The 111,405-nt window shown below is 64.8% G+C and carries 107 protein-coding genes, 3 pseudogenes and 1 riboswitch (1 of these 111 only partly in view); of the genes and pseudogenes, 73 read left to right on the top strand and 37 right to left on the bottom strand.

Annotated features, from left to right (window positions below):
- From ACUXH0_RS07295 to ACUXH0_RS07280, 4 genes are all read right to left on the bottom strand, one after another.
- On the bottom strand, positions 1-97 hold the 5' portion of the coding sequence (locus ACUXH0_RS07295; protein ID WP_004628580.1) for a GMC family oxidoreductase. It extends 1,538 nt beyond the left edge of the window; only the first 97 of its 1,635 coding nucleotides appear in the window; its start codon is at positions 95-97; its stop codon lies off the left edge, out of view.
- Between the two features lie 68 nt (positions 98-165).
- Positions 166-1,035, bottom strand: coding sequence for an alpha/beta hydrolase (locus tag ACUXH0_RS07290; RefSeq protein ID WP_012436741.1), 870 nt, complete (start codon positions 1,033-1,035; stop codon positions 166-168).
- Between the two features lie 75 nt (positions 1,036-1,110).
- Positions 1,111-1,569 carry a Cu(I)-responsive transcriptional regulator gene (cueR, locus tag ACUXH0_RS07285; RefSeq protein ID WP_012436742.1) on the bottom strand — a complete coding sequence of 153 codons (459 nt, stop codon included), beginning with the start codon at positions 1,567-1,569 and terminating at the stop codon, positions 1,111-1,113.
- Positions 1,566-3,788: a heavy metal translocating P-type ATPase gene (locus tag ACUXH0_RS07280; protein WP_012436743.1), complete on the bottom strand. Its 2,223-nt coding sequence runs from the start codon at positions 3,786-3,788 to the stop codon at positions 1,566-1,568. The genes cueR and ACUXH0_RS07280 overlap by 4 nt, the downstream gene beginning before the upstream one ends.
- A gap of 145 nt (positions 3,789-3,933) precedes the next feature.
- On the opposite strand from ACUXH0_RS07280, the gene ACUXH0_RS07275 reads away from it, so the two are divergent.
- Positions 3,934-4,146, top strand: a complete 213-nt coding sequence (locus ACUXH0_RS07275; protein ID WP_004628571.1) for a heavy-metal-associated domain-containing protein — start codon at positions 3,934-3,936, stop codon at positions 4,144-4,146.
- A 65-nt stretch (positions 4,147-4,211) separates the two neighbouring features.
- Here ACUXH0_RS07275 and ACUXH0_RS07270 read toward each other — a convergent pair whose 3' ends face one another.
- The 4 genes from ACUXH0_RS07270 to ACUXH0_RS07255 form a co-directional block, all read right to left on the bottom strand.
- On the bottom strand, positions 4,212-4,931 hold the full coding sequence (locus ACUXH0_RS07270; protein WP_012436744.1) for an OmpW/AlkL family protein: 720 nt from the start codon (positions 4,929-4,931) through the stop codon (positions 4,212-4,214).
- Between the two features lie 203 nt (positions 4,932-5,134).
- Positions 5,135-6,136, bottom strand: coding sequence for a delta(1)-pyrroline-2-carboxylate reductase family protein (locus tag ACUXH0_RS07265; RefSeq protein ID WP_012436745.1), 1,002 nt, complete (start codon positions 6,134-6,136; stop codon positions 5,135-5,137).
- A gap of 35 nt (positions 6,137-6,171) precedes the next feature.
- Positions 6,172-6,936, bottom strand: a complete 765-nt coding sequence (locus ACUXH0_RS07260; RefSeq protein ID WP_004628564.1) for a lysoplasmalogenase — start codon at positions 6,934-6,936, stop codon at positions 6,172-6,174.
- A 92-nt stretch (positions 6,937-7,028) separates the two neighbouring features.
- Positions 7,029-7,505 (bottom strand): Lrp/AsnC family transcriptional regulator, encoded by a 477-nt coding sequence (locus ACUXH0_RS07255; RefSeq protein WP_004628561.1) that lies wholly within the window; start codon positions 7,503-7,505, stop codon positions 7,029-7,031.
- Positions 7,506-7,643: 138 nt separating this feature from the next.
- Here ACUXH0_RS07255 and phhA point away from each other — a divergent pair, with 138 nt between their 5' ends.
- Positions 7,644-8,588 (top strand): phenylalanine 4-monooxygenase, encoded by a 945-nt coding sequence (gene phhA, locus ACUXH0_RS07250; RefSeq protein WP_012436746.1) that lies wholly within the window; start codon positions 7,644-7,646, stop codon positions 8,586-8,588.
- Between the two features lie 60 nt (positions 8,589-8,648).
- Positions 8,649-8,954, top strand: coding sequence for a 4a-hydroxytetrahydrobiopterin dehydratase (locus ACUXH0_RS07245; protein ID WP_004628556.1), 306 nt, complete (start codon positions 8,649-8,651; stop codon positions 8,952-8,954).
- Positions 8,955-8,972: 18 nt separating this feature from the next.
- Here ACUXH0_RS07245 and ACUXH0_RS07240 read toward each other — a convergent pair whose 3' ends face one another.
- On the bottom strand, positions 8,973-9,200 hold the full coding sequence (locus ACUXH0_RS07240; protein WP_024542450.1) for a DUF3717 domain-containing protein: 228 nt from the start codon (positions 9,198-9,200) through the stop codon (positions 8,973-8,975).
- 87 nt (positions 9,201-9,287) lie between these two features.
- Here ACUXH0_RS07240 and ACUXH0_RS07235 point away from each other — a divergent pair, with 87 nt between their 5' ends.
- Together ACUXH0_RS07235 and ACUXH0_RS07230 are read left to right on the top strand one after the other, a co-directional pair.
- The gene (locus tag ACUXH0_RS07235; protein ID WP_004628552.1) at positions 9,288-9,998 is read left to right on the top strand and encodes a response regulator transcription factor; all 711 of its coding nucleotides are present in this window, start codon (positions 9,288-9,290) and stop codon (positions 9,996-9,998) included.
- A gap of 9 nt (positions 9,999-10,007) precedes the next feature.
- Positions 10,008-11,681 (top strand): sensor histidine kinase, encoded by a 1,674-nt coding sequence (locus ACUXH0_RS07230; RefSeq protein ID WP_004628551.1) that lies wholly within the window; start codon positions 10,008-10,010, stop codon positions 11,679-11,681.
- A 16-nt stretch (positions 11,682-11,697) separates the two neighbouring features.
- Here ACUXH0_RS07230 and ACUXH0_RS07225 read toward each other — a convergent pair whose 3' ends face one another.
- Complete coding sequence (locus ACUXH0_RS07225; protein ID WP_012436747.1) at positions 11,698-12,237, bottom strand: SET domain-containing protein; 540 nt, start codon at positions 12,235-12,237, stop codon at positions 11,698-11,700.
- A gap of 634 nt (positions 12,238-12,871) precedes the next feature.
- On the opposite strand from ACUXH0_RS07225, the gene ACUXH0_RS07220 reads away from it, so the two are divergent.
- From ACUXH0_RS07220 to ACUXH0_RS07205, 4 genes are all read left to right on the top strand, one after another.
- Complete coding sequence (locus ACUXH0_RS07220; protein WP_004628548.1) at positions 12,872-13,150, top strand: HU family DNA-binding protein; 279 nt, start codon at positions 12,872-12,874, stop codon at positions 13,148-13,150.
- Between the two features lie 144 nt (positions 13,151-13,294).
- The gene (locus ACUXH0_RS07215; protein ID WP_012436748.1) at positions 13,295-14,242 is read left to right on the top strand and encodes a DUF2272 domain-containing protein; all 948 of its coding nucleotides are present in this window, start codon (positions 13,295-13,297) and stop codon (positions 14,240-14,242) included.
- Between the two features lie 112 nt (positions 14,243-14,354).
- Positions 14,355-15,179: a class II aldolase/adducin family protein gene (locus ACUXH0_RS07210; protein ID WP_012436749.1), complete on the top strand. Its 825-nt coding sequence runs from the start codon at positions 14,355-14,357 to the stop codon at positions 15,177-15,179.
- Positions 15,180-15,183: 4 nt separating this feature from the next.
- Positions 15,184-16,161: a 2-dehydropantoate 2-reductase gene (locus tag ACUXH0_RS07205; protein WP_182593848.1), complete on the top strand. Its 978-nt coding sequence runs from the start codon at positions 15,184-15,186 to the stop codon at positions 16,159-16,161.
- Between the two features lie 13 nt (positions 16,162-16,174).
- Here the strand turns inward: ACUXH0_RS07205 and ACUXH0_RS07200 are convergent, their stop codons facing one another.
- Together ACUXH0_RS07200 and ACUXH0_RS07195 are read right to left on the bottom strand one after the other, a co-directional pair.
- Positions 16,175-16,978, bottom strand: coding sequence for a tetratricopeptide repeat protein (locus ACUXH0_RS07200; RefSeq protein WP_012436751.1), 804 nt, complete (start codon positions 16,976-16,978; stop codon positions 16,175-16,177).
- A gap of 13 nt (positions 16,979-16,991) precedes the next feature.
- Positions 16,992-19,046, bottom strand: coding sequence for a bifunctional 2',3'-cyclic-nucleotide 2'-phosphodiesterase/3'-nucleotidase (locus ACUXH0_RS07195; RefSeq protein ID WP_024973944.1), 2,055 nt, complete (start codon positions 19,044-19,046; stop codon positions 16,992-16,994).
- Between the two features lie 341 nt (positions 19,047-19,387).
- Here ACUXH0_RS07195 and minC point away from each other — a divergent pair, with 341 nt between their 5' ends.
- The 3 genes from minC to minE are packed head-to-tail and all read left to right on the top strand — an operon-like array spanning position 19,388 to position 21,317.
- Positions 19,388-20,182 carry a septum site-determining protein MinC gene (gene minC / locus ACUXH0_RS07190; protein WP_024973943.1) on the top strand — a complete coding sequence of 265 codons (795 nt, stop codon included), beginning with the start codon at positions 19,388-19,390 and terminating at the stop codon, positions 20,180-20,182.
- A 44-nt stretch (positions 20,183-20,226) separates the two neighbouring features.
- Positions 20,227-21,048 carry a septum site-determining protein MinD gene (gene minD, locus ACUXH0_RS07185; protein ID WP_012436754.1) on the top strand — a complete coding sequence of 274 codons (822 nt, stop codon included), beginning with the start codon at positions 20,227-20,229 and terminating at the stop codon, positions 21,046-21,048.
- Positions 21,049-21,062: 14 nt separating this feature from the next.
- On the top strand, positions 21,063-21,317 hold the full coding sequence (gene minE / locus ACUXH0_RS07180; protein WP_004628536.1) for a cell division topological specificity factor MinE: 255 nt from the start codon (positions 21,063-21,065) through the stop codon (positions 21,315-21,317).
- A 7-nt stretch (positions 21,318-21,324) separates the two neighbouring features.
- Here the strand turns inward: minE and ACUXH0_RS07175 are convergent, their stop codons facing one another.
- Entirely contained in the window at positions 21,325-22,557 is a 1,233-nt protein-coding gene (locus ACUXH0_RS07175) for a citrate synthase family protein (protein ID WP_182593847.1), read from the bottom strand.
- A 106-nt stretch (positions 22,558-22,663) separates the two neighbouring features.
- Between ACUXH0_RS07175 and ACUXH0_RS07170 the strand changes: the two genes are divergently transcribed.
- The 3 genes from ACUXH0_RS07170 (at position 22,664) to ppk2 (ending at position 26,058) form a co-directional block, all read left to right on the top strand.
- Positions 22,664-24,097: a CoA transferase gene (locus ACUXH0_RS07170; protein ID WP_182593846.1), complete on the top strand. Its 1,434-nt coding sequence runs from the start codon at positions 22,664-22,666 to the stop codon at positions 24,095-24,097.
- 60 nt (positions 24,098-24,157) lie between these two features.
- The gene (locus ACUXH0_RS07165) at positions 24,158-25,015 is read left to right on the top strand and encodes a 23S rRNA (adenine(2030)-N(6))-methyltransferase RlmJ (protein WP_182593845.1); all 858 of its coding nucleotides are present in this window, start codon (positions 24,158-24,160) and stop codon (positions 25,013-25,015) included.
- Between the two features lie 140 nt (positions 25,016-25,155).
- The gene (ppk2, locus tag ACUXH0_RS07160) at positions 25,156-26,058 is read left to right on the top strand and encodes a polyphosphate kinase 2 (RefSeq protein WP_004628529.1); all 903 of its coding nucleotides are present in this window, start codon (positions 25,156-25,158) and stop codon (positions 26,056-26,058) included.
- Between the two features lie 228 nt (positions 26,059-26,286).
- Here the strand turns inward: ppk2 and ACUXH0_RS07155 are convergent, their stop codons facing one another.
- A complete protein-coding gene (locus ACUXH0_RS07155; RefSeq protein ID WP_009239507.1) occupies positions 26,287-26,574 on the bottom strand; it encodes an acylphosphatase in 288 nt (95 codons plus the stop codon).
- Between the two features lie 276 nt (positions 26,575-26,850).
- Between ACUXH0_RS07155 and ACUXH0_RS07150 the strand changes: the two genes are divergently transcribed.
- The 7 genes from ACUXH0_RS07150 to ACUXH0_RS07120 all read left to right on the top strand — a co-directional run bounded on the left by ACUXH0_RS07150 (position 26,851) and on the right by ACUXH0_RS07120 (position 36,856).
- A complete protein-coding gene (locus ACUXH0_RS07150; protein WP_004628526.1) occupies positions 26,851-28,635 on the top strand; it encodes an ABC transporter permease in 1,785 nt (594 codons plus the stop codon).
- A gap of 76 nt (positions 28,636-28,711) precedes the next feature.
- Entirely contained in the window at positions 28,712-30,085 is a 1,374-nt protein-coding gene (locus tag ACUXH0_RS07145; protein WP_182593844.1) for an ABC transporter ATP-binding protein, read from the top strand.
- 192 nt (positions 30,086-30,277) lie between these two features.
- On the top strand, positions 30,278-31,240 hold the full coding sequence (locus ACUXH0_RS07140; protein WP_182593843.1) for a mannuronate-specific alginate lyase: 963 nt from the start codon (positions 30,278-30,280) through the stop codon (positions 31,238-31,240).
- 189 nt (positions 31,241-31,429) lie between these two features.
- The gene (locus tag ACUXH0_RS07135) at positions 31,430-33,511 is read left to right on the top strand and encodes a TonB-dependent receptor (RefSeq protein ID WP_259393674.1); all 2,082 of its coding nucleotides are present in this window, start codon (positions 31,430-31,432) and stop codon (positions 33,509-33,511) included.
- A 73-nt stretch (positions 33,512-33,584) separates the two neighbouring features.
- Positions 33,585-34,640, top strand: a complete 1,056-nt coding sequence (locus tag ACUXH0_RS07130; RefSeq protein WP_182593841.1) for a dienelactone hydrolase family protein — start codon at positions 33,585-33,587, stop codon at positions 34,638-34,640.
- 54 nt (positions 34,641-34,694) lie between these two features.
- Entirely contained in the window at positions 34,695-35,657 is a 963-nt protein-coding gene (locus ACUXH0_RS07125) for a chromate resistance protein ChrB domain-containing protein (RefSeq protein WP_182593840.1), read from the top strand.
- 26 nt (positions 35,658-35,683) lie between these two features.
- Positions 35,684-36,856 (top strand): chromate transporter, encoded by a 1,173-nt coding sequence (locus tag ACUXH0_RS07120; RefSeq protein ID WP_182593839.1) that lies wholly within the window; start codon positions 35,684-35,686, stop codon positions 36,854-36,856.
- A 22-nt stretch (positions 36,857-36,878) separates the two neighbouring features.
- Here ACUXH0_RS07120 and ACUXH0_RS07115 read toward each other — a convergent pair whose 3' ends face one another.
- Positions 36,879-37,184, bottom strand: a complete 306-nt coding sequence (locus tag ACUXH0_RS07115; protein WP_004628515.1) for a hypothetical protein — start codon at positions 37,182-37,184, stop codon at positions 36,879-36,881.
- Positions 37,185-37,416: 232 nt separating this feature from the next.
- On the opposite strand from ACUXH0_RS07115, the gene ACUXH0_RS07110 reads away from it, so the two are divergent.
- The 7 genes from ACUXH0_RS07110 (at position 37,417) to ACUXH0_RS07080 (ending at position 41,869) form a co-directional block, all read left to right on the top strand.
- Positions 37,417-37,875, top strand: coding sequence for a lysozyme inhibitor LprI family protein (locus ACUXH0_RS07110; RefSeq protein ID WP_004628512.1), 459 nt, complete (start codon positions 37,417-37,419; stop codon positions 37,873-37,875).
- 485 nt (positions 37,876-38,360) lie between these two features.
- Positions 38,361-38,684, top strand: a complete 324-nt coding sequence (locus ACUXH0_RS07105; RefSeq protein ID WP_004628510.1) for an ArsR/SmtB family transcription factor — start codon at positions 38,361-38,363, stop codon at positions 38,682-38,684.
- Positions 38,685-38,696: 12 nt separating this feature from the next.
- Complete coding sequence (locus ACUXH0_RS07100) at positions 38,697-39,185, top strand: ArsI/CadI family heavy metal resistance metalloenzyme (protein ID WP_004628509.1); 489 nt, start codon at positions 38,697-38,699, stop codon at positions 39,183-39,185.
- 15 nt (positions 39,186-39,200) lie between these two features.
- On the top strand, positions 39,201-39,695 hold the full coding sequence (locus ACUXH0_RS07095) for an arsenate reductase ArsC (RefSeq protein WP_004628508.1): 495 nt from the start codon (positions 39,201-39,203) through the stop codon (positions 39,693-39,695).
- A 5-nt stretch (positions 39,696-39,700) separates the two neighbouring features.
- Positions 39,701-40,408 (top strand): aquaporin, encoded by a 708-nt coding sequence (locus ACUXH0_RS07090; protein WP_182593838.1) that lies wholly within the window; start codon positions 39,701-39,703, stop codon positions 40,406-40,408.
- A 170-nt stretch (positions 40,409-40,578) separates the two neighbouring features.
- A complete protein-coding gene (locus ACUXH0_RS07085) occupies positions 40,579-41,487 on the top strand; it encodes an alpha/beta fold hydrolase (protein WP_182593837.1) in 909 nt (302 codons plus the stop codon).
- Between the two features lie 52 nt (positions 41,488-41,539).
- Positions 41,540-41,869 carry a hypothetical protein gene (locus ACUXH0_RS07080; protein ID WP_182593836.1) on the top strand — a complete coding sequence of 110 codons (330 nt, stop codon included), beginning with the start codon at positions 41,540-41,542 and terminating at the stop codon, positions 41,867-41,869.
- Positions 41,870-41,924: 55 nt separating this feature from the next.
- Here the strand turns inward: ACUXH0_RS07080 and ACUXH0_RS07075 are convergent, their stop codons facing one another.
- Complete coding sequence (locus tag ACUXH0_RS07075; protein ID WP_182593835.1) at positions 41,925-42,293, bottom strand: hypothetical protein; 369 nt, start codon at positions 42,291-42,293, stop codon at positions 41,925-41,927.
- A 675-nt stretch (positions 42,294-42,968) separates the two neighbouring features.
- On the opposite strand from ACUXH0_RS07075, the gene ACUXH0_RS07070 reads away from it, so the two are divergent.
- From ACUXH0_RS07070 to ACUXH0_RS07000, 15 genes and pseudogenes are all read left to right on the top strand, one after another.
- Complete coding sequence (locus ACUXH0_RS07070; RefSeq protein WP_182593834.1) at positions 42,969-43,484, top strand: hypothetical protein; 516 nt, start codon at positions 42,969-42,971, stop codon at positions 43,482-43,484.
- A gap of 482 nt (positions 43,485-43,966) precedes the next feature.
- On the top strand, positions 43,967-44,497 hold the full coding sequence (locus ACUXH0_RS07065; protein WP_182593833.1) for a YqhG/Tai3 family protein: 531 nt from the start codon (positions 43,967-43,969) through the stop codon (positions 44,495-44,497).
- A gap of 46 nt (positions 44,498-44,543) precedes the next feature.
- Positions 44,544-44,765: pseudogene (locus tag ACUXH0_RS07060) on the top strand (toxin-antitoxin system HicB family antitoxin); the annotation flags it as partial.
- 13 nt (positions 44,766-44,778) lie between these two features.
- Entirely contained in the window at positions 44,779-44,982 is a 204-nt protein-coding gene (locus tag ACUXH0_RS07055) for a hypothetical protein (protein ID WP_259393669.1), read from the top strand.
- A 73-nt stretch (positions 44,983-45,055) separates the two neighbouring features.
- Positions 45,056-46,528, top strand: a complete 1,473-nt coding sequence (locus ACUXH0_RS07050) for a YecA family protein (protein ID WP_182593832.1) — start codon at positions 45,056-45,058, stop codon at positions 46,526-46,528.
- 182 nt (positions 46,529-46,710) lie between these two features.
- The gene (locus ACUXH0_RS07045) at positions 46,711-47,520 is read left to right on the top strand and encodes a TorF family putative porin (protein WP_182593831.1); all 810 of its coding nucleotides are present in this window, start codon (positions 46,711-46,713) and stop codon (positions 47,518-47,520) included.
- Between the two features lie 31 nt (positions 47,521-47,551).
- Positions 47,552-47,677 carry a hypothetical protein gene (locus tag ACUXH0_RS07040; RefSeq protein ID WP_004628489.1) on the top strand — a complete coding sequence of 42 codons (126 nt, stop codon included), beginning with the start codon at positions 47,552-47,554 and terminating at the stop codon, positions 47,675-47,677.
- Positions 47,674-47,763: a K(+)-transporting ATPase subunit F gene (gene kdpF / locus ACUXH0_RS07035; RefSeq protein ID WP_004628487.1), complete on the top strand. Its 90-nt coding sequence runs from the start codon at positions 47,674-47,676 to the stop codon at positions 47,761-47,763. The genes ACUXH0_RS07040 and kdpF overlap by 4 nt, the downstream gene beginning before the upstream one ends.
- A gap of 19 nt (positions 47,764-47,782) precedes the next feature.
- Entirely contained in the window at positions 47,783-49,555 is a 1,773-nt protein-coding gene (kdpA, locus tag ACUXH0_RS07030) for a potassium-transporting ATPase subunit KdpA (RefSeq protein WP_182593830.1), read from the top strand.
- A 40-nt stretch (positions 49,556-49,595) separates the two neighbouring features.
- Entirely contained in the window at positions 49,596-51,821 is a 2,226-nt protein-coding gene (gene kdpB / locus ACUXH0_RS07025) for a potassium-transporting ATPase subunit KdpB (protein ID WP_182593829.1), read from the top strand.
- 15 nt (positions 51,822-51,836) lie between these two features.
- Entirely contained in the window at positions 51,837-52,460 is a 624-nt protein-coding gene (gene kdpC / locus ACUXH0_RS07020; RefSeq protein WP_182593828.1) for a potassium-transporting ATPase subunit KdpC, read from the top strand.
- A 104-nt stretch (positions 52,461-52,564) separates the two neighbouring features.
- Positions 52,565-55,381, top strand: a complete 2,817-nt coding sequence (locus tag ACUXH0_RS07015) for a sensor histidine kinase (protein ID WP_182593827.1) — start codon at positions 52,565-52,567, stop codon at positions 55,379-55,381.
- 137 nt (positions 55,382-55,518) lie between these two features.
- A complete protein-coding gene (locus ACUXH0_RS07010; protein ID WP_004628477.1) occupies positions 55,519-56,325 on the top strand; it encodes a MetQ/NlpA family ABC transporter substrate-binding protein in 807 nt (268 codons plus the stop codon).
- Between the two features lie 943 nt (positions 56,326-57,268).
- The gene (locus tag ACUXH0_RS07005) at positions 57,269-58,483 is read left to right on the top strand and encodes an EAL domain-containing response regulator (RefSeq protein ID WP_182593886.1); all 1,215 of its coding nucleotides are present in this window, start codon (positions 57,269-57,271) and stop codon (positions 58,481-58,483) included.
- Positions 58,484-58,725: 242 nt separating this feature from the next.
- Complete coding sequence (locus ACUXH0_RS07000) at positions 58,726-59,373, top strand: response regulator (RefSeq protein ID WP_182593826.1); 648 nt, start codon at positions 58,726-58,728, stop codon at positions 59,371-59,373.
- 10 nt (positions 59,374-59,383) lie between these two features.
- Here the strand turns inward: ACUXH0_RS07000 and ACUXH0_RS06995 are convergent, their stop codons facing one another.
- Both ACUXH0_RS06995 and ACUXH0_RS06990 read right to left on the bottom strand, forming a co-directional pair.
- Positions 59,384-60,124: an aquaporin gene (locus ACUXH0_RS06995; RefSeq protein WP_182593825.1), complete on the bottom strand. Its 741-nt coding sequence runs from the start codon at positions 60,122-60,124 to the stop codon at positions 59,384-59,386.
- Positions 60,125-60,297: 173 nt separating this feature from the next.
- Positions 60,298-61,764, bottom strand: coding sequence for an MFS transporter (locus tag ACUXH0_RS06990; RefSeq protein WP_182593824.1), 1,467 nt, complete (start codon positions 61,762-61,764; stop codon positions 60,298-60,300).
- A gap of 124 nt (positions 61,765-61,888) precedes the next feature.
- On the opposite strand from ACUXH0_RS06990, the gene ACUXH0_RS06985 reads away from it, so the two are divergent.
- A complete protein-coding gene (locus ACUXH0_RS06985; protein ID WP_012436779.1) occupies positions 61,889-62,734 on the top strand; it encodes a helix-turn-helix transcriptional regulator in 846 nt (281 codons plus the stop codon).
- Between the two features lie 4 nt (positions 62,735-62,738).
- On the opposite strand, the gene ACUXH0_RS06980 is transcribed toward ACUXH0_RS06985, so the two are convergent.
- Together ACUXH0_RS06980 and ACUXH0_RS06975 are read right to left on the bottom strand one after the other, a co-directional pair.
- Positions 62,739-63,338 carry a hydrolase gene (locus ACUXH0_RS06980; protein WP_182593823.1) on the bottom strand — a complete coding sequence of 200 codons (600 nt, stop codon included), beginning with the start codon at positions 63,336-63,338 and terminating at the stop codon, positions 62,739-62,741.
- A 23-nt stretch (positions 63,339-63,361) separates the two neighbouring features.
- Positions 63,362-63,796 (bottom strand): PaaI family thioesterase, encoded by a 435-nt coding sequence (locus ACUXH0_RS06975; protein WP_004628463.1) that lies wholly within the window; start codon positions 63,794-63,796, stop codon positions 63,362-63,364.
- A gap of 294 nt (positions 63,797-64,090) precedes the next feature.
- On the opposite strand from ACUXH0_RS06975, the gene ACUXH0_RS06970 reads away from it, so the two are divergent.
- Positions 64,091-65,218 carry a porin gene (locus tag ACUXH0_RS06970; RefSeq protein ID WP_004628462.1) on the top strand — a complete coding sequence of 376 codons (1,128 nt, stop codon included), beginning with the start codon at positions 64,091-64,093 and terminating at the stop codon, positions 65,216-65,218.
- An 18-nt stretch (positions 65,219-65,236) separates the two neighbouring features.
- On the opposite strand, the gene ACUXH0_RS06965 is transcribed toward ACUXH0_RS06970, so the two are convergent.
- Positions 65,237-66,286: an ABC transporter substrate-binding protein gene (locus tag ACUXH0_RS06965; protein WP_182593822.1), complete on the bottom strand. Its 1,050-nt coding sequence runs from the start codon at positions 66,284-66,286 to the stop codon at positions 65,237-65,239.
- A gap of 147 nt (positions 66,287-66,433) precedes the next feature.
- On the opposite strand from ACUXH0_RS06965, the gene ACUXH0_RS06960 reads away from it, so the two are divergent.
- Positions 66,434-67,114 carry a response regulator gene (locus ACUXH0_RS06960; protein ID WP_004628458.1) on the top strand — a complete coding sequence of 227 codons (681 nt, stop codon included), beginning with the start codon at positions 66,434-66,436 and terminating at the stop codon, positions 67,112-67,114.
- Positions 67,092-68,543 carry a sensor histidine kinase gene (locus ACUXH0_RS06955; protein WP_182593821.1) on the top strand — a complete coding sequence of 484 codons (1,452 nt, stop codon included), beginning with the start codon at positions 67,092-67,094 and terminating at the stop codon, positions 68,541-68,543. The genes ACUXH0_RS06960 and ACUXH0_RS06955 overlap by 23 nt, the downstream gene beginning before the upstream one ends.
- Before the next feature lie 224 nt (positions 68,544-68,767).
- Here ACUXH0_RS06955 and ACUXH0_RS06950 read toward each other — a convergent pair whose 3' ends face one another.
- The 3 genes from ACUXH0_RS06950 to ACUXH0_RS06940 all read right to left on the bottom strand — a co-directional run bounded on the left by ACUXH0_RS06950 (position 68,768) and on the right by ACUXH0_RS06940 (position 70,373).
- Positions 68,768-69,307, bottom strand: a complete 540-nt coding sequence (locus tag ACUXH0_RS06950) for a DUF4142 domain-containing protein (protein ID WP_024973913.1) — start codon at positions 69,305-69,307, stop codon at positions 68,768-68,770.
- Positions 69,308-69,333: 26 nt separating this feature from the next.
- Positions 69,334-69,711, bottom strand: a complete 378-nt coding sequence (locus tag ACUXH0_RS06945) for a DUF2795 domain-containing protein (RefSeq protein WP_182593820.1) — start codon at positions 69,709-69,711, stop codon at positions 69,334-69,336.
- A 182-nt stretch (positions 69,712-69,893) separates the two neighbouring features.
- On the bottom strand, positions 69,894-70,373 hold the full coding sequence (locus ACUXH0_RS06940; protein WP_004628449.1) for an RrF2 family transcriptional regulator: 480 nt from the start codon (positions 70,371-70,373) through the stop codon (positions 69,894-69,896).
- 230 nt (positions 70,374-70,603) lie between these two features.
- Between ACUXH0_RS06940 and ACUXH0_RS06935 the strand changes: the two genes are divergently transcribed.
- The 5 genes from ACUXH0_RS06935 (at position 70,604) to ACUXH0_RS06915 (ending at position 75,572) form a co-directional block, all read left to right on the top strand.
- Positions 70,604-71,809 (top strand): globin domain-containing protein, encoded by a 1,206-nt coding sequence (locus ACUXH0_RS06935; RefSeq protein WP_009239470.1) that lies wholly within the window; start codon positions 70,604-70,606, stop codon positions 71,807-71,809.
- Positions 71,810-71,829: 20 nt separating this feature from the next.
- The gene (locus ACUXH0_RS06930; protein ID WP_182593819.1) at positions 71,830-73,044 is read left to right on the top strand and encodes an NnrS family protein; all 1,215 of its coding nucleotides are present in this window, start codon (positions 71,830-71,832) and stop codon (positions 73,042-73,044) included.
- Positions 73,045-73,117: 73 nt separating this feature from the next.
- Entirely contained in the window at positions 73,118-74,575 is a 1,458-nt protein-coding gene (pdxR, locus tag ACUXH0_RS06925) for a MocR-like pyridoxine biosynthesis transcription factor PdxR (protein ID WP_012436788.1), read from the top strand.
- Positions 74,576-74,654: 79 nt separating this feature from the next.
- Positions 74,655-75,092, top strand: coding sequence for a carboxymuconolactone decarboxylase family protein (locus ACUXH0_RS06920; RefSeq protein WP_012436789.1), 438 nt, complete (start codon positions 74,655-74,657; stop codon positions 75,090-75,092).
- A gap of 48 nt (positions 75,093-75,140) precedes the next feature.
- On the top strand, positions 75,141-75,572 hold the full coding sequence (locus ACUXH0_RS06915) for a hypothetical protein (protein WP_012436790.1): 432 nt from the start codon (positions 75,141-75,143) through the stop codon (positions 75,570-75,572).
- Positions 75,573-75,576: 4 nt separating this feature from the next.
- On the opposite strand, the gene ACUXH0_RS06910 is transcribed toward ACUXH0_RS06915, so the two are convergent.
- On the bottom strand, positions 75,577-76,896 hold the full coding sequence (locus ACUXH0_RS06910; RefSeq protein WP_012436791.1) for an MFS transporter: 1,320 nt from the start codon (positions 76,894-76,896) through the stop codon (positions 75,577-75,579).
- 175 nt (positions 76,897-77,071) lie between these two features.
- Positions 77,072-77,956: a LysR family transcriptional regulator gene (locus ACUXH0_RS06905; protein WP_012436792.1), complete on the bottom strand. Its 885-nt coding sequence runs from the start codon at positions 77,954-77,956 to the stop codon at positions 77,072-77,074.
- Positions 77,957-78,071: 115 nt separating this feature from the next.
- Between ACUXH0_RS06905 and argC the strand changes: the two genes are divergently transcribed.
- Together argC and ACUXH0_RS06895 are read left to right on the top strand one after the other, a co-directional pair.
- Positions 78,072-79,004: an N-acetyl-gamma-glutamyl-phosphate reductase gene (gene argC / locus ACUXH0_RS06900; protein ID WP_012436793.1), complete on the top strand. Its 933-nt coding sequence runs from the start codon at positions 78,072-78,074 to the stop codon at positions 79,002-79,004.
- A 138-nt stretch (positions 79,005-79,142) separates the two neighbouring features.
- Positions 79,143-79,979 (top strand): bifunctional allantoicase/(S)-ureidoglycine aminohydrolase, encoded by an 837-nt coding sequence (locus ACUXH0_RS06895; protein ID WP_004628432.1) that lies wholly within the window; start codon positions 79,143-79,145, stop codon positions 79,977-79,979.
- Positions 79,980-80,064: 85 nt separating this feature from the next.
- On the opposite strand, the gene ACUXH0_RS06890 is transcribed toward ACUXH0_RS06895, so the two are convergent.
- A complete protein-coding gene (locus ACUXH0_RS06890; protein WP_037057044.1) occupies positions 80,065-80,670 on the bottom strand; it encodes a trans-aconitate methyltransferase in 606 nt (201 codons plus the stop codon).
- On the opposite strand from ACUXH0_RS06890, the pseudogene ACUXH0_RS06885 reads away from it, so the two are divergent.
- A pseudogene (locus ACUXH0_RS06885) lies at positions 80,551-80,913 on the top strand (LysR substrate-binding domain-containing protein); the annotation flags it as partial. The gene ACUXH0_RS06890 and the pseudogene ACUXH0_RS06885 overlap by 120 nt on opposite strands.
- 55 nt (positions 80,914-80,968) lie before the next feature.
- Here ACUXH0_RS06885 and ACUXH0_RS06880 read toward each other — a convergent pair.
- On the bottom strand, positions 80,969-81,277 hold the full coding sequence (locus ACUXH0_RS06880; protein ID WP_182593818.1) for a hypothetical protein: 309 nt from the start codon (positions 81,275-81,277) through the stop codon (positions 80,969-80,971).
- A gap of 180 nt (positions 81,278-81,457) precedes the next feature.
- Here ACUXH0_RS06880 and ACUXH0_RS06875 point away from each other — a divergent pair, with 180 nt between their 5' ends.
- The 3 genes from ACUXH0_RS06875 (at position 81,458) to ACUXH0_RS06865 (ending at position 82,851) form a co-directional block, all read left to right on the top strand.
- Positions 81,458-81,625, top strand: a complete 168-nt coding sequence (locus ACUXH0_RS06875) for a metal-sensitive transcriptional regulator (RefSeq protein ID WP_235202066.1) — start codon at positions 81,458-81,460, stop codon at positions 81,623-81,625.
- 95 nt (positions 81,626-81,720) lie between these two features.
- Positions 81,721-81,876 carry a hypothetical protein gene (locus ACUXH0_RS06870; RefSeq protein WP_170816395.1) on the top strand — a complete coding sequence of 52 codons (156 nt, stop codon included), beginning with the start codon at positions 81,721-81,723 and terminating at the stop codon, positions 81,874-81,876.
- Positions 81,877-81,987: 111 nt separating this feature from the next.
- Positions 81,988-82,851, top strand: coding sequence for a DMT family transporter (locus ACUXH0_RS06865; protein WP_182593817.1), 864 nt, complete (start codon positions 81,988-81,990; stop codon positions 82,849-82,851).
- 18 nt (positions 82,852-82,869) lie between these two features.
- On the opposite strand, the gene ACUXH0_RS06860 is transcribed toward ACUXH0_RS06865, so the two are convergent.
- The 4 genes from ACUXH0_RS06860 to ACUXH0_RS06845 all read right to left on the bottom strand — a co-directional run bounded on the left by ACUXH0_RS06860 (position 82,870) and on the right by ACUXH0_RS06845 (position 85,929).
- Positions 82,870-84,210: an ATP-binding protein gene (locus ACUXH0_RS06860; protein ID WP_182593816.1), complete on the bottom strand. Its 1,341-nt coding sequence runs from the start codon at positions 84,208-84,210 to the stop codon at positions 82,870-82,872.
- Entirely contained in the window at positions 84,186-84,851 is a 666-nt protein-coding gene (locus ACUXH0_RS06855; protein ID WP_004628419.1) for a response regulator transcription factor, read from the bottom strand. Before ACUXH0_RS06855 ends, ACUXH0_RS06860 begins: the two co-directional genes overlap by 25 nt.
- 147 nt (positions 84,852-84,998) lie before the next feature.
- Positions 84,999-85,388 (bottom strand): hypothetical protein, encoded by a 390-nt coding sequence (locus tag ACUXH0_RS06850; protein WP_182593815.1) that lies wholly within the window; start codon positions 85,386-85,388, stop codon positions 84,999-85,001.
- 106 nt (positions 85,389-85,494) lie between these two features.
- Entirely contained in the window at positions 85,495-85,929 is a 435-nt protein-coding gene (locus tag ACUXH0_RS06845; protein WP_004628414.1) for a universal stress protein, read from the bottom strand.
- Positions 85,930-86,111: 182 nt separating this feature from the next.
- Here ACUXH0_RS06845 and ACUXH0_RS06840 point away from each other — a divergent pair, with 182 nt between their 5' ends.
- Together ACUXH0_RS06840 and ACUXH0_RS06835 are read left to right on the top strand one after the other, a co-directional pair.
- On the top strand, positions 86,112-86,555 hold the full coding sequence (locus ACUXH0_RS06840) for an acyl-CoA thioesterase (protein ID WP_004628413.1): 444 nt from the start codon (positions 86,112-86,114) through the stop codon (positions 86,553-86,555).
- 109 nt (positions 86,556-86,664) lie between these two features.
- Entirely contained in the window at positions 86,665-86,886 is a 222-nt protein-coding gene (locus tag ACUXH0_RS06835) for a hypothetical protein (protein WP_009239453.1), read from the top strand.
- 75 nt (positions 86,887-86,961) lie between these two features.
- Here the strand turns inward: ACUXH0_RS06835 and ACUXH0_RS06830 are convergent, their stop codons facing one another.
- Positions 86,962-87,282: a helix-turn-helix domain-containing protein gene (locus ACUXH0_RS06830; protein ID WP_182593814.1), complete on the bottom strand. Its 321-nt coding sequence runs from the start codon at positions 87,280-87,282 to the stop codon at positions 86,962-86,964.
- A gap of 469 nt (positions 87,283-87,751) precedes the next feature.
- Between ACUXH0_RS06830 and ACUXH0_RS06825 the strand changes: the two genes are divergently transcribed.
- Positions 87,752-88,036: a hypothetical protein gene (locus ACUXH0_RS06825; protein ID WP_015856032.1), complete on the top strand. Its 285-nt coding sequence runs from the start codon at positions 87,752-87,754 to the stop codon at positions 88,034-88,036.
- Between the two features lie 117 nt (positions 88,037-88,153).
- Positions 88,154-88,810, top strand: coding sequence for a VOC family protein (locus tag ACUXH0_RS06820; protein WP_182593813.1), 657 nt, complete (start codon positions 88,154-88,156; stop codon positions 88,808-88,810).
- A gap of 14 nt (positions 88,811-88,824) precedes the next feature.
- Here ACUXH0_RS06820 and ACUXH0_RS06815 read toward each other — a convergent pair whose 3' ends face one another.
- A complete protein-coding gene (locus tag ACUXH0_RS06815) occupies positions 88,825-89,709 on the bottom strand; it encodes a LysR family transcriptional regulator (protein WP_182593812.1) in 885 nt (294 codons plus the stop codon).
- A 353-nt stretch (positions 89,710-90,062) separates the two neighbouring features.
- Between ACUXH0_RS06815 and ACUXH0_RS06810 the strand changes: the two genes are divergently transcribed.
- Entirely contained in the window at positions 90,063-91,793 is a 1,731-nt protein-coding gene (locus ACUXH0_RS06810; RefSeq protein WP_182593811.1) for a GMC family oxidoreductase, read from the top strand.
- A gap of 283 nt (positions 91,794-92,076) precedes the next feature.
- Here the strand turns inward: ACUXH0_RS06810 and ACUXH0_RS06805 are convergent, their stop codons facing one another.
- A complete protein-coding gene (locus ACUXH0_RS06805) occupies positions 92,077-92,985 on the bottom strand; it encodes an amino acid ABC transporter substrate-binding protein (RefSeq protein WP_182593810.1) in 909 nt (302 codons plus the stop codon).
- 323 nt (positions 92,986-93,308) lie between these two features.
- Positions 93,309-94,970, bottom strand: coding sequence for an acyl-CoA dehydrogenase family protein (locus tag ACUXH0_RS06800; protein ID WP_012436809.1), 1,662 nt, complete (start codon positions 94,968-94,970; stop codon positions 93,309-93,311).
- A 626-nt stretch (positions 94,971-95,596) separates the two neighbouring features.
- On the opposite strand from ACUXH0_RS06800, the gene ACUXH0_RS06795 reads away from it, so the two are divergent.
- Positions 95,597-100,618 carry a putative Ig domain-containing protein gene (locus ACUXH0_RS06795; RefSeq protein ID WP_012436810.1) on the top strand — a complete coding sequence of 1,674 codons (5,022 nt, stop codon included), beginning with the start codon at positions 95,597-95,599 and terminating at the stop codon, positions 100,616-100,618.
- Positions 100,619-100,691: 73 nt separating this feature from the next.
- On the opposite strand, the gene ACUXH0_RS06790 is transcribed toward ACUXH0_RS06795, so the two are convergent.
- Positions 100,692-101,852, bottom strand: coding sequence for an NAD(P)H-dependent flavin oxidoreductase (locus tag ACUXH0_RS06790; RefSeq protein ID WP_004628391.1), 1,161 nt, complete (start codon positions 101,850-101,852; stop codon positions 100,692-100,694).
- A gap of 215 nt (positions 101,853-102,067) precedes the next feature.
- Positions 102,068-102,169, top strand: a riboswitch (TPP riboswitch).
- A gap of 99 nt (positions 102,170-102,268) precedes the next feature.
- On the opposite strand from ACUXH0_RS06790, the gene thiC reads away from it, so the two are divergent.
- The 8 genes and pseudogenes from thiC to ACUXH0_RS06750 all read left to right on the top strand — a co-directional run.
- Positions 102,269-104,176, top strand: coding sequence for a phosphomethylpyrimidine synthase ThiC (gene thiC, locus ACUXH0_RS06785; protein ID WP_012436811.1), 1,908 nt, complete (start codon positions 102,269-102,271; stop codon positions 104,174-104,176).
- A 12-nt stretch (positions 104,177-104,188) separates the two neighbouring features.
- Positions 104,189-105,334 (top strand): FAD-dependent oxidoreductase, encoded by a 1,146-nt coding sequence (locus ACUXH0_RS06780; RefSeq protein ID WP_012436812.1) that lies wholly within the window; start codon positions 104,189-104,191, stop codon positions 105,332-105,334.
- Positions 105,331-105,546, top strand: a complete 216-nt coding sequence (gene thiS, locus ACUXH0_RS06775; protein WP_004628385.1) for a sulfur carrier protein ThiS — start codon at positions 105,331-105,333, stop codon at positions 105,544-105,546. Before ACUXH0_RS06780 ends, thiS begins: the two co-directional genes overlap by 4 nt.
- Before the next feature lie 9 nt (positions 105,547-105,555).
- A complete protein-coding gene (locus tag ACUXH0_RS06770; RefSeq protein ID WP_027678721.1) occupies positions 105,556-106,383 on the top strand; it encodes a thiazole synthase in 828 nt (275 codons plus the stop codon).
- The gene (locus ACUXH0_RS06765) at positions 106,380-107,534 is read left to right on the top strand and encodes a thiamine phosphate synthase (protein WP_012436814.1); all 1,155 of its coding nucleotides are present in this window, start codon (positions 106,380-106,382) and stop codon (positions 107,532-107,534) included. Before ACUXH0_RS06770 ends, ACUXH0_RS06765 begins: the two co-directional genes overlap by 4 nt.
- A gap of 125 nt (positions 107,535-107,659) precedes the next feature.
- Positions 107,660-108,139 (top strand): VOC family protein, encoded by a 480-nt coding sequence (locus ACUXH0_RS06760; RefSeq protein WP_012436815.1) that lies wholly within the window; start codon positions 107,660-107,662, stop codon positions 108,137-108,139.
- A 222-nt stretch (positions 108,140-108,361) separates the two neighbouring features.
- On the top strand, positions 108,362-110,779 hold the full coding sequence (locus ACUXH0_RS06755) for a T6SS effector phospholipase Tle3 domain-containing protein (RefSeq protein ID WP_012436816.1): 2,418 nt from the start codon (positions 108,362-108,364) through the stop codon (positions 110,777-110,779).
- 9 nt (positions 110,780-110,788) lie between these two features.
- Positions 110,789-111,310: pseudogene (locus ACUXH0_RS06750) on the top strand (hypothetical protein); the annotation flags it as partial.
- Between the last annotated feature and the right edge of the window lie 95 nt (positions 111,311-111,405).

Genomic DNA, 111,405 nt, shown 5'->3' with positions numbered 1-111,405 from the left:
GCAGCAGCACGGAAACGTCGGGGTCGCGGGTCAGGCGGTTGGCGAGGACGCAGCCTGCGGAGCCTGCGCCGATGATGATGTAGTCGTAGGTGTCCATGTCTCCGTGCTTCTTTTCCTTGGTGTTATTGGTTTTTGTTTTTTGTGGTGCAACCAACTCACTTCAAATCAAATCCGCGAAGCCAACCACTCCGTCATCTTTCCGAATACCTCGCTACGCAGCGGTTCGGCTTCGTTGAAGATCTCGTGGTACCCCGATTCAAACCACGCCAACGAGCGCAAATCCTCCGGCGCATTCGCATAAAAGTCGCGGCTGCCAGACGGATCGACAATCGAATCCGCGCCGCCGGCCATCAGCAGCATCGGCGCTTCCAGGCGCGGCGCGTCTTGCTGCGCCTGCGTGATCGCATTGAGCATGAACTCCAGCAATGATGCGCTGATCGTGCTTTGCACCAGTGTGTCTGCCCGATAGGCGGCGGCGATGCTCGGATCGTGCGAAAGCTTGGCTGGATCGACGGGATTGGGCACCGGCAACCTCGGCGCGATGGCGGAGAGAATCCCCCGCACGATGCCCGTTCCGGGCGGCAACCTCACGCGCAGTGCGGGCGATGACAACAGCACGCCGCGCACGGGGCGGATACGCGCGGTGGTGAAGCGCGCGACGATCAATCCGCCCATGCTGTGGCCGAGCACGAACGGCATCTCGTGCCATTCGGCGACCGCCGCATCGACGATTTCTGCGAGATCGGTGAGGTAGTTGTCTTGCGCGTCGAGCGCCATGCGCGGGCCGCCGCTCTTGCCGTGGCCGCGCAGGTCGAAGGCCCTTACGCGCAGGCCAAGATCGGTGAGCACCTTGGCCACATGCGGATAGCGGCCGCTGTGTTCGGCCATGCCATGGACGAGGATGACGGTGCCGCGCGGCTCGCCGGTGTCGGGCGCGGGCAACCAGGTGCGGACCAGCAGTTCAGTGCCGTCCTTCATGCGCTGGCGGCTTTCCAGCGCTGGATGGGCAGTGACCTGAGCGGGGGCTTGCGTCATCGGCGTCTCCTCCTTGGGTTGCCAGATTGTGGCATAGACGCCGCCTGTCGCAATCTGCGTTAATCGTGCGGCCCGTCAGTGGCAGCAGGCATCGGTGCCGCCGCCTTCATCACCCTCGCCGGCCACGCTCTGGAGGATCGGGCAATCGGGGCGGTCATCGCCGTGGCAGGCGTTGGCAAGCGTCATGAGCGTGTCGCGCATGCTTTGCAGCTCGCTGATGCGCGCATCGAGATCCGCCACGTGGCGCAGGGTGACAGCTTTCACATCGGCGCTGGCGCGTTCGCGGTCGTTCCACAACGACAGCAGCGTGCGGATCTCCTCCAGCGCGAAACCCAGAGAGCGCGACCTGTGGATAAAGCGCAGCACATGCAACGCCCGCGCGTCGTACATGCGGTAGTTGCCTTCGGTGCGCGGACTCGGCGGCAGCAGGCCGATACTCTCGTAGTAGCGGATCATCTTGGCCGACACGCCACTGGCCTTTGCGGCCTCGCCAATGTTGACGGGGCCTGGGTCGATGAGATGGGTGCGCGTCATGCGTTGTCTCCGGTGGCGCGCCAGCGGCGCAGCATCAGCGCATTGGTGACCACGCTCACACTGGAGAACGCCATTGCCGCGCCGGCAAACGTGGGGTTCAGCAAGCCGAATGCCGCCAGTGGAATGCCCACCACGTTATAGATGAAAGCCCAGAACAGGTTCTGGCGAATCTTGGCGACGGTGCGGCGCGACAGGTCCAGCGCATCGCTCACCAGGCGCGGCTCGCCGCGCATGAGTGTGATACCGGCGGCCTGCATCGCCACATCGGTGCCCGTGGCCATGGCGATGCCGACGTCGGCCGCCGCCAACGCGGGCGCATCGTTGATGCCATCGCCCACCATCGCCACCACATGGCCGCTCTGCTGCCAAGCCGTCACACGCGCGGCCTTGTCTTGCGGCAGCACTTGCGCGGCCACTTCGTCGATGCCGAGCGCGTGCGCCACGCTGTGCGCGGCGCCGGCGTTGTCCCCCGTCACGAGCGCGGTGCGCACGCCCCGCGTCTGCAGCGCCGCTACGGCCTCCTTGGCACCGGGCTTGAGCGCATCGCCAAACGCAATCAGGCCCCGCAGTTGCACCCCGCCTTCATCACGCTGCGCAAGCCACGAGACGGTGTTGCCCTGCGCCTCCAGCGCATCGGCACGCGTTTGCAATGCGCCGCGATCCAGTCCCAGTTCGTCCATCCACCGCGCATTGCCGAGTTGCAGCGATGCGCCATTCACGATGCCGCGCGTGCCGCGCCCCGCCAACACTTCCGGCGATTGCGCGGGCGTGATTGCACGGCCCCGCTCCATCGCATATTCACGCGTAGCGTGTGCCAGCGGGTGCGTGTTCTCAGCCTGCAGCGCGGCAAGCTGGTCGAGCAGCGTGTCGGTGTCGACGCCGGATGCCGCTTCCACCGCCGTCACACGCGGCTGGCCGACGGTGAGCGTGCCGGTCTTGTCGAAGACCACGAAATCCACCTGCTGGGCGCGTTCGAGCGCCTGCGCATCGGCAATGAGAATGCCGCGCCGCGCGCCCGCACCCGTGCCGGCCATGATGGCAGACGGCGTGGCAAGGCCGAGCGCACACGGGCAGGCAATCACCAGTACGGCCACGGCGTTGACGATGGCCGTCTCCCACCCCGCACCAGCGATGAACCAACCGGCCAGCGTGAGCAGGGCCGCCACCAGCACCGCCGGCACAAAGATGGCGCTCACGCGGTCGACCAGTTGCTGGATCGGCGGCTTGGCGGCCTGCGCGTCTTCCACAAGGCGGATGATGCGCGAAAGCATCGTGTCCGCGCCGATGGCCGTGGTGCGCACGAGCAGCACGCCGTCGGTGGCGATGGCGCCTGCGGTCACGCGGTCGCCTTCGTGCTTGGGCACGGGCAGGCTTTCGCCGGTCAGCATGGATTCATCGACGTGGCTCGCGCCTTCCAGCACCACGGCATCCACGGGGATGCGTTCACCGGCACGCACGGACACCACATCGCCCACGCGCACCTGGGCGACCGGGGTATCGCGCAGCGTGCCATCGGCGCTGCGCACGCGAGCGGTATCGGGGCGCAGCGCCTGCAGGGCACGGATGGCCTGCGCGGTCTGGCGCTTGGCACGCACTTCCAGCCACTTGCCAAGCCGCACCAGCGTGATGACCACGGCGGCGCTTTCGAAGTACAAGTGCGGCGCATGGTGCATCCCGTCCGCACCGGCGCGCCACCACAGCCACAGCGACAGCCCATACGCCGCCGACGTGCCGAGCGCGACCAGCAGGTCCATATTGCCGGCACGCGCACGCAGCGCCTTCCAGCCCGCCTTGTAGAAGCGCGCGCCAATCACGAACTGCACCGGCGTCGCCAGCAGCCACTGCACCCACGCAGGCAGCATCCAGCCGCCGCCGAACCACCCTGCGATCATGGGCAACACGAGCGGCACGGACAGGGCGGCGGCAATCCACACGGGGCCGGCACCTTCCCAGAAGTCGGGTTCGGCAACAACGGAGGCGGCGGTTTCATCGGAAGCGACGCGCGCCTCGTACCCGGCGGCAGAGACTGCGGCGATCAGTGCATCGCTGCCGGCACCGCCCTGCACGCGAGCGCGCTCGGTCGCGAGATTCACGCTGGCTTCGGTCACGCCTGGCACGGCGCGCAAGGCACGTTCGACCCGGCCCGCACAAGCCGCGCACGTCATCCCGCTGATATCGAGGTCGGTGGAGGTCACGTCGGCAAGGCTGGCGGCGGTCATGGAAGCGTCCGTTCTGAAGAAGATGGCATCAGCCTAGACCTTCCCATCTTGGTAAGGTCAAGCCCTCATTCTACGCTTGCACTTCCCACGATGGGAAGGTTCATACTGCTCCCGTGATTCTCTTCCCTCTTTTCAGGAGCACGCCATGACAACGTCTTCCACAACCTTTTCTGTGACCGGCATGAGCTGCGGCCATTGCGTGTCGGCTGTCACGCGAGCAGTGCAGCAGGTCGATGCAAGTGCCAATGTACAGGTGGATCTGGACAAGCAGACCGTGGCCGTCACCAGCGGCGCCAGCGCCGATGCAGTCAGGGCGGCCATCGAGCAAGCCGGCTACCCGGTCAAATCTTCCGCCTGAGCCGGGCGTTGGCAACAAAAAAGGCGTGCCGCTGTGGCACGCCTTTTTGTTGACGCGGAAGCCGCTTAGAAGCGGTAGCCGACGTTCAGGAAGGTCACGACCGGGTTGATCTTGATCTTCGCTTCGCTCACGACGTGGACGCCGGTCGCCGTAGTGCTGTCGATCGTTGCCGTGGTCTTGAGCGGCAGGTACGACACCGACAGGCCAACGAACCAGTCCTTGGTGATGGCGTACGTAGCACCCACGTTCAGCACCGGGTTCAACGAACCGTCGGTCGACACGTTGCTCTTGCTGCCCGGGCCAGCCAGCTTCGTCTGGAAGGCGCTGTTCGTGATCTTCTCGTCGGAGAACCAGGTGTAGTTCAGGCCCAGACCCACGTACGGACGGAACTTGGTGTCGGCGTTGAAGAAGTACCACTTCGCCAGCACGGCCGGGCTCCATTGCTTGGCCGAGCCGATTTCGCCGTAACCCGACAGCGCGCCCGTCCCTTCGATCTTGTGGCGCGGCGGAATGCCACCCACCAGTTCAACGGCAACGTTGTCGGTAAAGAAATGCGTGAAGGCGAGACCAACGGTATCGGCTTCCTGAATCTTGGCGCCCGTGCCGGACTGCGACTGATTCACCGGGATACCGCCGATGCTCTTGACCACCAGCGGGTCGCTCGAGCTATTCGGCATCACGCGGAACCAGCCGAGGCTGACGATGTTGCTGCCGGCAGCTTGTGCGTGCGCGGCGGTGGCGAGGATCATCCCGGCGGCAGCCGCCAGTGCTTTTTTATAGGCCATCTCTATATGTGCTCCTGTGTCAGACGCATCCGACGTAAACGTGATCAATACGTTGCGGTGCGCTCTACGTCTCCTCCCAGGCGGAAGGGATGGCCATTATCCCGTGTGATTGCCTTGGCTAGAACCCTTTTTCTAGAGGTTTTCTGTTACAAGCGGTGCCTGACATCCGCCTGGGGCGGGCGTCTTGAGCACATGCTAGGTTTTTAAACAGTTCTGGATTTGGATAGCGCCAGCACGCAGGCGGCCAGATCCCACAGGGCACTGCCGACGCTCTTGAACACCACGGGCGATATCGGCGCAGGCTGCGTAAGCGTGTCGGGCGGCATATCGATGCACTGTTGTAATGGCCGCACACGCGACCACGGCACACCGGCCTGCAGCAGGTCGCCGGCTTCGGCTTCCAGGTCGACCAGCGTATCGGCGTACAGCCGATCGACCGCAGCGGCATGCACGCACAGGCGCGGCGGCAGTTCGGCCATGTCGGGCCGAAACGCGCCAACCGCAGCGATGAAGTGATGCGCGCCCCAGGCGTACCCGGCCGGGTGGCCCGGATCGCCCAAATCAGGGAGCACCGGTTGCGATGACGGTGTTGCCGTGACGACCAGCGGCGCCTGCGGCAGCACGGCACGGGCAGCATCTGCCACGCCCGCAGCGTCGCCGCCCGCTAGCGCCGTGGCGTCCATGCCGAGCGCGCGCGCGTAGCCCGCCAACCCATCCGCGCTGTCAGCCGTGCGGGCGATGATCGTGACGCGTCGTGTGCCGAGCCCGAAGCGGAAGGCTTCCAGGTGCGCGCGCGCTTGGGCACCGGCGCCGATCAGCAGCAAATCCCCGGCCGGCTCAGGCGCCAGCAAGCGCGCCGCCAGCAACGACACGGCTGCTGTTCGGTGCGCGGTCACGGTCGGGCCATCCAGCATCAACCGGCGTTCGCCGGTGCGGGCGTTCATCACCACCACCTCGCCGTGAATGGCCGCCAAGCTCTGGGCGGGGTTGTGCGGGTGCACGGTGATCATCTTGGTGATGGCGATGTCGTCATTGGACGCCGGCATCAGCAGCAGACTGCCGGAGCCCGCCACGGGCATCACGAGCCGCGCGGGCGCCTGGGCACGGCCGGCGCGTGCATCGCGCAGCACCTGCGCGATGGCATCGGCCAACGCGGCATACGGCAAGCGGGCCGCCGTGGTGGCAGCGTCGAGGGTCTGCAACATGGGGCTCTCGCAGCGGAAGAAACGTCGGACAGACCTTATGCCGTGGCGCGGCGCGCGGGCGGCGTACGGCGCGTGAGCAATCCCGCACTGATGAGAAGCTGCGCAGCGGCGTAGCTCCACCAGATGGCCAGCTCATGGTCGGTGAACGGAAAGACGAACACGCTGATGCCGATCATCGCATCCGACGCTGCAAAGGCAAGCGCGCCCCAAGCTGTCAGCGGACCAGGCAGGCGCGCCAGCAATGCCGCGCACACCATCGCCGACAGCACGAGCATGTAGGCGATCACCGGCCCCTTCAACTCACCCAGGCCCGGCCAGTACCACAGCAGCATGCCGATGGCCACGCCGATCATCACGCCGACACCGATCATGCGGATGGCCGATGACACGCCACGCAGCCCCACCAGCACCCGCAGGTAGCACAAGTGCGCCAGCAAGAAGCAGCCCAGGCCGGCCATGAACGAAAACGACAGCCACGGCAGCGCAAGCCACAGATCTCCCATCGCAGAGAACCCCATGGCGCCGATCAGCCAGCGCCGCTCGCGCGGAATCTCGTGTAGCGAGGCGGCGCGCGCCAGCAGCAACGCCATGAGCATTTTCCACAGCGGCTGCGCGACGATGCGACCGACCAGCGGGGTGCCGGGCGGTACGTCCACGGCCACCATGGTCAGCATGCCGCCGTAGGTCACGCCTGCCACGGCAGCGGCGACCCACCACGCGCGAACCCGTGCCGGCATGCCGTAGCCGCCTGACAGATGCGCCGGCGCGTGCGCCGGATGCGTGGTGTGTCCTTCAACCATCGTGGTCTCCCGCCCAAGAGAGGCGATTCATATCAGCAAGGGATGTCGGCTTGCAGCGTGACACGCCGCGCACCCTGGCGCAAGGCGCGAATCTACCCACCAAGGTGGGATAGCGGCAACGCGCCATCCCGCTTCAAGGCCGTCAGTACGATATTGGAACGTACATTGTCCACACCCGGCACACGCATCAGCTTGCGCATGACGAATTCCGACAGCGCGGGCAGATCGGGCACCACCACGCGCAGCATGTAGTCGGCGTCGCCCGCCACCGAATAGCACTCCTGCACCGCGTCGAGCAGGCTGATCTCTTCATGAAAGCGTTCGACGATGGCGTCGCCGTGGTGCGCCAGCTTGACGCTCGCGAACACCGTCACGCCCAGCCCCAGCCCGGTCGGCGAGAGCACCACCCGGTAGCCCTCGATCACGCCTTCCGATTCAAGCCGCGCCAGGCGCCGCCCGACTTGGCTGGCCGACAGGTGGACTTGCTCCGAGAGCTGCTGATGCGTCGCACGGCCATCGCGCTGAAGGGCCGCCAGCAGAGCCAGATCGAAGGTATCAAGCGAAATCATGCACGTCTCCTGCGTTCACAAGCGGCATTCTGCATGATTTCCGCAAACTAGGCGCAATGGATCGCCGTTTTGCGGGCAACCCGCGTGGCCCCGCCCATACACTGGCCGGACTCTGATTGCACGAGATCGACATTACAAATGGCCATCGCAACCACCGCCCCCGATGCAGCGCAAAACGCCGCCCCGGCCGGCTTCAACGGCACCCTGACCGATAAGCTGCGTGAACAATTTGCCGAAGGCCTGGACGGCCAGACGCTGCGCGCTGATTTCACCATGCAGCAGCCGGTGCACCGCTACACCGCTGCCGATCACGCAACGTGGCGCACGCTGTACGACCGGCAGGAAGCGCTGTTGCCGGGCCGTGTCTGTGATGAATTCCTGCAAGGCCTGTCGACGCTGGGCATGAGCCGCGATGCCGTGCCGTCCTTCGACCAGCTCAACGAAACGCTGATGCGCGCCACCGGCTGGCAGATCGTCGCGGTGCCGGGCCTGGTGCCCGACGAAGTGTTCTTCGATCACCTCGCCAACCGCCGCTTCCCCGCAAGCTGGTGGATGCGCCGCCCCGATCAGCTCGATTACCTGCAAGAGCCGGATTGCTTCCACGACATCTTCGGCCACGTGCCGCTGCTGATTAACCCGATCTTTGCCGACTACATGGAAGCCTACGGCAAGGGTGGCCTGAAGGCCGCGCGCCTGGGCCAGCTCGACATGCTGGCGCGCCTGTACTGGTACACAGTGGAATTCGGCCTGATCCGCACGCCGGCCGGCCTGCGCATCTACGGCGCGGGCATCGTGTCGAGCAAGAGTGAATCGGTGTACGCGCTGGATTCGGCGAGCCCGAACCGCATCGGTTTCGACGTGCGCCGCATCATGCGCACGCGCTACCGGATCGACACGTTCCAGAAGACCTACTTCACGATCGACAGCTTCGAGCAACTGTTCGATGCCACACGCCCGGACTTCACGCCGCTCTATCAAGAACTCGCCGCGCTGCCGACCATCGGTGCGGGTGATGTGATGGAAGGCGATGTGGTGCTGAACGTCGGAAACCGCGAAGGTTGGGCAAACACGGCGGACATCTGAGCGCAGATCGTTGCGCGCTGACTATACTGCGCGCATTCAAGACAGAACTTCGCACCCATCATGATGCCGACCCTGAACGAAGACCAACGCAAGGCCCTTTTTGCCGAAGTGCCCGGCTGGACGCTGCAGAGCGAGCGCGATGCCATCCAGAAGACCTTCACCTTTGCCGACTTCAACGCCGCGTTCGGTTTCATGACGCGCGTGGCGATCAAAGCCGAGCAGATGAATCACCACCCGGAGTGGTTCAACGTCTGGAATCGCGTGGACATCACCTTGTCCACACACGATGCGAACGGGCTCACGCACCGTGACGCCGATCTCGCACGCTTTATCGAGCAGGCCGCAAAAGGCACAGGCGCGAAGTAATCACCGCAATGCTGGCGCTCAGCCCTGTGTGGCTGCGCGCCACGCCTCATACGCCGCCCGCGCCTTGTCGCCCAATTGCTCAGGGGCGATGCGGGTGGCGCCTTGTACAATCATCAGCGCATACGGCTTGGCCAGCGCCGACGCCTCGGCACACAGCCGCAGTTCCTCGCCTTCGGCGGGCGAACGGGCACGCCAGAAATTGATGGCGGCCTCCAGATCGGTGATGTTGAGCAGGGCATCGGTCATCCGCGCATTGTAGCGCTGCCAAATGATGCCGATCGCCACGATTTCGCCCTTGTTGTCCTTTTCCGCCCCGCACTCCGGATCGAGTCAATGCGCATCCTGCTGATTGAAGACGACCGCGCCATCGCCAGCGGCATCCATGCCGGACTCACGCAAGCCGGGCATCGTGTGCAGGTCGTGCACGACGGTGTCTTCGCCACTGAACAACTTGCCAGGCAGACACACGACCTGGTGATCCTCGATCTTGGGCTGCCCGGTATCGACGGCATGACGCTGCTGTCGCAGTTTCGTGCGCGCGATCGCGTGACGCCCGTGCTGATCCTGACCGCCCGCGACGGCCTGCTCGACAAGGTGAACGGCCTGAACGCGGGCGCGGATGATTACCTGCTCAAGCCGTTCGAGATGCTCGAACTCGTGGCTCGCGTGGGCGCGTTGCTCCGCCGTCGCGGTGATCCGACCGAACCCGCCGCGCGCCCTGACATCCTGGTCGGACGGCTGCGCATGAGCGGAGTGGAGCGGCGCATCTTTGTCGACGCCGCCCCGCTGGAACTGTCGCCGCGCGAATTTGCCGTGCTGGAGTTGCTGATGCTGCGCCAGGGCCGCGTGGTCAGCAAGGTGCAGTTGCAGGATCACCTTGCGAGCTTTGGCCACGCCATAGGCGAAGCCAGCCACGACGTGGTGGGTGACACGGCCATCGAAGTCTATGTGCACCGCGTGCGCCGCAAGATCGAACATTCAGAGGCGGAGATCGTCACGGTGCGCGGCTTCGGCTATTTGCTGCAGGCACGCGCGGCGGCGTAGTTCTCGTCCATGTTCAAGCGCCACCGTCCCGCCTCGTCGTCGGCTTCAGCACCTCCGGCCAAGGGTGGCAACGGTGCCGTCAGCCTGCGCCTGCATCTGTTGCGTGCGCTGGCGACACCGCTGTTTGGCCTGATTGTGGGAACCGGCGCGCTATCGTACTGGCTGGCGGCGCACTACACCGCGCAGGTGTTCGATCGCGCTTTGGTGGGTGTGGCCAACACGCTGGCCGAGCAATTGCGCATCGCTGGTCCGCATGTGCCGGCGGCCAAGCTCTACGACATCGCACTGACCGCCCAAACACTCGTCCAGAACAGCGGCGAAGACCGCATCTACTGGCGCATTTCCGGCCCCGCAGGCACACTGGTCGGGCGCGACACGCCGCTCGGCTACGGCTCAGGCCAGGTTCGCATTGGCGAGGCGCGCGTGTTCTACAGCTGGATCGACGGCAAGCAGGTACGCGCCGTCCATCTGCTCGTTCCGGGTGTGAGCGCGGAGGTGCCCAAGCCGCGCTCGCCGCGCCAGCCTGCGCCGCCCGACCCCGAAGACGACGTTACGCGCCCCGCGCTCGCGCCCACGCAGGCGCAGACGGCACCGGCGTTCAATCCGTCCAACCCGCCCGATGCCATGCAGGCCGAAGGCGGCATCGTCGTGGAAGTGGCGGAGCTGCTGGACCATCGCGATACGGCCGCCAAGGAAGTGCTGCTGTCGGTGTCGATTCCATTGATCGTGCTGCTGGCGATTGGCGGGCTGATTCTTTCACTCGTGCTCAAGGAAGAGCTGCAGCCGTTGCAGACGCTGGCCGACACACTCAACAAGCAGAGCGCTCGATCAGTGACGCCGCTGCCGCCGGAATTAGCAGAACACGTGCCAGCCGAACTGCAACCGCTCATCAATGCGATGAACGCGCTACTCGCCCGGCTGCGCGACGCACTCGAAGCGCAGCGCACGTTCATCGCAGACGCGGCACATCAACTCCGCACGCCGCTGACCGCGTTGAAGCTGCACGCCGATCGCGCTGTCGACGCCAAGACATTGGACGACGCCCGCCCCGCGCTGCTCGAGCTGCAATCGGGTGCCAACCGCGCGGTGCGTCTATCGAACCAGTTGCTCACGCTGGCGCGTGCCGAGCCAGGTATGACGCTGGACCAACTGGGCACGCCCATGCGCGTCGATCTCGTCTCGCTGGCGTTCGATACCGGCGCCGAATGGGTGCCGCGCGCGCTTGCACGCGGGCTGGACCTGGGCTTCGAGGCCTGGCCGCAGGAAGCCACGTCGCCGGGTTCGTTGCAGGCCCCGGTGCTGGCCAACGTGCTGCTCCTGCGCGAAGCCATCAACAACCTGCTCGACAACGCCATCAAATACGTGCCGGCCGGCGGACGCGTGACCTTGCGCGCCGGCATGGAGGCCGACGCGACGTCCCAGTGGTGGGGGGTCGTCAGTGTGGAAGACAATGGCCCGGGCATTCCACCCGAGCGGCGCGGTGAAGTATTCCAGCGTTTCTTCCGAGGGGATGCGGATCACCGCCCGGGACAGCCGCAAGGCAGCGGTCTGGGCCTGGCCATCGTGCACGACATCGTCCGTCTGCACGGCGGCACCGTCGCCATCGATGATGCGATTGCGCGCGACGGCACCCGCGTGATGCGCTTCGTGTTGCGCCTGCCGCTGGCAAGCGAATCCGTCTGAACGGCGGACCTTCGGCTTACTTCTTCTTGGTCTTCGCGGGCGGCGCCAGCATCGTGCCGCGGCACCTCTTCGCGCCGCAGCGGCAAGCAAACTGTTCCTTCAGTGCCTTGGTCTGCCGACCTTCGATGACGAGGCCGTAGTCGTAGAACAGCTCTTCGCCAGGTTCGATATCGCGCAGCGCATGAATGAACACGCGACCATCCTCTTCCCGCGCTTCGCAGTTCGGCTTGCAGGCGTGGTTGATCCAGCGCGCGCGGTTGCCGCCGAACTTGGCGTCGATCACGCTGCCGTCTTCCAGGCTGAAGTAGAACGTGTGATTCGGATCGGACGGGTCATGCGGATGGCGGCGCAGTGCCTCCTTCCACGTGATGTGCTCGCCCTTGTATTCGATGATCTTCTTGCCGCGTGCGATCGCGACCACAGCATAGACACCACGTCCGTGCACACCAGATTCACGCACCTCAATGCGATCGCGGCGGCGCAGTTTGGCCGGCGCTTCCGGCGTGGGCGAGGACTCAGCCAGAGCCGGTGCGGCATCAGGGGACGTGCGTGTCATGAGGAAATGGCGCGGTAAAGCGAAACAAGAACGTCGATCAACGAAGCCGTGAGCCTACACCAAAAGCATGGCTTCTCGACATGTGCCGCAACCCCATGTCGTCCCACCAATGTGGATAACCCGGCCTGCAGCTGTGGATAACTACCGGCAAAGGCTGTTGGCTGTCTGTGGCTGCCCTGTCGACGGTGTGGGCACAAGTGACGGGGTTGCCAGTCGGGCGGTCGGAAAAATCAGCAAGCTATCCACCTGAGGACACACGCGGTACCCTCGGTTTTGCGTGCAACAAGTGCTTGAACATAAAGCGCTTTTTCCACTTATCCACAGAAACTATCCACCGTTATCTACTACTACTATCTGTATACATAAGAAAAAAGGTAAACCAACCGATCGACTTGCGTCGAACCTATCTACGAGCAGACAAGCCAACGGCAAACCAGGACATCAATCGTCAACATTGATGTGATGGGATCGCCTCGCAACGTAGGCCCCATGCGGGTTTGCGGAACCCGGATGCCAGGCGCGGTTACAAAGCTCACGTGCCGGCGCTGTTCGCATGCCGGTATCATGTCGCCCTTGGAGCCATCCCCCGGACGCTCTGTTGTGTGTTTTATCTACTCTTGAAGGGAGTCAAGCAATGACGAAAACCGAACTGATCGACGCCATCGCCAGCGGCGTAGACGGTCTGACCAAGGCCAAGGCAGAGCAGGCACTGAACGTGACGCTGCAAGCCATCATGGAATCCGTTGGCAAGGGCGATGCGGTCAGCCTCATCGGCTTTGGTACCTTCAGCCAAGGTGAGCGTGCCGAGCGTATGGCCCGCAACCCGCGCACCGGCGAAGAAATCAAGGTCGAAGCGGCCAAGACGGTCAAGTTCAAGGCCGGCCAGAAGTTCAAGGACGCTGTCAACGCCTAAGGCAATGACGACCCTGGCGTGACCAGCCGGGCTGGTTAGCGCCAACGACGTGGCATGCGATTGCATGCGTGAATCGACCGCAGCATTGGCATACCACGTCGGAAGGCCTGTCTCCCCGTCAGGCCATCCCTTCTCCCCTCTTTCATGTCCCGCCCTTTCCTGCGCAATTCGCTCGCTCTGCGCATTGCCCTGCCGCTTGTCTTGATCGCACCGGTCTTCTGGTTTGCCGGTTGTGCGACGCCGCCTGCGCGCCCGCAAGCCGAACCGCTGCCCGACAACGAAGTCGTGCAGACGCGCCCAGGTGCCACGCCGCGCGAAAAGATGATCGAGATTGCCCTGACCGAATGGGATCGGTGGGGGCGCCAGGTGGTGCGCGTGGGGCGCGACGATACGTATTGCGTGGCAGGTGGCGGTTTTCCTGACCAGCCGCAAGGCCGTTGGCTGACACCCGACGACCCCACGCCCGCCCCGTCCGATGAAGAAAGCGGTACCGACATGCCGCTGCCCAAGGCGGTTGCCGCGCCTGCTGCACCAGCCCAGGCACCCTGTCTGCGTTATCCGGACGGCACGGGCGGCGAAGCCACCGCGCGCGGCTGCATGCTGGCCAAGCGCTACTGGGGCATCGTCGGCAAGACACCGACCTGCCAGCAGTTGACCACCGGCGGCTGGGCGTGGTCTGCGGTGTTCATCTCGTGGATCATGCGCAAGGCCGGCTTGCAGAACGATCAATTCCTGACGGGCGCCACGCACGCGGAATACGTGACCGATGCGCGCGACCATCTGCTCAAGCATCCCGCCTTCGTGCTCGAACGCACGCCGGCCGTGCCACGCCCGGGCGACCTCATCTGCACCGCACGCGGGGCCGACCGCTTCATGACGGATCCGGCCGAGATCCAGGCCGGCAGAACGCCCATGCACTGCGATCTCGTTGTCGAGGTGGACCCGGTGCGCCATGAAGTGAAATCGATTGGCGGCAACGTGCAGCAATCGGCTTCGATGAGCATCACCGAGTTGAACGAAGCCAACCAACTTGATCCGTACACGAATTCGGTCATGCAGTGGTTGGTGATCCTGCGTAACCAGCTGCCCTAGCAGACAGCGGATGTAACGTGGTTTGACGTCCGACGCAAATTAATTAACATGTGAATTACTAAAGCGCCGGCAGCCCGACCGGCGCATGGCCCCTGCGATCAGGAGACAGGTCATGACGGTGTTTTCGCTTTCGCCCGATTCCGGTTCGGACATCCAAGCCCATCGCCCGACCTGGTGCGGCCCAAGAGAATGGGGGGCGCGCGTGAAGCTGGCGGCGTGCTATCGCATCTTTGCGCAGCTGGGCTGGACCGAACTCATCTACAACCACATCACGCTGCGCCTGCCACCCGAAGATGGCAGCGCCGACGATGGCGGCCCGCATTTCCTCATCAACCCGTTCGGCCTGACCTATGCAGAGGTTTGCGCGTCGAACCTCGTGAAGATCGACCTGCAGGGCAATGCGCAGCGCGCGCCGGGTCAGCCGGACTGGCCCGTCAACCCGGCCGGCTTTACCGTGCATGCCGCCATTCATGCGGGTATTCCGGGTGCGCATTGCGTGATGCACACCCACACGACCGCCGGCATGGCCGTCGCCTGCGCGCGCGATGGTCTGTCGATCAGCAATTTCTATGCGGCGCAGTTGCACGGCAAGGTCGCGTATCACGACTTCGAGGGCATCACCGTGCATGCCGATGAAGGGCCGCGCCTGGTCAGGAACATCGGTGACAAGCCCGCGGTCATCTTGCGCAACCACGGGCTGCTGGCTTGGGGCGATTCGATTGCGCGGGCGTTTGCGGTGCTGTGGCTGCTCAACCGCGCATGCGACATCCAGCTCGCTTCCACATCGATGGGCCCGGTGTTGGAGATTCCCGAAGCGATTGCGCGCAACTGCACGCGCGATTCGCTGCAGTTCAACCCAAACTTTGGCGCAGGCGAAGATGTGTTCGCAGCACTGATGCGCACCATCGACCGCATCGATCCTTCTTTCCGAACCTGATCACATGACACGCATTTGCATCGTGGGCGCCGGCGCTGTCGGCGGCTATCTTGGCGCGAAGCTCGCGCTGGCAGATCAACCGGTCAACGTGCTGGCGCGCGGTGCGACGCTTCAGGCATTGCGAGCCGAAGGACTGCGCCTGACCGAAGAAGGCAATACACGGTCTGTGCCGGTGCACGCGAGTGACGACGCGCGCGCGTTCGGTGTGCAGGACGTCGTGATCGTTGCTGTAAAAGCTCCCGCCATGGAAAGCGTGGCGCAAGGCATTGCTCCGCTCATCGGCCCCGAGACCTGTGTGGTGGTGGCGATGAACGGCGTCCCATGGTGGTTCTTTGATCGGCACGGGCCGCTGGAAGGCCTGCGCCTGCAATCGGTGGATCCACACGGACGCATTGCGCAGGCCATTCCAACGAAGAACGTACTGGGTTGCGTGGTGCATCTGACGTGTTCAACGGCGGCACCAGGACACGTACGTCATGGGTTCGGTAAGCGATTGATTCTTGGCGAACCCGCAGGCGGCACCTCATCACGCCTGGATGCACTCGGTGCGCTCTTTGAACGCGCTGGTTTGCAGATCGAACGCAGCGAAGCCATTCAACGCGATATCTGGTTCAAGCTGTGGGGCAACATGACGATGAACCCGGTGTCGGTGCTCACGGGCGCGACGTGCGATCGCATTCTCGATGATCCACTGGTCAGCGCGTTTTGCCTCGGCGTCATGGAAGAGGCCAAAGCAATTGGTGCACGCATCGGCTGCCCGATCGAGCAGAGCGGCGAAGAACGCGGCGCGGTGACGCGTCAACTCGGCGCGTTCAAGACGTCGATGCTGCAGGATGCAGAGGCCGGACGCGGCCCGCTGGAGGTCGATGCGCTGGTGGCGTCGGTGCGGGAGATCGGTCAGCATGTGAGCGTGCCGACGCCGCAGATTGATGCCCTGCTGGGTCTGGTGCGCCTGCACGCCCAGACCCGCGGGCTTTACTGAAGAGAACGCCGCATCACGGCGCGAGCGCAGGATGCTTCAGCGCATGTGCCGTTTCAATCCACTGCTGGTGATACGCGGCATCGTCGCGCTTGAGACCCAGTTCGCCGTTCTGATACGCCATCGCCAGAGCTTGCACGGCCTCCGGCAATTCGTGCTCGGCGGCGTCCTGGTACAACGCCAGCGCGCGGGCTTCATCGCGTGGCACACCATCACCGTCGCGGTAGGCATTCGCCAGCATGAACATCGCTGCCGGAATCTCGTGGCGGGCAGCACGATCAAACCAGTGTGCAGCCTGTGTTGTGTCGACAGCCGTGCCGTAGCCGCTGCGATACATCACGCCCAGGTAGTACGCCGCGGCCGCGTCGCCCTTGTCAGCGGATTGACGCAGCAGGCGCAGCGCGCGCGGGTAGTCGCGTTCCACACCGCCGGTACCGAGCAGCAGCGCCTTGCCCAGCGATAACTGCGCACGTGGGTCGCTCGATGCAGCGGTTTCAAGCCAGCGCATCCCTTCGTTCCGCAAGGCGCCGTCGTGCGCGCTGAGCAAGGCTTCGCCCAACGCTGACTGCGCCGGCACGGAGCCGCTGCGTGCGCGCTGACGCAATTGCTGCAGCGCCTCGGGCTCCATCGCTTGCACGACCATTGCGCGCCACGATTCCAGCTGCGTGGCATCGACGGCGGGTGCCTGGCGCGCATGCGACAGCCAACCGCCTGCCGCCACGATGATCGCCAGCGCGGCGGCCACGGTGAGCATCGGCACCGACTGTCGCGGAGATTCCATGGCCGGTGCACCCGCCCATGCGGAACGAAGAGATGGCATCGTCGGCTCCTGCTTACTGCGTCAGGTCGATCTGGTACACCGCCAAGCCCTTGCCCGAACCGTCATCCGCAGCCACCTGTGTGACGTTGGTGATGCCGGCGGCCGTGGCGCTGGCCAGCTTGTTGGGCGCAGACGTGAACTGCACCTGCGCCACCGACGTCGCCAGCTTCGTGAAGCGCCAGCTGCGCTGCGAGCCGTTGGTGGCACGCTTCACGCTGCCGATCTTCTTGATGTAGCTGATCAGCACGTCGCGGTTGGCATCGGGCGACGCATAGATCGTCTTGCTGCCATCCAGGCCCGGGAAGTTGCCGCCGCCGCTTGCCCGGTAATTGTTGGTTGCCACGATGAACTGTGCCGCCGGGTCGAGCGCCACGCCCTTGTACATCAGGTTCTTGATGCGGCTGCCGACCGGTTGCGTGACGTCAATCTCATACGTCAGGTCCGGCGTGGTGAACATGTCGAAGTTGTAGCCCGGGAACGTGCTCACCAGCTTCTGCACCGTCGCTTGCGTCGGGTCGATGGTGTTGAAGCGCTTGGCTGCCGTTTCCAGCCAGTTCTTGATGTCGGAGCCCGCCACCTTCACGGCGTAGACCGTGTTCGGGTACAGATACAGGTCGGCCGCGTTGTTGATCGCCAGCGGGCCGGCCGCCACATCGGTGAAATCCGTACCGCCACCAAAGCCGCTCTTGAACGGCGCGCTCACCGACAGCACCGGCAGCGACGCGTACTGCGGCAGGTTCGCCTGAACGTACGCCGACACGTAGTCAGCCTGTGCCTGGTTCACGATCTCGATCGCACCCGGATCGCCCACGTCGGCAAAGTATGTGCTCATGTTGAAGTCGGTGCTGCCCACCGGCGTCTTCACGTAGTTGATCGTCGCCTGGTGTTCGGTGGCGATGGCGGCGGAGACCGTCGGGTCGGCCGCTACGTACGTCTTGTCGGCGTTCTGAATCGAGCGCGCTTCCACCGTGGTCTGCGTCTTGTCCACGGCCCAGTTCGTGCCGTTGAACGTCAGGCCCAGCTTGATCACGCCGAGGTGCTTGCCCCAGTAGTTGGCCATTACAGTCGGCACGCCGTTCACGGTGCCGGCCACCTTGTCCACACCCGGCAGGTTGAACTGGCTGACCGTGCTCTTTGCATCCGGGAAGAGCTGGTGCGAGTGGCCGATCAACATGGCGTCGATGCCCGGCACGGTGGACAGCCACCAGCTGCCGTTTTCCATCGTCGGCGAATACGTCGAGTTATCCAGGCCGCCGTGCGAGATCGCCACCACCAGGTCGGCGCCCTTCGCGCGCATCTCGGGGATGTACTTGGCCGCCGTTTCCTTGATGCCGACGGTGTAGACCTTGCCGTCGAGCCAGCGCTTGTCCCAGCTCGTGATCGTGGGCGGCGTAAAGCTGATGATACCGACCTTGACCGGCGCGCTGATCGTGCTGCCATCCGGCGCCGTGGCCGTTACCGTCTTGGTGATGATCGTGTACGGCTGGAAGAGCGGCGCGTTGGTCTTCGCGCTCACCACGTTGGCCAGCACCTGCGGGAAGGCCGGGCCTGCGCATTTCTGCTGCGTGGCCGGATCGGGCAGGCCATCGACGTTGAACGTATTGCCCGTGACCTGCGACAGATACGGCAGGCCATAGTTGAACTCGTGGTTCCCGATACCGCCGCCGTCGTACTTGGCGGCGTTCATTACCTTGTAGATCGCCAGCGTCTGGTCGCAGGTGATGGGGCTCACCATGGCCTGGTAATCCGACAGCGCGGTGCCCTGGATGGTGTCGCCGTTGTCCAGCAGCAGCGTATTCGGGAATTGCGTGCGCGCCTGATTGATGAGCGTCGCCACGCGCTCGAAGCCGAGCGAATTGTCGGCAGCAAGCTTGAAGTAGTCGTACGACAGCACGTTGGTGTGCAGGTCGGTCGTTTCCAGCACGGCCAGCGTGGCCTTGGTGCCCGCGGGGGCAGCGCTGGCGGCAGGCGTGGTCGGAGTATCGTCGCTGCCACCACAGGCAGCCAGCGACATCGACAAGAAAACAGCAAGCGGCAACGCCGCCGAACACAATGGTCGGACTCGCATGAACTTCTCCCTGAAGTCTATTTTTGGTATGCGAACTACGGACTGCGGAATGCGATTGCTGCTGAAGCGAATGACAAGCAGACGCGCACGCAAAACCGGGGGAACCGTTTGCGCAACGCGAGAGGACAACAGACTGGACCGGGGGGCTCAGAAGCGAAGAAGTATCGAAAGCGCGCATGACGATGCCGTGACCGTCGGATGACATTTGCGCGTGGCGCCCGCCATGCGGAGATCGGCGCCGGCTGTGCGTCTCAGCCGGGTGGCCGATCGGCGGCTTCAAAAAATTCAAGGCGCTTCGTCAACAACGTTAGAATGAGCCCATTTTTCCGCGTAGCCGTTCTATGTCCCAGAAGAAAGCGCCGCTGTTCGAGATCCGCAGCGGCACCGTCGATGCCCTGCTGCTGTCGCCGCGCACCGCCGACATGGACGCCCTGGCCGCCGAGCTCACGCGACGCTTTGCCGACACGCCGGAGTTTTTCTCCAACGACGTCATCGCCATCGATGTGCGCCGCCTGGCGGAAGACGAGCGCCTGCCCATCGACCGTTTGGTGGAGACCCTGACCGCGCTGCGCGCCCGCGCGATCGGCGTGGTTGCCAGCCCCGAACAGGCCGGGTGGGCCCAAGCCTTTGGCCTTCCGCTGCTCGATAGCCACGGCCGCCGCCCGCGTGGCGGAAATGACGCCAAAGATGCCGACCGCAATGACGCGCAGGACGCACAGGATGCGCCCGAGCACGCCCAGGCCGCTGAAGCCCCCGCCTCCACTTCCGCTATTCCTCCCGCCGATGCCGCGGCTATGCAGCCCGGCACGATGATCGTCGATCGCCCGCTGCGTTCGGGCCAGCGCATCTATGCGCGCGGCGACCTCGTCGTGCTCGATCTGGTGAGCGACGGCGCCGAGGTGATCGCCGAGGGCAACATCTACGTGTATGCCTCGCTGCGCGGCCGTGCGCTGGCAGGTGTGAAGGGCAACCTGGACGCGCGCATCTTCTGCACGTGCCTGGAGCCCCAACTGATTTCCATCGCCGGCATCTACCGCACCGGCGAAACCCCGTGGCCCGACGCCTACGCCAGCAAGCCTGCGCAGGTCCGGCTCGCGGACAACACGCTGGTTTTCGAACCGTTGCGGATGAAGTGACGCACCCCGTGCGCCGAGCGATTTAACTTACAGAGTTACGAGCCATGACCAAGATCATCGTAGTCACCTCCGGCAAGGGCGGCGTCGGCAAGACGACCACCAGTGCGGCGTTTTCCGCCGGCCTTGCGCTGCGCGGCCACAAGACCGCCGTCATCGACTTCGACGTCGGCCTGCGCAACCTCGACCTCATCATGGGCTGCGAGCGCCGCGTGGTGTATGACCTGATCAACGTGATCCACGGCGAGGCCAACCTGAACCAGGCCCTCATCAAGGACAAGAAGTGCGAAAACCTCTTCATCCTCCCCGCCTCGCAGACGCGCGACAAAGACGCGCTCACGCGTGAAGGCGTCGAGAAGGTGATCGAAGGCCTGAAGGAAATGGGCTTCGAATATATCGTCTGCGATTCGCCGGCCGGTATCGAGTCGGGTGCGCTGATGGCGATGTACTTTGCCGATGAGGCCATCGTGGTGACGAACCCGGAAGTCTCTTCCGTGCGCGACTCCGATCGCATCCTGGGCATCCTGTCGTCCAAGTCGCGCCGCGCGGTGGAAGGCAAGGAGCCGATCAAGGAACACCTGCTGCTCACGCGCTACAACCCGAAGCGCGTGTCCGAAGGCGAGATGCTGTCGCTGACCGACATCCAGGAAATCCTGCGCATCAAGCTGATCGGCGTGATTCCGGAATCGGAAGCTGTGCTACAGGCGTCCAACCAGGGCACGCCCGCCATCCACATCGAAGGCTCCGACGTGGCGAATGCCTACCACGACGTGATCGATCGCTTCCTGGGCAAAGAGAAGGAACTGCGCTACGTCGAATACAACAAGCCGGGCTTCCTGCAGCGCCTGTTTGGCGGCAGCGGTAAATAAGGAGACGCACATCCATGTCGATTCTGTCTTTCCTGCTCGGCGAGAAGAAGAAGACTGCAAGCGTTGCCAAAGAGCGCCTGCAGATCATCCTCGCCCATGAACGTACCGCCAGCGGTGCGCCCGCCGACTACCTGCCCGCGCTGCAACGCGAGCTGGTGGCCGTGATTTCGAAGTACGTGAAGATCGGCAACGACGACATCAAGGTCAACCTCGAGCGCCAGGACAACCTGGAAGTGCTTGAGGTGAAGATCGAGATTCCGCAGGCCTGATCGCGCCTCAGCGCACACGAATGATGCGGCCCGCCGGTGCCTCCGGCGCGGGCGGCATCGGCCCCACATAGGCGGCTCTCGGGCGGATCAACTGCCCCGCCGCGCGCTGCTCCAGCGCGTGCGCAATCCAGCCTGCCGTACGCCCTGCGGCAAACAGGCCAAAGCCTGAACCTGCCGGCAGCCCGAACACACGCCGGGTGGCCACCAGCGCGAAATCCACCGATGGCCCATCGCCCGTCAATCCGGCCACGGCATCCATCACCGTTTGCAGCCGCTTGCGTACCGCACCCGTCTTCGGCAGGTGTGCCAGGATCGCTTCCGCCCGCGGGTCGGCATGGCGATACAGCGGGTGGCCAAAGCCCGGCAGCGTATCGCCGCGATCCAGCCGACGACGCAAAGCCGTTGCCACGGAGCGCTTCCCTTCCAGCTCGCTGAGCAATGCCTCCACGCGCGCCGTGGTGCCGCCATGCCGGCCACCGGTGAGCGCAGCCAAGCCCGCACTGACCACGGCGCCCAGGCTGGCGCCGGTCGATGCAACCACGCGCGCCGCAAAGCTCGAGGCATTGAGTTCGTGATCGGCGCAGAGCACCAATGCGACGCGGATGGCCTCGGCGGCGTGCGCGTCAAGGTTCCATGCCTGCTGGCATTGCAGATGCACGGGCGCGGTGTCAGGCTTGCGGCCGAGCATGGCGGCAAACACCACGCGCAGGAGGGCACCGGCATCGCGCGCCGTGCGTGCGGAATCCTGGCGCCATGCAGCTTCGTCGAGTGCCGGCAAGGCAAGCGTGCACAGCGCCATGCAGCGTTGGCGGATGTCCGCGTCTGCCAACGACGTGAGCGCCGCGTACCAGCTCTTCGGCAACACCGGCGCGGGCACCTTGAAGGCAACCCCTTCCTCGCATTGCCACAACCGCGCCGCAACGGTTTCCAGCGTGGCGCGTTCGGCCAGTTCCAAGGCGGGCACGCCCCGATAGAACAACCGCCCGTGATCGATGAGTGTGATGGCCGATTCCATGACGGGCAGACCCCAGTCCAGCGCATGGCGCACCATCTGACGCGGGCGCCGTCCGCCGGAACGCTGATCGGCCAGCCGAGCCACGTCGGCCTCGCGGTAGCGGCTGCCGCGTCCGTCGGGCGACGGATACGCCGACAGCAGCCCGCGGCTTACATAGGCGTACAGCGTGGGGCGCGAGACGTGCAGGCGCTCGGCAGCTTCGGCGGCATTCAGGTAGGTGGTCATCGGGCCGATAAAGTGGACGGCAATCGAGGTTGATCAGTCTAGTCAATGTTGACGCTATCGGCGGCGCGGGACTGTAATGGCCGCACCTTCCTTGCCGAGCCCCGCCATGCCGTCACCCGTTGCTGATGTGGTTGATCCTTCCATGCAGACTGTCAGCCCGACCGACGCACTGAGCCAATTGTGGACCGTGCTCGGCCAGCCGACCGATGTGCTGTCGCGTGCCACACTGACCGGCGCCGAGCCGGCGTTGCCATCGTCGTTTGCCGTGGGCACGCTGGCGCAGAGCACCATTGCCGCTGCCGCACTGGCAGCCGCACAGGTCGACACGTTGCGCAGCGGGCGACAGCAAACCGTATCGGTCGACATGCACCACGCCGCGCTGCAATTCCGCTCCGAGCGCTACTTCCGCGTCGAAGACCAGTTGCCGCCGGAGCCGTGGGACAAGATCGCCGGGCTCTACCGCTGCGGCGATGGCCGTTGGGTGCGTCTGCATACCAACTTTGCGCATCACCGTGACGGTGTGCTGAAGTTGCTCGGCTGCGCGTATGACCGGGACGCCGTGGCCGCCGCGCTGAACCAATGGAAGGCCGAAGCGTTTGAAGAGGCGGCGGCGCAGGCGGGCATGGTCGTCACTGCCGCACGCACATTTGAAGAGTGGGACGCGCACCCCCAAGGCATTGCCGTGGCGGGGCAGCCGCTGATGACGATCGAATGCATTGGCGATGCGCCACCGCAGCCGCTGCCGGAGCATGCCGACGGCCGCCCGCTCTCCGGCGTGCGCGTGCTCGACCTCACGCGCGTGATTGCCGGCCCGGTCTGCGGCCGGACGCTGGCCGCGCATGGCGCCGACGTGCTGCTCGTGACAGCGCCGCATCTGCCTGCCATTCCGCCGCTGGTGATCGACACCGGGCGTGGCAAGCGCTCCGCGCAGCTTGACCTGCGCGATGCGGCCGGGGCCGCGCAACTCCGCACGCTGCTGCGCGACGCCGACATCTTTGTGCAGGGGTATCGGCCCGGTGGTGTGGCAGCGCTGCAGTTTGGCCCCGAGCAGGTCGCGGCCCTGCGCCCGGGCATCATCTACGTGAGCCTGTGCGCCTACGGCTATGAAGGCCCCTGGGCCAATCGCCGAGGCTTCGATTCACTCGTGCAGACCGCCAGCGGCTTCAACTGGGCCGAAGCGCAAGCCGCCGGTGAGGCCAAGCCGCGTCCGCTACCCGCACAGGCGCTGGACCACGGCGCTGGCTATCTGATGGCGGCTGGCGCGATGACGGCGCTCGCACGCCGCATGACGGAGGGCGGCAGCCGGCACGTGCGTGTGTCGCTCGCGCAGACGGCGCACTGGCTGCGCAGCTTCGGCCGTATTGCCCACGGCTTCGATGCGGCTGACCCGCGCTATGAAGATATCGGCGCGTATCTGGATACCGCGCCTTCCGGCTTTGGCGCGCTCACTGCGCTGCGTCACGCGGGGCGGCTCTCCGATACGCCGCCGCACTGGACGCTGCCCAGCGTGCCGCTGGGGACGCATCCCGCGCGGTGGTAGCATTCGCGCCTACCGTTTTCTCCGCCCGCGCCTGATACTCCGGGCGCACATGGCCCGCCGATGCTCAGTTACCGCCACGCCTTCCACGCCGGCAATCACGCCGATGTCCTCAAGCACGCCGTGCTTGTGCAGATGCTCGATTACCTCACGCAGAAGGACAAGCCGTTCTGGTACATCGACACGCACGCCGGTGCCGGCCTCTACGCGCTGGACCACGAATGGGCGCAGAAGAAGGCCGAATTCGATACCGGCATCGGCCCTTTGTGGCGCGCGGCCGCAGGCGGCGAAACGCTGCCGCCGCTGCTCGATGCCTACCTCGACCAGGTGCGCGAACTGAACCCGAACGGCGAACTCAGGCACTACCCTGGCTCGCCGTGGCTGGCGTGGCAGATGCTGCGCGACGCCGATCGCCTGCGCCTGTTCGAGCTGCACAGCTCCGAAATCAAGGTGCTGTCCAACAACTTCCGCGGTGCAGGCCGCAAGGTCATGCTGTACGACGGCGATGGTTTTGCCGGCATCAAGGCGATCCTGCCGCCGCCGCCGCGCCGTGCGCTGGTGCTGATCGATCCGTCCTTCGAAGACAAGCAGGATTACGCCCGCACCGTGCAGGCCTTGCAAGACAGCCTGCAACGTTTTGCGACCGGCATGTATGCGGTCTGGTATCCGCTCGTGCAGCGGCGCGAAGCCGCGCAATTTCCCTCGCGCCTGAAGCAGCTGCGACCGGCGGACTGGCTGCACGTTACGCTCACCGTGAAGCATCCGGTTGAGGGTGGCCTAGGCTTGCACGGCAGCGGCATGTTCATCGTCAACCCGCCGTGGACGCTGAAGGCGCAACTGCAGGAAGCCATGCCCACGCTGGTGCGCCTGCTCGGCCAGGACGACGGCGCCAAGTTCATGCTGGAAGGCGAATCCAGTTAAGCCTTCGGGCGGCGTGACGCCCGCATGTCACTCCCCTGCCACGTGCCCGTGCTACCTAGTCGGGCTTAGACTTGTACTGCGTTGCCCAAGCGCGGCGCCCCTCTCGGCAATATCCGCAAGATCGGCAGGAGCAACACACCATGAGCGAACGCGACGCAGCCCGGCAGGCGCGCCTGCAGGAAGACCTCCTCGACACGCTTGATGAAGAGCTGGAGATGGAAATCGACGACCACCTGCTCGGCGGGGGCGAAGGCATCAGCGATGAAGCGCGCGAAACCCGGCGCATGTACTTCCGCGAGCTGTTCCGCCTGCAAGGCGAACTCGTCAAGCTGCAGGACTGGGTGATCGAGACCGGCCACCGGCTGGTGGTGATCTTCGAAGGGCGCGATGCCGCCGGCAAAGGCGGCGCCATCAAACGCATCACGCAACGGCTGAACCCGCGCGTGTGCCGCGTGGCCGCGCTGCCGGCGCCCACCAACCGCGAACGCACGCAGTGGTACTTCCAGCGCTACGTGGCGCACCTGCCCGCCGCCGGCGAGATCGTCCTGTTCGACCGCAGCTGGTACAACCGCGCCGGCGTCGAGCGCGTGATGGGCTTCTGCACCGACGAGGAATACGAAGAGTTCTTCCGCTCCGTGCCCGAGTTCGAAAAGATGCTGGCACGCTCCGGCATCCAGATCGTCAAGTACTGGTTCTCGGTCACGGACGAAGAGCAGGAAGTGCGGTTCCAAAGCCGCATCGACGATCCGCTCAAGCAGTGGAAGCTCAGCCCGATGGATCTGGAAAGCCGCCGCCGCTGGGAAGCCTATACGCGTGCCAAGGAAGTGATGCTCGAGCGATCGCACATTCCCGAATCGCCGTGGTGGGTGGTGCTGGCCGACGACAAGAAGCGCGCCCGCCTGAACTGCATCCACCATCTTTTGGGCCAGGTGCCTTACCACCCGGTGCCGCATTCGCCGGTGCTGTTGCCCGAGCGCGTGCACCATGCGGAGTACATCCGCCACCCGGTGCCGGAAGAGATGATCGTGCCGAACGTGTACTGATCAGCCGGTACCTCCGTCAGCGAAAGAAAGGGCGGCCTGCGCGGTCGCCCTTTTTCCGTCAATGCGCGTTCAGACGTTCAGAAGAGCGCGCGGAACAGGCAGTGCAAGCCGCCTGCCTGCGCGATCCATGCGGGCAACGCCACCCAGGCTGCGCGCGGTTTTCATTGCGTCCTGGAGCCATTGGCTGCCCTCGTTTCGTGTCGAATCCGTGTCCGTTGATTGCCCAAATTACACCGTCGGGCGGATCTCAAAACCCGGTACGGGCGCCTCATGATCGCCCGTGATTACGTCCAGTTGCGTGACCTGGGCGCTGTCCGGCCCTTCCCACATCCATTCCCGCATGCTCAGCACATTGGCCTCGGGGCCGGCCAGGAAGGCCTCGACGGCGCCGTCGCGGCGATTGCGTACCCAGCCGCGCAGACCCAGCAGGCGGGCGCGCTGGACACACGCGGCGCGATAGCCCACGCCCTGCACACGGCCCTGTACGGTAATGATCACTTGCGCAATGACGGCCATGGCGGGTCTCCGAAGCAACCGGGCGATGTGTTGGATAAAACATGACAAACCGGCGCTGTCGTATCTCTGTCACATTTCTGGAATGTGACGTCGTCAGACTGACAACCGCGCGGCGGGCTCTGACGTTACGCAAGGTAAACTAGGCGGCTTGCCGCCGGGTGCCAAGCAACGCTTTCGCAAAGCACCGCGCCCAGCCCCGCACGCCATGTATTGCGTCTCGGCCCAGGCCTTGAGGCGCCCAAATTTCGTCCGCGGTTTCCGTCCCGGTTATCCAAGATGCAGCAGAACGACAACGAAACCACCATCCGGGGCCGCTTGGGTACCACCTTCGGTACCAACCTTGGCGTCAATTTCGGCAACCTGCTGACGGCGCCGCCCAACCGGTTTGACCTGGCGCTGCTGCCGATCATCCTGGCCGCCATCGTGCTCGTGGCGTATGCCGCCAAGCAGATGAACGTGCCCTACACGCCCGGCGAACACCTGGACGTCAGCCTCGACGTCATTGAACTGCCTTATTACCTGCTGCGCACCAGCATCCGGATGCTGCTGGCGCTGGGCGCGTCGCTGGCGTTCTCGTTCGCGTTTGCGGCCATCGCCTCCAAGAACCGCACGGCCGAGAAGGTGATGGTCCCGGCGCTGGACATCCTGCAATCGATTCCGGTGCTGGGTTTCCTGTCGATCACGGTCACAGGCTTCATTGCGCTGTTTCCGGGCAACCTGGTGGGCGTGGAGTGCGCGGCCATCTTCGCCATCTTCACGTCGCAGGCGTGGAACATGGCGTTCTCGTTGTACCAATCGTTTCGCACCATCCCGATTGACCTGGAAGAGGCGGCTACGGTGTTCCGCCTGTCGAAGTGGCAGCGGTTCTGGCGCCTGGAAGTGCCGTTCGCCATGCCGGGCCTGCTGTGGAACATGATGATGTCGATGTCGGGCGGCTGGTTCTTCGTGGTCGCGTCGGAAGCCATCTCGGTGTCGGGCCACGACATCAAGCTGCCGGGCATCGGTTCGTACATCTCACTGGCGATCCAGCAGCAGAACCTGCCGGCCATCGGCTGGGCCATCCTGGCGATGCTGATCGGCATCATCCTGTACGACCAGCTGCTGTTCCGCCCGCTGATTGCCTGGGCGGACCGTTTCCGCTTCGACGCGATGTCGTCGGAGCGCGAGCCGCAATCGTGGCTGCTTGACCTGCTGCGCCGCTCCGAGTGGGTCAAGGCGCTGCTTGAGCGCACCGCCGCGCTGGCCGAGCGCACGCTTTCCTGGGGTGCCGAGCGCACGCGCCCCACCGCGGCCGGCGGCAACGGATTCCTGCCGCGCTTCCCGTGGTCGCACCGCGTGGCCGATGTGATCATCATCCTGGCCGCGCTGGTGGCGGTGGCGCATGTGCTGCAGTTCGTGCGCTCCGAGGTGGGCTGGGCCGAGGTCGGCCACGTCTTCTGGCTCGGCTTCCTGACCATGGTGCGCGTGATCCTGCTGATTGCGCTGGCTGCGCTGGTCTGGGTGCCGATCGGCATCCGCATCGGCCTGAACCCGAACGTGGCCCGCATCGCCCAGCCGGTGGCGCAGTTCCTGGCGGCGTTCCCGGCCAACCTGATGTTCCCGCTGGCGGTGATGCTGATCGCGCGCTTCGCGCTCAACCCCGAGATCTGGTTGAGCCCGCTGATGATTTTCGGCACGCAGTGGTACATCCTGTTCAATGTGATTGCCGGCGCGTCGGCCATCCCGACCGAACTCAAACTGGCCGCCCGCAACTTCGGCCTGCGCGGCTGGCTGCTGTGGAAGCGCTTCCTCATCCCCGCGGTGTTCCCCAACCTGCTCACGGGTCTGGTGACGGCCGCCGGCGGCTCATGGAACGCCAGCATCGTCTCCGAATACGTGTCCTGGGGTGATCGCACGCTGGTGGCAACGGGCCTGGGCAGCTACATCGCCGAGATGACGGCCAAGGGCGACTTCCCGCGCATTGCGCTCGGGATTGCCGTGATGAGCCTGTTCGTGGTCGGCTTCAACCGGCTGCTGTGGAACCGCCTGTACGACATCGCCCAAGAGCGCACCCGCCTGTAAGAACAGGCTCATGATCCTACTGCGCACCCCGATCTTGAGCGCGTTCTAAGACGACCTTATTTAGCTGAGAACACACATGGTTACCACCAGCACCCATAGCCCGAGCGCTGAAAGCGTCATGGAGCTGCGCGGCGTCTCGAAGATCTTCCGCACCGCAGACCACACCGACCGTGCCGTGCTCGAAGGCCTGGACCTCAACCTGCGCCAGGGCGAGATCGTCGCCATGCTCGGCAAGTCGGGCTCGGGCAAATCGACGTTGCTGCGCATCATGGCGGGCCTGGTGCGCGCCGATCGCGGTCAGGTGCTGTTTCGCGGGCGCGAGTACAGCGGCCCTGTGCAGGGCATTGCGATGGTGTTCCAGTCGTTTGCGCTGTTCCCGTGGCTGACGGTGCAGCAAAACGTGGAGCTGGGCCTGGAAGCGCAAGGCGTGCCCAAGGCCGAGCGCGAAGAGCGGGCCGAACAGGCCATCGACCTGATCGGCCTGTCGGGCTTCAACAGCGCCCTGCCGCGCGAACTCTCTGGCGGCATGCGCCAGCGTGTGGGCATTGCACGCGCGCTGGTGACCGAACCCGACCTGCTGCTGATGGACGAAGCGTTCTCGGCGCTCGACGTGCTGACCGGCGAAAACCTGCGCGACGAAATGCTCGACCTGTGGGAAGACCGCCGCACCAATATCAAGAGCATCCTGATCGTCTCGCACAACATTGAAGAGGCGGTGATGATGGCGGACCGCATCGTCATCCTCTCGAGCGATCCGGGGCGTATCCGCGCCGAGGTGCGTGTGCCGTTCCCGCGCCCCCGCAACCGAGATTCCGCCGCGGTGCGCAACCTTATCGACGAAGTGTATGGGCTGATGACATCGCCGGAGCGCGTGGGCGTGCATGTGGGCGTGGAGCCCGCTGCCGAGCAGCTTGCCTACCGCCTGCCCGATGCCGAGATCGGCCAGATGGAGGCCATCCTGGACCTGCTGGTCGAAGCGCCGTTCAACGGCCGCGCCGACCTGCCACACCTGGCAGAAGAAGCCGGCGTGACCGACGACGACCTGCTGCCCGCCTGCGAAGCGCTGGCGCTGCTGCAACTGGCCACCATCGAGCGCGGCGACATCATCGTCACGCCGTTCGGCAAGACCTACATGGAAACCGAACCGCCCGAGCGTAAGGTGCTGTTCGGCCAGAAGCTGCTGGAGCGCGTGGCCCTGGCCGCGCACATCCGCGCCGAGCTGGAAGCCAACGAAGACGGCGAGATCCGCGAAGAGCATGTGCTGCGCGAACTTGAGGCGTACCTCAAGCCCGAAGAAGCCGAGCGCGTGCTCAAGATCGGCATCGAATGGGGCCGTTACGGCGAGGTGTATGAGTACGTCTACAACACCGGCATGCTGACCCTGCCCCGTGAAGAGCGCGAGGAACGCGAGGAGCGTGAGGCGCAGGAAGGTGGGGATAACGTGCAGTAAGAGCACGTTGCCGCTGACGTCAGAAGAGCCGCTCGATGCGGCTCTTTTTTCATAGTCGCTACCGTTTGTAACGCCCGTCAACGATGCCGCGAACCACGCCGTTTTGCGTGTGCGGGCATCGATTCTCGCAAGCCCGCTCGCTCCAGCCTGCCCCCGCCAGCCGTCCTTTGCCGCCCCGTCCCGGAGGTCGAAATGCGTCGTGCGTACATTCGAACGTTATTAGCCGTTTCGCTGGCCGTCGGCGCAGGCTTCGGCCTGGTGCATGCGGCCCGCGCCTGCGAGATTCCCGCACCTGTCCAGACGATCGATCCACCCGGCTTTTACGACGACGCGGCCGGCTATGCCCGCGACGTGAAACCCATGCGCAATTTCATTGCGCACCTCAACGCCTCAGCCGACAAGGGAGATTGGACCTGCGCCCTGAACCAGCTGCGAACCTGGGCCGATGCCGACGCGCTGATGGGCAAGATTTCCGGCTATCAGGGCCACTACGAGCGGTCGTGGGCCGGAACGGATTTCGCCATGGTGCTGCTGCGCATGCCGAGCGACGTCCGCAGGCGAAACCAGGCGCAGCTCGATGCCATCGCACCGTGGCTCGAGCGCATTGCGATCGCCACCCGCAACGCCGAGGCGATCAATCATCTGCATAACAATCTGGTGTATTGGGCCGGCCTCAACCTGATTGCCATCGGCACCGCAACCGACAACAGCGACCTGATCAACTCCGGACTCCTGCGCATTCGCGAGGGCATCCGCGATATCGGCCCGGACGGCGCGCTCGCACGCGAGGTCAAGCGCGGGGACCGTGCGCTGCACTACCACACGTTCGCGCTCATTCCGCTGGTGTTTGCCGCCGAGCTGGTGCAGCGGCGCCATATCGACCTGTACCGCGAGAACGACCACGCGATCGACCGCCTGGCGAATCTCGTGATCAATGCGGTGATCGACCCGGCGAGCTTCGAAAAAATCACGCCGATCAAGCAGCAGCTGTTTCCGTGGACTTTCCAGGATGAGCTGTGCTGGATGGAGCCCTACTATGCCCACGTGCGAGACCCACGCCTGCCTGCGCTGATTGCGCCACGCCGCCCGTTTTCGGAATGGCGGCTTGGCGGCAACGTGACGGCGGCATGGGGCGCGGAGCTGCCCGGCCATTGACCCGTGCCCGACGCTGGCTCGGGGCGGGCCGTTCTTTGCCACCGCACAGCGTTTGTCCCCTACCCGTCATCCCCTCGCCCCCCTAAGCCCCGCGCCCACCGACATGTGGTATGAGGCTTGCATAACACTTCGCAAACAACATCCGGGGCAAAAGGGGGCCGTGGTATGCAGGCGCGTTACGCGTGGTCGATGGGGGCACTGTGGGGCCTGTGCTGGACGTGGGGCCATTCAGGCATCGCTCATGCGGGCGGTCTTCAGCAGCCTGAATTTCAGCTTGAGGCCGTCACGGCCAGTGGTTCTGCAGGCGCCGCGTCCGCCACGGGCGAGGCCGCCAACCAAGGCTATGTGCCGCGCGCCCAGTTGGAGAGTCGCCCCCTGCTGCGGCCGGGCGAATTGCTGGAGAGCGTGCCCGGCCTGATCGTCACGCAGCACAGCGGCGACGGCAAGGCCAACCAATACTTCCTGCGCGGCTTCAACCTCGACCACGGAACAGATCTCGCCACCACGGTGGCCGGCATGCCGGTCAACATGCGTACGCACGCGCACGGCCAGGGCTACACCGATCTGAACTTCGTCATCCCCGAACTGGTAGACGGCATTGCCTACAAGAAAGGCACCAGCTTTGCGGAAGAAGGCGACTTCTCTGCCGCCGGTGCGGTGCGCATGGACTACGTGAGCCATCTGCCGCAGGGCATCGCGCAGCTCGAGCTGGGAGAGCACAACTACCGGCGCGCCCTGCTGGCCAACTCCAGCACGGTCGGCCCCGGCACGCTGCTCTATGGCTTCGAATGGCTGGGCGAGAACGGCCCGTGGACCGTGCCCGAGGGCGTGCACAAGCTCAATGGCGTGCTGCGCTACACCGTGCCGCTGGGCGGCGGCGAGCGCATCAGCGTGACGGGCATGGCGTACAAGAACGCGTGGCAATCTACCGACCAGGTGCCGTTGCGCGCCATCAACGAAGGGTTGATCCCGCGCTTTGGTGCAATCGACCCCAGCGATGGCGGCGCGGCGTCCCGCTACAGCCTCTCGGCCGACTGGCTGCGGCCGCTTGCCGATGGCGTGTTCAAGGCCAACGCCTACGTCATCAAGAGTCGGCTGCAGCTGTTCTCCAACTTTACGTATGCGCTCAACAACCCCGAGCGAGGCGACCAGTTCGAGCAGTTCGAGAACCGCGTCACCACCGGCGTGAATGCATCGCGCACGTGGCTGGGCAGCGTTGCCGGGCGTGAGAGCGAAACGGAAGTCGGCTCGCAGACACGCTTTGACCGGCTGGACCCGATCCGCCTGACCAACACGCAGGCGCGGCAACCGTACGCGCTGGTACGCAGCGACACCGTGAACGAAACCAGCACCGCGCTCTACGTGCGCAACAGCACGCAGTGGCTGCCGTGGCTGCGCACCATCGCCGGTGTGCGGGCCGATCAGTTTTGGTACAGCGTTGCCAGCAGCAACCCGCTCAATTCGGGCAATGGAACCGACCACATCGTGAGCCCCAAGCTGAGCGTCGTGCTGTCGCCCACGGCGCGTACCGATGTGTTCATGAACTGGGGCCGGGGCTATCACAGCAATGACGTGCGCGGCGCGACCACCACCGTTGATCCGGTGAGCGCAGACCCGGTGCAGAAGGTGTCGGTGCTCGTCCCCGCCACCGGCTACGAGGTCGGCGTGCGCACGCGGGCGCTTGCCCCCAACCTGCAGCTTTCCGCATCGTTGTGGCGGTTGGACATCGGCTCTGAACTTGTTTTCTCGGGCGACACCGGCACCACCGAGCCCAGCCGCCCGAGCCGCCGCACGGGCGTGGAACTCGCGGCCTACTACACACCGCTGCCCGAACTGATTCTCGATGCGGATGCGGCCTTCTCGCGCGCGCGCTTTCGCGACAGCAACCCGGCAGGCGACACCATCCCCGAGGCCATCCAGACCACCGCATCGGCCGGCGTGTCGTGGGTGCACGACCGCTGGATGCTCGGTGCACGGTTGCGCTACTTCGGGCCGCGCCCACTCGTTGAAGACAACAGCGTGCGATCGGCATCGTCGTTCCTGGTCAACCTCAAGCTGGGCTACCGGCTGCAGAAGAACGTGCGCGTGTTCGTCGAGGTGCTCAATGTGCTCAACAAGCAAGTGAACGACATCGACTACTACTACGCATCCCTGCTCAAGGGCGAGGCGTCACCGCTGGATGCCAATGGCGTGGCAACGGGCATCAATGACCGCCACATTCATCCCGCCGAGCCACGCACCGTGCGCGCCGGTGTGGTGTGGAATTTCTAGATCGACAAAGATGGCTACGCCTGCCGTCGTCCGGGGCACAATCAGCGCTTCAACTTCACCGCCAGGAATCCTCATGAGAAGGCGTTCGACCGTCGGCTTGTTGCGTCACCTGTTCCTTGTTGCTACCGCCGTTGCCGCCGTGGCGTTGGCACTGCCTGCATCGGCGCAGCAAATCGTCAGCGATCTCTCGGCACAACCGACCGGCCGCATTCACTTCAACAGCGCCACGCCCAAGAGCAAATGGGAGCTGGTGCATCGCAAGTTCGACAAGACGCCCACGCCCATCTGGGGCACGCTGTATCTGCCCGAGAACCTGCAAGGCCGGGTGCCGGCGATGGTGATTTCGCATGGCTCCGCCGGGCCGCAGCAGAAAGACGTCGACCGGTGGGTGCGGCTCTTCAACCAGATGGGCATGGCCGCGTTCGTGGTGGATTCGTATGGCCCGCGCGGCATTGCCAACACGATGGACAACCAATCGCAGTTGAACCCCGCCGCCAATGACGCCGATGCGCTGTTCGCGCTCAAGCTGCTGAGCACCGACCCGCGCATCGACCCGAAGCGCATCGGGCAGATCGGCTTCTCGCGCGGCGGCGGTGTAGCACTGGACATGACGCTCGACGCATTCCGCAAAGGTGTCATCGATGACGACACGCGGTTTGCGGCGCTCATCGGCTTCTACCCCGGGTGCTCGGCGCTCTGGTGGGAGATCCCGCCGCCGCCGCTGTCCGGCGCCCCGCTGATGCTCGCGCTGGGCGAGAAAGACGACTACACGCCCGCGCAGCTTTGCCGCAACGCGGCGGAGGTCATGCAGCGTGACGGCCAGACCGTCGACGTGCATGTCTACCCCGGCGCGTATCACGACTTCGACAGCACGCGTGCGTACTTCAAGTACTTTCCGGGTGCCACCACGGCGCGCGATTGCCCGCAGACCATGATCGACGTGCAGCACGACGCGTACTACCGGCTGCAGAGCGGCGAGAAATACCCCAACCTGCAGGCCATGGAGGCCGACTACAAGCGCTGCACCGTGCGGGGCGTTTCCACGGGCGCCAACCTGCAGCAAGCTGAGCGCGCCGAGGCGGACGTCAGAGCGTTCCTGACCAAAGCCATGAACCTCCCGCCGCGCTGATGTAGGAACCTCTACAAGATTGCAGTGGTTATGACGTGCGCCTATGCTGCCGTCATGACCGCCTCCCCCGATTCCTGGCTGCTGCTGATCGTCAGCCTGCCCACCGCCCGCGCCACCGCGCGCATGCGCATCTGGCGCGCCATCAAGGCGATCGGCTGTGCGGCGCTGCGCGATGGCGTCTACCTGCTGCCTGCGCGCGCCGAGCATGCCGCCCAGCTCAACGACCTGGCAGACGAGACGCAGCAGGAAGACGGTCAGGCCTGGGTGCTGCGCGTGCAGGCCAGCGACGCGGCGGAAGACGCGGCCTACCGCGCCCTGTTCGACCGCACGCCAGACTACGCCGAATGGCTGGCCGAGCTGTCCGAAGCGCGCAAGACGCTCCCCGACCTGCCCACCGCCGAGCGCAACCGGCTTCTGCGCCGCCATGCCCGCGCCTATGAGGCCATCCGCAAGATCGACTTTTTCTCCAATGAAGCGACCGTGCGTGCCGATGCGCAATGGCGCGACTTTGCTGCGGCGGCCGAAGCCACACACTCGCCGGGCGAACCGCGTGCCGCGGCGGGCGGCATCCCCCGGCGTGATCCCACGCAGCACCAGGGCCGCCTGTGGGCAACCCGCCGGCACCTGTGGGTGGACCGCGTTGCCAGCGCCTGGCTCATCCAGCGCTTCATCGACCCGCACGCCCGGTTCCTGTGGCTCGACAGCCCGGCCGATTGCCCAGCAGAAGCGCTAGGTTTCGACTTTGACGGTGCCACCTTTACGCATGTTGGCGAGCGCGTTTCGTTCGAGGTGCTCATCGCCAGCTTTGGGCTCGATGACAACCCGGGGCTCGCGCGGCTGGGCGCCATGGTGCATGCGCTCGACGTGGGGGGCGCGGCCACGCCTGAAGCCGGCGGGTTCGAAGCGATCCTGGCGGGCGCCCGCAAACGGCTGGCAGATGACGATGCGTTGCTCGCAGAGATCGGCACCGTGCTCGACTCGCTGTACGTGCATTTTTCCGGCAGCCGGAAACCCTGACGGCTTTCACCCATGACAGGCAACTCATGAACCTTGCTCCCGAACGCCCCACCTACACGCTGCGGCAACTATTGCTGTATTTCCTGCGGCTTGGCGCGCTCGGCTTTGGCGGCCCCGTTGCGCTGGCAGGCTACATGCGCCGCGACCTGGTCGATACCCGCCAGTGGATTACCGAAGCCGACTACAAGGAAGGCCTTGCGCTCGCCCAACTCGCGCCGGGGCCGTTGGCCGCGCAACTGGCCATCTACCTGGGCTACGTGCACTACCGCATCGTGGGCGCCACGCTGGTCGGAATTGCGTTCGTGCTGCCTTCATTCCTAATGGTGGTGGCGCTGGGCTGGGCTTATCTGCGCTTTGGCGGGCTGACCTGGATGCAATCGGTGTTCTATGGCGTGGGTGCCGCAGTGATCGGCATCATCGCCATCAGCGCGCACAAGCTCACCACCAAGAGCGTCGGCAAGGACAAGCTGCTGTGGGCCGTCTATCTCTTGCTGGCGACGGTGACGGTCGTGACTGAATCCGAAGTGGCGTGGCTGTTTGTGGCTGCGGGTGTGCTGGTGTGGTTCTGGCGCGCCCCGCCCCGGTGGCTGCGCCAGGGGCGCATGAACGCCGTGGCCGTCGCCCCGGCTGCGGCGGCCAGCGGCATGCTCGGCACGCTCGATTGGCCTCTGCTCTCGCAGCTTGGCGCGTTCTTCGCCAAGGCCGGTGCGTTCGTGTTCGGTTCGGGGCTGGCCATCGTGCCGTTCCTCTACGGCGGCGTGGTCACGGAGCATCACTGGCTCAATGAAAAGCAGTTCGTCGACGCGGTGGCCGTGGCGATGATCACGCCCGGCCCGGTGGTCATCACCGTCGGCTTTATCGGCTACCTGGTGGCGGGCCTGCCCGGCGCATGCGTGGCTGCGCTTGGCACGTTTGTGCCCTGCTACCTCTTCACCATCCTGCCGGCGCCGTACTTCAAGAAATACGGCAAGCTGCCCTCCATCCTCGCGTTTGTGGACGGCGTGACGGCGGCCGCCGTGGGCGCCATTACCGGCGCGGTGATCGTGCTGGCCAAGCGCTCCATCGTCGATGTGCCGACGGCGCTGCTGGCCGTGGCGACGGTGTTGCTGCTGGTGAAGTTCAAGAAGCTACCCGAGCCGGTGATCGTGGCAGGGGCAGCGTTGCTTGGCTTGGGGCTGTATCCGCTGCTGCATCGATGACACAACGCGCCCGGGCGTGACCTCATTTCCACTGGGTGCCGATCTCCGCCAACCCCGCCTTTTGCAGGTCCTCGGCACTCATCGCAATACGGAACTCGCAGTCTGCGTTGAACAGCAGAAACCACGGCTCGGCCAACGCTGGTATGTGCGAGGCCGATTCCACATTCACGATGAGCACCGCGCCGCGGTGGCCGCTCTGCTCGGTGAAGTAGACAGCTTCGGGCTTGCACTCGGCCATCACGCGCGGAATCAACTCGGCGATAGAGCCATCGCGCACATAAGTGTTGAAGGGTTCGTGCGGAATCCGCACGTTGACGAGCATGCGCATGGTTTGCCTCCTGGATGATGGCCAGGGCAAGCGCCGCGACAAAGCCGCCACGGCCGCGCATGGCCGAACACCGTAGGTATAGAACGGGCGCCGCGTTCGCGTTATCAGCCTTTGGCTAGGCGAGATGGCCTAGAGGCCAGGATGAGGGCACGCAGCATCCACGCCCCGTGCGGCACGGGAAGACTTTTCCTACCATGGCAACCACCCCGCCGTAAAAACGATGAGGTATGCAATGGCCCTTCCCACGCACACCCGCCAGACCTGCCCAACACACGATCCCGCCGCCCAGCGTATGCGCGGGGTCGTACGTACGCTATTCCTTGCGGCCGCGCTGCTGCCCCTGGCCGCCTCGGCTGCCGACCCCATCGACGACGCGCTGGAGCAATGCCTGAAGACCCCGCGCGGCGAGACCACGGCCGGCATGACCGAGTGCACGCACACCGCCTACCAAGCCTACGACCGGCAGATGAACACGCTGTACCAGGCCGTGATGCGCAAGTCCGACCCCGTATCGCGCGAGGCCATCCGCAACGCGCAGCGTGCGTGGCTCGCCTATCGAAATGCCCAGAAGGCGGCCGACAATGCGCCGTGGCGGGCAGACAGCGGCTCGATGGCGAGCCCCGATATCGAAGGGCTGAACGTGGAGGCAATCCGGGCGCGCATTGCGGAGTTGGAGTACTACCCGCACTAGTCGGGCGTCAAGAACTCCGCTGTGGATAACTCACCCTCCCCCTGTGAATAACTCCAGGGACAAGCGTGTTGGTTCTCCGGGGTCAGCAGGCAGACAGCACGGGAACAACTTCCCACCGGGTCGACAGGGTCAGACGCGATGCCCCCGGCTCATCCACGCGAAAGCACACGCTGTCCGGTGGGTTGTCCGTTCTGCAAGCCGTTGATACCAAAGCGGTTTTTCTGCTTATCCACAGGACTTATCCACCGTTATCTACTACTACTATCTGTATACATAAAGAAGTAAACCGATAAACCCTCTGTCGGGCATCGAGCCCTTGGCTGGGTTGTGGGTAAAGCCGCCTGCAGGGCAGGCCATGGGTGATGCAGCCACCGAACGCCTCCGCCCAATCTCTCGCGCAATAGCGTCAAGTGCCTCCCAAGTTGTTCCCGACATCACGGGCTGCTCGTCTTGCTGCCGCCATATATTTCGAATATATTGGAAATATGGAAGAAAACGACGCTATACGATCCCTCGCCGCGCTGGCCCATGGAATTCGCCTGCAAGTGTTTCGCATGCTGGTAGTTGCGGGGCCGACAGGTCTGACTCCGGGCGCGATTGCCGAACAGCTCGACGTGCCGGGCGCCACGCTGTCATTCCACCTCAAGGAGCTGACAGCCGCGCGCCTGGTGACGCAGGAGCGCGACGGCCGCAACCTGATCTACCGCGCGGCTTATGACCACATGAACGCCCTGCTGGGCTTCCTGACGGCCAACTGCTGCCAGGGCGAAGCCTGCCTGGAAGCCAACGCCGCCGCCTGCAAATGCTGAAGGAGCATCCCCATGAAACGATTCCACGTCCATGTCCACGTTGACGACCTGAGCAAGAGCATCGCCTTCTACTCCAAGCTGTTTGCAGCTGAGCCGACGCGTGTGGAGACCGACTACGCCAAGTGGATGCTGGATGACCCGCGCATCAACTTCGCCATCTCGACGCGTGGCAGCGCCGCGGGCGTGGACCATCTTGGCTTTCAAGTCGATGACGCTGCCGAGCTGGCCGAACTGAAGGCCCGCGCCGAAGCCGCAGACATGGCCCTATTGGATGAAGGCGAAACCACCTGCTGCTATGCCCGTAGCGACAAGCACTGGATTACCGACCCCCAGGGCATCGCCTGGGAACACTTCCATTCGCTCGGCAACATCCCGGTATTCAGCGAAGACAAGAAGGAAGAAGCCGCGACGGAAAGTTCTGCCTGTTGCGCACCGCGTGCCCCGAAAGGCAAGCCGATCGGTATCGCAGTGAAATCAGACGCCGGCTCATCCTGCTGCTGACAGCGAATCGAACCCATGACCACCAACGTCCTCATCCTCTGCACCCACAACTCCGCACGCAGCGTGCTGAGCGAAGGCATGCTCAACCACTGGGCCAAACAGCTCGGCAAAGACGTGCGCGCCTACAGCGCCGGCAGCGCACCGAGCGGACGCCTCAACCCGTTCGCCCTGGAAGCCCTCACCAACGCAGGCATCGACACCACCGGCTACCGCAGCAAGAGCTGGGACGAATTCGTGGGCGACGGCGCCCCGCAGATGCGCATCGTCATCACCGTATGCGACAGCGCCGCAGCGGAAACCTGCCCCTACTGGCCCGGCAGTCCCGTCAAGGTGCATTGGGGCTACGCCGACCCCTCAAATGCCACGGGCGGTGACGAAGGCAAGCGCCAGGCCTTTGAACTGACACGCCAGGCCATCGGCTACCGCATGTTGCAGTTGCTGGCCCTGCCGCTGGACACGCTTAGCAACGCCGAACTGCAGGCCGCGCTGGAACGCATTGCACAGGCTTGAGCACCATGGTCGAACTACGTAGCCGGCTCACCGCCGAAGCCCTGGGTACAGCATTGCTGCTGGCCATCGTGATCGGCTCCGGGATCATGGCCGAGCGCCTGGCGGGCGGAAACGTCGCCATCGCGTTGCTCGCCAACACAGCCGCCACGGTGGGCGGCCTCTACGTCCTGATCGAAGCGTTGGGGCCCGTCAGCGGCGCGCACTTCAATCCGGTGGTCAGCGCGGTCATGGCGGCCCGTGGCGAGCTGCCCGGCGCTGCCCTGCTGCCGTACATCGTTGCGCAAATGACGGGCGCGGTGCTGGGCGCATGGCTCGCGCACGCCATGTTCGACATGAGCCTCCTGCAGTTGTCCACCAAGGTGCGCAGCGGCACGGGGCAGTGGATTGCCGAGGCGGTGGCTACCGCCGGCCTGCTGCTGGTTATCCTGCGTGCGCCCAACGGCCGGGCCGCGTCGATGGTGGCGGCGTACATCGGCGCGGCGTACTGGTTCACGGCGTCGACATCGTTTGCCAACCCGGCGGCCGCGTTCGGGCGCATGTTCAGCAGCAGCTTTGCCGGCATCGCGCCCGGCAGCGTGCCGGGGTTTGTGCTGGCCGAATGCGCGGGCGCCGTGCTTGGCGTGCTGCTGCACAGCCTGCTTGAGCCGCGCTTTGCTTCCAGCGGCCACCCCAACGTCATCGAATCGTCGGGCGAGCATCCGCCGCAGACGTAACCCCCGAGCCGCCAGCGCCCGCCTCCCCTCTCCTTCACGCTTGCGCCCCGCGTGGCGCGTACTACTCTTGTCGAGGCCTGCATCGCGCGTTTCCGACGGTGTACGGCCCGATCTGCAGGCTGCTTCCCCCCAGGCCCGGCCAGCCCCCCGCTCCCCCAAAGAGAACAGCCATGCGAAAACTGTTTGCAGCCGTCGCGCTCATGCTCGCCATGACGCCCCTTGTGCAGGCGCAGGTGAAGCCGTATCCGCCGGGCTTTCGGCACCAGAACATCCAGACCGACGGGGCGACGCTGTTTGTGCGCGTGGGCGGCAGCGGCCCGGCGGTGGTGTTGCTGCACGGCTTTGGCGATACGGGTGACATGTGGGCGCCGCTCGCCGCCGAGCTGGCCCGCACGCATACCGTGGTGGTGCCGGATCTGCGCGGCATGGGTTTGTCGTCGCACCCCGAAGGCGGCTACGACAAGCGCACGCAGGCCGGTGACATCCGCGCTGTGCTGACGAAGCTGAACATCGACCAGGCCGATGTGGTCGGCCACGACATCGGCACCATGGTGGCGTTTGCCTATGCAGCGCGCTATCCGGGCAAGACCACGCGGCTGGTCGTGATGGATGCCCCCGTGCCGGGCGTGCCGCCGTGGGAGCAGATCGTCCGCTCGCCCAAGCTCTGGCACTTCTCGTTCGGCGGCCCCGATGCCGAGCGGCTCGTCAAAGGCCGCGAGCGCATCTACCTCGACCGCTTCTGGAATGAGTTTGCCGGCGACCCTTCCAAGATCGACGAAGCCACGCGCGCGCACTACGCCCGTCTCTACGCCAAGCCGGGCGCCATGCATTCAGCGTTTGCCCAGTTCCTGTCGATCCCGCAAGACGCGGAGGACAACCAGAAAGCCATCGCCACCAAGCTGCCCATGCCGGTGCTCGCCATTGGGGGCGCCAAGTCGTTTGGCGAAAACGAGGCCATCGTCATGCGCAACGCCGCCACCAACGTGCAGGCGCTGGTGATCCCGGATGCGGGGCATTGGTTGATGGAGGAGCAGACGCAGGCTACGGTGGGTGCGGTGGTTAAGTTTTTGGCGCAGTAGCGTCGGTCTTCCTCATTGGTCTTTCAACGCATCTCAACGAATGGAGTCTCCAATGCAGCCAGTCGTCCGAGTTTCGATTCTGCGATGCCCGCCGGACAAGTTTGCCGAGATGCGGCAGATGATGAACGACCTCGAAGCCGTGCTGCGGCCCGGTATCGAGGCCATGCGCGGGTTGGTCGCGTTCTATGTGGGCGAGGACGAGGCGACATCGTCGCTGTCGAACGTGAGCCTGTGGACTGACCTGGACGCGGCCAAGCAGCTGGACACGTTTCGCCCGATGTTGGATTCGGCCAAGCCCTTTCTCGACAAGGGCGGCACGTTCGAGCGGCCGATCATGAATTACCTGCCGATGTGGGAGTTGAAGCCGGTGGAGAAGGTTTGAGGGTTTGTCGCTGCCCTGGCATTCCCGCCCGTCACGGGGATGCGTCAACCTGTTGTTATTGGCTGTAACCACGCCGCTCTATGGCGGCTAACACATCCCACGTCTGCGGATCGATCTCGCGTCCCCCAAGCGACATCGAAACGTACGCGTCAATCGCATCCACAAAGCCTTTGATGAACGCCGGCGGGAACGACTGCGCAGAGAACACTTGAAGCTGTTCGCGCAGCATGCCCGGCCGGCATTGGCCGTGCGTGCACATGGCGGTGCGAGTTCGCTTGAGATACGCCTGTGCTGCGATGGCGCCGTTCAGGTAGGTGCGGTTCTTGGTCAGCCTGCCTGTGTCCGATGACGTGTGCGGTGGACTAGGCGACGGCGCTGGCGGGGATGGGTACGACGCTGGGCGCGTCTCGTCTGCAATAGGCATAGGAGCCTCCTTGGGATTGAAGGAGCCTCACCATCTCGGCGCTAAACGAGGGTGGCGGGCCTGACGATGGTGTTAGCGACCCGGTCCCAAGGAAACCGGTAGACCCGGAGGTCTCACCATCCGGCCCGCCAAAGTAGGCGCGAACGGAAGCAGCAGTGCGACTGCATGCAGCAATCGTCCGCCTTGGTGTTTCAGGTCGCTAAACCAGGCTGCCGTTGGTGCGGCAGCGGGGGGAATTATAGCGATGGGGGGTACGCGCCGGATTCTGATTTTCGTACGCCGGGCTTTGAGCTTGGCCAGCCGAGCAAAAAGCCTCGCACGCCGAGCTCCGAGCTTGGGCAGTCGAGCAAAAAGCCTCACGCGCCGAGCTCAGAGCTCGGACAGCCGAGCAAAAAGCCTCGCGCGTCGAGCTCTGACCTCGGACGGCCGAGCAAAAAGCCTCACACGCCGAGCACTGAGCTCGGACCGTCGAGCAAAAAGCCTCATACGCCGAGCACCGAGCTCGGGACGCCGAGAACGTCGCTCGATGTGTCGAGTTGTGAAGGCCGCATCAGATCATTCTGATTCTTTGCCCGAAACCTCGTCTTGGCATTGCGGACCAGCGCCGTAGCGGCCAATCTCCCGCCCTCGTGCCCTTGATGGCACGGCACTGCCAATTGATTTGCGAGGAGTGAAATGCCGCAGAACTTGATTTCGTATCAGCTCACCTCGGCCGATCTGGCCGCTGTGGACGGCGCGCTGAAGACGCTGGAAGACCGGCTCGCCAGCCTGATCGACCTCACCCCGGTTCAGCGCCGAACGCTGGTGAAGATGGGCGACAAGTCCGAAGCCTTCGCGCGCAAGGCCGTGGAGGTGCTGAACAACAACCCCAACGTGCTGCCCGGCAATTTCGACCTCGCCGAACTGCGCCGCGATCTGGCGGGCTTCGATCAGCTACGCAGCCGCCTCATGCGCGTGGCCCGCATTCACGAACGCATGGCGGATTCGCACTTGGCGCTGGGCAGCGATGTGATGAGTGCCACGTTGGAGGGGTATGCGTTCCTCAAGGTGGCGGGCCAGGGCGAAGGGTTGGATGCGGCGCGCAAGGCGCTGGCGGTGCGGTTTAGTCGGGGAGCGAAGCGAAAAGACGACGAGGCCGGCAGAAGTGAGGAAAGATCGCCGGATGAGGTGCGACGGGTGGAATCATCGTAGACGTGGTTGGATGATGCGGAGGGGTTTGGTACGAGACGGACGTGAAGAAGGCCTGTTGAATTGGAATAACACATCTTCCAATGAATACGGCACAAATCTCAATCCTTAAACTACGCCTTAAGTCCTAGCATTCTCGGAAATATCTTGTGAGAGATATTTCCGATGAACTGAATGCGAGGAAACTATGTGGGACAGTAATGCAGCCGCCAATCACGTTCGACAGCATGCGCAAAGCCAAAGCACTGGGAACTGTGCGAAGTATGTCCGAAAGGCGATTGAAGCCGGTGGAATTAGCGTGACGCCAACACGATCGGCAAAGGATTATGGATTCCCCTTGCGCCAAGCCGGCTTTATTGAAGTAGGCGACGCTTCTTCGCCTCGTCCAGGTGATGTGATCGTGATCCAACCTATCCCCGGGCACCCTCACGGCCACATGGCGATGTTTGACGGATCAAAGTGGATATCTGACTTCGTTCAGAACAATGGGTTTTATCCTGGGCAAGCGTATCGAACGCAACAGCCACCATACAAGCTATATCGACATCATTGAGGAAAGAATGAAAAAAATACTCTCATTCTGGATTGCCAGTTTTCTAATGGCATTCTCGCTCGCTTCCCATGCCGACGCCGTGGCATCTCTTGGTCTGCAAGCGAAGCAATTCTATGTCTGGTACATCAACAAGCAGGAGAACCAAGTGTTTCCGCTCCTAGATCATGAGATCGATCACTACGTTGACGCTTCCACGGTTGAGAGCCTGCGCAGAGACTACAAGCGAGACCAACTTCCTGGCGGGGCGGACTACTTTCTGAAGGTGCAGGACTACGACGAACGTGATTGGCTCGCGCATATCAAGCCAGGTAGGCCGCTCACGTTCGGCGATGCTGTTGTCGTGCCTGTGAGTTTTGGCTCCCGTAGAGACGTCACCGTTCTCGTGTTTTTCACCAAACGACACGATGGTTGGAAGATCATCAAAGTCGATGACATGCTGCCCTATTCATCACCGGGTAACTGACAAAGAGAGCCGCCTCGTGCGGCTCTTTTGATTTAGGAGCGAAGTCATGACGCAAGACCACTTCACTTACCGAGTAACGTGGTCCCCTGAAGATGGGGAACACGTCGGCCTCTGCGCAGAATTCCCGTCGCTATCGTGGCTCGATGCCACGCCGGAAGGTGCGCTTGCCGGTATCCGTAACCTTGTTGCCGAAGCGCTGCGCGACATGGAGGTGAGTGGCGAGACCGTGCCCGACTCGCCCAGCTGGCGCCACGCTGTGCGTATACCAAGCGCATGCTGAGTTGTTCGACAAGCTGTCGAAGCTGCATGCGTTTTTGAGCATGCTGCATGCGAGCGGGTTTCAGCATTTCCCCGCGATGGACGAGGTGCGGCAGGCTGAGTATCTGTGGACGTGTTTGGGTTATGCGGAGGGGGCGTATACGGCGTTGACGGTTTGGGATGGGATTGATGTGATGGAGGGCGAAGATGCGAACTTCTGCATTTAGCGAAAATTTCTAGGCAATCTGTAGGAAGTGGATCAGTAACATAGGGGTACCTCACTTGCGCAACGTATCTCTCATGACAGACAAGTCCACCGGCGTCACGAAAACCGAAAAGATGCTCGCGGAGTTTTGCGAGAAATCCTTCCTGAAACTGTGGAGTTACCCGAACCCATATAAGGACGATGGGCACGAGCTGTGTGACCTGCTGGCGGTTTTCGGAAGCCGTGTTTTCATCTTTTTCGATCGTGAGAATGAGCTTGCGCAAGATCCCAACAAGGATCCAATGGTTCTGTGGGACCGTTGGAAGCGGAACGTTATCGATCGCCAAGTCAAGACTGCACACGGCGCCGAGCGCTATATCCGTAGCGGAAGGCCGATTTTCCTTGACGCCAAGTGCGTCACGCCATTTCCATTTGCGTTCGACAGAGGGGCGGCGGTAGTTCACAAGATCATCGTCGCTCACGGAGCAAAGGAGGCTTGCGAACGAGCTTCATCACAGAACGTCTACGGCAGCCTCGCGATCACCTACACGGAAACCGATGGTGGTCCCACCCCCCCTTTTCACGTGGAGATCGACAAACGGAATCCAGTACATATTTTCGACAGCCATAACATGCCCATCGTGCTGCGAGAGCTTGATACCGTGAACGATTTCGCGATGTATCTAGACGAAAAGGTTAGGGCTGCCACCGCATTTGAACACTTGGCTTACTGCGGAGAGGAGGATTTGCTGGCGCACTACCTTCTGAACTATGACGCCAAAACGAAGCGTCACGTGATCGGGCCGAAGAAGGTAAAGAAAGGCCGAGTCAACAGCGTCATGATCGGTGAGGGAGAGTGGCATGGCTTTGTGCAGACCGGCCTGTACAAGAACACCAAGAGCGAAGATCGCGTCTCGTATTTTTGGGACGAACTGATTCAGCGGACGTGCCAGAACAGCTTGGACGGCACGCTTGGTGGCAACTCAAACATCCTACGGGGGGAGAGTGCGATCTATGAGATGGTCAAAGAACCGCGTTTTATGCGCAGGGGGCTTGCCCAGAAGATGCTGGCCGCCGTCGAGCGCTTCCCTGACACCGGCCCATTCTCCAGGCAGGTCACTTTCCTACCTTCCTTCGAGCCAAAGGTTGCGTACGTCTTGCTGCAGTTGCGTGCACCGGCCGAATTTCGCGCCGAGCCCGACTACCGCGAGAAGCGACAGTCCCTCCTTGAGATTGCATGCGGTGCGGCGAAGAACAAATTTCCGTACCTTGTGAAAATCATCGGAATCGGCATCGACGCTCCGAAATTCTCAGACCGAACAATTGCCGAAGATTTCATCCTCATGCCCTGCGAGACATGGACCGACGCAATGAAGGGCCACTACGAAGAGCTGAATGAGGATTGGAATTTCTTTGGCACCCCAGGAATGCAGGAGTTTAAGGATAGGGTGACGCAGTTTGTGCCGCCGCCGCAAGCTGGCGCGCGGGCATCGTCCGGCAAAGTTGGTCGCAATGACCCATGCCCTTGTGGCTCCGGCAAGAAGCACAAGAAATGCCATGGGCGGTAGCCCATTTTTACACCCCGTTTACACCCCTCCCCCCAACCTTTACCCCGTTTTTACCCCCCTTTCCCTACTGTTGCACTGCGCGCAGGCCCTGTGACGGGAGCCTGCCTGCACGCCGCATCCGGCCCCGTTGACGCGCACCCGCGCCGGGCCATGCGGCACCCAAAACAACAAGGGAAAGGTCCATGCAAGCCAAGGTTTCTTTGCACGCCACCGTCATGGGTGGCGTTGTCTTCTGTGCCGCAGCACTGTCCAGCGCGGCCGCTTTTGCGCAATCCACTTCGCAGTCGGCTGATTCGGCGCCGGCACCCGCCGCCGCCTCTGCCAGCCCGTTGACGGCCAACGTCACGCTGGCCAGCCAATACCGCTATCGCGGTCTCATGCAGACCAACAACAAGCCCGCCATTCAGGGCGGTGTGGATTACGCGCTGCCCAATGGTTTCTACGTGGGCAACTGGAACTCGTCGATCAGCTGGCTGGGGGATTCCAACTCCAACGTCTCCGCCCCCATCGAGATGGATTTCTACGGCGGCTACAAGACCGAGCTGATGAAGGATGTGCCCATTGATGTGGGCGTGCTGCAGTACTACTACCCGGGCAGCTACCCCGACGGCTACACCCGCCCGCACACCACCGAGGGCTATGCGCAGATCGGCTACGGGCCCGTCACGTTCAAGTACTCGCACGCGTTTTCCAACCTGTTCGGTTTTGCGGATAGCCACCACAGCCAGTACTTCGATCTGTCGGGCAACTTCGACACCGGCTTCTGGGGCCTGACGCTGAACCTGCACGTGGGCTATCAACAAGTGCCGCACCAAGTGGTGCGCACGTCCTATGCCGATTGGAAAGTGGGCGTAACGAAGGATTTTGGTTCGGGCTGGACAGCTTCTTTGTCCTACATCGACACCAATGCATCGCGTCTGGCCTACACCAATACACGAGGCAGCTACATGGGCAAGGCGACCGCCCTGCTCGCCGTGACCAAGACGTTCTAACCACCACGACCTGAAGGAAAGGGGAGCGCATATGGACCTCGTTTATCTCGCCGGCCTAGCGGTGCTGGCCCTGGCAGTGGGCGGATTGCTCGCCCTCTCCGGCCGGCTTGCCACCAAAGACCAGCCCACCACGCACGCAATGGAGAAACAGCAATGACCTGGCTCTATGTGCTGTCCGGGGCCATCACGGTGGTTCTGCTCGTCTACTTGTTCGTGGCCTTGCTCTGGCCCGAACGCTTCTAACAACACTGCGAGGCACACCATGAATGCGTTCCTCCTCCAGCTGGCGATCTATCTGGTCGTGCTGCTGGTTCTGGCCAAACCGCTGGGCGCGTATATGACCGGCGTGTTTGGCGACAAGCCATCGCGCGCGCATTGGCTCGGGCCCATCGAGCGGCTGTTTTATCGCGTGGCCGGCGTCAACCCGCAGGCCGAGATGGGCTGGAAGCGCTATGCGCTGGCCGTCATCGTCGTCAACGTGCTGGGCGCGCTGGCGGTGTATGCGCTGCAGCGCGTGCAGCAGTGGCTGCCGCTCAACCCGCAAGGCTTTGCTGCCATCACGCCGGATTCGTCGTTCAACACGGCGGTCAGCTTCGTCACAAACACCAACTGGCAAGGCTATTCGGGCGAAAGCACGATGAGCTATCTCACGCAGATGCTCGGCCTGGCGGTGCAGAACTTCCTGTCCGCCGCTACCGGCATTGCGGTGGTGATTGCGCTCATTCGCGGTTTTGCACGCCACTCGGCCAACACCATCGGCAACTTCTGGGTCGACTTCACGCGTGCGACGGTCTATGTGCTGCTGCCGCTGTCGATTCTGGTGTCGGTGTTCTTCGTGAGCCAGGGCGTCATCCAGAACTTCGATGGCTACAAGGAGGTGACCACCGTCACCGCCACCACGTACGACAACCCGAAGATGGATGCCAGCGGCCAGCCGATCAAGGATGCCCAAGGCAACCCCGTCACGGAAAAGGCCACCACGCAAACGCAGACCCTGCCGATGGGTCCGGTCGCCTCGCAAGAAGCCATCAAGATGATCGGCACCAATGGCGGCGGCCCGTTCAATGCCAACTCCGCGCACCCGTATGAGAACCCGAATGCGCTGACGAACTTCGTGCAGATGCTGTGCATCTTCATCATCCCGGCGGCGCTGTGCTTTACGTTTGGCGGCATGGTGGGCGATGGCCGGCAAGGCTGGGCCGTGCTGGCTGCGATGACGGTGCTGTTTGTGGTGCTCGCCGTCTTCCTGGCATGGGCTGAGCTGCACGCCAACCCGATGCTCACCAACCTCGGCATCGACCAGGCCGTGGGCAACATGGAAGGCAAGGAAACGCGCTTTGGCATCGTGGCCTCGTCGCTGTTTGCCACCATCACCACGGCAGCGTCGTGCGGTGCGGTCAACGCCATGCATGACTCGCTGACCGCGCTCGGCGGCTTCGTGCCGATGTTCCTGATGCAACTCGGCGAAGTGGTGTTTGGCGGTGTGGGCTCGGGCCTGTACGGCATGCTGGTGTACGCCATCCTGGCCGTGTTCATCGCGGGCCTGATGATCGGCCGCACACCGGAATACCTCGGCAAGAAGATCGAGGTGTTCGAGATGAAGATGACCTCCATCGCCATCCTCGTCACGCCGCTGCTGGTGCTGGTGGGCACAGCCGTTGCCGTGGTGGTCACGCAGGGCAAGGCCGGCATCTTCAACCCCGGCACGCACGGCTTCTCTGAAGTGCTGTACGCCTTCTCGTCGGCCTCCAACAACAACGGCAGCGCGTTCGCAGGTTTGTCGGCCAACACGCCGTTCTACAACATTGCGCTGGCTATCTGCATGTGGCTGGGCCGCTTCTGGATCATCGTGCCGGTGCTGGCGATGGCAGGCACGTTTGCCGCCAAGAAGCGCCTGCCCGTGACGGCCGGCACGCTGCCCACGCATGGGCCGCTGTTTGTGGTGCTGCTGATCGGCTCGGTGCTGCTGGTGGGCGCGCTCACGTACATCCCGGCCCTCGCGCTCGGTCCAATCGCAGAACACCTCGCACGCTAAGCGCACGGCGAGTCGTCTACCCAATATCAACAGGTGCCTTATGGCTATCCGTTATCCTGAATCCGAACCGGCTGTGCGTACGGTCAAGCACAAGCTTGAGCCGAGCGCCGGTACTGGTACTGCTGCAGCCGCCGAGCCGCAGGCACGCAGCACGCATACGACGCATACCACGCTGTCCGCCAAGGAGGTGCGCAAGCTGTCGATGTTCTCGTCGGCGCTGGTCAAGCCCGCCATTGTCGATAGCTTCCGCAAGCTGTCGCCGCGCGCGCAGGCCAAGAACCCGGTGATGTTTGTCGTCTACGTCGGCAGCATCCTCACCACCATCCTGTGGATCATGGCGCTGCGCGGCCAGGCCGAAGCGCCGGCGGGCTTCATCCTCGCCGTATCGGTGTGGCTGTGGTTCACGGTGCTGTTCGCCAACTTTGCCGAGGCGCTGGCCGAGGGCCGCAGCAAGCAGCAGGCGGCTTCGCTGCGCGGCATCAAAACCACGGTGCAAGCCAAGGTGCTGGCAGACCCGCACCGCCGTGACCGCGTGGAAGCGCGCGTGGCCACCGCGCTGCGGCGTGGCGACATCGTCCTCATCGAAGCCGGCGACATGGTCCCCGGCGACGGCGAGGTCATCGAAGGCGTGGCCTCGGTGGACGAAAGCGCCATCACCGGCGAATCCGCACCGGTCATCCGCGAATCGGGCGGGGATTTCTCGTCCGTGACCGGCGGCACGCGTGTGCTGTCGGACTGGATCATCGTGCGCATCACCGCCAACCCCGGCGAGAGCTTCCTGGATCGGATGATCTCGATGGTGGAGGGTGCCAAGCGCCAGAAGACCCCCAACGAGCTGGCGCTGACGATTCTGCTGGTGAGCCTGACCATCATCCTGATGCTGGCCACCGTCACGCTGCTGCCGTACTCGATCTTCTCGGTGGAAGCGATGAAGGCGGGCTCGCCGATCACGATTACCGTGCTCGTGGCGCTGCTGGTGTGTCTGATCCCGACCACCATCGGCGGCCTGCTCTCCGCCATCGGCGTGGCGGGCATGAGCCGCATGATGCAGGCCAACGTGATCGCCACGTCGGGCCGCGCCGTGGAAGCGGCCGGTGACGTGGATGTGCTGCTGCTCGACAAGACCGGCACGATCACGCACGGCAACCGTCAGGCGTCGCGCTTCATCCCTGCGCCGGGCGTGACGGCCAAGCAGCTGGCCGAGGCGGCATGGCTGTCGTCGCTGGCCGATGAAACGCCGGAAGGCCGCAGCATCGTCACGCTCGCACGCAACCTGGGCGAGGCGTCCATCGATGAAGCGGCCCTTGCGAAGACGCAGCCCGTGTACGTCGCCTTCTCTGCGCAAACGCGCATGAGCGGCATCAACGTCTCCCATGCAGGCGACGCCCGTCAGATCCGCAAGGGCGCAGCCGATGCGATCCGCACGCATGTGACGCTGCTGGCCGGCAAGTTTCCGGAGGCCGTATCGACTGCCGTCGACGACGTCGCGCGCCAAGGCGGCACGCCGCTGGTGGTGTCCGACAACGACCGCGTGCTCGGCGTGGTGGAGCTGAAGGACATCGTGAAGGCCGGCATCCGCGAGCGCTTTGCCGAGCTGCGCCAGATGGGCATCAAGACGGTGATGGTCACCGGCGACAACCGCCTCACCGCCGCGTCTATCGCAGCTGAAGCGGGCGTTGACGACTTCATTGCCGAAGCCACGCCCGAGACCAAGCTCGCGCTGATCCGCGAGCAGCAGGCGCAAGGCCGCCTCGTTGCCATGACCGGTGACGGTACCAACGATGCCCCCGCGCTGGCACAGGCCGACGTGGCCGTCGCCATGAACAGCGGCACGCAGGCTGCCAAGGAAGCCGGCAACATGGTCGACCTGGATTCCAGCCCGACCAAGCTGATCCAGATTGTCGAGATCGGCAAGCAGATGCTAATGACGCGCGGCTCGCTCACCACGTTCTCGATCGCCAATGACGTGGCGAAGTATTTCGCGATCATCCCGGCCGCGTTTGCGACCACGTACCCGCAACTCGCCGCGCTGAACGTGATGCACCTGGCGACGCCCGCATCGGCCGTAATGAGCGCGGTGATCTTCAATGCGCTGATCATCGTGTTCCTGATTCCGCTGGCGCTCAAGGGCGTGAAGTACCGCGCGCTGGGGGCCGCCACGCTGCTGCGCCGCAACCTCTTGATCTACGGCCTGGGCGGCCTGCTGCTGCCCTTCCCGGGCATCAAGATCATCGACATGTTCCTGGCCGCAATGAGCTGGGTTTAAGGAAGGAGTGCATTCATGGCAACCACAACTCAAGCGCGTCAACCTGTTCAGGCCGATGTGCCGCAACAAGGTGGGCTGCTGCGTGCGGCGCTGGTGGTGTTTGTTGGGCTGTCGCTCATTACCGGTGTGCTGTATCCGGTGGTGGTGACGGGGGTTGGCAAGGCGCTGTTTCCGGCGCAGGCCGGCGGCTCGATCATCGAGCGTCATGGCAAGGCCGTTGGCTCGTCGTTGATCGGGCAGAACTTTGATACGCCGGAGTATTTCTGGGGGCGGATCTCGGCGACGGCGCCGAACCCCTATAACGCGCAGGCGTCAAGCGGCTCCAACCTGGGGCCGAGCAACCCGGCGCTGACGGAGGCGGCCAAGGCGCGGATTGCGGCGCTCAAGGAATCGGACCCGACGAACACTGCGCCGATTCCGGCGGATCTTGTGACGGCATCGGCTAGCGGGCTGGACCCGGAGATCAGTCCTGCTGCTGCGGCGTACCAAGTAGAGCGTGTGGCCAAGGCTCGCCACATGTCGCCTGATCTGGTGAAGAAGGTGGTGGCTGAGAACACCAAGGGGCCGGTGCTTGGGGTGTTTGGCGAGCCGGTCGTCAACGTGTTGGAGCTGAATCTGGCGTTGGATGATTTGAAGTGAGGGTTTTGAGTCGGGCCTTGTTGGTATGTCCCCGGTTTTCGTGCCCTGCCGGGGCTGAAACAAGGGATGCACCACAAGAACAAAAAGCACCCAAAATACAAACCATGCCAGCCGACCAGCGCCCGAACCCCGATCAACTCCTAGCCGAACTCCAATCCGGCCAAGAGCAGTCCGCCCGCGGCAAACTCCGCATCTACTTCGGCGCCTCGGCCGGCGTAGGCAAAACCTACGCGATGCTGGCAGCAGCCAAGGCCGCTCGCGCAGCCGGCATCGACGCCGTCATCGGCCTGGTCGAAACCCACGGCCGCGCCGAAACCGCCGCGCTGGTCGCCGACCTCGAACACCTTCCCACCCGCCAGATCGAATACAAGGGCCGTACGCTGCCTGAGTTCGATCTGGATGCCGCGCTGGCGCGAAAGCCCGCACTCATCCTCGTCGATGAGCTTGCCCACTCCAACGTGGCGGGCTCGCGCCACCCCAAGCGCTGGCAGGACATTGAGGATTTGCTCGCCGCAGGCATCGACGTCTGGACCACCGTCAACGTCCAGCATCTCGACAGCCTGAACGAGGCCGTCGGCAGCATCACCGGCATCCGCGTGTGGGAAACCGTGCCGGATGCGGTGTTCGATGCGGCCAACGAAGTCATCCTCGTCGACCTGCCCGCCGATGAACTGCTGCGCCGCCTGGCCGAGGGCAAGGTCTACATGCCCGAGCAGGCGCAGCATGCGGCGCGCAATTTCTTTCGCAAGGGCAACCTCATCGCCCTGCGCGAACTCGCCCTGCGCCGCACCGCCGACCGCGTCGACGATGACGTGCAGGCCTATCGCCGCGCGCGTCGCATTGAAAACGTCTGGCGCACGCGCGAGACCGTCGTTGCGTGCCTGGACCCGCAGGGCGATGGTGAACAGGTCATCCGCAGCGCCGCGCGTCTGGCCGCGCAACTGGAATGCGACTGGCATGCGGTGGCGGTGGTGATGCCGCATCTGCGTGCCGCCGATGCGCGCACCGAGCGTTTGCATGCCCTGCTCAAGCTGGCACAAGACGCCGGTGCCAAGGTGGAAACGCTGGCCGGCACCAACGCCGTCGAGGCAATCACCGGTTATATCCGCCGCCACAACATCACCAAGGCGGTGATCGGGCGGCCGCCGGAGAAGCGCTGGCGATCGGCGCGCGCGGTCGTCGTTGCGCTGCGGCTGGCGATCGGGCTGGAGCGCCGCCTGCCCAGCGGTGACTTTGCCGAAGCGCTCGCACGACATTGCCCCGAGGTCGACGTGATTCGCGCCGCGGCGGACCCGGCGCATATCCAGCTCACGCCGCGCGCAGCAGAGGTCGGCCGTGCTGATGTGCGCAGCGAAGCCCAGCGCGCGGCCGATGCGCAGGCCGGTTGGCTCAAGCCGTCTTACGTGGCCGCGTGCGTGTATGTGGGCGTGGCGACAGCGTTGTCCAGCCTCGTGCGGCCGGTGTTCGACCTGGCCAACATCGTCATGCTGTTCCTGGCGGCGGTGGTGGCGGTGGCGATGCGCCATGGGCGGGGTCCGGCAGCGCTGGCTTCGGTGCTGTCGGTGGCGCTGTTCGATTTCTTCTTCGTGCCGCCACGTTTTTCCTTTGCCGTGAGCGACGTACAGTACCTGCTGACCTTTGGGGTGATGCTGGCGGTCGGCATGCTGGTGGGCCAGTTGACGGCAGGCTTGCGTGAACAAGCGGAGGTAGCGGTGCAGCGCGAGGCGGCGGCACATGCGCTGTATGAGGCCGCGCGGGAGTTGTCTGCCGCGCTCACGCTGGACCAGATCGTCAGCATCGGCGGGCGCTTCGTCAACGCAACGTTTGGCGGGCGCTGTGCGTTCTTCTTCGTCGGGCTCGATGGGCGGCTGGGTGCACCGCAGGTCGCCAAGCCGGAAGGCAGCACCGATGCACCGTCCGGCATGCCAAACCTGGACCGCGTGCTGGCCGATTGGACGTACCAGCACGGCCAGCCTGCCGGTACGGGCACGCACACGCTGCCGTCGGGTTCGGTGCTGTATCTGCCCTTGAAAGCGCCGATGGCCATTCGCGGTGTGCTGGCCGTGGAGCCCGAAACCTTCCACGTGCTCGCACAACCCGACAACCGCCGCCAGATCGACGCCTGCGCCACGCTCGTCGCCATCGCCATTGAGCGCGTGCATTACGTGGAAGTGGCCCGCGACGCCTTGGTGCGGATTGAATCGGAGCGGCTGCGCAATTCACTGCTGGCCGCCGTGTCGCACGATTTGCGCACACCGCTCACGGGCCTGGTGGGGATGGCCGAAACACTATTGCGCGCGCAGCCGCCCCTGCCCCCGCTGCAGGCAGAAGCTGCGGCCGCCATTGGGCAGCAGGCGCAGCGCATGCGTACGATGGTCACCAACCTGCTCGACATGGCGCGCCTGCAGAACCAGGACGTCAAGCTGCGGCTGGAGTGGCAATCGGTGGAGGAACTCGTCGGCGCGGCGTTGCAGGCGAATCCATTGCCCGATCATCGTGTGGTCGTGGATCACCTCGCAGCCCTGCCGCTCATCCGCTGCGACGGGCCGCTGATGGAGCGCGTGCTGTCGAATCTGTTGGAGAACGCGGGCAAATTTGCGCCGGCCGGCACCGAGGTGCGTATCTCTGGCGAGATTGTCCACGACGAAGCACGCGGCAACGAACTCCGCCTGCGTGTGCGCGACCACGGCCCCGGCGTGCCGGCGGGTTCGGTGCAGACCATCTTCGAGAAGTTCACGCGCGGTGAGAAGGAATCGGCCACCACCGGCGTCGGCCTGGGTCTGGCCGTGTGCGAGGCCATCGTGAGTGCACATCACGGCCGCATCTGGGTGGAGGCACCGGCTGACGGCGGCGCGTGCTTCGTCGTCGCCCTGCCCGCCGCCGAGCCGCCGCCTGTGGAAGACGCCGAGCCCATCGCCTAGCCTGGCTGCACCGTTGCAGGGCATATGAACATGCCGAAAAAGTCGTTCGGTTACATACGCCGCTATGACAGGATCACGTCACACGCCCGCCACCCGCGGGCGGATTTCATTCACGACAAGATCCACGAGGTTTCTCCATGTCCCTGTTCTCCCGCCTTGCGCGGGTGGCCGTACCGGCCATCGCCTTTGCCGTTGCCACCGCCGCCCACGCCGATACCAAGCAGATCAAGCTCGGCACCATGAGCGGCCCCGATGCGCAAATCTGGGAAGTCGTTCAGAAGGTTGCCAAGAAGGATGGCCTCGACGTCAAGATCATCGAGTTCAACGACTACGCTCAGCCCAACCCCGCGCTCGATTCGGGCGACCTGGACGCCAACGGCTTCCAGCACCAGCCCTTCCTCGACAGCCAGATCCAGGCGCGCCATTACAAGATCGTCAATGTTGGCCTGACCTACGTGGCGCCGATGGGCTTCTACTCGAAGAAGATCAAGTCGCTGGCGCAGCTCAAGGAAGGCGCCAAAGTCGGCATCCAGAACGACCCGTCCAATGGCAACCGCGCGCTGCTGCTGCTGCAGAAGGCAGGCGTGATCAAGCTCAAGGCGGGCGCCGGCACGAACGGCAACAACGCGACGCCGCGTGACGTGGTCGAGAACCCGAAGAAGATCAAGCTGATTGAGTTGGATTCGGCGCAGCTGCCGCGCTCGCTGGATGATCTGGACGCCGCTTCGATCAATACCGACTACGCGGTCAAGAACGGCCTGACGCCGACCAAGGACGCCATCGCACTGGAAGATCGTCAGGGTCCGTACGCCAACCTGATCGCCGTGCGTGAAAAAGACAAAAACCAGCCGTGGGTGAAGACGCTGGTGCGCGCCTACCAATCGGAAGACGTGCGCAAGTTCATCGACACGCAGTTCAAGGGTGCGATCTTGCCGGCGTTTTAAGCGGCGGCTGCTAAGTCAGCGGTTACTTTCGCGGGCTGACCCGAGATTGAAGCGTGGCATGCCGGGAGCCTGTCCAGTCTTCCGGTGCGCCGCCGCGTTTTGTTGCGCTGCGGCATTATGTGACAGGTGCAATCGTTTTCGTCACGCGTGGCGCCGTGGCAACGCTTGTAGCCTCTCGTTACATTAAGTAGTTCTACGTTATTGCAACGCAACAAACGATTCGCTATAGTAGGAACTGTCTCCTCCACCCTCCTTGGTGGATTGTGGCCCGAGCACCTGGTGCTCGGGCTTTTTTCTTTGGCGCGCGGCTTTTGTTCTTCTTCCGGCCGCCTTGCATCTCGGCCGGTTCCGGCTACCCTGAATTCTCGATTTTTCTGCGTGTTTCCCTCGGCGGCGTTGCCCGATAGCAACGAGCACGGATTTTTCAAGCGTGCGCTTCGAGCCACGCTTCAATCACTGCCACGCACGTCGGCGGAGAAAGATCAAAGCGCTGTTTGAATCACGTTTTCGCTGCGAATGTGCGCGCAACGGTGTGCTTTGTGCCGCTAACATCGCGAAATTTCGTCAGTTTTTGTCCTACAAGGGTTTCGGCGAACCCCGGACAGTCTGACCGCACCCCCTCCACTAAACTTCACCTTGCTCTCTCTTTAGAGAGCACTCCCCCCCTTTTGAGCCCGCCCCTGTTGCGGGCTTCATTTTTTTCGGGCACGATTTCCTCCATCCCGACGCTGTCGACACCGGCGCCGGAAGCTCAAAAGGTTGGGGGAATCTCTCAAGGCCCGCGCAGTTGAAAAGCTGCGCGGGCTTTGTTTTTTCCGGCGCCGCGTGCTGACTTCGCCTGACAAGGCTCCCCGGCGGTGATTCAATGGCGGCTGATGGTGCCGTCACACAGCGCAAACGGGATGCGCCTCGGCCCGATACCCACAACAACAAGGACTGGCCGATGGAAGGTTTCGCGCAACTCGCCGTGCTGGTGGTGGATGACCACCCCGTGCAACGGGCTGCCGCCCGGCAACTGCTCCATACGCTGGGCGTGCAGCAGATCCTGACCGCGTGCGACGGCCGCGAGGCGCTCTATCTCCTGCAGCTTTGCCACGTCGATCTGGTGCTGTGCGACATCGACATGCCCGCGATGAACGGTCCCGAACTGATGGAGCAGATGCACTTGCGCGGCGGCCGCATCTTTCCACGACAGGCGCCCGTGTGGGCGTGGGTCAGTGCGATGGATGCGCCAATTGTCGAGTCGCATGTCAGCCTGGCCGATGCGATCGGGTTGACGCGCACGCGCGGCGTGCAGAAGCCGCTGCGCCCGGCACACGTGCTGCCGCTGCTGGAAGAAGCCGCCGCGCGCGAACGGGACCGGGCGCCTGCCGCAACCGCCGGCTTGCCGCAGTTTTCTGACGACGAACTTGCCGCGCTTATCCACGAAACGCCCGAACAGATCGAGGTCGTATTCCAACCCCAGCACGATCTGGCCAGCAACCAGATCGCCGGCGCCGAGGCGCTTTGCCGCTGGATGCACCCGGTGCATGGGCGCGTGTCGCCCGCCGCTTTCGTGCCGCGCCTGGAAGCGCTGGGGCTGGCGGACGGCCTGTTCTTCCACGTGTTGGAGCATTGCGTGCGCGTGCAGCACGCGTTGGCTGCGCATGCGTATCCCGTTTCGATTGGCGTGAATGCGTCTGCGCAGACGCTGAGCCGGGCCGGCACCGTAGACCGCATCGATGCCATCGTGCGCGGGGCGCGCATTGCGCCGACGGCGATCGCCATCGAACTGACGGAAGACTCGCCCGCGCCTGATGCCGCACAGCTCACCATCGCGCTCAACCGCTTGCGCCTGCTGGGCCATCCTCTGGCCATCGACGATTTTGGCGTGGGCATTGCCACGCTCAAGCTGCTGGCCGATCTGCCTTTCACCATCCTCAAGATCGATCGCTCGTTTACAGCCGCGGTGGACCAGACCAGCCAGCGCGGCGTGATCTGCCGCACGATGATCGAGCTGGCGCGCGCGCTGCATCTCGAGTGCATTGCCGAAGGGGTGGAAACCGAAGCGCAGCGCCAGACGCTGCGCGCTTTGGGCTGTGCGACCGGGCAAGGCTATCTGTGGGCGGCACCACTGTCCGTGACCGCGTTTCTTGCGCACGTGCAGGCGGCGGCTTAAGGGCGAACGCCACCGCGTCATTCAGTTTTCCTCAACCCAGATAGAAGCAGCTTCTGCCCCGAAAGGTTACGCGGAGCCAAAGTAAGAAAAGTCTGATCCCGCAGGGCATATCCGGTGAGTAAGGTACCGGCTCCTTTCAGCGGCGCTCCTGACTTCCATGACGGCTCCGATCTCTTCCACCCTATTGCTCGCCGCGCCGGCCATGTCCTCCACGGCGACGCGCCTGACCTGACGGCGTGCGCATGTGCCCTGTCCTCTCGATCGTGCTGGCAGACGATCATCCGGTGATTCTCATGGGGCTGGCGGCGGCCATTGGGCAGTTTCCACAGCAGCAGGTCGTCGCGCAGGCACACGACGGGCGCGAGCTGATGCAGGTGCTTGCGCACATCGACTGCAACGTCATCGTTACGGACTACAACCTGGGTGGCGAACCTGCCTTCGATGGCATGCAACTGCTGGCGCGCCTGCGTGAGCAGCATCCCAGGTGCGGCATCGTCGTCTGCACGATGGTCCGCAATCCGGCGCTGTTACGCGCCATGCGGCAGATTGGCGTGGCTTGCATCGTCAGCAAGAACGATGACCTTGTTCATGCCGGACACGCCGTCATGGCGGCCGCGCGCGGCGTGCGCTATGACAGCCCGCGCATTCTGGAAGAGACGGGACTCGGTTCCAACGACCGGAATGGGTTCGAGCGGCTGAGCGCACGTGAGCGGGAAGTGCTTCGCCTGTATGCCGCGGGCACGGCCGTGTCGGACATCGCACAGATGCTCGGTTCGAGCGTGAAGACCGTCAGCACGCAGAAGGCCGTGGCATTGCGCAAGCTGGGCCTGGTGCGCGAAATCGATCTCTTTCAGTACGCCCGCGCCAGCGGGCTGACAGCGCCCCGCTGAGCGCCGGTCATCAACTTGCCTGGCGATGCATCGGCACGGCTTGCGCTGGTGCGATGGTGGTGCCGGATGCCAGCGCGGGTGCTGCGTCCACACCCATCAGCCAATTGAACAACGGCGTTGCCAGCAACGTGCCCACCAGTTGCGCCAGCATGTAGCCCGGGACATCGCCGGGGCGGATGCCGGAGGGGCCGTCGGTCAGCGCGCAGGCAAGAGCCAACGCGGGGTTGGCCAGCGATGACGACGACGTGAACCAGTACCCGGCCGCGATATAGGCGGCCACCACCAGCGGCAATTGCTTTGGCGCATGACGGCCGCATGCGATGCCAACCCCGATCAGTCCGAACGTTGCCAGCGCTTCGCTCCACCACAGCGCGGGCCCTGTGGCGGCGTGCGTGCCTGCTGCCCACGCCGGCATGCCGAACATGGCATGCGCGGCTGCCACACCCAGCGCGGCGCCCACGGCCTGTGCAGCCAGATAGGCCAGCGCCTCATGCCCACGCAGACCGCCCCGCAGCAACGCGGACAGCGTGACCGCCGGGTTCAGGTGCGCCCCCGACACTGGCGCGAACACCGTCAGCAGCGCCAGCAAACCGGCGCCACCGGCCAGCGCTTGCGCCAGCAGCGTCCAGGTGGCATCGCCGCCGGAGAGCCGGCTTGCGTGGATGCCCGTGCCGATCACCACCGCAATCAGCAAGGCCGTACCAAGCCCTTCCGCGACGATGCGGCGAGCCAGGGACGGTGGAGCAGACATGGCCGAAGCCGCGGTACGAAGGTGGGAAACAGTGGCCATGCAGGAAGAAGGCGAGCAATGCCAAGCGCATCGCGCGGGAGTGTGGAATGTCCACTGCAGCCGATCAATGCACGCGGGCGCGCTTGTGTCGCGCGCCCGAGTATCGAATGGTGGAAGTGGTTTGATGGTGCGGCTCAGGCCGGACTTGCCGCGCTAGCGGCCGCCAGTTGCCGCTGCTGTGCCCCGAGCCGCGCAAAGCCCACGGCCGCTGCGCCGAGCGCTGCCAGCATGGCGATGCATCCCGCCATCGTGCCGCGCGCCATGCCGTTGGCGCCGCCGGCAGCGGCAAAGGTGAAATACAGCCCGCCGATACAGGCGACGCCCAGTGCGCCTGCCAACTGCTGCGCGGTAATCAGCAGCCCCGCCGCTGCGCCGGCCTGCGTACGCGCAACGCCCGTCAGCACCAGGCCGATCAGCGGGACGACGACCAGGCCTTGCCCTGCCCCGTACAGCGCCACGGCAATCCCGATGCGCATCATGCTCGGCGCGGCGGGGTGCGCCCATTCCGTACCGAAGCCCGACAGCAGCACCAGCAGCCCCAACGCCATCAGGCCGAGGCCCGCCAGCAGCGCGCGAACGCCATGGCGCCGCACCAGCGCATTCGCCACCCGCGACGTCATCAGAAAGGTGATCGCCAGGGGCAGGATGGCAACGCCCATGCGCACCGCAGACAGCTGCCGCCCGTTCTGCAGATACAGCGTCAGCACCAGGAAGAACGCCATCATCCCGATGTAGTGCAGCGCCGACGCCGTCAGGCCCGTCATGAAGGCGCGATGCTGCAGCAAGGAGGGCGGCAGCAGCGGCGTCCCGCCGGCGCGGTCGACACGGGCCTCGAGCTGCTGGAACGTTGCCATGCCCAGTACGCCTACGACCAGCAGTGCCAGCGTCCACCCCGGCCAGTGCAGTTCGCGGCCGAACAGCAGCGGCACCAGCACGGCTGCTACGCTCACGGCCATCCACACGACGCCGGTGGTATCGAGATGCACCTTTGCTGCGTCGGCGCTCGGGTGCGGAATCCAGCGCCAGCTAAGCAGCGCGGCAGTCAAACCGACCGGCACGTTGATCAGGAAGGCCGAGCGCCAGCCCAGCCCGGCGATGTCGGCGCTGGTGAGTGCGCCGCCCACCAGCAACCCGGCCGCCCCGCCGGTGCCCATCACCAGGCCGAAAATCGACAGCGCGCGGTCGCGCTCGGCGCCGGCAAAGAGCGCCTGCACGCTCGCCAGCACCTGCGGCACCATCATCGCGGCCGACAGGCCCTGCGCGAAACGCCATGCGATCAGCGCCGCCGCGCTGCCTGCCAGCCCACAACCGGCCGAGGTGGCGGTAAAGGCGACGAGACCGAGCAGGAAGACGCGCCTGCGACCGAACAGATCGCCCAGACGGCCGCCAGTGATGAGCAGAATCGCATAGCCAAGCTGGTACACCGCCAGCACGGCCTCGAGTTGCGCGGGTGTGGCATGCAGGCTTGTGCGGATGCTCGGGATCGCCACATTGGCAATGAACGCATCGACGATGAACATGAATTGCGCCGTCACCATCACACCAAAGGCAAGCCAGCGGCGGGGTTCGGATACGGAGGAAGCAGAAGAAAGGCAGGTCACGATCGGCTCCGGAAAGAGGGATGAACGCAGCGTAGGTGCGCGAGCCGATTCGATGCAGAGCTAGGATTAACCTAGGATTAGCTTGTCCCTCCCACCTGCGCATGCCAGCGTGTGTAATACCGCCATGGACGATTTCACCGCCGACCTTGCGCCCTTGCCCGCCGCGCCCCGCAACGAGCTGGGCGAGTTCCTGCGCAGCCGCCGCAGCCATCTGCGTCCGCAGGACGTGGGGCTGCCCGAGGGCAGCGGGCGCCGCCGTACCGCCGGCCTGCGCCGGGAAGAAGTCGCGCAGCTCGCCAACATCAGCATCGATTGGTATGTGCGCATCGAGCAGGGGCGCGACGTGCGGCCCTCGGTGGCGACCATCGAGGCGATCGGGCGGGCGCTGAAGCTGTCTTCGGATGAGCGCGCGCACATGCGGGGCCTGGCGCGCGCGGAGTCGGTCTTGACGGGTGCCGCGGCTGCGGCGTCCGGGCGTTCAGCCGCCGAAGCAGTGCCCGATGTCCTGCGCCGGGCCGTTGCCGGCATGGTCTTGCCCGCCCACGTGCGCAGCTATCGCACGGAGCTGCTGTGCTGGAACGAGGCGACCTCGGAACTCTTCATGGATTTCGGCACGATGCCACCGGAAGACCGCAACTCGCTGGTCTACATGTTCCTGTACGCCAATGCGCGCGAGCGTTTTGTCGAGTGGGAAAACGAGGCGCGCCGCATGCTGGCGAAGTTTCGCGCGGTGTACGACCCGCATGCAGACGACCCGGTGCTCGTGGCGCTGGTCGACCGGCTGCGCGCCTGCAGCCGCGAGTTCGATACGTGGTGGCGTCAGCACGAAGTGCGCGCCCAGCGTGCAGAACATAAGCTGATCCGCACGCCCGGCGGCCAGGTCGTCCGCTACGACTACATCGGCCTGCCGGTAATGGAAGACCCGCGCCTGCGCATGGTGCTGTACGTGCCCGTCGGGGACGGGGCCTGAAAGCTCAGGCCGTCAAGGCCGAGAGGATGGTGCCGGTGTCGCGCACGCGGCCCAGTCGCGGGAATACGTTCTCCACCGACGACCGATGCATGGCCGCATCGTTCGAGCTCATCGCATCTTCGGCCAGCACCAGCGCGTAGCCGTGCTCCCACGCGGCGCGCGCGGTCGATTCCACGCCCACATGCGTCGAGATACCGCCCAGCACGATGGTGGTGATGCCGCGACGGCGCAGTTGCAGATCAAGTTCAGTGCCGTAGAACGCGCCCCATTGGCGCTTGGTGATCTGGATGTCGGTGGGTGCGACTTCCAGCTCGGCGGGCTGTTCCCACCATTGCGCCGGCAGACCGCCCGGCTGTGTGGGCGCGGGCCGGTCGACGGGCTGGCGCGGCGCATCGGCGTAGTCCGGCGCCCACCCCACGCGCACCAGCACCACGGGCGCAGCCAGCTCGCGAAAGCGCTTGGCGAGCCTGGCGGATGCGCCCAATACCTGCTCGGCGGAGTGCGGCCCCTGGGCAAACGGCAGGATGCCGCGTTGCAGGTCGATCAGCACCAGCGCGGTGGTTTTCGCAGACAAGGCAGACAGGGTTTGCAGCGGTTCAGACATCAGGTGCTCCAGGTCAATCGGAATCACGGACGGCGGATGACACACGTTGCCGTGGCGTGCGCGAGCAATGTGCCGTCCTGCGTCTTGAGCGTGCCCTCCGACACGCCGATCGTGCGCGAGAGATGCAGCACGCGCCCAACGGCCACCAGCGGTGTATCCACCGGCACGGCCTTCACCATCTTCACGTTCAGGTCAACCGTGCCGTAGCCGACGCCGGCTTCGAGCATCGAATGCACGGCGCAGCCGGTCACGGAGTCGAGCACCGTCGCCGCAAAGCCGCCGTGCACACCGCCCAGCGGATTGAGGTGGCGCTTGTCGGCCTGGGCACCGAAGTGCACGGTGCCCGCTTCGATGACATCCATCGTCATCGGGATGGTTTCGCTGATGGACGCGCGCGGGAGATCACCGTGCGACATGGCCTGCAGCAGTTGCAGGCCGGTCATTTGGGACGGATGCATGGGCGGGGTCTGGTGGAGGTGAGATGAGACGAGGTGACTCGACACTCTACCGCGAGGCCGATTGCCGGGGCTGCAATGCATTGCATTGGGCGACGCAACAACCGCGCGTCTGCGCATGCCCCAATACGGGTAGACCCTAGCGTTGCGCGCACGCCGACGCGAAAGGCTCCAGAAAGGTGCCCCCTTCTACGCTCGCCCAGCGATTGCATCGGCGGCCTGACCCACTGCCGTTGCGCGTTTCCCGAAGCCGGCATCACGACCGGACACCATCACCCACAAAGGAAGGAGACTTCAATGTCCCGCATCAAGTTTGCCCTTGCGGCAACTGCAGCTGCCGCGGCCACGCTGGCCGCCAGCGCCGCCCATGCCCAGTCAAACGTGACGCTTTACGGCCTGATCGACACCACCATCAGCACCGTCAACAACACCAACGCCGCGGGCGCGCGCACCACCGGTTTCCAGGTGCCCTGGTTCTCGGGCAGCCGCTGGGGCCTGACCGGCAAGGAAGATCTGGGCGGCGGCACGTCGGCCATCTTCAAGCTGGAATCGGAATTCGAGACGCCGACCGGCAACATGGACACCCCGGGCGTGTTGTTCAACCGCGACGCCTGGGTGGGTCTGTCGAGCGAATCGCTGGGCAAGCTGACCTTCGGCCGCCAGAACGCGATTGCGCGTGACATCTCTGGGATCTACGGCGACCCGTACACCAGCGAGAAAGTCGGTCTGGACGAAGGCGGCTACACCAACGTCAACAACTTCAAGCAGCTGATCTTCTACGCAGGCAGCGCCACCGGTACGCGCATGAACAACGGCGTGGTGTGGAAGAAGATGTGGGGCGGCCGCTTCCTGACGGCCCTGGGCTATCAGTTTGGTGAAGTGCCGGGCCAGTTTACGCAAGGCACCACCGAATCGTTGGCGCTGGGCTACAACGGCGACAACTTCCACCTCGCAGGCTTCGCGCAGCAAGCCAAGGTCAACGGCTTCATGGACCGCTCGTACTCGGTGGGCGGCAACGTGATCTTCGGCATGTTCCGCGTGAACGCCGGCTACTTCCACTACACCGGCGAGCAACCGGCCGCACTGGGCAACCGCAAGGACGACGCCTACACCGTGTCGCTGAAGATCGCTCCGCAAGGCGCCTTCGACTACGAAATCGGCTACCAGATCATGAAGGCCGGCAACGCCGCGTTCAGCGCCGATGGCAACACGCTCAACGCTTATGCCAACGTTGCGGGTGCCACGGCAGCGGGCAGCGGCCGTAAGAACACGCTGTACGGCTCGGTGTTCTACCACGTGTCCAAGCGCACGGAGTTCTACGTCGCGGCTGACTACATGAAGCTGAAAGATCAGTACATCGTGGGCGGCACCAACGGCCACAACAGCCAGACGGAGTTCGCCGTCGGTATGCGCACGCGCTTCTAAGCGCCTGTTTGGCTTGAGCTAGCGGCGCTCGCGCACCTGATCGACAAACCTGTTGGTGTAGGTGCGCGAGAGGTCGATGTGCTTGTCGCGCGCGTTGGCATTGCTGGCGGCGAGGACGCGCAGGACGGTGGGTGGGCCGTCGTCCGGCATGCGTCCGTCGGTGCTGAAGGTGGGCAACGCGGCGGCAAGCGCTTTTGTGTACAGCTCGGGATGATCGCGCCGGAATTCAGGCGGCATGCGGGCGGCAATGTCTTCTGCACCGTGCGTGTGCATGTAATGCAGGGTGCGCACGAATGCGTGGGCCAGTTTGGCAGCGATGTCCGGATGCGCTTCCAGCCATGCGGTCTGCAGGTACAGGCACGCGGCCGGGTACGAACCGCCGAGCGCCGCTCGTGTGCTCTCGAGCGTGCGCAAGTCGAGCAGCACGCGGGCCTCGCCGCTGTGCACGAGGCGCGAGACCGTCGGGTCGGTGGTCATGCCTGCATCGATGCGGCCGTTGCGCAGCGCAGTGACGAAACTGTGTTCCGCGCCAACCGGCAGCATGGTGTAGTCGCCGGCCGAGAGCCCCTGCTGCACCATCAGGTAGCGCGTGAGAAAGCTCGTGGATGCACCCAGCCCCGTCACGCCCAGCGTGCGGCCGCGCAAGTCACGCATCGACTGCATCGTCGCCGGCAAGCGTGTCGACACGACTTCCGCTTCGCCCGGCACCTGGCTGAATACGACAATGGCGCGCACTTCCTTGCCCTTGGCCTGGAGGTCGATGGTGTGGTCATAGAAGCCGACCACGCCTTGCGCAAAGCCGGTGAGCAGTTCGCTCTCCGCATCAACGCCGGCGGGCTGCGAGAGCAGTTCCACTTCGAGCCCTTCGTCGCGGAAATAGCCCAGACGTTGCGCCAGCGTGGCCGGCAGGTAGATCATCTTGGCGGTGCCGCTGACCATGAGCGTCAGGCGCGTCGGGTCTTGTGCGAGAGCATGCGAAGTTGTCACTGCCAGAAGGGCAGCGAGCCACGGCGTGATCCAGCCCCGGACGCCGTGTGCGCGGGCGGTCGTGCAGGTAAAAACACCCATTGAGTTGTCTCCGGCTCTTTTGTAGATATCGGTATCGCGCGGTCCGGATCTGGTGAGTGATGCCTCCGGCGCGCGTAGGCAGCCGCCACCATTCTAGGAAGCGGCAACCCACAAATCGCTTTCATTTTCCAGACGCGCTGTTTTCGCATGAAGCTGCTCCTGATCGAAGACAACGCCCCGCTGGCGCACTGGCTGTCCGAAGCCCTGCGCCGCGCCCAATTCACCGTGGATCACGCCAGCGATGGCGAATCCGCCGATACCCTGTTGCTGACGCAACACTACGACGTCGTGCTGCTCGATCTGCAATTGCCTACATTGTCAGGGCAAGGTGTATTGCAACGTTTGCGCGGCCGGCGCAACCCGGTGCCGGTGCTCATCCTGACAGCCAGCGGCGGGATCGACGACAAGGTCGCCTGCCTGGGTGCCGGCGCCGATGACTACCTCGTCAAACCATTCGAGATTCGCGAGCTGATTGCGCGGATTCAGGTGCTGGTGCGGCGCAGCACGCCAGATCAGTCTGTCGAGCTGCAATGCGGCGACCTGACATACCACACCGGCAGCCGCACCTTCAATCTGGCTGGCCAGCCCCTGGTGCTGCCCGCACGCGAGCACACGGTGCTTGAAATCCTGATGCTCAAGCTGGGTCGCACGGTGTCCAAACCGGCGCTGGTGAACGGCGTGTTCGGCATGGACGATGAAGCCAGCCCCGAGGCCATCGAGATCTATATCCACCGTCTGCGTAAGAAGCTGGAGCATTCCGCCGCCACCATCGTCACGCTGCGCGGCCTTGGTTACCTGCTGCGCGATGCCTCCGCCGCGCAGTCCTGATCAAGCGCCGGCGCAGTCCGCCCCGGCGCGTGCCCGCAGCCTGCGTGCGCGGCTGGTGCTATGGCTGGCGTTGCCGCTGGTCGTCTATGTGGCGGCCGATGGCTGGCTCGACCTGGCCGCCGCACGCCACAACGCCGATCTCGTACACTTTCATGCGCTGGACACGGCCGCCCAGATGATCAGCGGGCAGATCGAATGGGACGAAGGCCGCCTGCGCGTGTCGGTGCCGCCGGCTGCGCTGGCCGTGTTTGCCGCGCCCGAAACCCCGGTGCGCGATCAGGTGACGTACCAGGTCAGCACCGAGCACGGCCGCCTGCTGGCCGGGCGGCTCGACTTCGGCACGCGCCCCGCGTTTGACGCCGCCGGCCTGGCCGATGCCGGCACCTACACCGATACCGTGGAGGGCCAGCCGGTGCACGTGGCCGCCGTGGTGCGCACCATGTACGACGCCGGGCGCACCGAACGCGTCGTCACGCACGTCGCGCAAACCATGAACGGGCGCGACGCGATGATCCGCCAGCTGTGGTGGCCCGCCACCGTGCGCCAGCTCGCGCTCGTGGGGCTGGCGCTGGCGATGATCCTCATCGGCCTGACCCTGGAGTTGCGGCCGATCTTGCGGCTGGCCGGTAATGTGTCGGCACGGGCGCCCACCGACCTCGCGCCGCTCGACCCCGACGGCCTGCAGCACGAGCTGCAGCCGATTGCCGGCGCGTTCAACCAGTACCTGCAGCGCATTGCCGACAACGCGATCACGCAGAAGCGCTTCATTGCCGATGCTGCGCACCAGATGCGCACGCCGCTGGCAATTCTCGATACGCAGATGCAGGTGGCGGCGCAAACGAACGCCGATGCCGCGCTGCATGAAGTCCTGAAGGCCGCGCGAACCAGCACACGCAACCTGGCGGACCTCATCAACGACTTGTTGCTGCTGTCTCAGGCCGAAGCATCGGCCGCGACGAGCGAGGCCGTCGACCTCTCGCATGTGGCGCGCACCGTGCTGGAAGACCTGGCGCTGCTGGCCGATGGCCGCCGGATCGATCTGGGGATCGAACCTGCCGAGCAGCCCGTATGGACGTCGGGCAACCGCACGCTGATTGCCGCCCTGTTGTTCAACCTGGTCGACAACGCTGTGCGTTACACGCAGGAAGGCGGCCACGTGACGGTGCAGGTGTCGGCGGACTACGGTTGGGCGATGCTGACCGTGACCGACAACGGCCCCGGCATTCCCCCCGAGGCGTACACACGCGTGTTCGAGCGCTTTACGCGTCTGGACGGCACGCAGACCCAGGGCACTGGCCTGGGCCTGGCGATCGTGCGGCAGATCGTCGATCGCATGGGCGGCCAGATTGCGCTGGCGCCCGGGCCCGGTGGCATCGGGCTGGCGGTGACGGTCTGGCTGCGGCGGACGAGCGCGCCCGCTGCAGGGTAAATCACCGCCCCTGCCTTACGGCTTCCGCACTTACTGCACCGACACAAACACCGGGTTCGAGTAGAACCACAGATCGTTGTAGTTGCGACCGTTGATGGCCTTGAAGTGCGCGGCGTTTTCCGTCACCGCGGTCTTCTGGTCGGGCATCGGTCTCGAACCCATCGGCCAGGAAGGTGTCGGCCATTCATGGTCACCTCGATCAATGATGGGTTCAACCCGCGGAATCATTTCGCTGCGGTTTTCAACTGCTCCGCCATCTGCAGATGCTCACGCAGGGCCGGCAGGTTGTGCGCGAAAAATGCCTTGATGTCGGGGTCCTTCGCGTCCTTCGAGGCCTTGTCGAACAACGAGACGGCTTCCTTGTGGGCCTTCACGCCCACCTCGTCGGCGTAGGCCTTGTCGAATTTGGCACCCTCCAGTGCATTGAGCTTGTCCACCTTCGCACGCTCGTCGGCGGGCAGGCTCTCTGGCACTGCGATGCCCTTCTTGCCGGCCAGCGTCTTGAGTTCGTCGCCAACGGTGGTGTGGTCCTTCACCATCCTTTGTGCAAAGGCGCGTACGTCGGGATTGCCTGCGCGTGTAATCGCCGCCTGGCTCGCCTGAACCTCTAGCATCCCGGCGGCCGCAGCCTTGGTGACGAAGGTGGTGTCGGACTTGTCCACCGCCGCCCGCGCCACGCTCAGCCCACCGCCAAAGCCAAGTGCACCTGCCAGAAACAACGCGGCAACGCGCTGCACTCCAATATGCTGTGTCGATCTGTTCATGAGTCGTCCTCCTGCGCGCATGCGCATCACTTTTCGTTGCTGACGGCCTTCGAAACAGCGGCCGGCGTGTCGTATTCGTCGTCGGGCATGTCGCGCACCGTCTTCAGTGTGCTGTCATCTGCGCCGTTGGCCTGCGCGGTCTTCACCAGCGCCTGCTTCTTCGCCGGGTAGGACGCGCCCTTCAGGGCCTTTTGAATGCCGATCGGCGAGTGCGTTGCGTGTTCATCCCCGCCGCCGTGGCCGCCGCGCTCATGCGACTTGGCACCGGCGCGTTCGGAGGATTTGCCGGCGCTGCCGTGTCTGGCGTGCCCGCCGCGCTCCTTGGCCGATGCGCTGCTGCGTTTGCTCTGCGACGTCGATTTCGAGTGCGACGCGTGCTTGCTCTTGTCGCGCGTGGGTTTCATGGCACCTCGGCTGGTCGGTTGATCGGCCGTCACCGGAAATGGCGCGGCCAACGACCGTTTCGCAGCAGTGAACATGCCTGCGGTGCGGCGGGGTGGAAAGAGCTGGGGGGGCGGGCGACAGCTTAGTTACGTAGGCCCGACATCGTGCTTCAGTGCTGTGCTACTGCAACTCCGACGAGCGCCTACGCTGCAACGCCTTTGCGCCGGGCCGCACGCGGCATCGGCAGCGGTGCCTCGCCCAATGCGCGGCTGACCGCATTCGGTTTGTCGACCAGATCCTGCAGCGTATAGCCGTCGAGCACCTCAAAGTACGCCCGCAACGCCGCGTGCAGCACGCCACGCAGGCCGCACACGCGCGTGATGACGCAGTGGTTGTCGTCGCCGTGGAAGCACTCGACCATGCGGAAGTCGGGCTCGGTGGCGCGGACCACATCGCCGAGGTTGATTTCGGCGGCCGGGCGGCCGAGCGTGATGCCCCCCGCGCGCCCCCGCACGGTATGCAGGAAGCCGTCCTGCCCAAGCTGCTGGACGATCTTGATGAGGTGGTTCTTGGGAATGTCGAAGGCATCTGCAATGCGCTGGATCGTGACGAGCTCGTCCGGGTGCACGGCCACGTAGATCAGCGTGCGCAGGGCGTAGTCGGTGTAGTCGGTCAGTCGCATGGCGGGCGTGCGGCGTTGCCGCAGGTAGAAACATTCATGAGAGGCACATCTTATCGGGAAGTTGCGCACAAGATGCGCCGGTTTGCCGCAGGTCAATTTGTTGCATCACAAATATACGTTTAATAGAATTCAATGCAAGCGGTTGCCTGAGCACCAGGCCATCCAGAAAAAAGCGTGACGGCGCCCCCCGTCTTATTTGTTGCATATTTCACGCATATTTGGAGTCCAGCATGCTGTCCGACAAGTCCAAGCCCTACATCGATGCCAGCGTTCCGGTGCTGCGCGAGCATGGCTTGACCATCACCCAGACCTTCTATCGCAACATGTTCGCCAGCCACCCCGAGCTGACCAACGTGTTCAACATGGGCAACCAGGCCAATGGGTCGCAGCAGCAGTCGCTGGCTTCGGCGGTGTTTGCGTACGCCGCCAACCATGGCAACAACGCGGCGCTGGCGCCCGTGGTCAACCGCATCGTGCACAAGCATGCCGCTGTGGGCATCAAGCCGAGCCACTACCCGATTGTCGCGCGCCACCTGCTGGGCGCAATTGCCGAAGTGCTGGGCGACGCCGCCACACCAGACCTGCTCGCCGCCTGGGACGAGGCCTACTGGCTGCTCGCCGCCGAGCTGATCGCGGCTGAAGCGCGCCTGTATCAGCACACCGGCAGCGGGCCCGACCATCGTCAGCCGGTGCGCATTGTCAGCCGCCGCCAACAGGCCGAAGATGTGGTGTCGCTCACGCTCGAAGCGGTGGGGGATGCGCCGTTGGCCGATTTCCTGCCGGGTCAATACATCTCGGTGCAGGTGGAGCTGGCGCCGGGCGCACTGCAGCAGCGTCAGTACAGCCTGTCGGATGCGCCGAATGGCCGCACATGGCGCATCTCGGTCAAGCGTGATGCGGGTGACGCCGATCGCCCTGCGGGCACCGTGTCGAGCTGGCTGCACGCCAATGCGCGCGAAGGCGACGTCCTGCTGGTCAGCCAACCCTACGGTGACTTCGTGCCGCAACTGGCGACCAGCAACCCGATCGTGCTGATGTCGGCCGGTGTTGGCATCACGCCCATGATCTCGGCGCTCAACACGCTCGCGCAGCAGAACAGCGCGCGCAAGATCGTATTCAGCCACGCCAGTCGCGCGGCCTCGCATGTTGCCCACGCCGACGATCTGGAGCGTGCCGCACAAGCGCTGCCTGCATTCGAGGCGCACGTATTCCTGGAGTCCGGCGAAGACGCGGAATTCGCGCAGCGCCCGGCCCACCCCGGCCGCATGACGGTCGACACGTTCGTGCGCGACCACGGGACGGAAGCGGACTTCTATCTCTGCGGCCCGCTGCCGTTCATGCAGGCACAGCGTGCGGCGTTGCTCGCCAGCGGCGTGCCGTCGGAGCGCATCCACCGCGAAGTGTTCGGCCCCGATCTGCTGGACGACATCCTCTGACCTGAACCACGGAAATCACCATGCCCCGCCAAGCCCCGTTGCTCACCATCGGCCAGCCCGACCCGGCAAGCCGTTTGCCTTACACGGGGCGGGCCGTCTTCGCGCTCGGCTTCCGGCCGTTCTACCTGTTGGCAGCCGCCTTTGCCGCGCTGGGGATGGCGTTGTGGGCAGCGTTGCTGCTGGGGGTGCTGCCGGCGGCGCAGGGCCCCGCCACCATGGCGCCGCTGTTCTGGCATGCGCACGAGATGGTGTTCGGCTTTGCGGCGGCAGTGGTGGTGGGTTTCCTCTTCACGGCGGGCAAAAACTGGACGGGCCTGCAGACGCCACAAGGCGCGCAACTCGCTGGGCTGGCGGCGCTGTGGCTGGCGGCGCGTGTGCTGATGTGGACGGGCCCCGTGCCGCTTGCGGTGGCGGCGGATGTGGCGTTCCTGCCGGCATGCGGCGTGGCGTTCCTGCGCGTTCTGCGGCGCGCAAAAAGCGCACGCAACTACGGCCTGGCGATCGCGCTGCTTGTGCTCGGTGCCATCAACGCGGCGTTCCATGCGGCGCTGGCTTGGGACGCGCCACTGGCTGCATTGCGCTGCCTCGACGGGGCCGCTGGGCTGGTGTGCCTGTTTGTCACGGTCATTGGCGGGCGCGTCATCCCGATGTTCACGTCAAACGCGGTCCCTGGCGTGCACGTGCGCCGCGTAGTGTGGGCCGAGCGCGCTATCGTGCCGGCGACGGCGCTCGCCGTTGCCATGTTGGCGACGCCGCTTCAAGGCATCGTTCCGGCCATCGTGTTTGCGGCGGCAGCAGTCGTGCAGGCCGTCCGCTGGGCCGGCTGGGACACGCGCCGCACGCTGCGCACGCCCATCGTCTCCATCCTGCATGTGGCGTATGCCTTCCTGCCCATCGGCTTTGCCATGTTGGCTGCCGCAGCGCTCGGTTGGGGCGACCGTTCCACCGCGCTGCATGCGCTCACGGCAGGAGCCATCGGCGGCGCCATCATCGCAATGATCACGCGCACCGCGCTGGGCCACACCGGCCGGATGCTGCGCACGGGCCGGGCAGAGCATTTCACCTACGCTGCCGTCGCGCTGGCTGCACTCGTGCGCGTCGCAGGCCCGGCGTTGCTGCCGCGCGAGGTGTGGATCGGCGGGGCGAGCCTGCTGTGGGTGGCGGCGTTCGCGACGTACCTGTGGCGCTACACGCCGTGGCTGATGGCGCCGCGCGCTGACGGCCGGGAAGGCTGAGCTTCACCCCTGCCCTTTCCGCCTCCGGCGGCTTCCGTAGAATGGCGCAGCCCCTTCGCACACTGCGCCCACGATGGATGTTCATTTGACGATCCACGGCCGGCACGACCTTGCCGGCCAACTCTATCGACAACTCCGCACCGCCATCCTCGATGGTCGGCTCGTGCCGGGCGAGCGTCTGCCCTCCACGCGCGACCTCGCGCTGCAGATCGGTGTGTCGCGCAAGACCACGCTCGACGTATTCGAGCGCCTCATTGCGGAAGGCTATCTACAGCCGCGCGCCGGCTCCGGCACGTTTGTGGCCGAAGCCACCGAAGGATTGCGCGCTCGCACGCCGGCCGCCTCGCCTGCGGCGCAACTTGCGTCGCCCACGCCAGCCCCACGCATCTTCGACACGCCGTGGAACAACATGCCGGCGGTGCTGCCCCAGCCGCGCGAGAATATCCTCCACGATTTTGTTGGCGGGGTGACGGAGAAGCGCCTTTTCCCGTTCGACGTGTGGCGCCGCTGTGTTGCGCATGCGCTGCGCCAGCAGGCACGCGGGCGTGGCGGCTATCAGGACCCTGCGGGCGACCAGGCGCTGCGCCTGGCCATCTCGCGGTATCTCGCATTCAGCCGCGCGGTGGTGTGCGCGTGGGCCGATATTGTCGTCACCCAGGGCGCGCAGCAGGCCATCGACCTGATCGCTCGCGTGCTCGTGCGCCCCGGGGATACGGTGGCGATTGAAGACCCGGGTTACCCGCCCGCGCGCATTGCGCTGCAGGCGCTGGGTGCCAAGGTCGTGCCGGTGCCGGTCGATGCGGAAGGCCTGGTCGTCGATGCGCTGCCCAAGCGCGCCAAGCTCGTCTACGTAACGCCGTCGCACCAGTTTCCGCTGGGCATGCCGATGAGCCTGGCGCGCCGCGCGCAACTGCTCGACTGGGCGCAGCGCCATGACGCGCTGATCATCGAAGACGATTACGACAGCGAATTCCGCTTCGACGGCCGTCCGATGGAATCACTCAAAAGCCTGGACGCTGCCGGTTGCGTGGCATACGTGGGTACGTTTTCGAAGACGATCTTTCCGGAGCTGCGCATCGGCTACGTGGTGCCGCCGGCTTCGCTGGTGGCGCCGCTGCGGCACGCCAAGCAGGTGGCCGATTGGCACAGTGAATCGCTCATGCAGGCGGCGCTCGCCAAATTCATGCTCGACGGCGACTTCGGCAAGTACCTGCGGCGCATGCACAAGGAATACGCCGTGCGCCGCAATACGCTGCTGCGGCATCTGCGTGGTCCGCTGGCACCGTGGCTGACGCCCGTGCCGTCGGCGGCGGGCATTCACATGGCGGCGCAGTTGCAGACGCCCTTGCCCGAAGCCGAACTCGTCAAGCTGGCAGAGAGCGTGGGTGTCGGGCTATACGGCACCGCGAGGATGTTTGTGGCGCGGCCGCCGCAGCCGGGGCTGCTGATCGGCTACGGCCACGTGAACGTTGCGGAGATCGACGCGGGCCTCGGCAAGCTGGCGGAGGTGCTGGCCAAGGTGGCTACCTGATATTCGCGAGGATTGGCGATTCCAAGGTGCCACTGCGGTGCCTACACTGGCTTCAGTTCTCAAGCACAGGAGCCATCTCATGGAACCCCGCCTCGACTTCTATCAAAGCAATCCCGCCGCCATCCAGGCGGTCATGGGCCTGGAAAAAGCGCTCGCCAAAAGCACGCTGGAAAAACCGCTGACTGAACTCGTGCGCCTGCGCGCCTCGCAAATCAACGGCTGCGCCTATTGCGTCGACCTGCACACCGCCGATGCCCGTAAGGGCGGCGAAGACGACCGCCGCCTGGCCACCGTGTCCGTCTGGCATGAAACGCCGTTTTTCACCGACCGAGAACGCGCCGCGCTGGCGTGGACGGAAGCGGTCACCCTCGTCGCACAAACGCGCGTGCCCGACGACGTCTGGCAGGCCGTGCGCGCACAGTTCTCCGATGCCGAGCTGGTCGACCTCACGCTGCTGGTCAGCACCATCAACACGTGGAATCGCCTGGCCATCAGCTTTCGCAAGCTGCCCGCCTGAGCGGCGCATATACTGCCTCCCACGGCGCGCGCCGCACACGGAGGCCACATGCTGCACAACGTCCGCACCCTGAGCATCAACGTCGAGCGTCACTTCGATGACGTGGCCATGTTCCTGGCCGAGCCGCTGAACTTTCCGATCTGGGCGACCGGGCTGTCGGAAGGGCTCGCCCCCGCTACGCAGGGCTCGGGCGCGGCCCCCGATGAATGGATTGCCAAGGCCGCGCCCAGCAGCGACGAAGGCAGCGTGTTCATCCGCTTCAGCCCGCCCAACACCTTTGGCATTGCCGATCACTGGGTCCGCCTGCCGGACGGATCGATCATCTACGTGCCGCTGCGCGTGGTGCGCAACGGCGCGGGCACCACTGTCTCGCTCACGCTGTTTCAGCAACCGAACATGGACGACGCGCAGTTCGACGCCGATGCCGAATGGGTGCAGCGGGACCTCGTGAAGCTGAAGACGGTGCTGGAAGCCGAATAACCGCTCAGGCCTTTTCCGCGCGCGGTGCTTGCGGCACCGTTTGCGGACCGGACGCGCCGGCGGGTGCAGCGGATGCCGGTGCTGCAGGTGATGCAGCCAGCGACGGGTCGCCCTGCGCATCCGATCCCTTCACCTGGCTCACCCAGAACACGCAGAACAACCCTGCCGCCACGGCCAGCCAGCCGTTGAGGCCATAGCCCTCGATGCGGCCGCTGGCGCCACCGGACAGCAGCAGCCCGCCAAGCCACGCCCCCACGCCAGTGCCCACCGACATCACCGCGCTGTTGGCCGAGAGGAACGCGCCGCGCACCTGCGGGGCCGGCACCGTGGTCATCAGCGCCTGCATCGGCACCATGCGGCTGGAGAGGATCACCATGAAGAACGGGAAGAACAGCAGCATGCCGATGAAGGGCCAGTCGGGCAGATGCGTCATCACCAGCACCGGGATGAACGCCAGCAGTGCGGCGCCCACGAACACGCGGCGGCGGCCGTAGCGGTCGGCCAGCTTGCCCACGGCGCGTGAGCTGAAAAACGATGCCGCGCCGCCCGCCACATACAGCCACGACAGGTTTTGCGGCGGCACCCCGTGGTTGGCCACCAGCACCGGCGAGATGAACGGAATCACCAGCATGTGCGAGCCCATCATCACGAAAGTCAGCACGAACGCACGCAGGTGGCGCGGGTTGGTGAGCAACCGCCACAGGCCCGAGAGCACCTCGCCCAACGTCTGGCTGCGATTGCCTGCCAGATGTTCGGCCAGCGGCGGAATGGTCCGCCGCGCGCCCAGCCAGATCAGCACCGTGAGCGCCGTGAGCAGGAAGAACGGCGCCGACCAGCCGAAATGCGCGCCAATGGCAATGCCCGCAGGCACGCCTGCCATGGCCGCCAGCGCAAACGACGACATCACTACGCCGGTAGCCGCGCCGCGCCGCGCGGGCGGAATCACGTCCGACAGCACGGCCATGATGATCGACCCGAGCACACCGCCCGTGACGCCCGCAAACGCCCGTGCGAACAGCAGCATGCTGTAACTGCCCGACAGCGCGCAGGCCAGGTTGGCCAGCGTGAAGAGGCCGTAGACGGTCAGCAGCAGACGGCGCCGGTCGAAGCGGTCGACATAGGTGGCGGCCAGCAGGCCGGAGGCACCCGAGCACAGCGAATACACCGACACGGCCGTGGCGAACGCCGCCGGACCGATGCCAAACGTATGCATGATCTGGGGACCAAGCGGCATCATCACCATGAAATCCATGATGACGGTGAACTGCGTGAGCGCGAGTAGCCAGAGCAACCGGCGCTCGCGCGAGGAATCAAGTAGAGGCATGAGGGCGAACGAAGAAAGAGAGGAGGCGGCGCACGCGGCTGCCAGCAGAAGGCAGTAGGCCGGCGCGCCGTGTTATGTCGAAAAACATATCTTACGATAGTTGTCGCGACATAAGAAGTCAAACTTTATTCAGCGGGATTCTGCGCCTCGTCACGTGGCCAAGGCGCGCGATGCGCTATTTCGCGCGCAGCATCCAAAGCACGTCCAGCACGTGCTGCGTCGATCGCTCGACGTGGCCGGCCCGGTGCGCGATGCCAAGTTCACGCCACAACGCCGGCCGCAGCGGCCGCATGGTGATGCGCACATCCGACGGTACGGCGGACGCCTCGTGCGGGAGCAGCGTGGCGCCATAACCGGCGGCAACGAGGCTTTTGATAGCGTCGTTGTAGTTGAGCTGGATGCGCGGCACGGGGTGATAACCGTCCGTGGCGAACCACTCGGTCGTCTGGCGCGAGAGACGTGTGGTGGCGTCGTTCAGGATCAGCGGCTGCGCGGCAAGCCACGCGGGCGTGATGCGTGCCGGACTCGTCCAGTGCGAAGGCAGGAACGCCATCACGGGATCGCGCCGCCACGGCTTGATCGCCAGCCCCGCCACCTGCGATTGCGGCAGCGCCACAAGGCCAATGTCGAGCGCGCCATCGGCCAGACCCGCCAGCGTTTCCTGCGAAGTGAGCACTGCCACCTGCACGTCGATGCCAGGGTGGTCTTGCCGGAGCACCTCCAGCGCCTGCGGCAGCAGATGCGCGATGGCGCCGGTGGAGGCGCCCAGCCGTACGCGCCCGCTCAGTCCCTGCACCTGGCGTTGGATGTCGTCCAGCGCCTGCTCGGCATCGGCGAGCAGCTTGCGCGCGCGCTCCACCATCACCTCGCCAATGGCGGTGGGCTGCACCTGCCCGCGCTTGCGTGACAGAAGTTGCGCGCCCACGCGATCTTCCAGCTCGGCGATATGCAGGCTCACGGTGGGCGCTGCCAGATGCAGGGCCCGCGCCGCGTCGGCAAACGATCCGCGGCCGGCGACTTCGACGAGGGTGCGCAGGCGGTCCAGGCTGATCTCTCGCATGATTCAGAAAAGCTGAATGTGAGGGTTGGGAAATTCAACTTTTCATATTCTAGGTCGCGCTCGAAGATGGGGGCTCGCATTCATCACCAACTTCTTTCCCTGGGAGCGCCCCGCCATGTCCACGCCCCTCGTCTTCATCGACGGCGACCAAGGCACCACCGGCCTGCAGATTCACGAGCGGCTGCGCGGCCGTGTCGAGCGGCAGGACCTGAAACTGCTGACGCTTCCCGCCGACGCCCGCAAAGACGGGCAACGCCGTGCCGAGGCGATCAACGCCTGCGATATCGCCATCCTGTGCCTGCCCGATGCGGCCGCGCGCGATGCGGTCGCAGCCATCGTCAACCCGCGCGTGCGCGTGATCGACGCCAGCTCCGCGCATCGCACCACGCCGGGCTGGGTGTACGGCTTTCCGGAGATGAGCGAGGGGCAGGCCGATCGCGTTGCGGCGGCGTCGCGCGTGACCAACCCGGGCTGCTACCCGACCGGCGCGATCGGGCTGCTGCGTCCGCTCGTGCAGGCGGGCCTCGTGCCGGCGGATTACCCGATCAGCATTCATGCCGTATCCGGCTATTCGGGCGGTGGCCGTGGCGCAGTGGAAACCTACGAGGGGCAGGAGGCAGCAAACGCGCTGCCGTTCCAGGTGTACGGGCTGGGTTTGGCGCACAAGCACACGCCGGAGATCCAACTGCACGCCGGGCTCACGCAGCGGCCGATGTTCGTCCCGGCCTACGGCGCGTATCGCCAGGGCATTGTGCTGACGGTGCCGCTGGAGCTGCGTCTGCTCAACGCCGGCGTTGATGCGACTGCGCTACATGCATGTCTGGCAGACCACTACGCTGGCGCGCCGCATGTGGACGTGATGCCGCTGCAGGCACCGTCCGCCTTGCCGTATCTCGATCCGCAAGCGCTCAACGGCACCAACGACATGCGCCTGGGCGTGTTCGCCAACGACCACGGTCAGGTCTTGCTCACGGCGGTGTTCGACAACCTCGGCAAGGGCGCCTCGGGCGCGGCGGTGCAGAACCTCGATCTGATGCTGGCGCAGTAGTGGAAAATCGAATGGAAGGCATCGCAACATTTAATTGGTCGATTGTGGGCGACTTCGCTATCGTCAACGCCGCCCGCGTACGAACCGCCTGTTGCTGTTTGCGCCCGGGGCCGGACCAACCCATTGCCTGAATGCAACATGTCTAAGACCACGTATTACGCGCCGCATGGCGGCCATCCGCCGCAGACGGATCTGCTGACCGATCGCGCGATGTTCACCGAGGCGTACGCGGTGATCCCCAAGGGGGTGATGCGCGACATCGTCACAAGCTGGCTGCCGTTCTGGACCCAGACGCGCCTGTGGGTGATCGCCCGCCCGCTCTCGGGCTTTGCCGAGACCTTCTCGCAGTACATCGTTGAAGTGAACCCGGGCGGCGGCAGCGACAAGCCCGAGCAAGACAAGAACGCCGAAGCCGTGCTGTTCGTCGTGGAAGGCGAAGCGGAGCTGACGCTGCAGGGCAAGAAGTACACGCTCACGCCGGGCGGCTACGCCTTCATTCCGCCGGGCGTTGACTGGACGCTACATAACGTCAGCGATGCTGCGGTGCGCTTCCACTGGATCCGCAAGCACTACCAGGTCGTCGAGGGCATTCCCCTGCCGGAAGCCTTCGTGACCAACGAACAGGACGTCGAACCGATCCCGATGCCGGGCACCAACGGCGCATGGGTGACGACACGCTTTGTCGACATGAGCGATATGCGCCACGACATGCACGTCAACATCGTCACGTTCGAGCCGGGCGGCGTGATCCCGTTTGCCGAAACCCACGTGATGGAACACGGCCTGTACGTGCTCGAAGGCAAGGCAGTCTATCGCCTCAATCAGGACTGGGTCGAAGTGGAAGCCGGCGACTTCATGTGGCTGCGCGCGTTCTGCCCGCAGGCCTGCTATTCGGGTGGCCCTGGCCGCTTCCGTTACCTGCTGTACAAGGATGTGAACCGTCACATGAACCTGACGTTGAACCCGTCGCGTTAAGCGTCGCATGTGTCAGATAAAAAGCCCGCCGGTGGTTTGCCGTCGGGCTTTTTTATGGCTGTCGCTTTTGATTCTGAGATTGGGCCTACTTGCGCGTCGCCACGATGAACAGGCGCGGAAACGGCAGCAGCACCGTGCCTTCGTCGAGTGCGGGATAGGCCTGGGCAATCATGTCGCGATAGCGCGTGAGGAATACGGGGCGCTCGTCCTCGCTCAGCGCTGCGAGGAATGGCCGCAGCGCGCTGCCCTTGAACCATTCGACCACCGCATCGACGCCGCCTTGCAGCGGATGCATGTACGTGGTGCGCCACACGTCCACGCGCGCGCACAGCGGCGCGAGCAGCGCGTAATAGCGGCGCGCATCGAAGCGCTCCGTGCGCTCTACACCCTTGAGCTTGCCGGCCCACGGCCCCTCAGCAGCCACTTCGCGCATCAGGCGGTGCGCCGGTTCGTCAAGGTTGTCCGGCATCTGCACAGCTAGGTGGCCACCCGCCGCCAGCTTGCCGATCAGCTTCGGCCGCTGACGAACGATCCGTATGTCCTCGTCTGCCGCGACGATCATCCGCTGGCCAAGCGGCGCCGCATCCGGTGGCAAGCCTTGCAGCCCCACCCGCTCATCTTTGCCGGCGAGGTCAGCGGCAACCGCAGCCTGCTCGACGGCGCGCTCAAGGCGAGCGGCGTGATGCTGCATTCGTTCTACGAAGTGCAGCGCAGCTCAACGGCGCTCGGGTTGGTGGCGGAAGGGCTGGGCGCGGCGGTGGTGCCGCGGCTCGCGCTTCAGAAGAGCGCGTATCCGATGATCCGCACAGTCGAACTGGTCGAGCCGGAAGTGTCGTGCACGCTGGTGCTCGTCACGCGCAAGGCGGCGCAGCTGTCGCCTGCGGCGCGTGCCCTATACGACCGCATCGCCGAGGGGGCAACGCCGGCGGCCTGATGCTGGCGCAGAGGGGGCGTGTCGTCCAGCGCCCCGCTCATGCAACCGCGGCCATTCACGCACGCGAGCCGTCGTTGCCGCCGGGGTAGCTCGTATCGCCGCGCCATGCCAGCACATCGTGTGCGTTGGCTTGCCGATCCGCGCCTTGCGCATACGGATCGAAGCGATCGTACTTCCACGACAGATAGCCATAGGTGTCGGCCTGGCGATCCGCACCTTGCGTGAACGGGTCCGTCTTGTCGACGGCGCCTTGCGTATACGGATCGAACTTGGCCTGCGCGGCGGCAGCCGGTTGCGCGATGAACAGTGCGGCAGAAGCGGAAAGCGTGGCGAGCAAGGCCAGAGTAATGCGGCGGGTATGCATGGTGAACTCCTCGTACAGTGAACGTGCCGCCGGAGGCGACATCCATTGGATCGCTGGCGGAGCGTGGCCGCTCGGATCCCACAGGTTGGTCGCGGTGCACATGCAAACCTGACACTGCATCGACGAAAAAAATTGCCGCACCAGCCTGTACCTGCAGATACGCAGGCCACGCGGCAACGGATGCAGCCTCGCGAAAAACGCGTGGACGTTGGTGCGGTCAACGGGCTGATGGCGGCGGTCATCGAGGGCCACCTGAGCGATCACGTGATAAAGGAACCTGCCGAGGCGCAGCGCCAGGAAGATCCCGATGCAGTGATGCAGGTGATCAAGTCGTATCTGCAGTCGTGAGCGCCGGGCCTCTTGCGCCGTGCGGCCGATCCCGCTAGGCTGCCGCAACGCCATCGGCCGTGCCGCTTCACCGATTCCCAGAGACCCTCGTCTTCATGTCACGACTTCACGCCACCCTCCTCGCTGCCGGCCATCGCGCTCGCGTGGATGACGTGTGCGTGCAGCCCGGGCCCCTCCCTCCTCCTGTCGTCTCGTCGGGCTACGACGTGATCGGCGCACCGCCGCCGCCACATCTGCCCGCGCTCGGCTGACTCTCAGCCGCTTCGTTTCCGGTTGACCTGAACGAGGGCTCGGGCACACGCCCGAGGCAGGCGCTTGCCTGCGCGCCGGAACCCGACATCTCTATTCGACAGGTGAGTGGTATGCGTTCCATGCAAGCCGCGCTGGCAGGCTCCGGCGCGACGGTTCTATTCGTGCTGCTGTGGAGCAGCGGCGCAATCTTTGCGGAGATCGGTGTGCAGCATGTCCCCGCGTTCGCGTTTCTGGTTGGGCGCTTTGCGCTCGCGTCTTTGGTGCTGGCGGGCCTCCGCCTCCGGCGCGGGCAGTGGTGGCCGGCGCCGGGATCACGGCTGAAGGTAGCCGCCACCGGTGCATTGCTGACCGGCGGCTATTCGATTTGCTATCTGCTCGCGCTCGACTCCGGCCTCACGCCCGGGCTGCTGGCCACGGTGCTCGGCGTGCAGCCGCTGCTCACGCTGCTGGTGACCGAGCGCACGTGGTCTGCACGGCGGACGGCCGGCCTGGTGCTCGCGCTGGGCGGCCTATCGTTCGTGGTGGGCGGAGCCGATGCGCATCAGGTGCCGATGGCCGGTCTCGGCTACGCATGGGCCGCGCTCTTCAGCATGACGGTGGGCGCCATCTGCCAGAAGCGGCTGGACCAGTTGCCCATCGATACGCTGCCGCTGCAGAATGCGGTGAGCCTCGTTCTGTGTGCGGGGTTTGCTTTTGCGCTGCCCACGCAATCACTGGCCTTCACACCCGGCCTGCCCGGCATCGCCGCCTTGTTGTGGATGGGCGTGGTGATGTCAGTGGGTGCGCAGTTGCTGTTCTACCGGCTCATGCAGCGCGGCAATCTCGTCAACGTGACAAGCCTGTTCTACCTCGTGCCGCTGGTGACGGCGCTGCTGGATAACCTCGTGCTGGGGCATCGCCTTGCGCCCGTTGCAGTGGCGGGGATGGCGATGATTCTGCTGGGGTTGGCGGTGGTATTCCGGGTGCGGCGGTAGATTGGTGTGCGGTTGCTGCTAGGCGGTCGGCAACCGCACCGTCACCCGCAACCCGCTGGCACGATCATCCGGCTCGCCGAGGTCAACCTCCCCGCCGAGTCGCCGCACCACCGTACTCACGATCGACAACCCGAGCCCCGAGCCGGTCGCCTCGTTGCCGAGCACGCGATAGAACGGGTCGAACACGCGTGCGCGTTCGTCGATGGGGATGCCGGGGCCGGTGTCCTGCACGGCAATCGACACAACCTCCGCGTCAATGGCCACCGACAGGTCGATGCGACCGCCTTCCGGTGTGTAGCGGATGGCGTTGTCCACGAGGTTGCGCACCACGACGAAGAGATCGAGCTCGTTGGCATGCACGCGCGCATCGGCTTCGGTGGTGACGCCCATGTCGAGCTGCTTGGCGTCGGCAAGCGGCATGAGGTCTTCCAGCACGCTGCGGAACACGCTCTGGACGGAGACGGTGCCCGTTGGCACGCCGGTGGCCTCTTGCGCGCGCGCCAGGGTGAGGAGTTGTTCGAGCAGCCCGCGGCTACGCTCGATGCCCTGGCGCAGCGTGCCAAGCCGCGCCTGCGCGTCGGGCGACATCGCGGCCTGCCCGAGCCGCTCGGCCTGCAGCGACAGTGCGGAGAGGGGCGTGCGCAGTTCGTGCGCGGCATCAGCGACAAAGCGGTGCTGGGCATCCATGGACTGTTGCACGCGCGCGAGCAGGCGGTTGATCGCCACCACGAACGGGCGCACCTCGTCGGGCACGGCTTCGGGCGCGATGGCGTGCAGTTGGCGCTCGTCGCGTTGGTCCACCTCATGCGCGAGCCGCTTGATGGGCGCGAACATCTTGCGCAACACGTGGGCGACGGCCAGCAGCAGGATCGGCACAAGTATCAGGAACGGCATCAACGTGCGCAGCGCGCTGTCGCGGGCGGTTTCGTCTCGCACGGCGGTTTCCTGCGCCACAGCGATGCGCTGGCCGTTGGCGAGCGTGCGGACCCACACGCGGTAGTCGCGTTTGCCCAGGCGTGCGGTCTGCATGCCGTCGGTCAGCACGGGCGGGCTGGCCGCAGGCACCGCGCCGGCCGGCGGCAACACCTGCACGATCACGCGCGCCTCCGTGTCCGAGACCTTGGGCGCGTCGGCCGCCTCGCCTGGTGCGGGCAGGTGGCCGGGGTCGAACATCGCCCCGACCTGGCGTAAGACGTCGTCCTGCAATTCATACGCTTCGCGGAAAGCCGAGGCAAACGCAAAGCCGCCGGCCAGCACCGCCACCGCCACGATGATCACCGACAGCCACACCGATAGCCGCTGCTGCACGGATGCAGCCGCAGATGTGGCTGCTGTCATTGGCCCCTCGGCACCATCCATCCCACTCCCCTGACGTTCTTGATGGCCTGCGCGCCGAGCTTTTTGCGCAGTGCGTGGATGAGGAATTCGACCGCGTTGCTCGCTACCTCGTGGCCCCAGCCGTAGATGCGCTCTTCCAGCTCCGTGCGCGAAAGGATGGCGCCCGGCCGCAGCATGAGCGCCTGCAGCAATGCAAACTCGCGCGCGGACAGGCGTACCGGCTCGGCATCGCCCATGCGCGCTTCGTGCGCGGCGGGATCGAGCGTCAGCACGCCATTGGTGAGCACGGGGCTCGCTGCCCCACCCTTGCGGCGCAGGACGGCGCGCATGCGGGCGAGCAGTTCAACCATCTCGAAGGGCTTGAGGATGTAGTCATCGGCGCCGCCGTCGAGACCGCGTACGCGCTCATCCACCGCATCGCGCGCGGTCAGGATCAGCACCGGGACAGGATTGTCGCGGGCGCGCAGGCTGCCGAGCACTGCATGGCCGTCCTTTCCGGGCAGGCCGAGATCGAGCAGCAGCAGGTCGTAGTGTTGGTGCGCGGCCACATCCAACGCGGTCTGACCGTTACGCACCCAGTCCACCGCGTAGGCGGCGTCCTGCAGCGCGGCTTCCACGGCCGCGCCAATCATCGGGTCGTCTTCAACTAGGAGGACTCGCATTCAGTGTCGGGTGAACGGTCAGACCGATTGCAGCGCACCGCGCCGGGCCTGCCAACTCGGCGGATTCTCCAGAGCGATGGAGGAAGATTCCGCACCAGTCTGCCGAGGCAGACTTAGACGAGCCATAGCCGCCCGGTGGCCGATGCCTTACTGCGCCAGCTGCCGCAACTTCCATTCCCCGCTTGGCTGTTTGCACAGCCACGCGGTCCACTGCTCTTTGCTGCTGCCGCGCGCGAGTTCGCTCTGCAGGCGTCGGCACGATTGGCCGGCGTCGGTCTTCGACTCCAGCGGCGTAATGGTCGCGTCGATGGCGGGCTGCTTGCCCGTCGCCGCAGACGTCCATTGGGCGGGCGTGTTGTCGGCGGTGTTCCTCAGCACATCGCCGATGGCCTTGGTGAACGACTTCAACTCCGTCGGGCTCATCGAACCAATGATCGTGCTGGCCAGCACGTTGCGGAAATAGGCAAACGACGGCGTGGCAGCAGCAAACAGTGCAGCGCCCGCGAAGGCGAGTGCAAGACGGCGGCGATGCGACATGGGGTCCCCCAGGATGTGAAGAAAAAGGTGCCTTCATCCTAAACCATGCCGCGTCGGGCTGTGGGGGTGCGCGCAGCGGAGCGTAGCTGCGACCGCCCCGCCGCCGTCAAGCCTTGGGCGCCTTCACGAGCACCACCGGGCATTCAGCATGGGCGAGCACCCGGCCTGCCACCGAGCCCATCAGCGCCTCGACGAACACGCCCCGACCATGCGAGCCCATGACGATGGCCGCCGCTCCCGCACCTTGCGCGTGATGCACGATGCGCTCCGGTGGAAAGCCCACGAGTGCGTGCCGCTCGAACGGCACGCCAGCCGCACCCAGGATCGCGCAGACCGAGGCCATGGCGCCGGTGCTTTCCTCCGCGTACCACGCATCAACCTCTGCCTTGCCGACGAGCGATTTGATGTCGCCGGAGAGGTCCGGCATGCAATGCACGACGTGCACCGTCACGTCGCTGCCGAAGAGCGTCTTGTCGGCAATGCAGCGGGCGGCCGCATCGGAGTAGTTCGATCCGTCCGTTGCCAGTACCAGGGTTTTCATGTGGCCTCCTTGCCGTGTGTGCCGCCGCGCCCGTGCGCGGCTGGTATCTGTTTCCACGGTAAGCGCTGCTGAAAGCGGCGCGTTGATAGGAGTCAACGGAAGCACCCGGTGCGATTACGCTGTCAGCGCTTGCACAGGAAGGCAGGCAAAATGCGCAAGTTGACCCAGACGCCGCGCCCCACATGACGACCACACCATCCCTTTCCGATTACCCGCTGCAGTCGACCGACAAGCTCCGCTACGGCGACACCGACCGCCAGGGCCACATCAACAACGCCGTCTTCGCCACGTACCTGGAAACGGGCCGCGTAGAGATGCTCTTCTCGCCCGACAACCCGCTGGCGGCGCCCGGCTGCGAGTTCGTCATCGCGCAGCTCGTGCTCGACTTCCGCAACGAAATCCTCTGGCCCGGCTCCGTGCAGATCGGCACGCGCGTGGCGAGCGTCGGGCGCAGTTCGGTCAAGCTCGAGCAGGCCATCTTCCAGAATGGCGAATGCGCCGCGACATCGCAATCGGTGATCGTGCAGATCGACGTTGCCACGCGCCAATCAAGCCCCATTACCGACAGCGCCCGCCAGCGTTTGGCTGCGCTTACCGCCACCCCCGCCGGCGCTGAAGCGGAGTGACGCGCGCTGTACGCAAACGAACGCCCGCAGAAAATTTTTAACTTTGCTTGCACTTGCGCCCCTTGCCGGTGGGAAGATGGCTCTCCCGTTCAATCACGCGGAGGTGACCATGGGACTGTTGGATGAAGTGGGCAAGATCGCCGGCGCCGTCGCCGCGGTTGAAGCCGCCGAGAAAGTCGATCCGGATGCCGGCCTGCTGACCAAGGCCGTCGCCGCCGTCGCCGGTTTCAAGGGCGCGGGCGCGCTGGAAGAGATGATCGAAAAGAAGGACGAAGCCAAGGCCGAAGGCGCCGAGGCCGCTCCGGAAGATGGGGCTGCGCCACAGGCTTGATTGCTTGCAGGCTCAAAAGGATTTGGGGGACCCCGCCGGTTGGCGGGGTTTTTGTTTGTCTCGAGCGTTGACGAATCAGGAGAACACGGCCAGTCCGTGCTTCTGCACCAGCTGCAGGAGGCGTGCGGCCATGCCGCTAGGTTTCTTGTCACCTTGCTCCCACTGGCGCACCGTCGAAGCAGTGGTGTTGAGATATGCAGCGAATACGCTTTGGCTGACATTCACGGATTTTCGGATACGCGCGATTGTCTTCGCGTCGAATTCCGGCACAGGCTCGATGCACAGGTCGTCGTATTCGCGCATGGTCTTCTTATCGATGAGCTTGGCGCGATACAGGTCGGAGGCGAGGCTGTGAATGGCCTCAGATGCGTCGCTCTTGAATCGTGTCTTAGTCATTGCAAATTTCGTCGATGCGGGGCAGCGCACAAACTTAGCGAGCAATGAGAGTCATCGCTATCGGAATTGGCCGCAACTCATGGCATAGCGCTTCTTTGGAGAAGACCGTGACCATATAATCCCCACCGTCACCGCACCAACGGTGACCGGGTTTCGCAGCCCGTCCACGCTCACCACAGACGGACAGCCGCCTTTCGCGCGGCGTTTTCATGTCCGGTGCTTGCGCACGCCTATGCTTCTTTTGCGGCGGGCCGGGCAGGGAGACCTTCGGGTCTGCCGGTTTCCTGTGGTGGCCGGTCTGCGAACCCTGTCGTCAGGCCCGCCACCCTCGTTTCGCAGCGAATGGCGGGTCTCCTGCAATCACCACAGGAGGCCACATGGCTACCGCACTCAGCGGGCATCGCCCCGCGTCTTACCCTTCCCCACCGCCTTGGCGCTGCAGGCTTCCTACACAACCGGGAGGTGCCGCATGTCGCTGACCAAAAACCGCCTCTACCTGGATGGCGCGGTGTCAGCGCGCGCGTTTCTGTGCCGCACGCACAGCGTCATGCGCGACCCTGGGCATTGCCGGCCCGGCAGGCTGCGCGAGCAGCTCACGTATTTTTCGGAACACGCGTATCCGCCGGCATTCGTGAAAGGCTTTATCGATGCCATCGACGCGTATCTTTCGATGTCGCTCGGGGGGAGCGACGTAGATCCGCACACGTGGGAGGTGCTGGCCGCCATCGAGCGCCGGCGGGTTTCCGCCGCATAAGAACAGTTGGACACATCCCCGAGACTGGCGGGGATGCCGGCACCACGCCGCAACGCCGTGGAAGGCGCTGTGGCATGCTGGGCCCTCACATTTGAGAAGGACACAGCGGGAGCCATCTTGAAGCTCGATCACATTGCCGTCGTTGCGCAATCGCTTGAGCAAGCGCAGGCCTATGCCTCGCAGCGGTTCGGCGTGGAGCTGCCTGCCGGCGGCAAGCATCCCTTGATGGGCACGCACAACCTGGTCACGCGGATTGCGCCCGGCGTCTTTCTGGAGTTCATCGCCATCGACCCGGAGGCGGCGGCGCCCAACAGGACGCGCTGGTTTGCGCTCGACCGCCTGACGCGGGAAGGCACATTGGAAGAGGCGCCACGGTTGTTCGGCTGGGTCGCGAGCGTTCCGGATCTGGCGCGCAACGTAAGCGAATCACCGCAGCACGAATTGCTTGAAGTGACGCGTGGCGATTTGCGATGGCACTTCTTTCAACGCAGCGACGGCGAAGCGGAAGCGGGCGGTTGCTGGCCCGCACTCATCGATTGGGCCGGCGGCCAAAGCCCGGTCGGCAGGATGCAGGAGGTTGGGCTGCGCCTGAACCAATTCCAACTCACACATCCGGAGATGCCGGGCATCCGCGCAAAGCTTCAGGGGCTGGGGTGGGATGCTTCCGAACCGGAGAACCGATACGTCGAATTGTCGGAGGCGGCACGGCCGGCTTTGACGCTTGTGCTCGATACGCCGAATGGGCTCGTGCAGATCGAAGGCGGCGGCCTGTAACCGCTGGCCACGGGTCAGGCGGCGCGCCGCTCGCCCACCCGCTGCCGCGTAGAGAACCCGTCGCGCACGCACTGCGCCAACGCCAGCGCCGCCGCACTCGCGCCTTGCGCAGGCAGCAGCAGGCTGATCGCAAACATCGGCAGTTCCGGAAGGCCGGCTTCAGGCCCGAGGATGTCGAGGTCCGCCGGCACCGTCGGCGTCAGCCATGCCGTGACGGCCAGCCCGGTGCGCACCGTGGCGGTGGTCGCTTCAATGTTGCCGCTCTCGAACACCGTGCGCCATTCGATGCCGTGCTCGCCGAGCGCCTTGAGCACGCGGGCGCGGAAGGCGCAGCTCTCGTCCACCATCGACAGCGGTAGCGGGCGCTTCGCATGCACGTTGCCGCCGCGCGGGCCGACCCACACCAGACGCTCCACGCACAGGCAGTCGCCCGTGGCTTCGTCCACCGGCGCTTCGACCACGGCGACGTCCAGCTCGCCGCGCGCAATGCGCTCCGTCAGCTCGGGCGAGGTGCCGCAGACGATGGTCAACTCCACCGACGGCCACGCTTCGGTAAAGGCCTTGAAGATCGGCGGGAAAACGGTGCCGACCAGGTCGTAAGGCACGCCCAGGCGCACCGGCCCCTGCAGCGGGCGCGCCGCCATGTCGGTCCAGATTTCGTCGTTGAGGGCGAGCAGGCGTTTGGCGCGGCCGAGGAAGCGTTCACCTGCGTGGGTGAGTTCGAGCCGCCGGCCGTCGCGCTCGAACAGGCGGCACTCGAAGGCATCTTCGAGCCGCTTGATCTGCTGGCTGATGGCGCCCTGCGTGAGGTGCAGTGCGTTGGCCGCCACCGTCATGCTGGCGTTTTCGGCCACGGCAATGAAGGTACGGACGAGGGTGATGTCGAGGTTCTTGGCCATGGCGGCATTCTAGAAGCTAATGCATTGCCGCAAAAACCGCATCGTTGCTAATGGCTTGTCAGCGCACGGGGCGGACGGATCGGTGGCCCGCTGTGTGCGGCCTGCCCCGCTGCCAGGGTCGCGCGCAACCGTGTGCCAGTGCGGAATTGCTGCATTGCCGCATGTCGCAATCGCCACCAAGGCAACGGTCTGCCAACTGCAGCGTGCGGGTTTGCTGCATGCCGTCGAGCGATGCCTCTAATGCGGGTAAGCCCGGTCGTTTGAAACAACCCGGCGCGCCTACGATGTGAAGTCGTGACCGGCAACAAGCCGGCGGCGTCGCTCGCCCATTAGAAAACCATCCGGAGACATCCATGGCCAACGATTTGCCCACCTCGGCCCTCACCTTCGATTACGTCATCGTCGGCGCCGGTTCGGCCGGTTGCGCGCTCGCCAGCCGGTTGACCGAAGACCCGGACGTGACGGTCGCGCTGCTCGAAGCCGGCCCGCACGATCATCACCTGTCGGTCTGGGTGCCGGCCGGTTGCGCGGCGTCACTGCCGTTCAAGAACAAGCGCAACTATGGGTTCCAGACCGTACCGCAAGCGGGGCTTGGCGGCCGCCAGGGCTATCAGCCGCGAGGGCGTGGGCTGGGCGGCAGCTCGTCGCTCAACGCCATGATCTACATCCGCGGCACGCCCAGCGACTACAACCACTGGGCGGCGCTCGGCTGCACCGGTTGGAGCTGGAACGATGTGCTGCCCTACTTCAAACGCTCCGAAGGCAACGAACGTTTTGCCGGCCGCGATGACGACGCGCTGCACGGCGGCACCGGCCCGCTTCACGTGAGCGACCTGCGCACCGGTAACCCCATCGCACAACGCTTTGTCGATGCCGGCGTGGCGGCAGGCTATCGCCGCAACAACGATTTCAACGGCCCCGACCAGGAAGGCGTCGGCCCGTACCAGGTCACGCAATACAACGGCGAGCGCTGGAATGCCGCGCGCGCCTACCTGCATGGCGGGGACAAGGCCGACGCCACCTTCAGCCGCAATCGCCGCCAGTTGACGGTGTTGCCCGACACGCAGGCCCTGCGGATCGTGTTCGACGGCAAGCGCGCGGCAGGCGTGGTAGTGGAGCGGGCGGGCCGCACAGAAACGCTGCGCGCGCGCCGCGAGGTGATCGTCTCATCGGGCGCGTTTGGGTCGCCGCAGTTGCTGATGGCCTCGGGCGTGGGCCCGGCGGAGCATCTGCGCTCGCTGGGCATTCCGGTCGTACACGACCTGCCCGGCGTCGGCCAGAACCTGCAGGACCACCTCGACATCATCCTGCACAAGAAGGTCTTCAACCTGGACCTGATCGGCTATTCCGCGCGCGGCAGCGCCCGCATGCTGAGCGAGATCCTGCGCTACCGGCGCGAGCGTCGCGGCATGCTGGCAACCAACTTTGCTGAAGCCGGCGGCTTCATCAAGAGCCGGCCCGATCTGGCCGATCCCGATCTGCAACTGCACTTCGTGGTGGCCATGGCCGACAACCACAACCGCACGTTCAACTACGGCCACGGCTATTCGTGCCACGTGTGCGTGCTGCGCCCGAAGAGCCGCGGCGAAGTGCGCCTGGCCTCGGCCGACACACGCGATGCGCCGCTGATCGACCCGCGTTTCCTGTCCGACCCCGATGACATGACCGGCATGCTCGCCGGCTTCCGCGCCGTGAAGAGCATCTTCGCGCAGCGCCCGCTGGCCGACCTGGGCGGGCGCGAGTTGTATTCCGGAAACATCCGCGGCGACGGCTCCGACGACGAAGCCGTGCGCGCCCTCATCCGCCAGCACGCCGACACCATCTATCACCCAGTCGGCACCTGCAAGATGGGTAGCGCAGACGATGCAATGGCCGTCGTGGACCCGGAACTGCGCGTGCGTGGCCTGACAGGCCTGCGCGTGATCGACGGCTCCGTCATGCCGACGCTGATCGGCGGCAACACCAACGCCCCGATCATCATGATTGCCGAGCGCGCTGCCGACCTGATGCGCCAGGGCGGACGCCTGACGTTGAATGTGGTGAGCGGCATCCCCGCGCAAGCAGTACCGGCCGAGGTGCATTGAGCAACAAGGCACATCCTGGCGCAAACGCACGCACACCGGTGGTTTGGCCGTTGGAGCCCTAGATGGCGCCTTGAATTTCTGTTGCAGAGAGGAAAAAGGAAGGGAAACTGTCTGAGCGAAACGAGTTTTTCCCTTCCCCTCTCTGCGACATAAATTCAACGAGTCTTTCGCCATCTCGGGCGCGCCTTTCTTTGGCAAGACAAAGAAAGCGAGTCAGCCCCGGCAGGGGATGAAACAAGGGATGGACCAACAACACCCATAGCCACCCCGCGTAAGCAAGACATTAGTTGCCAGCACTATCCGTAGGCGTATTAAACGAATCCCGCAGCAAATAACTCATCGGCACCTCCAGATTCACCCCGTTGGGCGGAATCGGCTGCTGGAACCACTTCTTGTAGAGCTTCGGCACCTCGCCATCGACAATTAGCCGCGTCATCGACTGGTCGATCAGCTTCTTGAACTCCGGGTCCTGCTTGCTCAGCATGATCGCGTACGACGATACGAGCTGCGTCTTGCCCGCCAGGCGGTAGTCCGCCGGGTTCTTGGCCGTGGCGCGCATGCCCGAGAGCAGGATGTCGTCACCGGCAAACGCGTTGGCGCGGCCATCGGCCAGCATCGCAAACGCGCTGCGCAGATCGTTGGCATCGACCACCTGCATCGTCATGCCCGTCTCGTTGAGCTTGCGTGCGAGGTCGGCATTGGTCGAGCCGCGCGCGGCCACTACCGTCTTGCCGTTGAGGTCTTCCCATTGCTGGATCGGCGAGCCGGTCCTTACCAGCATGCGGCCCTTGGTGATGTAATGCGGAATCGTGAAGGCGACCTTCTCACGGCGCTCGCGTGAGTTGTTGGTCGAGCCGCATTCCAGGTCGGCCTTGCCCGAAGCGACCACGTCCATGCGCGTGGCGGCTGTCACCGGCACGTACTGCACCTTCAGGTCAGGGCGCTTGAGCGAGGTCTTGATCGAATCGATCAGCCGCGAGCAGATGTCGATGGCGTAGCCGACCGGCTTGCTGCCATCGAGGTACGAAAAAGGAATGGAGTCTTCCCGATACGCCACATGCACCGTGCCCGAGTCGCGGATGCGATCGAGCGTCGGGGTAGCGGCAACGGCGTTGGACGGGAAGAAGGCGGTGGAAACAGCAGCGGGAACGGCAAGCGCGGCCAGCAGCCACGTGCGCGCAGCGAACGGCATCGTCAAAGGTCCTAGGAGAGGTTCGGGCTTCTAATGGCCAGCCGACCGCATCGGGGCCCTATCGACGCGGCGGTGCGCGCAATCGATTGCCAGGCGACGTCCGCCCGGCTGCGCAGCATTGGCTGGGGCGCGCCGTCACTCCCCCGGGGAATGCCAAAGCGTGAAGCAATGTCACGCGCCGCCATGGGCGCGCATTATGCGCTGAATGCGGGTATACCCTCAAGCACCTGTTCGGTGCGTGGATAAGCGGCCGGAGGTCGCGATGTGGTTTTCAGCGTTACACGAAAGCGTGCGCTCACATTTGACTGCATCCCCAGGGTGTGCTACACGGGCCACGCGCGTTGCAGCACTGCGCCCAGTTCCTGCGCGTGTCCGTCGAGCGTGCCAAACACGCGGCCATGTTGATGATGGAAGCGGCTGGCGATAAAGCGCTCGGCGTCGTCCGGGTGGGCGTACGCCAGCATCAGCGCAGCCTGTGCCGTAAGTGCCAGCCCCTGCGCGATGCGGCGTGCGGAGGTTTCCTGGATGTCGCCCGGCTGATGCAGCATCGCCTGCAGCGCGGCCAGCTCCGCACGCACGGCACGGTGGCCGTGCGCGCGCTCGCCAATGTCGTGCACCAGGCGCAACGCATCGTCCGGCGTGCGGGCGATGGCGCGCAGCACGTCCAGGCACATCACGTTGCCCGAGCCTTCCCAGATGGAATTGACCGGCGCCTCGCGGTACAGGCGTGCCATCGGGCCTTCTTCGACATAGCCGTTGCCGCCCCAGACTTCCATTGCCTCGCCGGTTGCTTCGACGGTGCGCTTGCAGACCCAGAACTTAGCCGCGGGCGTGACGATGCGCTTCCACGCTGCGGCCAGCGGATCGACATCGGCACGCTCGAACGCGTTGCCCAGTTCCATCATCAGCAACGTCGCCGCTTGCGATTCGAGCGCGAGATCGGCCAGTACGTTGCGCATCAGCGGTTGGTCGGCCAGCAGGCGGCCGAACGCCATGCGGTGGCGTGCGTGGTGCAGCGCCTGCATCAGAGCGTGGCGCAGGATGGCCGCGCTGCCGATCACGCAATCCAGCCGCGTGTGTGTCGCCATCTCGATGATGGTCGGAATGCCGCGTCCTTCCTCGCCGATGAGGATGCCTTCTGCGCCGCGGAATTCCACTTCGCTGCTCGCGTTCGAGCGGTTGCCGAGCTTGTCTTTCAGACGCTGGATCTGGATCGGGTTCTTGCTGCCGTCATCGCGAAAGCGCGGGACAAAGAAGCACGACAGCGGCCCGTCTTCCGCGCCCATGCGCGCGACTACCAGGTGCGCATCGCACATCGGTGCAGAGAAGAACCACTTGTGCCCGGTGATGGCGTACGTCGCGCCACGGCCCTCGCCACGCAAGGGCGTTGCCACCGTGGTGTTGCTGCGCACATCGGAGCCGCCCTGCTTTTCGGTCATGCCCATGCCGACGAGGATGGCGGTCTTCTGGCGCCACGGCAGGTCACGTGCGTCATGTTCGCGGGCGTAGAGACGCGGCCCCAGATCGGCAAACAGCGCGGTCTCGTTCTGCAGCACGGGGATGCTGGCGAATGTCATTGTCGCCGGGCACAGCGTGCCGGATTCGATCTGCGCCTGCATGAAATAGCCCGCGGTGCGGGCGGCCCATGCGCCGGGGCGCGGGTCGGCAAACGGCAGGGCCTGCAGCCCCTGGCTGCGCATCAGGCCGAGCAGCGCATGCCACGCGGGGTCGAAGCGGATGGCGTCGATGCGCTCGCCAGTGCGGCTGTGGGTGTGGAGTTCCGGGTGGTAGGAGTTGGCCTCGGCGGCCCACTGCAGCGTCTCGGGCGCGCCGAGTTGGTCGCCGAAGGCTTGCAGCGCGCTGGCGTTCCAGCCGCCGCCCAGACGTTCGAGCGCGCCTTGCAGCGTGGCGTCGGACGTAAACGGGTTGAAGCCGGTCAGGTCCGGGACTTGGTTGAAGACGCGGTGCGTGGCCTCGGTGGGCATTGGGGGTCTCCTGGGTCACCTTTGTTTGTGAACACATGGTAGACCCGTGGCGGTTCGGCTGCGTAAACGGACTCCGTGGCGGGTGGCTGGTTGGTCGACCGCTCGCCATTGCGCGCCGCCCACCCTCGTAATGGAAATACAAATGCGAAGAGGCGGGTTTATTTAGACCGCCACTCCACAAGCGCTTATTCATTCGAAAATTCCAAAATGATCGGCGTCCGATATTTGAGTGATAAATGGTCTCTGTGTCTCAACGCCCGGTCATGCCGTCTCAATATGCGTTCTATTAACGAGATAGCGCCGCGATATAAAGGGAAAAAAAGCCTAAAAAGCCTTGTGTGGTAACGGTTTCACCGGCGACCAGTATTGACGGATGGGGAGGCTTTTCTTAGCATCGCGTCCGGATCAATGTGCCAGTCAAAATAAATAAGAAAGGCTGCGCTGGTCTGACGGGGGATTTCCAAGGGATAACACGCAGCCATTGCACCGATTGTCGGTGCCGGTATGCAAATCCCACGCGCTATTCCCTCGTGACGGGGGAGTGCCTGGCAGCAGTCAGGCTCTGAATTTCGCAAGAACGCTCGAGAGAAAAAGCTCGCAAGACAGCGGGCCTGAACGAGGGAGAAATGCGCGTGCTCACACAAAACAGCCCGTTTGGCCGGCGTGGGGTTGCCGGATGGTCGATGTTCCGGCGTCTGGAGGCGCAGGGGCGGGAATGGCTGCGCCAGGGCCTGCTGGCCGTGCTGGCGATCTGGCTGACGGTGTTGTCGCAAGGAGCGCTCGCCGCTGCCTGCACCGTCTCATTCTCGACCAACATGAATGCGCAGAAGTCCTATGTCTTTACGGCTGCGGACACGAGCAACTGCGACCCCTTCCTGTCCGGCATTGCTTACGATTCTTCCGGCGGTACAAACAGTTCATCCGGCCCGCTCTTTCTTACGGCGACCGCCCAAGGCGGCAAAGTCGCCATCTACAGCGGTTCGGTACCGCCATCGGGGGATCCGTATACCAATGGTTTCGTTTACACGCCGCCGAGTAACTTCAGCGGCACTGATACCGCCACGTTCTACACCAGCAATGACAGCGTCACCTGGGTGCCTAACGGTATCGTGAGCATTGCTGTAATCCCAACTGCGCCGACGGTGACGGGCATTGCGCCGAACACAGGGACGACCGGCGGCGGCACCTCGGTCAACATCAGCGGCACCAATTTCACCGTCGCCACGGCCGTCAAGTTTGGCGCGACCAACGCCACCAACTTCACCGTCAACAGCGCCACGCAGATCACGGCAACATCACCGGCGGGCAGTACTGGCGTTGTTGATGTGACGGTGACCAACGGCGGCGGCACCAGTACCACCAGCGCGGCTGACCGGTTTACCTACGTGCTGCCGCCAACCGCCGGTCCGACCAGCATTACCGTGGCGCACGGCAGTACTAACAACCACGCTACGGTGGACGTCACCGGTGCAACCAGCGTGGCTGTCGGCACGCAGCCGACCCACGGCACGGCCACGGTCTCGGGCGGGTCGATCACCTACACGCCCAACCCGTCGTACTCAGGCATGGACTCGTTCACCTACACGGCTAGCAATGCGGGCGGCACGACGGCGCCGGCCACAATCACCGTCACCGTGTCGAATGCGACGGTCAACTACGCGCCGTCCTCACCCGCTGGCGGCACTGTCGGTGCGGCCTACAGCCAGTCACTGGCGTCGGCCAGTGGCGGCACGGCGCCGTACACCTATACGATCGCGTCCGGCGCGTTGCCGCCAGGGCTGACGCTGACAAGCAACGGCATGCTATCGGGTACACCAACCGCCGATGGCAGCTTCAACTTTGCGGTAACCGCCACCGACAGCAGTACGGGCACGGGCCCGTTCTCTGCCACCAGCAGCACGCTGTCGCTGGTGATCGGCACGCCAACTATTACCGTATCGCCGGTTTCGTTGACGAACGCGACGGTGGCTGCGGCTTACAGCCAGACGATAACGGCCAGCGGTGGCACAGGGCCATACACCTATGCCATCACCTCCGGTGCGCTGCCCGCCGGGCTCACGCTCAGTTCGGGCGGCGTGCTGTCGGGGACGCCCACGGCGGGCGGCACGTTCAACTTCACCGTGACCACCACCGACAGCAGCACCGGTACTGGCCCATATACGGGCAGCCGTACCTATACGCTGGTCGTCAATGCACCCACGTTGGCGCTCACCCCGGCATCGGGCAGTCTCAGTGCTTCAACCGGCGTGGCGTACAGCCAGACCTTCACAGGCAGCGGCGGTCTGGCGCCATACACCTATAGCCTTGCGGTCCATAGCGGGACGATGCCGACCGGTCTCTCGTTCAACACCGGAACCGGCGTGTTGTCCGGTACGCCGACCACCACGGGCGTGGTCAACTTCTCGGTGACTGCCACCGACCACGCAACGGGCGCGGGGCCGTACAGCACGTCTGGCACCTACACGCTGACCACCTCGGCGCCCACCATTACCGTGTCGCCCACCACCCTGAGTGCGGCGACTGTCGGCGCCGCCTACGGCCAGACTGCCGCGGCCGGCGGGGGTGCCGCGCCTTACAGCTACGCGCTGACTGCCGGTGCGCTGCCGACGGGCCTGAGCTTGAACGGCAGCACTGGCGCGATCACTGGTACGCCCACGGCGGGCGGCACCTTCAACTTCGCGGTCACGGCTACTGATGCCAACAGCTATACCGGCTCGCGCGCGTACACCCTGACGGTCAACGCAGCTACCGTCTCGGTCAGCCCGAGCACGTTGCCGGGCGGCACCATCGCTACGGCATACAGCCAGACCATGTTGGCCAGCGGCGGCACAGGTCCCTACACGTATGCCGTCACGGCAGGTTCGCTGCCGACGGGGCTGACGCTGTCCAGCAACGGCACGCTGTCGGGTACGCCCACGGCGGGTGGGGTGTTCAACTTCACCGTCACCGCGACTGACAGCAGTACCGGAACCGGCCCTTACACGGGTAGCCGTGCCTACTCGCTGACGATTGGGTCGCCCACCTTGACCATCACGCCGGCCTCGGGCTCTCTCAGCGGTGTCGCAGGCACCGCTTACAGCCGCAACTTCACGGCAAGTGGTGGTACGAACCCATACACCTATGGCTTCGTGGTGAATAGCGGCACTGTCCCCACGGGCCTTACGTGGAACGGCACCACCGGCAGGCTGGCAGGGACCCCAACCACGGCCGGCACGGTCAGCTTTACCGTCACCGCTACCGACAGTTCGACGGGGACGGGTGCTCCGTTTGCGGTAAGCGGTGTCTACACGCTTACCATTGCCGCGCCTAGCCTGACGGTATCGCCGGCCACGCTCCCCAACCCGGGGATTGCAACGGCGTACAGCCAAACCATAACGGCGGCCAACGGCACCGCGCCGTACACCTATGCTGTTACGGCGGGCGCATTGCCGGCTGGCCTGAGCCTGAACACCTCCGGGTTCCTGTCGGGTACACCCACCGCAGGCGGAACGTTCAACTTCACCATCACGACAACGGATGCCAACAGCTTCACGGCCAGCCGTGCTTACAGCGTCACCATCGGTGCGCCCACGGTCACGGTGAATCCGGCGGCCGCAACGTCGGCCCAAGTCACCACGGCCTACAGCCAGACCTTCACAGCTACCGGCGGTACCGCGCCCTACACGTACGCCGTCACCACCGGCACGTTGCCTGCGGGCCTGAGCTTGAACGCCAGCACTGGCGTTCTGTCGGGCACGCCCACTACGCTGGGCAGCAGCTCATTCACAGTGAGGGCCACCGACAGCAGCACGGGCACTGGCGCCCCGTACAGCGGTACGCGCAGCTTCACGATCACGGTGGGCCAGGTGATCGGCACCGCGCCGGCAATCACGGCCACCACCATGTCGACGGCACCGATCACGCTGCATGCAACGGCCAATGCAACCGGCGGTCCGTTCTCGTCCGTCACGATTGTCAATCCGCCTGCCAGCGGCACTGCCGTCGTCAACGGTCTGGACATCGTCTACACGCCGACCCAGACCACCTCCGGCGCAGTCAATTTCACTTATGCGCTGATCAACACGGCCGGCACGTCCGCGCCGATTCCGGTAACGGTCAACGTGAACGCCGTGCCGATTGCGGTGGCGCAGAGGCAGGCCATCACGTCGTCGGGCCAGGGGGTGAGCGTGGACTTGACCGAAGGCGCCACGGGTGGCCCCTTCACGGCGGCGACGCTGGTGTCGGTGGTGCCCTACAACGCGGGTACGGCCAGCATCGTGCAGAAGGCGATCCAGACACCGGCCGGCCTGAAGCCGCAGGCAGTGGCGGCATCGACGTACGTGCTGAACTTCACCCCGTCAGGCACCTACAGCGGCCAGGCCGTGCTGACGTACACGCTGTCCAACGCGTTCGCCACCTCGACGGCTGCAACGGTGCAGGTGAGCGTGGCGCCGCGCAAGGACCCCTCGGCCGATCCTGATGTGGCAGGTCTGATCAACGCGCAAGTGCAGGCCGCGCGCCGCTTCGCCACCACGCAGATTGACAACTACAACCGCCGCCTGGAAGCGCTGCACGGCACTGGCCGGCCACCCTCGAGCAACGGTTTGACGGTCGCCATGCCGGGCCAGCGCGCAGACATGCAAGCGCGTTGCCAGGATGTGGCCGGCATTTCCGCGCACGATGCCTGCATGCGCGGTGACGGTCAGGGCGTGCGGCCATTCGCACGCGGCAAGCGCAACGCCGATGCGGCCAGCGGCAGCACCGACAAGTCGACCGCCGATGCCGGCCCCGATCTGCCCGGCGCTGATGCCGCCAGCGCGGGCCCGGACAACACCGACCCGAATCTCGCGTTCTGGAGCGCCGGTACGCTGGACTTTGGTTTTGCCAGCGCTGGCACGCAACGCTCCGGTTTCCGCTTCACCACAGGCGGTGTGACGGCCGGCGCGGACTACCGCGTGTCCGATCAGCTCTCGATCGGGGGTGGGTTTGGTTACGGGCGTGACTCCACCGACATCGGCAACGCGGGCACCAGGAGCACGGGCGACAGCTATAGCCTCGCGCTGTACGGCAGCTATCGCCCGCTGCCTTCGTTGTTCGTCGATGGTGTGGCCGGCTTCGGCACGCTCAGTTTCGACTCGCGCCGCTGGGTGACGGACTCCAACGACTTCGCCACCGGCAAGCGCAGCGGCAAGCAGGTTTTCGCCTCCGTGTCGGCCGGCTATGAGCATCGCGATCGTGCGTGGCTGATCTCGCCTTACGGGCGCCTGTCGGTCTCGCAATCGACGCTGGATCAGTTCACCGAATCGGGCGCCGGCATCAACGCGCTGACGTATTTCGACCAGACGGTGACGACGGTATCCGGCACGCTCGGCCTGCGTGCGGAATACACGCAGAAGACCAAGTGGGGCACGTTCCTGCCGTTCGCACGGGTGGAGTACCAGCACGACTTCAATGGGCAGAGCAATGCAGGTTTGGCGTATGCCGATCTGGCATCGGCAGGCCCTGCTTATTACGTGCCGGGTACACCGTTTGGGCGCGATCGAATGCAGATCGGGTTGGGGACAAAGTTCCGGACTGGCCCGCTCACGTTTGGGTTGGACTACAGCGTGATGGCGGGCATGGGGGGCTTGCAGCAGGGGGTTCGGTTGACGTTTGCTGCACCGTTCTGAAGCAACAAGCGGTAAGCGCTAACAAAAAGCCAGCCTTCGGGCTGGCTTTTTTGCTGGGCGAAATGTCAGCGCATCAGGGTGAAGTCGAGGATACCGCCGGCTTTTCCCCAGTCAGCAAGTAATGCATCAGTTCCCGCACCGGCCGAATCGCCTGCCCAAATGGGAGCTTGCCCGCACCGCGGAAAAACAATCCGCGCTCCACATCCCCACGCAGCGCCTGCGCAAGCTTCAGGTCAATGCAGAACTGCCCGACCTTGCCAATCCCATCCCGCAGCCCGCAGGTCTGCAAACAATCGAACCCCTGCAGACAATCCCGCACCTTGGCCTTGGCCTGCAGCGCGCTTTCGCGTGAGAGATACCGCGACAACCACGGCGTCATCACTGCCCGCGCCGGCAACCCAGCCACGCTGACAAACTCGCCGATATCCCCTTGCTCCGCGCCCGTCAGCACCCGCTTGAAGCGCACGTGCGCATCGCCCTCCTCCGTCACGGCAAATGCAGTGCCGAGCTGCACCGCAGCGGCGCCCTTGTCGAGCCAGTGCTTCACCTTGGCATGCGAATCGATGCCGCCCGCGAGGATGATCGGAATCTGCTCCGCCGCCAGTCCCAGCTTGATGAACAATTCACGGCATTCATCCAGCACGCGCGCAAACGAGAACCGCTCGTCTCGCAGATCTTCGATGCGAGCTGCGCCCAGGTGGCCGCCCGCATGTGTCGGATGCTCGATCACCACCGCGTCGGGCAGCCGCGCCTTCTTCATCCACCGTTTGAGCACGACGCCTACGCCGCGCGAGTCGGAAAGAATCGGGATGAGCGCCACCTTCGGATGCTCGGCCGTCATCTCCGGCAGGTCGAGCGGCAGGCCCGCGCCCATGACGATCGCATCGGCGCCGCTCTCGCACGCCTGGCGCACCAGCGCAGGATGCGATTCCACCGCCTTCATCACGTTCACGGCGATCATGCCGTTGCCTTGGCTGCCTTCACGCGCGGCGCGAATCTCGCGGTCCAGCGCAACGAGGTTGGCGGCGTTGATGGCGTCCTTGTCGCGCGATTTCTCGGTTGCGGCGACGAGATCTGCGTGGTGATGCCGCAAGTCGATGCTGGCGATGGTGCCGACGCCGCCTTCGCGCGCCACGGCGCCGGCCAGCCGGTGCGCCGAAATACCCACGCCCATCCCGCCCTGCACGATGGGTACGAGGCTGCGCCCCGCGAGTGTGAACCGACGCTCCAGCATGACAACTCCCAGCGGCCGTGCCGCAATGCAATAGAAAAGGGATTGAGGGTCGCACAGGTGAAACGCGGCGGGGTTGCGCAAGATCAAGGCGGGCCGCGCCGGTGCGCGCCGCCGCACATTGCGTGGCGGTTTGGACTGAAATGACCCGTCGACCGTCATCTCACTGGTTTTCGTGCTGGCAACGCCGGCAGCCCTGTGCTTAAATTCAGCCTCGTTGGATGAAACAGGGGTGCCGTACGGATGGGCCGTGCGGCTGAGAGAGTCCCTTCGCACCCGATCCGGTTCGTACCGGCGTGGGAAGTTTCAGAACACCGCGTAGTCTCTGGCAGCCACCCCCTCAGTTCTTCGGGTCACGCCACCTCTCCCGGTTTCGTCCACTGCCTGCTCCACCAGGCCACAGAATCAAGGACGAGACCATGCCCCAAGCCAAAAACGCCCCCGCCGCATCGTTCGACTCGCTGCAGTCCGAGCTCGACCAGAAGTTCGCCTATCCGGCCTCCAGCAAGACGTACATCGTCGGCAGCCGCCCGGACATCCGCGTGCCGATGCGCACCATCAAGCAGACCGCCACGCGCACCGACAAGGGCGAGATGCTGAACCCGCCGGTGCCGGTGTACGACACGTCGGGCCCGTACTCCGATCCCGATGTGCACATCGACCTGCAGGCGGGCCTCGCCCCGCTGCGCGCCAAGTGGATCGACGAGCGTGGCGATACGGAAATCCTCTCGGGCCTGTCGTCCGAATACGGCCAGACGCGCGCCAACGACCCGGCCACGGCGCACCTGCGCTTCTCGCACATCTCCAAGCCGCGCCGCGCCAAGGCCGGCGCCAACGTGAGCCAGATGCACTACGCGCGCCGCGGCATCATCACGCCCGAGATGGAATACGTCGCGCTGCGCGAATCGCTGAACCTGCAGGCACTGCAAGACAAGCCCGAGTACCGCCAACTGCTCAAGCAGCATCCGGGCTTCTCGTACGGCGCGAACCTGCCGCAGCGCCCGGAAGACATCACGCCGGAATTCGTCCGTGCCGAAGTCGCCGCGGGCCGCGCGATCATCCCCGCCAACATCAACCATACCGAGCTGGAGCCGATGGCCATCGGCCGCAACTTCCGCGTGAAGATCAACGGCAATCTCGGCAACTCGGCGGTCACCTCGTCGCTGGCCGAGGAAGTGGAAAAGATGGTGTGGGCGATCCGCTGGGGCGCCGACACGATCATGGATTTGTCCACCGGCAAGCACATCCACGAGACGCGCGAATGGATCCTGCGCAACTCGCCGGTGCCCATCGGCACGGTGCCCATCTACCAGGCGCTGGACAAGACCGGCGGCGTGGCTGAAGACCTGACGTGGGAGATGTTCCGCGACACGCTCATCGAGCAAGCCGAGCAAGGCGTGGACTACTTCACCATCCACGCGGGCGTGCTGCTGCGCTACGTGCCGCTCACGGCCGACCGCATCACGGGCATTGTCTCGCGCGGTGGCTCGATCATGGCCAAGTGGTGCCTCGCGCATCACAAGGAAAACTTCCTGTACACGCACTTCGACGAGATCTGCGAAATCATGAAGGCGTACGACGTGTCGTTCAGCCTGGGCGATGGTCTGCGCCCCGGTTGCATTGCCGACTCGAACGACGCCGCGCAATTCGGCGAGCTGCACACGCTGGGCGAGCTCACCAAGAAGGCGTGGGAGCACGACGTGCAGGTCATGATCGAAGGCCCGGGCCACGTGCCGCTGCAGCGCGTGCAGGCCAACATGGACGAAGAGCTGAAGCACTGCTTCGAAGCCCCGTTCTATACGCTGGGCCCGCTTGTGACCGACATCGCCCCGGGCTACGACCACATCACCAGCGGCATCGGCGCGGCCAACATCGGCTGGTACGGCACGGCCATGCTCTGCTACGTCACGCCCAAGGAACACCTGGGCCTGCCGGACAAGGAAGACGTGCGCGAAGGCATCATCACCTACAAGATCGCCGCGCATGCAGCCGACCTTGCCAAGGGCTGGCCGGGTGCGCAGCTGCGTGACAACGCGCTGTCGAAGGCACGCTTCGAATTCCGCTGGGAAGACCAGTTCAACCTCGGCCTCGATCCGGAGAAGGCACGCGCCTTCCACGATGAAACGCTGCCGGCCGAGGGCGCCAAGATCGCGCACTTCTGTTCGATGTGCGGTCCGAAGTTCTGCTCGATGAAGATCACGCAGGAAGTGCGCGACTACGCGGCCACGCTCGACGCCAACGCCACCGCCGCCGCAGTTAACCCAACTGCGGGCATGGAAGAGAAGTCGATCGAGTTCCGCAAGAGCGGCAGCAAGATCTACAGCTAACCCACCGGTGCAATGCCAACCTCAACTTCATTCGACGTAACGATCCTCGGTGGCGGCCTCGCCGGCCGCCTGTGTGCCTGGCAACTCGCGCAGACGGGGGTGCCCCCCGCGCGCATTGCCTTGGTGGAGCGCGGTCCGCGTGACGGCAGCGGTGCCGCGGCGTACGTTGCCGCGGCCATGCTGGCGCCGCTTGCCGAAGCCGCCGTGGCCGATCGTTTTGTCGTGGACTTGGGGTTGGCAAGCCTGGCGCTGTGGCGCGATTGGTTGCCCAAGCTGCGCACGCCGGTCTTCTTCCAGGAGGCCGGCACGCTGGTGGTGTGGCATGCGGCGGACCGTGGTGAGGCGTCGTTGTTTGCCAACCACGTGCGCAATGCCGCGCCGCCCGAGCGCGTGGCCGCCGATCTGCGTGCCGTGGACGCGTCCGGCATTGCCCAACTCGAGCCGCTGCTCGCACAACGCTTCACGCAGGGGCTGTATCTGGCAGGCGAAGGTCAGCTTGACCCGCGCGGCGTGCTGGATGCGCTGGCGACCGAGCTGGAAGCGCTCGGCGTGCAACTGCGCTGGAATACCGAGGTTGTCGATCCGAGCCCCGACGCACTGGCTGCCGCCGGGCTGGGTGCGCGCCTGGTGCTCGATTGCCGGGGCCTCGGTGCCAAGCCGCAGTGGCCGCGACTGCGTGGCCTGCGCGGCGAAGTGGCGCGCATCCATGCGCCGGACGTGTCGCTCACGCGGCCGGTGCGCATGCTGCATCCGCGCTACCCGCTCTACATCGCGCCCAAGCCGGGCAATGTCTACGTGATCGGCGCGACCGAGCTGGAATCCGACGACATGTCGCCAGCAAGCGTGCGCTCCACGCTGGAATTGCTGTCTGCGGCCTACGCCGTGCACCCCGCGTTTGGCGAGGCGCGCGTGCTGGAGCTGAACACGCAGTGCCGCCCGACGCTGCCGGACCACCGTCCGGCCGTCCGCTGGGATGGCGCTGGCACGTTGTCGGTCAATGGCCTGTACCGGCACGGCTACATGATCGCGCCCGCCGTCACCCAAGCCGCGGTGGCAGCGGCGTGCGACGTGCTGGACGGCTGTGCCTTCGATACGGACGACTGCGAATGGCCCGAGCTATTCGCCGCCGCTGCATCGCCTGAACCTGTTTTGTCATGACGCTGAACGTCACCCTCAACGACCTGTCGCTGGCCCTGCCTTTGGGCAGCACGCTGGCCGACGCCATTGGTGCGGCCACGCCGCAACTGCAGATCGCGCCGCCGTTTGCCGCATCCGTGAATGGCGATTTCGTGCCCAAGGCGCGCCATGCGCAGCACGCGCTCAAGACAGGCGACCGCATTGCACTCGTGCAGCCCGTCGTGGGCGGCTAGGAGTCTTCGATGACCACTACGAACCTTTCCGCCGTGGCTGATCCGCTGCGCCTCTACGACGAAACCTTCGCCTCGCGCCTGCTGCTCGGCACGGCGCGCTACCCGTCGCCGCAATCGCTGGAAGACGCCGTGCGTGTGTCCAACCCGGCCATGCTGACGGTGGCGCTGCGCCGCCAGAGCGCGGGCTCGCCCGAGGGCGGCGCCGGCTTCTGGAAGATGCTGCGCGAACTCGGCGTGCCCGTGCTGCCGAACACCGCTGGCTGCTATTCCGCCGACGAGGCTTATACCCTCGCGCAGATGTCGCGCGAAGTGTTCGAGACCGACTGGATCAAGCTCGAAGTCATCGGCGACGACTACACGCTGCAGCCCGATACGCTCGCGCTGCCGGCCGCTGCCGAACGCCTCATCCGCGACGGCTTCAAGGTGTTGCCGTATTGCACCGAAGACCTCGTGCTGTGCCGCCGCCTGCTCGACGTCGGCTGCCAGGCGCTGATGCCGTGGGCTGCACCCATCGGTACCGGCCGCGGGCCCACCAACCCGTATGGCCTGCGCCTGCTGCGCGAGCGCCTGCCCAACGTGCCGCTGATCGTCGATGCGGGCCTGGGTGTGCCGTCACACGCCACGCAAGTCATGGAATGGGGCTACGACGCCGTGCTGCTGAACACCGCTGTCGCGCAGGCGGGCGACCCGGTGGCGATGGCGCAGGCGTTTGCGATGGCCACGCAGGCCGGTCGCCTTGCGCGGCTGTCGGGCCCGATGCCTGAGCGTGATGTCGCGCAGGCCAGCACGCCGGTTGTTGGGTTGCCGTTCTGGCATGCGGAAGAGAAGCAGGCATGAGTGCATCCGCCTTGCGTTTTTCCGCCGCGTGGCCGGAAGCTGCAGCCCTTGCTGCGCAGATCGTCGATCGCCATGTGGAAGCCTTCGGCCGCGCGCCGCACGCCTGGAGCGTGACCGACCACGCTGACGAAGCCACGAGCACCGCCACGGTCCTGCTGACGACCGATACGGCGCAAGCCGAACGTGCTCGCTCTGCTGGCGCCGCTGTTGTGTTGACTGCAGTGGAAGGCGATCAACGCATCGACACCGTGTACGACCGCCTCGGCACGTACCGCTTCACGTCTGCGGCGCAAGGCGATGCATTCGATGTGCGCTTCGTCGCCATCTTCGGTGCGGCACTCGCGCTGGCATTCGAACCGCGCGATGCGCTGTGCGTGGCGCGCGCGTGGATTGCCGAAGGCAATGCCGATGCCCTCGCTTGGCCCACGCAATTCGATGCCCTGCCCCGCGTGCTCGAACCAGCGTTGCCTTGCCCGACCGCAGCGGACCTTGCCTTTGCGCCGTGCCCGACGCAGCTCGGTATCTACGCCGTCGTGCCGGATGCGGATTGGGTGGCGCGCCTCGTCGCGCTCAAGGTGCCGACGTTGCAGTTGCGCTTCAAGTCGGACGACGCGCAAGCCGTGGTCGACCAGGTGCGCCGGGCAGAAGCCGCCGCACGCGGCAGTGCCACGCGCCTGTTCATCAACGACCACTGGCAAGTCGCGCTTGACGTGCACACTCAGGCGCCCGACAGCGGCATCTACGGCATTCACCTCGGCCAGGAAGACATCGACGAAGCTGACCTGGTGGCGATCCGCTCGGCCGGTTTGCGCCTTGGCATCAGCACGCACGGCTTTGCCGAAATGCTGCGCGTCGCACCGCTGAACCCGAGCTACCTTGCACTCGGCGCTGTGTTTGCCACGCCCACCAAGACCATGCCGACCGTGCCGCAGGGCCTCGGCCGCCTGTTCGCCTACGCGGCGGCCATGCGCACGCGCGAGCCGGCACCGCCGCTGGTGGCCATCGGTGGCATCGATCTGCCAGCGATGCCGCGCGTGCTGGAATCGGGCGTGGGCTGTGTGGCGGTGGTGCGCGCCATCACCCAGGCGGCCGATGTGCCGGCTGCGGTGGACGCACTGCAAGCGACGTTCGCGGCGCACGTGCGCGCGTAAGCATCGTCCGCCGCACCTCTGTGCGCCTGCGCCGCGCACCCGCGCTTTTGCTGACCTATCCTGTTCGTGCGCCGCTGCGGTTGTCGTCGCAGCGGCTTTCCAACACACGCTGCAGGAGACAAGACATGGCGGTCCAGCCCATCCCCGAGGGTTACCACAGCGTCACCCCGTACCTGAGCATCAAAGGCGCCGCGCGCGCGCTCGATTTCTATAAGCAAGCCTTCGGCGCCACCGAACTCGTTCGCATGGATGGCCCCAACGGCACCATCGCGCACGCTGAAATCCGCATCGGCGATTCCCCCATCATGATGTCGGACGAAGCGCCGGACACGGTCTGCGCCAGCCCCGACACGCTGCAGAGCACGTCGGTGGGGCTGATGATCTATGTGCCCAACGTCGATACCGTGTTTGCCAATGCCCTGAAGGCCGGCGGCACGGAAGTGCGCCCCGTGGTGGACCAGTTCTACGGCGACCGCTCCGGCACGCTTAAAGACCCGTTCGGTCACGTGTGGACGGTGTCCACGCATGTGGAAGACGTGGCGCCCGACGAGATGGCCAGGCGCATGGAGAAGTGGACGAAGGAGCAGGCGGCAGCGTCGGCCTGATATCGGCGGTGCAAAGAAAAAAGCGCGGACGAGAGCCGCGCTTTTTTTTTGTTCCTGCGTTCTCGACTAACTGCCGCGTCGAACATATCCCATCGTTGTTCATTCGTGCCGGCCTCAGGGGCGATGAAGTCAAAGAGTGTTGAGTCTCGTCGATTTCGTGCGCGCCGCTCCGACACTGGTGGATCTGTGTGCATTTGCATCTTCCACCCTGAGTCCTGCACGATGACTATCCCTGAACAGGCTCTGCCCGAAACTACCGTCACCGCCCGCCGCCGCTCGTTCTACGGCATCAAGGTGACGGATATCACCCTACCCGGCGGCCCATGCCGCAAGGTCGTCTATCCCGCACCGCTGCCCGGCGTCATCATCTTCGTCCATGGCGTCAACTCCACCGGCGAATGGTTCGACGCCGCAGAGGAAGGCCTTTGCAAGGGGCTCAACGCCCGCCTACAACGCAACGACGAGCAGGTCGCCTACCCCAAGGAGAGCGGCAAGCTCCGCCCCATGCGCTATACAGCCGAGCTGACGGAAGACGGCTATATACGCCGCGACCTCAAAGCCAACACCTTCATTGAACCGGGCAGCGGCACCAGCCCCGTCATCCGTTTCCGCTGGGGCTACAAAGCCAGCAGCGAAGACGTCGTCCAGGAAGATGGCACCGTCCGCAACGAGCTTGCGAGTGTGGGCGGCAATATTCTGCTCGACGAGAAAAACGCCTGGGGCGGCGGTCCGTTCGTGAATGGCGCCTCCGCTCTGCCGGATCTGTTCGGCAAGGGCACTGACAGCGAAGTTTTGGGCGGTCTGTTTGAACTTCAGCACTTGCAGACCAGTGACCGCCAGATCTATAGCGCGCCCACGCGCCACTACCAGGCCTTTGCCGCGTGGCGGTTAGCCAAACTGGTCGCTCGCATCCGCGAGCTGCACCGCGACATCTTCGAACGCGATTGCCCCGTCACCGTCGTCTGCCATAGCCAGGGCAACATGGTGGGCTTGGCCTCTGCCTACTTCGGCGCCAACCATATTGAATTCGGAGCGAACAAAGAAACCGGCGCCAAAGGTTGGGGCGTAGCCGACACCTACGTCCTCGCCAACCCGCCTTACAGCCTGCGCGGTAGCCGCCTGGATAACTTCAGCCAATTTGACGGCGCAGGCCGCGTCACCTACGACGCGCGCGTTGCAGGCCTCAAGGGCTTCTTCGACATCGTGCGCCACTTCCGGGCCCGGGCCCAACACTACAGCCACCACGCCGTGGATCAGCTCGGATTCAACGCGTGCCCCAAGAATGGCGACACCCCGCGCACTGCCGCACAGGACAGCGCTGACCACCAGACCAGGGGGCGCGTCTTCCTCTATTGCTGCCCGCACGACCGCGTCATCTCTGTCTCACCGGTGCAGGGCATGGGCTGGCTTGGCTTGAACGACAAGGATGTGCAAGCCACCGGGGCTCAGCGCATTCTGTTCCAACGCGTCTGGGCGCAAACCAAGCCGGGTACCCCGTACAAGGTTGGGGCAGAACCCGGCTACCGTTACCGCTATTGGCACGACACCATCGGCGCCACGCCGGCCGATGTGGGCAGCGGTTGGGATGACACCACCGGCACCTTCAAACCGCGGAACACCAAGCCCACCTTCTGGACGCCGTCCCCTGACACCGCGGGCGTTTCCTTCGCCAGGATCTGGGGCGATTCGCGCAAGAGCATTTGGGGCAAGCTGGTCGCCAGCGCTGCCGGCGTTCCAATCCAAGCCATCATGTGGGGCGGCCAAGCCGTGAAGGGCGCCACCAACGTCAATGCCGACCCAGCGGATGACTGGGCCGTGCTGGTCAATGCCCCCAAGGTGCCCGGCGGCGGCATCGTGCCCCAAGCCGTCTACCTGCCGCACGGCGCGCCTCGACCCGGCGAGACCTCACATCCGGATGGCGTGCGCACCATCGGCCCCTTCAACGCGCACAAGGAATCCGCCAGCGATGCGCTGAACCGCAAGCGGAGCATTCCAGAAGGCCAGTTCGACCCCTACGCCGAGCAACGCAAGACCGGCCACGGCAATGCCGCCAGCGAAGCCGCCATGCGCTACGACCAGAACGCCGGGGTGCGCCAGCGCGCGCGGCGCGAACTCTACAACGACGACGGCTTCCTCAGAAAGGGCGTGCTCTTTGCGGAAGACGACGTCGAGAAGATGAACGCCGCACAACACCACACCTTGCGCGGCACCACGTTTGGCGCTTTCGAACAGCAAGAGCGCACGGCGCTGATGAAGGACGGCGAAGACGCGCAAGCCACCAACCACTCCACCATCCTCACCAACGCCATGCATGCCGAACATGTGCTCGCGTATGACGTGGACGTGGGCTTGTGCCACTTCGATGAGTTGTTGATGAACCAGTTGCGGCGGATGGCGGATTGGCGGTGGTGTGAGCCAGTAGACAAGGACGAATACCCGCCGGGGCGCGATCCCAAGAACGACAGCGAGTTCACGTACTACGGCACGAAGGCAGCGCTCTACGACAACGGCCCGTTGGAGCAACACAAAAACCTAGCGGCTATCAAGGGCGCTGTCAGGGCTATTGGCATTGACGACGCGCGAAATCCCGGGCGCTTAGATGCGTACCACACGTCGCCAGACGGACCACGCTACGCCTGAGGAACCCACATGCGCGATTCATTTCATCTCATCGCTTATCGGCGTGCCGTCACCCACGTGCTCGCAGCCGCCTGCTTGTTGCTTTCTGCCTGTCAATCCGGAGTCCAGATGCCCAATAACAAAACCTACTACCGCCAACCCATCGCCTGGCCGCGCATGCAAAAGCAAGCACAACAAGGTGATCAGGGCCAGGCCCCCGCCGCAGTCCTGCTGGGGGTGCAATGGCTTAACCCGCTGATGTGGCGGGACTACCCAACCCAATGGAATCTGCTGTGGGCACAAGGGCTCGCACAGCCCAATGACGACGACCTGCAGGCGAAGCGCTTCAAGCTGGGCGATGCAGTGGGGCAGCTGACGCTCGGCTTGTCGCGCCATGAACGATTGGAGGATTTTCCACATGTAAAGCGCGACAGATTCGAGTCGGCATTGAGCAAATTGATTACCGCCCCACTGCTCACCTTCAACGACTACCTGGAGGACGCGAATTATTTCTATTCCCTCAAGCGGGGTACCAGCCGCCCTAACTACTTCTGACCTGCCCCCGGTTTTAGTACGAAGCACAGTTAGAGTCCGAGGTTAAAAACTCTTGCTCATGCCCCTGCGCAAACTGCATCGGGGTCAGGTAG

The organism is Ralstonia sp. 110700041-2, assembly GCF_056280165.1.
This window is presented reverse-complemented; position numbering and strand designations above follow the sequence as displayed.

Bases quoted from the DNA above. Each gene is read 5' to 3' on its own strand.
- ACUXH0_RS07290 (WP_012436741.1), bottom strand. From the start codon at position 1,035: ATGACGCAAGCCCCCGCTCAGGTCACTGCCCATCCAGCGCTGGAAAGC.
- cueR (WP_012436742.1), bottom strand. From the start codon at position 1,569: ATGACGCGCACCCATCTCATCGACCCAGGCCCCGTCAACATTGGCGAG.
- ACUXH0_RS07280 (WP_012436743.1), bottom strand. From the start codon at position 3,788: ATGACCGCCGCCAGCCTTGCCGACGTGACCTCCACCGACCTCGATATC.
- ACUXH0_RS07275 (WP_004628571.1), top strand. From the start codon at position 3,934: ATGACAACGTCTTCCACAACCTTTTCTGTGACCGGCATGAGCTGCGGC.
- ACUXH0_RS07270 (WP_012436744.1), bottom strand. From the start codon at position 4,931: ATGGCCTATAAAAAAGCACTGGCGGCTGCCGCCGGGATGATCCTCGCC.
- ACUXH0_RS07265 (WP_012436745.1), bottom strand. From the start codon at position 6,136: ATGTTGCAGACCCTCGACGCTGCCACCACGGCGGCCCGCTTGCCGTAT.
- ACUXH0_RS07260 (WP_004628564.1), bottom strand. From the start codon at position 6,936: ATGGTTGAAGGACACACCACGCATCCGGCGCACGCGCCGGCGCATCTG.
- ACUXH0_RS07255 (WP_004628561.1), bottom strand. From the start codon at position 7,505: ATGATTTCGCTTGATACCTTCGATCTGGCTCTGCTGGCGGCCCTTCAG.
- phhA (WP_012436746.1), top strand. From the start codon at position 7,644: ATGGCCATCGCAACCACCGCCCCCGATGCAGCGCAAAACGCCGCCCCG.
- ACUXH0_RS07245 (WP_004628556.1), top strand. From the start codon at position 8,649: ATGATGCCGACCCTGAACGAAGACCAACGCAAGGCCCTTTTTGCCGAA.
- ACUXH0_RS07240 (WP_024542450.1), bottom strand. From the start codon at position 9,200: ATGACCGATGCCCTGCTCAACATCACCGATCTGGAGGCCGCCATCAAT.
- ACUXH0_RS07235 (WP_004628552.1), top strand. From the start codon at position 9,288: ATGCGCATCCTGCTGATTGAAGACGACCGCGCCATCGCCAGCGGCATC.
- ACUXH0_RS07230 (WP_004628551.1), top strand. From the start codon at position 10,008: ATGTTCAAGCGCCACCGTCCCGCCTCGTCGTCGGCTTCAGCACCTCCG.
- ACUXH0_RS07225 (WP_012436747.1), bottom strand. From the start codon at position 12,237: ATGACACGCACGTCCCCTGATGCCGCACCGGCTCTGGCTGAGTCCTCG.
- ACUXH0_RS07220 (WP_004628548.1), top strand. From the start codon at position 12,872: ATGACGAAAACCGAACTGATCGACGCCATCGCCAGCGGCGTAGACGGT.
- ACUXH0_RS07215 (WP_012436748.1), top strand. From the start codon at position 13,295: ATGTCCCGCCCTTTCCTGCGCAATTCGCTCGCTCTGCGCATTGCCCTG.
- ACUXH0_RS07210 (WP_012436749.1), top strand. From the start codon at position 14,355: ATGACGGTGTTTTCGCTTTCGCCCGATTCCGGTTCGGACATCCAAGCC.
- ACUXH0_RS07205 (WP_182593848.1), top strand. From the start codon at position 15,184: ATGACACGCATTTGCATCGTGGGCGCCGGCGCTGTCGGCGGCTATCTT.
- ACUXH0_RS07200 (WP_012436751.1), bottom strand. From the start codon at position 16,978: ATGCCATCTCTTCGTTCCGCATGGGCGGGTGCACCGGCCATGGAATCT.
- ACUXH0_RS07195 (WP_024973944.1), bottom strand. From the start codon at position 19,046: ATGCGAGTCCGACCATTGTGTTCGGCGGCGTTGCCGCTTGCTGTTTTC.
- minC (WP_024973943.1), top strand. From the start codon at position 19,388: ATGTCCCAGAAGAAAGCGCCGCTGTTCGAGATCCGCAGCGGCACCGTC.
- minD (WP_012436754.1), top strand. From the start codon at position 20,227: ATGACCAAGATCATCGTAGTCACCTCCGGCAAGGGCGGCGTCGGCAAG.
- minE (WP_004628536.1), top strand. From the start codon at position 21,063: ATGTCGATTCTGTCTTTCCTGCTCGGCGAGAAGAAGAAGACTGCAAGC.
- ACUXH0_RS07175 (WP_182593847.1), bottom strand. From the start codon at position 22,557: ATGACCACCTACCTGAATGCCGCCGAAGCTGCCGAGCGCCTGCACGTC.
- ACUXH0_RS07170 (WP_182593846.1), top strand. From the start codon at position 22,664: ATGCCGTCACCCGTTGCTGATGTGGTTGATCCTTCCATGCAGACTGTC.
- ACUXH0_RS07165 (WP_182593845.1), top strand. From the start codon at position 24,158: ATGCTCAGTTACCGCCACGCCTTCCACGCCGGCAATCACGCCGATGTC.
- ppk2 (WP_004628529.1), top strand. From the start codon at position 25,156: ATGAGCGAACGCGACGCAGCCCGGCAGGCGCGCCTGCAGGAAGACCTC.
- ACUXH0_RS07155 (WP_009239507.1), bottom strand. From the start codon at position 26,574: ATGGCCGTCATTGCGCAAGTGATCATTACCGTACAGGGCCGTGTGCAG.
- ACUXH0_RS07150 (WP_004628526.1), top strand. From the start codon at position 26,851: ATGCAGCAGAACGACAACGAAACCACCATCCGGGGCCGCTTGGGTACC.
- ACUXH0_RS07145 (WP_182593844.1), top strand. From the start codon at position 28,712: ATGGTTACCACCAGCACCCATAGCCCGAGCGCTGAAAGCGTCATGGAG.
- ACUXH0_RS07140 (WP_182593843.1), top strand. From the start codon at position 30,278: ATGCGTCGTGCGTACATTCGAACGTTATTAGCCGTTTCGCTGGCCGTC.
- ACUXH0_RS07135 (WP_259393674.1), top strand. From the start codon at position 31,430: ATGGGGGCACTGTGGGGCCTGTGCTGGACGTGGGGCCATTCAGGCATC.
- ACUXH0_RS07130 (WP_182593841.1), top strand. From the start codon at position 33,585: ATGAGAAGGCGTTCGACCGTCGGCTTGTTGCGTCACCTGTTCCTTGTT.
- ACUXH0_RS07125 (WP_182593840.1), top strand. From the start codon at position 34,695: ATGACCGCCTCCCCCGATTCCTGGCTGCTGCTGATCGTCAGCCTGCCC.
- ACUXH0_RS07120 (WP_182593839.1), top strand. From the start codon at position 35,684: ATGAACCTTGCTCCCGAACGCCCCACCTACACGCTGCGGCAACTATTG.
- ACUXH0_RS07115 (WP_004628515.1), bottom strand. From the start codon at position 37,184: ATGCGCATGCTCGTCAACGTGCGGATTCCGCACGAACCCTTCAACACT.
- ACUXH0_RS07110 (WP_004628512.1), top strand. From the start codon at position 37,417: ATGGCCCTTCCCACGCACACCCGCCAGACCTGCCCAACACACGATCCC.
- ACUXH0_RS07105 (WP_004628510.1), top strand. From the start codon at position 38,361: ATGGAAGAAAACGACGCTATACGATCCCTCGCCGCGCTGGCCCATGGA.
- ACUXH0_RS07100 (WP_004628509.1), top strand. From the start codon at position 38,697: ATGAAACGATTCCACGTCCATGTCCACGTTGACGACCTGAGCAAGAGC.
- ACUXH0_RS07095 (WP_004628508.1), top strand. From the start codon at position 39,201: ATGACCACCAACGTCCTCATCCTCTGCACCCACAACTCCGCACGCAGC.
- ACUXH0_RS07090 (WP_182593838.1), top strand. From the start codon at position 39,701: ATGGTCGAACTACGTAGCCGGCTCACCGCCGAAGCCCTGGGTACAGCA.
- ACUXH0_RS07085 (WP_182593837.1), top strand. From the start codon at position 40,579: ATGCGAAAACTGTTTGCAGCCGTCGCGCTCATGCTCGCCATGACGCCC.
- ACUXH0_RS07080 (WP_182593836.1), top strand. From the start codon at position 41,540: ATGCAGCCAGTCGTCCGAGTTTCGATTCTGCGATGCCCGCCGGACAAG.
- ACUXH0_RS07075 (WP_182593835.1), bottom strand. From the start codon at position 42,293: ATGCCTATTGCAGACGAGACGCGCCCAGCGTCGTACCCATCCCCGCCA.
- ACUXH0_RS07070 (WP_182593834.1), top strand. From the start codon at position 42,969: ATGCCGCAGAACTTGATTTCGTATCAGCTCACCTCGGCCGATCTGGCC.
- ACUXH0_RS07065 (WP_182593833.1), top strand. From the start codon at position 43,967: ATGGGTTTTATCCTGGGCAAGCGTATCGAACGCAACAGCCACCATACA.
- ACUXH0_RS07050 (WP_182593832.1), top strand. From the start codon at position 45,056: ATGACAGACAAGTCCACCGGCGTCACGAAAACCGAAAAGATGCTCGCG.
- ACUXH0_RS07045 (WP_182593831.1), top strand. From the start codon at position 46,711: ATGCAAGCCAAGGTTTCTTTGCACGCCACCGTCATGGGTGGCGTTGTC.
- ACUXH0_RS07040 (WP_004628489.1), top strand. From the start codon at position 47,552: ATGGACCTCGTTTATCTCGCCGGCCTAGCGGTGCTGGCCCTGGCAGTG.
- kdpF (WP_004628487.1), top strand. From the start codon at position 47,674: ATGACCTGGCTCTATGTGCTGTCCGGGGCCATCACGGTGGTTCTGCTC.
- kdpA (WP_182593830.1), top strand. From the start codon at position 47,783: ATGAATGCGTTCCTCCTCCAGCTGGCGATCTATCTGGTCGTGCTGCTG.
- kdpB (WP_182593829.1), top strand. From the start codon at position 49,596: ATGGCTATCCGTTATCCTGAATCCGAACCGGCTGTGCGTACGGTCAAG.
- kdpC (WP_182593828.1), top strand. From the start codon at position 51,837: ATGGCAACCACAACTCAAGCGCGTCAACCTGTTCAGGCCGATGTGCCG.
- ACUXH0_RS07015 (WP_182593827.1), top strand. From the start codon at position 52,565: ATGCCAGCCGACCAGCGCCCGAACCCCGATCAACTCCTAGCCGAACTC.
- ACUXH0_RS07010 (WP_004628477.1), top strand. From the start codon at position 55,519: ATGTCCCTGTTCTCCCGCCTTGCGCGGGTGGCCGTACCGGCCATCGCC.
- ACUXH0_RS07005 (WP_182593886.1), top strand. From the start codon at position 57,269: ATGGAAGGTTTCGCGCAACTCGCCGTGCTGGTGGTGGATGACCACCCC.
- ACUXH0_RS07000 (WP_182593826.1), top strand. From the start codon at position 58,726: ATGTGCCCTGTCCTCTCGATCGTGCTGGCAGACGATCATCCGGTGATT.
- ACUXH0_RS06995 (WP_182593825.1), bottom strand. From the start codon at position 60,124: ATGTCTGCTCCACCGTCCCTGGCTCGCCGCATCGTCGCGGAAGGGCTT.
- ACUXH0_RS06985 (WP_012436779.1), top strand. From the start codon at position 61,889: ATGGACGATTTCACCGCCGACCTTGCGCCCTTGCCCGCCGCGCCCCGC.
- ACUXH0_RS06980 (WP_182593823.1), bottom strand. From the start codon at position 63,338: ATGTCTGAACCGCTGCAAACCCTGTCTGCCTTGTCTGCGAAAACCACC.
- ACUXH0_RS06975 (WP_004628463.1), bottom strand. From the start codon at position 63,796: ATGCATCCGTCCCAAATGACCGGCCTGCAACTGCTGCAGGCCATGTCG.
- ACUXH0_RS06970 (WP_004628462.1), top strand. From the start codon at position 64,091: ATGTCCCGCATCAAGTTTGCCCTTGCGGCAACTGCAGCTGCCGCGGCC.
- ACUXH0_RS06965 (WP_182593822.1), bottom strand. From the start codon at position 66,286: ATGGGTGTTTTTACCTGCACGACCGCCCGCGCACACGGCGTCCGGGGC.
- ACUXH0_RS06960 (WP_004628458.1), top strand. From the start codon at position 66,434: ATGAAGCTGCTCCTGATCGAAGACAACGCCCCGCTGGCGCACTGGCTG.
- ACUXH0_RS06955 (WP_182593821.1), top strand. From the start codon at position 67,092: ATGCCTCCGCCGCGCAGTCCTGATCAAGCGCCGGCGCAGTCCGCCCCG.
- ACUXH0_RS06950 (WP_024973913.1), bottom strand. From the start codon at position 69,307: ATGAACAGATCGACACAGCATATTGGAGTGCAGCGCGTTGCCGCGTTG.
- ACUXH0_RS06945 (WP_182593820.1), bottom strand. From the start codon at position 69,711: ATGAAACCCACGCGCGACAAGAGCAAGCACGCGTCGCACTCGAAATCG.
- ACUXH0_RS06940 (WP_004628449.1), bottom strand. From the start codon at position 70,373: ATGCGACTGACCGACTACACCGACTACGCCCTGCGCACGCTGATCTAC.
- ACUXH0_RS06935 (WP_009239470.1), top strand. From the start codon at position 70,604: ATGCTGTCCGACAAGTCCAAGCCCTACATCGATGCCAGCGTTCCGGTG.
- ACUXH0_RS06930 (WP_182593819.1), top strand. From the start codon at position 71,830: ATGCCCCGCCAAGCCCCGTTGCTCACCATCGGCCAGCCCGACCCGGCA.
- pdxR (WP_012436788.1), top strand. From the start codon at position 73,118: ATGGATGTTCATTTGACGATCCACGGCCGGCACGACCTTGCCGGCCAA.
- ACUXH0_RS06920 (WP_012436789.1), top strand. From the start codon at position 74,655: ATGGAACCCCGCCTCGACTTCTATCAAAGCAATCCCGCCGCCATCCAG.
- ACUXH0_RS06915 (WP_012436790.1), top strand. From the start codon at position 75,141: ATGCTGCACAACGTCCGCACCCTGAGCATCAACGTCGAGCGTCACTTC.
- ACUXH0_RS06910 (WP_012436791.1), bottom strand. From the start codon at position 76,896: ATGCCTCTACTTGATTCCTCGCGCGAGCGCCGGTTGCTCTGGCTACTC.
- ACUXH0_RS06905 (WP_012436792.1), bottom strand. From the start codon at position 77,956: ATGCGAGAGATCAGCCTGGACCGCCTGCGCACCCTCGTCGAAGTCGCC.
- argC (WP_012436793.1), top strand. From the start codon at position 78,072: ATGTCCACGCCCCTCGTCTTCATCGACGGCGACCAAGGCACCACCGGC.
- ACUXH0_RS06895 (WP_004628432.1), top strand. From the start codon at position 79,143: ATGTCTAAGACCACGTATTACGCGCCGCATGGCGGCCATCCGCCGCAG.
- ACUXH0_RS06890 (WP_037057044.1), bottom strand. From the start codon at position 80,670: ATGCAGCATCACGCCGCTCGCCTTGAGCGCGCCGTCGAGCAGGCTGCG.
- ACUXH0_RS06880 (WP_182593818.1), bottom strand. From the start codon at position 81,277: ATGCATACCCGCCGCATTACTCTGGCCTTGCTCGCCACGCTTTCCGCT.
- ACUXH0_RS06875 (WP_235202066.1), top strand. From the start codon at position 81,458: ATGCAGCCTCGCGAAAAACGCGTGGACGTTGGTGCGGTCAACGGGCTG.
- ACUXH0_RS06870 (WP_170816395.1), top strand. From the start codon at position 81,721: ATGTCACGACTTCACGCCACCCTCCTCGCTGCCGGCCATCGCGCTCGC.
- ACUXH0_RS06865 (WP_182593817.1), top strand. From the start codon at position 81,988: ATGCGTTCCATGCAAGCCGCGCTGGCAGGCTCCGGCGCGACGGTTCTA.
- ACUXH0_RS06860 (WP_182593816.1), bottom strand. From the start codon at position 84,210: ATGGATGGTGCCGAGGGGCCAATGACAGCAGCCACATCTGCGGCTGCA.
- ACUXH0_RS06855 (WP_004628419.1), bottom strand. From the start codon at position 84,851: ATGCGAGTCCTCCTAGTTGAAGACGACCCGATGATTGGCGCGGCCGTG.
- ACUXH0_RS06850 (WP_182593815.1), bottom strand. From the start codon at position 85,388: ATGTCGCATCGCCGCCGTCTTGCACTCGCCTTCGCGGGCGCTGCACTG.
- ACUXH0_RS06845 (WP_004628414.1), bottom strand. From the start codon at position 85,929: ATGAAAACCCTGGTACTGGCAACGGACGGATCGAACTACTCCGATGCG.
- ACUXH0_RS06840 (WP_004628413.1), top strand. From the start codon at position 86,112: ATGACGACCACACCATCCCTTTCCGATTACCCGCTGCAGTCGACCGAC.
- ACUXH0_RS06835 (WP_009239453.1), top strand. From the start codon at position 86,665: ATGGGACTGTTGGATGAAGTGGGCAAGATCGCCGGCGCCGTCGCCGCG.
- ACUXH0_RS06830 (WP_182593814.1), bottom strand. From the start codon at position 87,282: ATGACTAAGACACGATTCAAGAGCGACGCATCTGAGGCCATTCACAGC.
- ACUXH0_RS06825 (WP_015856032.1), top strand. From the start codon at position 87,752: ATGTCGCTGACCAAAAACCGCCTCTACCTGGATGGCGCGGTGTCAGCG.
- ACUXH0_RS06815 (WP_182593812.1), bottom strand. From the start codon at position 89,709: ATGGCCAAGAACCTCGACATCACCCTCGTCCGTACCTTCATTGCCGTG.
- ACUXH0_RS06810 (WP_182593811.1), top strand. From the start codon at position 90,063: ATGGCCAACGATTTGCCCACCTCGGCCCTCACCTTCGATTACGTCATC.
- ACUXH0_RS06805 (WP_182593810.1), bottom strand. From the start codon at position 92,985: ATGCCGTTCGCTGCGCGCACGTGGCTGCTGGCCGCGCTTGCCGTTCCC.
- ACUXH0_RS06800 (WP_012436809.1), bottom strand. From the start codon at position 94,970: ATGCCCACCGAGGCCACGCACCGCGTCTTCAACCAAGTCCCGGACCTG.
- ACUXH0_RS06795 (WP_012436810.1), top strand. From the start codon at position 95,597: ATGCGCGTGCTCACACAAAACAGCCCGTTTGGCCGGCGTGGGGTTGCC.
- ACUXH0_RS06790 (WP_004628391.1), bottom strand. From the start codon at position 101,852: ATGCTGGAGCGTCGGTTCACACTCGCGGGGCGCAGCCTCGTACCCATC.
- thiC (WP_012436811.1), top strand. From the start codon at position 102,269: ATGCCCCAAGCCAAAAACGCCCCCGCCGCATCGTTCGACTCGCTGCAG.
- ACUXH0_RS06780 (WP_012436812.1), top strand. From the start codon at position 104,189: ATGCCAACCTCAACTTCATTCGACGTAACGATCCTCGGTGGCGGCCTC.
- thiS (WP_004628385.1), top strand. From the start codon at position 105,331: ATGACGCTGAACGTCACCCTCAACGACCTGTCGCTGGCCCTGCCTTTG.
- ACUXH0_RS06770 (WP_027678721.1), top strand. From the start codon at position 105,556: ATGACCACTACGAACCTTTCCGCCGTGGCTGATCCGCTGCGCCTCTAC.
- ACUXH0_RS06765 (WP_012436814.1), top strand. From the start codon at position 106,380: ATGAGTGCATCCGCCTTGCGTTTTTCCGCCGCGTGGCCGGAAGCTGCA.
- ACUXH0_RS06760 (WP_012436815.1), top strand. From the start codon at position 107,660: ATGGCGGTCCAGCCCATCCCCGAGGGTTACCACAGCGTCACCCCGTAC.
- ACUXH0_RS06755 (WP_012436816.1), top strand. From the start codon at position 108,362: ATGACTATCCCTGAACAGGCTCTGCCCGAAACTACCGTCACCGCCCGC.